This is a genomic window from Candidatus Poribacteria bacterium, assembly GCA_026706025.1.
In the GTDB taxonomy this organism is placed as follows: domain Bacteria; phylum Poribacteria; class WGA-4E; order WGA-4E; family WGA-3G; genus WGA-3G.
The window spans coordinates 57,672-173,014 of record JAPOZO010000056.1 but is presented as its reverse complement, the minus strand read 5'-3'; the positions used below and the strand labels follow the sequence as shown (position 1 = coordinate 173,014).

Below are 115,343 nucleotides of genomic sequence, written 5' to 3'. Positions count from 1 at the left end.
GCCCTGACGTACCAAAAGCTTGGAGACAAAAAACAAGCCGCAGCTGCTATGGCACAGTTTGAACGCTTAAAGACTTATGAGGATCAGATGCATCGGTTCCGAGAAAGCATCTACAAAAATGCGAACCTGCCGGTGCTATACATCAAACTCGGCGAACTCCATGAGGCTTATGACAACTTAACAGAAGCAGCACAGATTTATGAAGCTGCCACACAAGTGCACCCGTCCTACCTGCCAGCGTACCTTCACCTCGGCGAGGTATTTATCGAACAACGCGCCCTTGAAAAGGCGGCCCGGGTGTATGAGCAAGCCGCAGAAATTGCACCGGATAACGCACAAGTCCAGATCAAATTGGGTGTTATCTATATCAATCAACACCAATTTGATCCAGCAATTGCCGCGTTTGAGCGTGCAATTGTTGTCGATAACACAGCTGCAGCGGCACACAACAACCTTGCACGCCTCTATGCGGGACTCGGCAAAGAGATGCAACAAGCGATCGAGTTGGCACAACAGGCAGTCGCTTTGGCACCTACAGCAAAACACTATGACACACTTGCGTACACCTACTACCGTAATGCCCAATACGCCAAGGCTTTGGACGCTATTAATCAAGCCATCTCGTTAGCACCGAATGTGGGTGCATACAGCAAACTACGCGCAAAGATTCAAAAGGAGAAAAAATGAAAAAAGGGATATGTATCGGATCATTACCCGGCGGTTCGACCGAAGCGCGGTTTAAACTTGCGAAAGAAGCGGGGTTTGACGGCGTTGAAATCGGCACTCTTGGAAATGATGACGATCGACACCAGACGCAAGAGATCGCTACACAACATGGGTTAGAAATCTTCAGCGTGATGAATAGCAAACATTGGGCATGTCCACTCTCCGATGCCGATGCCGATGTTCGTGCCGAATCGCGAGCCGGGATGCTTGACTCAATAGCAACCGCGACGGCTGTGGGCGCAGACGCTGTGCTGCTCGTTCCTGCCGTTGTCAACGATCAGACGAGTTATGAGGACGCATATCAACGTTCACAAACGGAGATTCATAAACTGATTCCAGAGGCAAAAGCGAAGGGTATCACAATTGCACTTGAGAACGTTTGGAATAAATTTCTGCTCAGCCCGATAGAATTTTGTCGGTATCTTGACGAGTTTGAAAGTGAAACGGTGACTGCCTATTTCGATGTTGGGAACATCGTGTTGTACGGATACCCACAACACTGGATTCGCTCTCTGGGAAGTCGTATTTCTAAAGTGCATGTCAAAGGGTTCAACGCAACCGAGAGTCGGTTCACCTATCTAATTGAGGATTGCACAATCAATTGGAATGCCGTTATGGAAGCATTTGAAGATATTGGATATGATGACTACATGACAGCGGAATTACCCGTTGATGGAGACAATCCGGAAGGCAGGGTGCATAGCATCAGCGATGATATGCGTCGAATTATCGCTGGAACTGTGTAATATCAGGTTAAATCGAACGAAATATGTAGGGTTGAGGCGGGACCGTTTCACTCCGTATAAACTGCGTTATTACGTTTAGAAAGCGGGATTGAGAAGTACATGGAAGTTATTATTCAACCGACTTACACGCGGCTTGCCGATGTCGCAGCTGAAATCATCCGAGACGCGGTAGAAAAAAAGCCGGACCTCGTTTTGGGACTTGCCACCGGTAGCACGCCGATTGGACTTTACGAAGCCTTAGTCCGGATGCACAAAACAGATGGACTTGATTTCTCAGGCGTGACGACTTTTAACCTTGATGAGTACGTCGGGATTCCGCCCAATCATCCGTATAGCTACCATACCTTTATGGAGACCCATTTTTTTAATGCCGTCAATATCCCCTCAGAGAATTGTCATATCCCACAGAGCACAGTAATCGGACATGAGGAATTTTGTGCAAAGTACGAAGCAGCGATTGTGAATGCTGGCGGCATTGACATCCAAATCCTCGGCATCGGAAAAGATGGACATATCGGTTTCAATGAACCGAGTTCTTCCCTCGGTTCCCGGACTCGTATTAAAACGCTGACGCAGAGCACGCTTGAAGCGAACGCTCCACATTTCGGCGGCACTGTCGATGCTGTCCCGAAGATGGCAATTACAATGGGCGTAGGCACAATCATGGAAGCGAAGCAGTGCCTGCTATTGGCAAATGGCGAATCAAAAGCCGAAGCGATTGCAAACGCCGTGGAGGGCCCCATTACAGCAGAGGTGCCAGCATCGGTGCTACAGATGCATCCACAGACGGTTGTTGTCATTGATGAGGCCGCAGCGTCGCAACTCAAACGCGTAGATTACTACAAACACGTTTACGCGAATAAACAGAAACTGTTGTCTGAGGACTATTGAAGCACAGTATCACGGTTCTTCTTCATCGTTCAAATCGTATTCTTTTGCTTTCCGCTGGATTGTGCGTCGGCTCACTTTGAGTATTTCTGCGGCTTTTGCTTTGTTATTGTTCACAGATTCGAGGGTCGCCCGCAGTGCCTCCCGGCTAATTTCATCAAGGGACATACCGACTTGTACATTTAAACGCTGTTTATCCTCAATTGCGTCAACTGACTGCCAGACATCAGGGACTGAAAGTAGATTTGAAAACGCTGTTCCGGTTGCTTTGAGGATGCGTTCAGGTAAGTCAATTTGCTGGATCGTCGATTGCGTGGACATCACAACAAGCCCTTCAATGCAGTTTTTCAATTCGCGTACGTTCCCTGGCCACTCGTATTTCATCAATGTTCTAATCGCCTCTGGCGCAATAGTCATCAGAGGTTTCGCATTTTGTATGCAAAACTCGCCAAGAAAATCCTTCACGAGCAACGGGACATCTTCAATCCGCTCTTGAAGCGTTGGGAGATGAATAGGCACTACGTTGAGTCGGTCATAGAGATCTGGGAGGAACTCTCGCCTTTGGGATGCGGTTTCCAAATCATGGTTCGTGGCACAAACAACACGAACATCTACCTGAATGGTTTTGTCGCCACCCACCCGTTCAAATTCGCGTTCTTCAAGGACGCGCAAAAGGCGCGCTTGATTAGATAGACTGAGCTGTGAAATTTCGTCAAGAAACAGCGTCCCGCTGTGTGCGAGTTCAAATCTACCTCTCCGTTGGTAATATGCCCCACTAAACGCGCCGCGTTCATGTCCGAAGAGTTCAGATTCTGCGAGGTTCTCGTTTAGGGTCGCACAATTAAAAGCGATGAGAGAACCGCGTCGCAAACTGCGGTGATGAATCGCACGGGCGACCAATTCCTTCCCAGTCCCGCGCGCGCCATAAATCATTACAGTCGCTTTCGTCGGGGCGACCTGCGTTATCATGTCACGAATTTTGATGATTTGCGGTGAATTGCCTGTGAGTCGGCGTAAGCCTTCCTTTTCATCTATTTGTGACTGGAGTTGTCTGTTCTCAAACGCAAGGCGTTGATTTTCGAGCGTTCTCTGCAAAAGTGCCGCCAAATGGACAGGGTTAACCGGTTTCGGCAGGAAATAGGTATCTTTATATGCGAGCATCGCTTTGATACCGATGTCGGTCTCTAAAATGTTCGGTTCTGTAATAAAAACGACACCGACATCTGGATGGTGCTGTACCGCCGCTTCTAAGAGTGCTAACCCATCAATCCGCTCTGCTTTTAATGGCGCGATAAGAATATCTACCTTTAGGTGCTCAATCTGATGAAACGCCTGATACATGTTACCTGTGACAACGAGGCGAAGCCCTTTGCCTGCAAGCGTTTCACAGACAAGTTCACGCTCACCGCGATCGGCATCAACAACCAGTACGGTTTTCTGTGCGTTCATGGTCGGAGCACTTTCTCCTGTTGTATAGTCAGTTTTGGATCCCAAGTTTGCCAAATTATCCGAATCCTCTGATTGAAACTTTTAATCGAAAAAAGTATTGTTTAAAATTAACAATTTAGGTAAACTATAGAATCATAATTTACGATATAGAAATCTTTGTCAGCACTTCTCGGAGGTATGAATGGATAAACAGCTTAGCGCGCTATATAGACTTGGCGGGCTCACGGGTATCTTAAGCGGTTTCCTTATGTTAGCGTCAAGTATTTGGTTTATATTTGGTTTATCATCTGTTGTTTCATTCCCATCGACAGAACAATTTGAAAGAATCGGAATTTTTCATGGAATAGGGGTCGTTACACTTATTTTCCTCGTGCCGACTCTATTAGCGAGTTATGGTTTACTCTCTTCAGAAGCACATACCCGAAGTGCTTTAGGCGCGAGTATCGCTGTCCTATGGCTTATCATAGAATTAATAGCCCACTGTTCACAAACCGCTCCGATAAATGAACTATCGAAATTGGCGGGTGAAACTGCTCCCACTGAGATAGGCGAATCTTTTTACATACTCTGGACAGAATGGGGCGAATCCCTCTTTATGACCGGTGCATTCTTGTGCGCGTTGCTGGCACTCTGTTATGGTTCGGCACTCCATGCGTGGGGAAATTCAGTTGCTGGCTATCTGTTCTTTATCTCGATAATAGCCTTTCCAATAGGTATTTTCCTAAAGTATAAAGGATACCTACACTATGGGATAGAATTGCACGTGCTAATCCGTGGCATAGCGTTTCTGTTCCTTGGCGGTGTGCTTATACAAGCACCATACGACGAAAATATATAACGATAGGCAGTATGTGGAGCATAGACACTTACCCTACTGAATGCGATACGGGTAACTGGTGCCCTATGCCTCGTCTTCATTTAGCAATCTTTCCAGTTCTGCCAAAATATCTTCCTCGTCGCCTTCCGGCTCAGCAGTTTCAGTGTCAAGCGTCTCCAAATCGGACCGAAATTCTATAAGGTTGTTGAGATAGCGTTCCCGCGTTATATTTTCTGCTTCTCCATGTTCCTCACGCAGACATTCACCACAGAACTCTCCAATCTGTTGAATGCCTGCGTCAATATGCCGTAACGCTGCATCGTTATCGTTTTCCTGCAAACTCAGTTCGGCGTTGGCGATGCTGTGCATCATGAGCATATAACCTTTATACTGATAACTCTGCCAAGCAATTTCCGCCGGTGCACATTCGCGTGCCAAATTCGTTACATCAATATTGGTAGCCGTATCACGTTGGACATCTTGCCATCGTTTAATGCCCGCGAATAGAAGGTAGCGGGTATACCGATGGAAAGATTCCTCAAAAAGGATTTCCCATTCGTCTGACTCCAACGTAAACCCCTCCCGCGTTCCGTGTTGTTCTTCATACGTCCGTAATTTTGCGAAAAAATAATCATAATAAGAATCCACACCGTGTGGACGCATACCGTCGGGACGGCCAGTCGCATAGATGCGCGAGATAGTGAAGGCGTTAGGTTGTACAACGACAATCTCCCTACCGTCTTCAATTTGCAGGATGCTCACCGGACGTTCCGCGTCAAGATTTAGCATCTCAAGAATCCGATCGAAGGTCTGAACCCACCGGGTGTTTCTCTGTATAGAATCGTTCGCCATTTTTTTTTCCTTTTTTAATAGTTTTCAGTACGATTTTTTTTTTAAAAATCTTTCAGTTGTCAGTTTGCCTCGCAGTGAGAGTTAAGAGGTGCACTTGATATATAAAGTCTTTTTCTTAACTGACAACCGATAACCGACAACTGGTAACTACTAAAGCATCTGAAAATAATCCTGGAGCGGGGTGACAGTAATATCACCACGCTGTAGCGCATCAATCGCGTTAACGGCTGCGGCTGCGCCGGGTATCGTTGAGAAAATTGGAATATCGTGGGCTATCGCCATTTCACGAATTAAGAGTTCATTGGGGCGATGCAAGTCGCCAGTAGGGGTATTGATAATCAGGTCAACCGCATGATTCTTGATATAATCGTGAATCGTCGGTCTCCCTTTACCGATGCTAAAGACGAGTTCCGACTCCATTCCATTACGGAGCAGCACCTTTGCTGTGCCGTGTGTAGCGATAAGTTCAAAGCCCATATCCGTGAGTTTTTTAGCAATGAAGATGATTGCGCGCTTGTCTTTATTTTTCACACTGATGAAAACCTTGCCACTCAAGGGTAAAGTATAACCGCATGCTTTCTGTGCCTTCGCGAAGGCGCGGGAAACATCCGTATCAATTCCCATTACCTCGCCAGTTGATTTCATTTCGGGACCTAAGCGCGTATTTGAACCCGGGAAGCGGTTGAACGGGAACACCGGTGCCTTGACACTGAAATAGGCGGGTTCTATCTCGCGCGTAAATCCGAGTTCCTCAAGCGTCTTGCCCGCCATCACACGCGCAGCAAGTTTTGCCAACGGCACACCGATCGCTTTACTGACAAAGGGGATGGTCCGGGATGCACGTGGATTCACCTCAAGGACAAAAATCTCATCGTTTTTTATCGCATATTGAACGTTCATCAAGCCGCGGACGCGCAGTGCTTTCGCCAAGTCGTAGGTGAAGGTTTTGAGCTGTTCAATCTGCTCATCTACCAAGGTATAAGGCGGTAACACGCAGTCGCTGTCGCCGGAATGGATACCGGCTTCCTCAATGTGTTCCATAATACCACCGATGACCGTCCGACTTCCATCGGAGATCGCATCAACGTCAACTTCAATGGCTTCTTCAAGATATTTATCAATAAGTACAGGGTGCTCAGGTGAGGCTTCGACAGCGGAGTTCATGTAGTCGTGCAAAAGTTCTTCGTCGTAAACGATCTGCATGGCACGCCCACCCAAAACATACGACGGTCGCACGATAACAGGATAACCGAGTGCGGCAGCAATAGGCGCAGCTTCCTCACTTGATGTTGCGGTACCGTTAGGCGACTGCATTAAGCCGATATCGTCTAAAACTGCTTTAAAGAGTCGGCGATCTTCCGAACGTGCTATATCTTCCGGGCTGGTCCCGATAATCGGCACACCCGCATCTCTGAGTGCAACAGCAAGGTTCAGCGGTGTTTGTCCACCAAACTGAACAATGACTCCGATCGGTTTCTCTTTATGATAGATATTCAGAACATCTTCACGCGTTAACGGTTCAAAATAGAGGCGGTCGGAGGTGTCGTAATCGGTGCTAACGGTTTCAGGGTTGCTGTTCACCATAATGGTTTCATAACCATCATCCTTGAGTGCAAGCGCAGCGTGGACACAACAGTAGTCGAATTCGATGCCTTGCCCGATCCGGTTCGGACCACCGCCGAGGATCATGATTTTCGGTTTATCAGAGGGGCGCACCTCATCTTCGCTTGAACAGGTAGAATAATAGTACGGTGTTTCTGCCTCAAACTCTGCGGCACAAGTATCAACGGTTTTGAAAGTTGCCTCAATCCCAAGTTCCTTTCGACATTCGCGGATAGCCTCTTCGGAGACCTCGTAGATGTCGCCTAACTGGCGGTCAGAAAATCCGTATTGTTTTGCTTTTTTCAAGTTATCAGTTATCAGTTTTCGTAGGGGTTGGGTTGCCCAACCCGTCCCCACCCCTTCGGACGAGGCAACCTCGCCCCTACGGTTACTGGTTACTTCTTTTATCTGTTGGCGGACATCGGGTTCGGACAAAGCATTCTCAAAGTCAACAATCTCCTTCAAATTGTAGAGGAAGAACGGGTCGATGTGTGTGTAGGCATAGATTTCCTCAATGCTCATCCCGCGTGCGAGGGCGGCTTTGATATAAAATATGCGTTTGACATTCGGAATACTCAGTTTGCTCGGAAGTTCAGACAACGGAAGTTCATCAAGTGGGTGATTATCCAATCCAAACCATCCGGTTTCCAGTGATCTCAGCCCTTTCTGTAACGCCTCTTTAAAGGTTCCGCCGATAGCCATAGCCTCGCCGACAGATTTCATCTGCGTTGTGAGTGTTTCATCAGTGCCTTGGAATTTTTCAAACGCCCAGCGTGGGATTTTAACGACGACGTAATCAATTGTCGGTTCAAAGCAGGCAGGGGTCTCAGCGGTAATGTCGTTCGGAATTTCATCTAAATTATAACCGACAGCGAGTTTCGCCGCGATTTTGGCGATCGGAAAACCGGTGGCTTTTGAAGCGAGCGCAGAACTCCGAGAGACACGCGGGTTCATCTCAATGACGACCTGTTTACCTGTTTTCGGATCAACAGCAAATTGGATATTAGAACCGCCTGTGTCAACGCCAATCTCTCGGATAATCTTAATCGCTGAATCCCGCATCGACTGATATTCCTTATCCGTCAATGTTTGGATAGGCGCGACGGTAATGCTATCACCAGTGTGTACGCCCATGGCATCAACATTTTCAATGGAACAGATGATGACGACGTTGTCCGCACCGTCCCGCATTACTTCAAGTTCAAATTCCTTCCATCCGATGACAGATTCTTCGATAAGTAATTCACTGATTGGGCTGAGAGCAAGCCCCATCGTGACCATTTTTTCGTATTCTTCAATGTTGTAAGCGATACCGCCACCAGTGCCGCCGAGCGTAAATGCTGGACGGATAATCGCCGGGAATCCTATATCTTGGACAAACGCGAGTGCCTCCTGCACAGTGTGCGCGATACCACTCTGAGGGACCTCCAAACCGATTTTTGTCATCGCTTCTTTGAAGAGCGCGCGGTCCTCAGCCTTTTGGATGGCAGGCAATTTTGCACCAATCAGCTCAACCCCGTACTTATCTAATACACCGGATTCCGCAAGTTCGACAGACACGTTCAAAGCGGTTTGCCCACCGAGTGTCGGTAGCAACGCATCTGGACGCTCCTTGTCGATGACGAGTTCCACCGTATCCGCTGTGATCGGTTCAATATAGGTCTGATCAGCGAAATCCGGATCGGTCATGATGGTGGCAGGGTTGCTATTGACAAGGGTTATTTCATACCCTTCCTCTTTGAGTGCCTTACACGCCTGCGTTCCTGAGTAATCGAACTCACACGCCTGTCCGATGATAATTGCACCGGACCCTATAATTAAGATTTTTTTTATATCTGTTCGCTTTGGCATTTTTTTTAATAGTTAACAGTTTGCTTCGCAGTGAGAATACGATTTTTTCTGCGAAAAAATCTTTCAGTTATCAGAAGAGAGTTTGGGATTATCAAAAACCTCTTGTAACTGATAACTGTTAACTGTTAACTTCCCTCATCATTTTTGTAAAACGCGAAAAAAGATAACTGGCATCGTGCGGACCGGGGGATGCCTCCGGGTGATACTGGACAGAAAAAATGGGATACTCCCGATGCTGTATCCCTTCAAGTGTGTCATCATTTAGATTGATATGCGTAATGTCAACGCTATTTGGCAGTGAATCAATATCAACACAGAATCCATGATTTTGTGAGGTAATCTCAACCTTGTCGGTTTCAAGATGCTTGACAGGTTGATTTGCCCCTCGATGTCCGAACTTCAGTTTGAACGTCTTTCCACCGAGGGCAAGCCCAAGCAGTTGGTGCCCCAAACAGATCCCGAAAAGCGGTTTTTTGCCCATCAAACCCTGGATCGTTTCGATCGCATAGTCAACTGGCATCGGATCACCCGGACCGTTTGATAGAAAAACGCCATCTGGCTCCGCTGCGAGAATCTCCTCAGCAGATGTTTTCGCTGGTACGACTTGGACCTCGCATCCGTGCTCGGTGAGTTGACGTAAGATATTGTACTTGATACCGAAATCAAGGGCAATAACTTTATAGTTATCCGTTGTCCGTTGTCCGTTATCCGTTAAAGAGGATTCTGATTTAACAGATCCATCTCTTAACTGACCACTGATAACTGATGACTGATAACTATTCCGCCATGCATACGGATTCGGGCATGTCACGCGTTGCACCAAATCCCAACCGATCAAGCCGTGCCACGCTTTGGCTTTCGCAACAAGACTTTCAGGATTCAGATCCTCCGTGGAGAGGCATCCATTCATTACGCCGTGAACTCGGAGGCGGCGAGTGAGTGCGCGGGTATCAATCCCTTGAATGCCGATGATATTATGCTCGGCGAGGTAAGTATCTAAACTCCATTTTGAACGCCAATTGCTATGGTATGCGCTATATTCGCGAACGACAAACCCTTCCACCTGTGGACCGATAGATTCAACGTCTGCTTCGTTGCAGCCGTAATTACCTATCAAGGGGTATGTCATTGTGACGATCTGTCCTTTATAGGAAGGATCGGTCAACACCTCTTGATAGCCTGTCATACTGGTATTGAAGACGACCTCACCAACGGTTTCACCCGTCGCGCCAAACTGCTCGCCCTCAAAAACTGTGCCATCGGCTAATGCCAGAATCGCTTTCATATTTAATAGTTTCCAGTTTCCAGTTTCCAGCGTATGAGTTTCCAGTTTCTGTAGGGGTGTTTTTGCTTGGGTGTTTCTTCAGGTTGCCCAACCCGTGCGGACGAGGTGACCTCGCCCCTACGGTGACTGGTTACTTCTTTACTGGTAACTGTTAACTGTTAACTTCCCTCCCCGAAGTGTAATCATCTGCCAGCCTTTAAGTTCCCAGCCCGTGAAAGGTGTGTTGCGACTTTTTGAACAAGATTTTGTTACGTCAACTGGATGCACCGAGTCAATATCAATGACGGTAACATCCCCAACTGCACCCACAGAAAGGGTCCCCCGGTCAATGCCGAGTATATTCGCCGGAATAACGGTCATCTTTGCAATCACTTCCTCCAATGTGAGGTGTCCCGGTTGCACAAGGTATGTAAACACAAGCGGTAGGCATGTCTCTAAACCGATAATTCCGTTGGGGGCTTCAAGCATGCCTTGTGCCTTTTCGGAAGGTGAGTGCGGTGCATGATCGGTGGCAATTGCGTCGATTGTTCCATCGCACAAACCTTTAATGATCGCATCGATATCGGTCTGTCTGCGGAGCGGCGGATGCATCTTAGCATTCGTCCCCTGTTTTTCTACCTCTGTATCGGTAAGGATCCAGTGGTGTGGACACGCCTCAGCAGTCACATGAACCCCCCGTCTTTTCGCTTGACGTATCAACCTAACGGCACCCGCAGTGCTGACGTGGAGCACATGGAGGTGTCCACCTGTCATCTCCGCTAACATGATGTCGCGCGCGACGATGATGTCTTCTGCAGCGTTCGGGCTACCGATAAGCCCCAGTTTTCGGGATGTCTCCCCCAGATTCATGACAGCACCGGCGTTGAGGTTATGCTCTTCGCAGTGGACCATGATCGGAAAACCGAGTTCTGCGCTCAAGGCGAGTGCGTCGCGCATGAGAGCGGCGTTCATGACAGTAACGCCATCATCGCTGAAACCGACTGCCCCTGCTGAATGCATTCCACGCATATCGGTCAATTCTTCGCCCGCGAGATCCTTGGTAATACTGCCAAACGGGAACACATTTGTCTTCGCCGTTGCTTCGGCGATGTCATAAATCTGCGTAATCTTTTCGGGTGTATCTATCACTGGTGAGGTGTTTGCCATGCAAGCAACAGAGGTGAATCCACCTGCCGCTGCCGCCGCCGTGCCAGTAGCGATCGTCTCTTTATGCTCAAACCCGGGTTCCCGGAGGTGGACATGCATATCGATTAAACCCGGTGCGACAACCTGTCCCATCGCATCGTAAAAGAAGTTTCCAGTTTCCGTAGGGGTGTTTTTGCTGGGGTGTTTCTTCAGGTTGCCCACCCCGTGCGGTGTTTTTGCTGGGGTGTTTCTTCGCGGTGACCTCGCCCCTACAGTGACTGAGGACTGGTGACTGATACTGGTAATCTTGCCATCAGTGATAAACAGATTCCCGACTTCATCAATATTATTCGCTGGATCGATAATACGTCCGTTAATGATACACGCGTCGCTCATTCACCCTCCCTTTCATAAATGATTGCTGCGTCTATGCCAGGCTCTTCCTCGGCAAGCTGCACCCGTACAAACTCTCTGCGTGATGTGGGTACGTTTTTGCCGACGTAATCGGCAGCAATTGGCAGTTCGCGATGACCTCTGTCGATCAGCGTCGCCAATTGGATTGCGGCGGGTCTACCGAAATCCATGAGTGCGTCCATTGCTGCGCGAACGGTGCGGCCTGTATAGAGAACCTCATCTACCAAGATAACCCTTTTGCCAGCAATATCAAAGGGAAGTTCAGTATTACTGACCTGAATCTGTGTCTCATGGAGATTAATATCATCTCGATAGAGCGTAACATCAATAGCACCGACATCGACTTCAATATTTTCGATGCGTTCAAGGTTCTCGGCGATGCGATGGGCGATGAAATCCCCACGGCTTTTAACACCAACAAATACGAGATCTTCAATATGTTTATGGTTCCGCTCTAAAATCTCATGAGCGATCCTGAGTAAGGCGCGGCGAATTTCTTCGGTGTTCATCACTTGTGCTTTTTCACGCATTTCCATTGCTTTTGTCCTATAAGATCTCTTAATAACAAAAAAGCCTCCCCCGTCTGATGTGACGAGAAAGGCGTCATCCAATTAAGTCCGGTGGACAATCTAAATTTTGAGTCCGATTCAACTTGTAATCTGGCATCCTTTTTTCAACCTCTCTGGATTGGATTAAAAAGGGTCTTTGATATGACCATCCTACTGATTATTATATTATACCATAATTTGTGTATTAATTGCAAACTTTTTTATTTTTTTTACACGCTATATCAGGTTTCTGAGATTACAGCCATCCCAGGAGGGCTACACTTTTTGCTCCACCATGCTCGCGAGGATGCCGAGAATTTTGTCACACTCGTGAATAGAGTAGAACTCCGTGTCAATGTACAGCCTTTGCCCTTCCAATTTGAGGAAGAGCCATTCTGTTCCAGAAGTCGTAGCACCATAAACGTTAGGAATATCGTTTCCATTTTCGGCATTAAAGCGTTGTGCGGCGTGCATCTCGGCGACACACTGCCCTAATCCAACCGTCAGATCATCCTTCTTCGCTTCAACAAGGATAATGACAGGTGCCTCTAAAACGAATCGGGCTGGGGACAAACTCACTAAAAAATCACAGACCCCTGTTAATCCCTTTTCAGCATCAACGTTGAAATCAATGCCCGAGAAAACGCTAATACGACGCTCAAATTTCTCGCGGAGTTCAATGAGAACATTGGCAACAATCAATTCCGACTTCGCTTTTTCTGTATTAACAGCAAGGGCTACCGACATGTTTCGTTCCAATACTGCTGTTAGCACCGAACTTGGAACTGCCGGCTCTATCTCCGAAAAAAGATTCTCCACCTCAACCGTTTCTACTATTTGAAATACCTTCTTCACCTCGGCCAAGGTAAAATTGCTATACGCCATTATGACAGTCCCCTATGTATCAAACTTTATTGGTGAATAGGATAAACGACATCAGCGCGAAGGGCTTGTGCCGCAAAACGAAAAGCTGCACGGATACCTTTCTCAGTTAAGCGCGGACTCGAATTAAATTTGCTGGAGATATTCCATGTGCTTTGGCAAGCGTTTCAATAACCTCAAGTTCCCCGGGTTCCAATTGAACAGAAATTAGAGAATCAAAAACGGGTTCATCCACTTCCTCAAGTTCGTCTTCAAAATCCGTTAAGTCGTATGTATCCCAGAAATGCGCGAGTTCTTGAATGGAATCTGTCTTTGGAACATTTTTACGATTCATATCTAATCTCATTTTTGATAAGCATCGATTTTAAAATGCCCACTGATAGTTGCATCAGTACTAAGACGGTTTTGACTGCACAAACAGTTAATTGTCAATTAGCATTATACCGTATCAACATCAAAATTCGCAATAAAGAAGAACAAACCTATCTATTCACCCTGCACAGCACTAATTTCATCTTCCGAAATCTTGTGGACACTTTTCGGGTTAAAGGTCTGCGTTGTGTCTACACGCAAGGCGACCTCAATTCTGCCACCCGTTAGCACGAAGAACTGAATCAGAAAACCGCCACCTTGCATCGACTCAACCTGATATTCTTCTTCGTCAAGGTTACCGAGCCACGTCGGCAGAGATTTCTCAAATTTCGGATGGGCAAGGACGTTCTCCGGTAAAGCAATAATCAAGGTGCCGGGATCATCGCCGATTGCATCACCGATGACGCTCCGCTTCTCTACCATAAACGGCACGATGGAATTGGCGTATTCAAAATCATCGTCACCGGCGCGTTCGGGGGGTACAAGTCCCCATGTCAGGTGATGGATAAACGGATTGCCGTATCCCTGTCCGAGCATGTGTCGCAGTGCGAGTTTGTCAACGGGGTGTACAACAGCGACATAATCAAACCACCCTTCGCTGTGTGCCGGACTCTCTGCGGGCAATTGCGCAGAGACGTTGATATAGTCGCAACCGTCAACAGGCGACGGATAACACCGCGCATCCCACCCGTTGACATAACCGAGCTGTTTCAAACCGTCTGCGACGAGGTGAGGCGGGTCACAGAAGATCGCAGCGTGATCCATGTTCGGATAGATGTCTACACCTGCCCCGATAACGCGTTCTGCTACATCAGTCGCCTCTCTGAAACGGAGATCAGCGTTTTCAATCGTCAAGTAATCATCAAAATTTTTGGGGAGTGTCATTAAGTTTTTCATGAGAAACCTCTATCTGTGTCTTGAAGGAAGGGGGTTTGGATAAATTGATAAATCCGAGTTAGATGTTATAAGTCTAACAGAAATCGGGTCAATAAACAAGCGTTTTTTGATAACCTTTCGCACCAAAAGTTGTTGTAAAAAGTACAGATATTTGGTAAGTTAATAGAGGCTTGAACGCTACGTCCTATACCCAAAAACAGAGGAGCAATTCATGAGGAAAAATACATTTAGAGAACTACTCAACGCTGATAAACCCACCGTCGGCACACATATCCATACCACTTGGCCCTCCATCGTTGAAGCGATTGGGCATACAGGGCTGTATGACTACGTTGAATTCGTTGGGGAATACGGTCCGTTTGATCTGCATGATCTGGATAACCTGTGTCGGGCAGCAGAACTTCATAACATCTCTACGATGATTAAGGTTGACCAAGAACCGCGGGGCTTCATCGCACAGCGTGCAATCGGCTCAGGCTTCCAAAGTGTGCTTTACGCGGATTGTCAGAATGTTGAAGATGTCAAGGAATGCGTTCGTATCACACGCGCAGATACACCCGAAGATGGGGGCAGCTACGGTGTAGCCACCCGCCGATTTTCCTATATGGGTTACGGCGGCGGGCCAGAATACGTCCAAGCACTCCGTGATGTCGTCAACGTCATTATGATTGAGAAAAAAGGGACAGTTGACAACCTTGAAGAGGTGCTGTCTGTTGAAGGCGTTGATATGATTCAGTGGGGCGGTTCGGATTACTCTATGAGTATCGGGATGGTCGGTCAACGCGGTGCCCCTGAAATCCAAGAGGCGCATGACAAGGTGTTTAAGACCGCCATAAAGATGGGAGTCCCGCCGCGCGCCGAAATCGGAAGTGCCGACGACACAAAACGCTATCTGGATATGGGGGTTCGGCATTTCTGTATCGGCACCGATATTTCCATCCTCTACAGTTGGTGGCGTGACCAGGGTGACGGGGTGCGAAAGGCTCTTGACGGACATTAGAGTCGTCATCGGTTATCAGTTTTAATAGTTGTCAGTTATCGGTTGTCAGTTATCGGTTAACAACTTGTGGCTGGAACATTTGCTAACACTGCCACAACCCTCTTTAACTGACAACCGAAAGGTTTTTCAGAGAAAAACCGTACTGACAACCAATAACTATTAAAGCATCCCCTGCATCTTTTCCGCGACCCAGTCCACAGCGACATCAATCATCGCATGCCCTTTGTCGGCTGTAGCGAGTTTTGCTTGATGGTGATATTCGCGATCGGATTTCGCTTGACCTTCATTGGAGATGGTGAGTTTCGCGCTGTCGTAATCCACACCGTTCCAATCAACATTTTCCGCAAAAGCAGCGAGCGCAAACGCCGTCTCAAACTCCGCTGCGTGTCCAGGACAGACGCCTGATTCCATTTGTTCTTGCACTAACTCCGCGGTGTATGCTTCCCAATAGGAATGGAATTCGATGTTAATGCCGAGTTTCTCTCGGTAGCCATCCAACCGTTCATGCACGGGACCCGCGTTGCCCGCATGCCCGTTGACAATTAGGATGTTGTCGATCCCGTGCCGACGCATGCTATCGGCGACATCATAAAGCACCTCGCCGAAGACTTCGGCACGAAGTGTGAGAGTCCCCTTATGATCCATCCAGTGTTCGGATACGCCAATCGCCAGAGGTGTTGTGACGATCACCTGTGGGAACAACTTTTCAGCTGCTAATTTGGAGACATAGACAGCACTTTGCGTATCGTGATACATCGCCAAGTGTTCGTTGTGTTGCTCTGTGCTACCCGTGGGAATAATTGCGCCTTTGAGCGTACCAGCATCAATCGCTTCTCGGACATAACGCCGTTGGTTTTCCCAGAGTAGTACGGATTTGATTTGAGACATCATCTAACCTCCACTGTTTTTCGGTAAGAAACTATACCTACCGAGTGTATTTCGGACAGCCGCAATACCATCTTCCATTGACATCCTATCAGGTGGAAGATAGTCTTGCAAACTCTCCCAATCATACTCGTTCTGCTGCGTGTCACTGTTTTTAAAGAGGATTTTGGTGCCGTAATCTCGGATCTCATTGAGCGTCCATTCGTAGATATAAAACCCGAAAATATCCGCGTATAGGGCAGCACCGTTCCGTCGTTCCGCAAGATAACTTTCTAAAACCACCTCAAACCGTTCGCCTGTGAAAGAGACCAAGTCTTTTTCAGGTGGACCCAAGCAGACACCATCCCAATCAATTATGTGAAGTCGGTTTTCAGCATCTATAATGAGATTGCCGGGTGTCGGATCGCCATGTGTAATGACAAAAGGTGTTTGTAGTGCCGATGCTGAACATCCGAGACCATCATATCTCTCAAGTGTCTGTAAAATCTCTGAACTGTGTTGCGTAATCGCCTCGATTAACTGCTTCTGGTATTGATTCTGAGGCGGTATCTTCCCCGGTGCCTCAAGCACCCTGTGAAGTTCATGCCGTAAAGGCAAGTCATACGTTGCGACTGTCAGGTTATTAGACGCAACTGCATCTGGGCATCCATGGATTGTTGCGAGTAATGCCGCTGTTTGTGAGAGTTCTGCATCCGTGAAATCTTTACCGACCTTCCACAAATCCCAACGGCTTTTGCCCTCAATGAACGGAAACAACGAGACCCTAAAATCTTGCCACGGAACGCTGAGTGTCCCTGCCAGCGTTTCTAAAGGCGCGACAATACCAGATATACTGCACTGATGCCGTAAAAGTGATGCAACCTGTAAGCAACTATTCGGCACAGAAGTTGAAGCTTTTGCAAAAAACTTTTCACCTGTTTCAGACGCGACAACATAACCGTAGCTATCTTCACCTTCTGGAAAAAAGGTTATGGACTTCAAAGGTAAACCGTAGGCAGTGCTGAGGTATTGGAGTAATTCCGTTTTATCAAAGGCATTGTCAACCTTCATATCTGAATTTCTCAAAGTAACTATCAATTTCGGGTCTTAACTCAATACCAGCAAGTTCAAAAGCATCCAACAAATCCGCGTAGGTTCCCTCGCCACCGATAAAATTCCAGAGTTCTTCTGCTATCAAAATATCGTGCTGTAAATCTAACATTCCTTTCAGTGTCCATCGTTCATAACGTTTTGGTTCGTAAGGATTGTAAGGAATGCCAATCATTGTGTTTACAGCTGCCCCTGGATCTCGTGCTAATTCGGCTGCTGTCCATTTTAGGAGGGTTCGTTTGTATCCCTCAATATGATTCCAACTGGGTTTCACAGGTTTCAAATCAATCAAAAATAACGCACCATCATAATTTTCGAGCCAGAGGTCCACCGGGGTCTGTTTCACTTGTTTCAAAGTTCCAGTTTGGCAAACCTGTCTGATCTCTTTCATTTCAATACATTTATTGGGTTTCCTTTCTGCGACCCAGAGTTCATCCATTATGGTCTGAATCTGTTGCTGTGCATCAGTACTAATCCTATTAAAAGGCTTAACTTGGGCTTCTGCAACCTTAAATCTTCCTCTTGCGAGTGCAATTGCTACTGGTTCATAAAACAAGGTGCTAAATTTTGTATTCAAGGAGTGAATGAAAAAAAATAAAGCTATGCTATCTTTACCGAGCAAACGATGATGAAAAGGCATATTCCTCACTTCAGGTTTATAGGACAGCAGCTTAGCACGCATACAACCTTTAATTGTCTCTTTAATCATTGTCTGGCGTTGCGAAGACATCTATCAATTCCTTCTTTTACATGGAATATTGTTTGAGAGTATGCTGATACATAATAGACATTGTTTATCCACCGCGATAGGCTTACTCAATCTGCTGAAAGCGATTCTACTTTCTGAAGCACTACTTTACTCTTGGTCTTCAACTTCAAGGTGTCAGAGATGTTGCCCATGTTAATCGCAAGTTTGAATTGTTTGGTAGATGTCGAAAACCTGCCCAAATAGTCGCCAACAGGTACATCGCCGTAGTTTTCAACGAATTTTATCTGAATTTTCTGTCCAGTCTCAAACGCTGCTTCGAGCGTGTCCCCGAGTTTCCAACCGCGTTTGGTGAATGGGTCAATTTCCAGATCGGTCACAGCATTGCCATGGTCGTCGATTTCAACAATTGTCCCAGTGAGCGATGCCGTTTGAGAAGCCTCCGGTGTCCCTATCTTTTGACTGCACCCAACAAAAAGTAGTGTTGCCACCAAAACAGCTATGAGTGCTGAACTCGAGTCGTACGAACAAAATTGATAGCGGAATTTCACTATGATATATACCTCCATGCGTCTTCTATAAACTGCCTTAAGTATAGTCGGAAAGTAGACAAATGTCAAGCGAAAGCAGTTGAATAATTTCAGTTTGACATGTAGGCGGGTTTATGGTATTCTCTTTTTGGCACAGTTTTTTCACGTGTAATGGAAAATCAATATTGGTTGCGGTTAGAAGATTGCCGCTTAGCAAAGTTGCCTCAATTTAAAAACTGAGACATTGGAGATGAATATGGTAAAAAAACTGAATTTTTATAGCAAGTTTTCAAAATTTGTCAGCTCCATGAAAATTATGGTGCTGTTGTTTGGAATTCTATTGAGCCTTTCGGGTTGCGAAAGAATACCAGCCCCGATGCTACCCGATGACAGTACACTGGAAGCGGAACCACTCACAGTGATGACCTACAACGTTTATGTTGGAGGCAGTCCAGACGGACTTTTAACTGTAGAGAATCTGTTACAGGTGCCCCAGGAAGTCGCTAACATGTATAACGCGGTTATAGCATCAGACTTTCCAAGTCGTGCTGCGGCAATTGCTCAGTCTATAAAAGCCTATCAACCGCATCTTATCGGATTACAAGAGATTTCGTTAATTCGCCGACAAAGCCCAGGCGATCGGATTACCGGTGGACTTGTTGAAGCTGAAGAAGTTGTCCTGGATTTTCTCCAAATTCTGATGGACGCGCTTCAAGCGGAAGGCTTAAGTTATCAAGTCGCTGCCCAAGTTGAAAATCTGGATATTGAGATGCCGATGTTCACCGATACCGGCATTGATGATGTCCGTTTAACCGACTACGATGTGATACTGTCTCGCAGCGATGTCGTGGTATCGCGACCTATGAGTGTTAACTACACAAAGGCACTCACAATTGAAATGCTTGGGCTTGAAGTGCAAAGAGGTTACGTCGCCGTAGATGCTACCGTTTCAGGTGTTACCTACCGCGTTATTAATACACATTTGGAGGCAGAGGAATTAGGACAGGGAAGCCGAGTGGCACAAGCACAAGAACTCGTAAATAACCTTCAAGACGAAACTTTACCAATCATCCTGTTAGGGGATTTTAATACAAGAGCACCAGACGGCACTGCTTATCAAATTTTACTGTCGGCGGGGTATGTTGACGTTTGGCAGATGGACTCCGAAGGCACTGGTAAAACTTGTTGCCAAGACGATGACATCCTCAACGAGGTGAGTGATCTCTCTGTCCGGATTGACCAGATCTTTGTCCGAAACCTGGAACTACCAACTTCTGTCATGACACACACCGTAGGCGATAAACCTTCAAATCGGTTAGCCTCTGGGTTGTGGCCCTCCGACCATGCGGGGGTCGTTGCACATCTCGTATTTGAGTAGTGCAAAATCGTCTGGCACTGAAAAAAAGTAAAGCGCGCTACGACGGGATTTGAAAATCCGCCACAGCGCGCTTTCCATTTAATCAGACACGTCCCTACTCGAAAACCTCAAGTTTGCCATTCTTCACAATCAGAACGACCGGGTCATAGATTGCGTCTCCGTTGGCATCGAAAGAGAACTTACCCAAAATAGTGTCAAAATCTTTAATGTCAGCAAGTGCAGCAGCAATCGCTTTTGAATCCGTTGATTGGGCGTTTGTAATCGCTTCCGCAAGGATATAGACTGCGGCATACGGCTGTGCAGCCCAAACGCTGGGTTCCATACCGTATCTTGCGGTGTAATTCTGAACAAAAGCCTGATTTCCCGGTGTGTCTGCTGTACTGACCCAATCCGTGAAGGTAATCGCTCCCTCAGCCGCAGCCCCAGCACTTCGGATTTCATCCACAGACAAAACGATGCTAATAAACGGAACATCCGCAGAAATTCCAAGTTCACGCCCCTGGGTGAGAATTTTAATAACCTCTATCTGTTGCGCTGAAACAAAAATAGCGTCCGGATTCAATGCGTTTATCCGAGTTAATTGATCGGAAAAATCGGTGTCCCCGGTTTCAAAAGTCTCCGTAGTTACCACCTCAACGCCGCTATCAGCGAGGGCTTTTCTATATCCTTCATCACTCACCCGCGAAGCGAAATCGACCGTATCTGCTATCGTCGCAACTCGCTGGTAACCCAGTTTCTCCTGTGTCACCTTAACACCGCTGGGAATTAATACATCTGTAGAGTGACTCGCTCGGAATATAAATTCACCGATCTCCGCCAAGCCAGCGGCCACGACGACAGGACTAAAAGCCACGACTCCATTTTCCTGTGCAATTGGAAAAACAGATTTTGCAACCTGTGAGGTCCAGACACCCAGAATAACAGACACTTTGTCTTGGTGGATCAGTTTATTGAAAGCCTCAATGGCACCCTCTACAGTACTCATATCGTCCTCAGTAATGAATTTAAGGCTCACATCGCCGAGTAGTTGTGAGGTGTTAATCTCCTCAAGTGCCATATTAAAACTATTTTCCATCACCAAGGCACCTGGCCCGAATTCCCCCGGCCCTAAGTCTCCCGTCTGAGGCAAGACAACACCAATAGGAATTTCCCCACTGAACCCCTCTGGCTGAGTAGCAGGTTCAAAAACTTGCGCCACTCGCTCACAGCCGATCATACCGGCAACCAATCCAGCAATAGCAAAGAAAAATATAAATGTAAAAGTTTTAAACTTCATCTCGGATCTCTCTTCATTAGGGTTAGCAGCGAACGAATTCTCACCGAAATGAGAACTCATCCACTTTTGAAATACAACTGCCTTTGAAACGTTTGTAACTATTCAGTTGCACCATCCTCTGGCGTTGCCTCAATGATGTCAGCCTGCGGCATTCCATTCAGAATTTGTCGTACCCCGACACTTTTAACCGGATTACGGTTCTCATCAAAATGAGAGATAGTCGTCGCGCCTTCGTAATTTGTGATGCCAACGATCGCATCTCGAATCGCACCCGGATCATCGGTTGATCCCACTGTCTCGATTGCTATTTTCAAAATTCTCAGGGCATCATAATCTGCTGCTGCAATGCCGTCAACAGAGCCGTATTTCGCCATATAAGCAGCATTAAAATCTACAGCATCCGGATCTAAGTTGGTACAATAGTAACCGTCAACAGGTTCATTATCCGCCAGAGTCGTAGACATCAGCGGATCGTCCCAACCATCGCTACCGATAAAGGTAGATTCAATTCCCATGTCCCGTGCTTCTTTCATTATATGTGGGTTCGCTGGTGGAAAACTGGCGAGAAGAAGGACATCAGGGGCTGCATCTTTAACTGCAGTCAGTTGTTCAGTAAACATCATCGCCCCACTCTCATAGGTTTGCTCGACAACCACGCTCCCGCCAAGTTTTTCAAAACTTGCCTTAAATGATTGCACAAAACCTTCAGAATACACATCCATGTTTTGCCAAATCATTGCAGCGGTTTTCTTATCAAGCTGATTTACAACGACTTTTGCCAGAAGTTCCGCCTGTAGCACATTGGAACCTGCAATGAGAAACATAAAATCGTTTGGGTCCGTCGCGTCTGCCGTCACCTCTGCCCGTGTTGCGCCGAGGAGTACCGGGATATTGATGACGGGCCCAACTTTCACAGCATGGCTCGAAAACAGGGGACCCAATATCGCAACAACACCTTCCGATTCAGCCAATGCTGCGGCATCCTGAGCGACGGTGGCTGTGACTTCCTCTTTATAGACGAATTCCACCTGCATACCGAGGACACCGCCCGCTGCGTTGATTTCACCGCGAGCAAGTTCAGCCCCTTTGCCAAAACTGGTATAATTGGGTTGTGGGTGAATTAGACCCACTTTAAGTGTGGGCATAGTCGTTTCATCAGACGGAGTGACCATTTCATCAGTCATCCCCATATCGCGTATCCGTTCACACCCAGACAATAACGCAACTGAGAGCGAAAGGAATACGCATAGCATTAACCTAAAAACTTTCGCGTTCATAAAATGCTCCTTTAATGGATTATAGTAACATCGAAAAATAATAAAACACGCTTTGATAAACGGACGAAGGACCTTGACTTTACGTACCGCTTTCTGTTAAAAGGAAAAGGGTTTACTTAATTGTAGAATAGGCTGTTAGCCTGTTCAATCTTCTATTACTGGGAAGCTAATAAACATCAGCATTCCAGCTATCTTATGGTCATTTGATACTATTTTCTTATCAACATCTTCCGTGTTTCCGAAAAGTCCCCTGCCGTCAACGTATAGAAATAAAGACCACTGGCAACCAGTTCATTATGTTCGTTTCTGCCATCCCAATATGCAGCACGACCTTTGCTTTGATACATACCCCCTGGTTGCTGTCCAAGGGCTAAAGTCCGAACAGGTTTACCATCTACCGCATAGATCGTCAAGGTAACGTCTGCAGCATCTGCTAAGTGATACGGTATCCAGGTTTCTGGGTTGAACGGATTGGGATAATTTGCGAGAAGTTGCGTGTTGTCAGGAAGTACGGCAATTACAGGGGCTGCAGCAGCTCCTTCTTCCACTTCAAAGCGCGTGATTTCGGTAAAATCATGGTAAATGTTATTCCTTGCTTTGTCCGTAACCGATATTCCGATAACGCCCCAAACACCGGGAAAACTGCCTTCCGGCAAGTGGATAAAACTCGTATATTTTCGATAAACATTGGGGGCATCTTGAAAATAGATTTCCTTTGTTTGGTTATAACTGTAGGGTCCCTGAAAACCATAACTTCTTTCCCCGCCTAACGGGTCTCTGATAGCGATATGCCCTCCTTCAAACCCACTAATATCGTCTTTGACATAATACGTGACTGTGACGAACGTCTCACCATTCGGATTTGCCGGATTTGCGGGTTCGGCATCCACAGTGATCCTGTTAACATCGAGTGTAGGTGGTGTCATATCCGGGTGCTTCGTTTCTATTGTTACTTTTCGCATCTGATCATCAATATCAGGTAACCAAGCACTCTCACGGTTTATTTCATCCTTAAAGTAGAGGCGTTTTAATTCATACACCCCACCGGGCATATAATGTGGGATGTAAAAAGTTGATTTTAATGTCCAAATATCTCCCTCCCACCTGATTGCACGAGCATCCACCAAACGCCCACCACCCGACCATCTGTTGTATGGTTGTAGGTAATAGTAGACCCCACGTCTAAAGTCCTGTTCTTCTTCTTTTGGTTCTATATAAGTAGACCCGGAGAGTGTCCTATCCTCTTTGACTTGCCAGGTTGCAGTGACAGCGTAGAAATGCTCGTTTCTTTCGGTGTATGCGTCTGATATGGACAACTTTGCGGAATTCGGCACATATTCAGGGGGGGATGAGTCTTGGTCTTCGTCTCTGTTATTGATATAGATTTGCAAGCCGAAGCCACCCGAATTGTATCTTGTGAGCCTATTGACATCGTATGTCGCCACTTGTGTTATTGTGTAATCCCCTTTAGCATAATACGAAGGAACATATTTGTTTCCGCGCAATATATTGCTCTGTTTTGCACCTACAGGGCGTAATCGGACAGCGAAGTAATCGGGACCATTTCGATTTCGATCTCTATCTAACAATTTAAAATACACATATCCACCTGTTGAGTAGTCCAATTCGTTTTCTGTATGGGTTTCTATTTCTACAGTAACTTGTTTAGACCCTTTTCCTTCTGAATCACCTTCCACTGTCACATCAACCCGGACGACTTCTCCGGGGTAGACATAATCGGGATATAAGTTATAGACGACAAAGGTGAGGTCTTCGCGTATCGTAGAAATATAGCGTGTGCCGTGCATAACCCTGTTCTGTATGAATTCATACTTGGCAGGCGATCTGGACCTGAGTTTATCCGGGGTGACGATATAGTAAGCGATGCTTTCTGCCATATCTTCATTTGGATTTTCGCCATGTGCGTAGTCGGAGACAAACTCGGTCTGATTCGTTGTCATCCACCTTTCACCGTCATAAAACCACTCGCCGAGTTTTATCCAGTCTGTTTTGAGTTGCCTGTCAAATAGATAATCCCACAAGAAGTGTGCTTTTTCATGGAGAATGATCCGCTGTGTTTCGTGCGTGATTCCATCTTCAAAAGCTTTTTCGGTAAACTCTATAAAGCCTTTCCCGGTATTTGCGCGTGCGGTGTATTTAACAAAGGGGTCTGGTGCCCGTCTGATAAGATATTTCAATCCTGGCGTTACATGCATGCCGGATGGGTATTCTTCAAACATTATCATGATACCTATGATTTCTTCATAGGTAAATGTGCTAAAGTTATGTGCCGGTTCACCCGTTAAGACTTCGTAGTCGGGGACATGCACCGTAACACCATAGTATCTCTGTAGCATGTTGTCTATCGCACGGTGTTGGATGCCTTCTCCTGGTATGTATGTCGCAAATCTGAGGGCGGCTCGCCAAAGTCGCTTGGAAAAATATCGTCCTTGAATGCCATCTATTTTTGCGACAAACGGATGTGCATGCGTGAACGCCTCTGATGCAATTGTTATCGTCCGAAGACTCCCTTGTGCGACTGCCACATCGGGCCCCAGATCAATGTCTTCTGCCACATGCACATCACTCAATACCCAATAACTCGGGTTCCGTCTCCAAGGGGGAGAATGACTCCCATACCCTTCTGCCATATCTTGTAATGCCTGCAGAAGAAGATAGGTTTTATCCTCATCCCATTCAGGCGACAAATACACTTGGTATCTCCGTGCGAGTGTGTAACTCGCACTGCTTGTTAAGAATGCGTTTATACCTGTATTTTCGATCTCCACCTCTACCGGTTGCGGAACAAAGACAGTTTCTTGTCCTGAAGGTTCTTCACCTATTTCCCAGTGATATGTCGTCGTTTCCCATTCCGCAATCGCCTGCCCTGAAAATAGGCTCATTAAGAAAAGAGCGATCAGATAAAGGACGAACCTTTGCTGTCTTACCAGAGCTTCACACATGGAACTGTTCCTCAGTAATTATCAAGTTGGTTATTATAACCCAAGTTGCTACCAACGGATTTTGGGGTTTTTGCTTGGGTATTTCTGCGTATTGTAACACAGTTTTTCGGACACTTTCTTCACCCCGTAGGGGTAATATGTCTATAGAAAACGATATATGCAAGCGACCGCACCCCGTAGGGGTGCTATGTCTATAAACAACTGGCAACTTGGGTTATTATAAACGATATGGCAATAAACTTACTTGCGTATCAATAGCTTCCGCGTTGCGGTAAACTCGCCTGCGGTGAGCGTATAGAAATACAGACCACTTGCCACAGATTCACCCATCATATTTCTACCATCCCAATACGCCGCACGACTTCGGCTATGATACATACCAATATCTTGATGTCCCAAGTCCAGCAGCCGAACTAACCTACCATCCGCAGCATAAATCCTCAGCGTTACATCTGTGGACTTTGCCAGTTGATAAGGTATCCACGTCTCAGGATTGAACGGGTTTGGATAGTTTGCCAAGAGTGCCGTTGCTTTCGGCACCGTCTCTGTATCTATTAGCGTCGTTAGGAGATTTTGAAGCACAGCAATTCCTTTTTGAAAGCGTGCGTCTGTCGGGTTAAGTTGCTTGGCTCGGTCAATCCATCGTAGGAGGCTTTCGGTTTTGGATACAGCAGCAGGTGCGGCGGCGATAGCGGCCTCAAGTGCGTCTAAAACTGCGTTGATGTCTTCACGGTTCACTTCACCGTCGCCGTTGACATCTCCTGTCAGGGGGGGCTCAACCCTACCAAAGTTCTCAGCGACGATCATCAAATCTAACACATCCACGACACCATCAGCGTTGACATCTGTTGCAGGCATAAACGCCGCGTAAAGCGTATAGTCGCCAGTCTTTTGCGTATCACTTTCGACTTTGATGTAATATGTCCCCGGTTCTACAACCTGTTGTATCCTGAAATTTAAGGTGTCATCCCCGTTTTCATCAGCAGTCGCTGCGAGTGTGGTGCCATCACTATTTTGCAATGTGCCTATCGTCCCAAGGGCACCTGTCGTTGTCATCCAAAGTGTGAGTTGCCCCCGCACCTCTATTGGGACACTGAAGTAATCCACATCATTGCCGGGGTCTATCTTTGCTGTGAGGGATCCACCCAGCAGCAGTGCTGTCGCGTCAACCTGTGTATTGCTATGGTCAGCGGATGTGATGTGCCACAACAACACCGTGCCGTCATCACCGCCACTTGCGACTGTTTTGCCACTCGGAGAAAACGCGACACTATTGACAGCAGTGGTATGTCCCTTAAGTGTGCCCTTTCCTGTCAGCGTCCCAACATCCCATAAACGCACCGTGCCATGCTGATCCCCACTGACGATTGTTTTGCCATCTGGATGGAAGGATACACTATTGACAGCAGCGGTATGCCCCTCAAGCGTGCCTATTTCTGTTCGCGTGGACACATCCCATAAACGCACGGTGCGGTCATGACTCCCACTGACGATTGTTTTGCCGTCCGGGCTGAACGAGACACCCTTGACCCACCCGGCATGTCCTCGAAGTATCGCTATTTCTGTCTGTGTCTCCACATCCCACAAACGCACCGTGGCATCAACACTCCCTGCAGTTGCGAGAATGCGTCCATCCGGACTGAAAGATAAACTTTTGACTCCCCCGATATGTCCTCCCCAAAGTATGCCTATTGCCGTATCCGTATCCACATCCCACAAACGCACAAATGCGCTTCCGTTATAAATAGTTTGTAGAGTTGCGAGCGTGTGTCCATCCGGACTGAAAACAGCAATATTGGCCCAGTGGCCCGGTATCTCAAGTCTGCGTATTTCTGTGTACGTCGCAGCATCCCGCAAACATATCACCGACTGCTCACACCTACTTAAGATTGTTTTGTCATCCGGACTGAACGCGACATTTTTGTTACCAAAACTTCTGCGCCCCAACGATCAAGTATGTCTATTTCCATCAGCATAGCAACATCCCACATACGAATGAAGTAAGACCCCTGATATCTGGAGTGGAGATCACCGACGCTTGCTGCGATTGTTTTGCCATCCGGACTGAACGCGACACTATTGACAGCAGCGGTATGTCCGTTAAGTATGGTGTGTATATTTTTTCCTTGCGCAGCAACAACCCACAAGACTTCCCACATCGTATATTCTAAGACGCGAAGGACAAAGATTTCATCGTTAGAAAATCCCTGTTTTCTTTTCTGCGTATCCACATCCCATAACTCCACGCTGTAGCCCGCCCAACTATACATCCTTGCGATTGTTTTGCCATCCGGACTGAACGATACCCTTGAGAACGATACGGAACTCCCCTCAAGCACGCCTATTTCTGTCTGTGTCTCCACATCCCATATACGCACGGGACTGTCATAACGCACGGTGTTGCCAGCATAACGCACGATGTTGTTAATATTGTTATTACTCCCACTTGCGATTGTTTTGCCATCCGGACTGAAAACAACACTACTGACAGGCCAGATATGCCCTTCAAGGGTTCCTATTTCTGTCTGTGTCTCCATATCCCACAAACGCACCGTGCCATCATGACTCCCACTTACAATTTTTTTGCCATCCGGACTGAAAACAACACTACTAACATATTCGGTATGCCCTTCAAGTCTGCCTATTTCTGTTCGGTTAGACACATCCCATAAACGCACACTGTTGTCCTGACCCCCACTGGCGATCATTTTTCCATCCGGACTAAACGATACACTCTCTACCGTCCCGGTATGTCCTTCAAATGCGTGTACTTGCGTCTGTGTCTCCACATCCCATAAACGCAGGGTTTTATCATCATCCCGACTTGCGAGGCTGCGTCCATCCGGACTGAAAAATAGACTATTTGGTCCCCCGGTATGTCCCTCAAGTGTGCCGATTTCTGTCTGTGTCTCTACACCCCATAGCCGCACGGTATTATCATCACCCCCACTGGCGAGTGTTTTGCCATCCGGACTGAACGCTATACGCTCTACCGACCCGATATGCCCAGTGAGCAGGGCAAGTGCTTCGCGTGTCTGTACATCATAAATCCATATACCGATCTGACTCGCCACAGCAAGCAACGCCCCATCTGGTGAGCACGTTATATCATTTATTCCGCCTTTACCGAGCCGTGCTTTCGCACCTTCAGGGAGATTCCATTGCGTGTAGGGAGCAAATTCAGCAATTGTGTCAGATACATATAGAAACGTTGACAACATTAACAACATCAGACTGAAAAACACTTTGAGTTTCATAACAATAACCTAAGTTGCCACCTTGTAGCATGATGCAGGTCGCATCTGGGCGTGTACGCCGCAAACCTGTTAGGTTGTGCTTCTTCGCACCGAAAATAACACAGGACACTCCGAATTTTTCGCAAAAATGAATGCTGCTTGCTGAAAAACGGTATCCGTGGGGTCTAAAATCATATAGGTAGCAAGTTGGGTGAAAAATACCTTATTAAATTCTTAAACTCTATGTAACCTCGCCTATTGTGCGTACTATATAACCCAAGTTGCCACCTATTTACTTACATAGCACTCCGCTGGAGTGCAAGACGTTGATATACCCTTTTCTATAGACATATCACCCCTCTGGGGTGGGGAAAATGTCTGAAAAACCATGTTGAAACGCTCAAAATCCGTTAGTAGCAACTTGGATTACTATGTAGGAACTCATGAAAAAATGCGTAAGTCCTAACTTAATTCCGCGCTTCAGGTGTAACTGTCAGTTTTACGCGTTTTCCCTCTCGTAGCACAACAACTTCGACAGGTTCACCAATCTTCACGGCATCAAGCGCATAAGTGTAGTCGTAGATATTGGTAATTTTTTGCCCACCAAATTCGACGATAACATCACCGCCCTTTAAACCGGCTTTATCGGCGGGACCTTCCGCACGGACACCGGAAAGTTTGACCCCCGTGCCTTCCGTAGTATAGTCGGGGATCGTCCCAAGATATGCACGGAGCGTATCACGACTCCCTTCCTCTGACTGACTCCGTTCTACTCGGACGTACGCCGGACGTTCATCAGCACTGATTAAGTCTGAAACGATGCCGTGTGCCAAACGCGCGATCCGTTCTATGCCAGTATAGTTGAGCGTCTCTGGGTCGTCCGTAGGGCGATTATAGTCCTCGTGTCCACCCGTGAAAAAACTGAGTACCGGTACCTCTTTCGGATAAAAGGCAGTCACATCCGTTGGCAGATAAGGATCTTCTTGAAGCGTTAGATTAAAACCGATGGGGATGTTCCGCTTTTCAATCAGTTTCGTCCATACAGACGATGAACCCACGCCTTGCAAGATAAGTTTATTTTCACGGAGCCGTCCGACCATATCAAAGTTGATGTATGCCGCCACCTTTTCTAAAGGAACGACAGGATCGTTGACAAAGTGCGTAGAGCCGATAAGCCCAAGTTCCTCACCCGACCAGAGCGTGAAGATGATCCCTCTGCGAATGTTTTCAGGCTGTTTTTGATAAGCTTCGCTGAGGGTTCTTGCCAAGTCTAAGACAACAGCAGTTCCAGAGGCGTTGTCATCCGCACCGTTGTGAATCTGTCCTTCTTCATCCTTCCGGGCGAGCGAACCGATTTCACCATGCCCGATATGGTCGTAGTGTGCACCGACAATAACATACTCAGTGTCGTCTGTTAATTCCGGGGGTGGCAGCAGTGCAACGACATTTTGATCGGTTTTCTTAACTTTCTCAACCGAAACCACGATTTTGACTTTGACACCGGGCAACGGAAATTGTCCGAGAAAGTGCGGATTTTCCGTATCCAGTCCAGATTGAACATCTTTCAGATTTTTACCAGAGGGTGCGAAGAGTGCATTTGCCACAGTATCGCTTATGGATGCGGCGACAATTCCAGAATCGGCGAGGCTGCTATCGAAGTCAAGCGGAATTAACTTGCCTGCATTCGGGGAATTCGGACCGGCAGCAACAAGAAACGCCTTTGCTCCCTGTTCCCGTGCTTGCATCGCTTTGTATCGGAGTCCAGCATACCGATTCAATTGCTGGCGGCGTTCAGGTTCAACGCCTTCAGGCACATAGCGAAGCGCGACAACTATTTTGTCTTTCACGTCCAAACCCGCATAAGCATCATAACCTTCACCTAACTTGCCGGGAACGGTTAAGCCATACCCGACAAAAACCACTTCACCCTCAACGACACCGTTCCGCGAGAAAGAGAGCGGTTGGAAATCGCGTTCCACACTGAATTCCATCACTTGCTCGGAACCGTGCATCTGGCGTGTCATATGAAAGCGGTTCTCCTCGGCTATAATCCGTCTCCCCGCGGTGAATTCAAACGCTTGAAAGTAGGTCGCCTCATCACCGATAGGATTGAGATTGAGGTGTGCGAATTGGGCTGCGATGTGCTTGGCTGCCAATTCTGCACCCTTGGAGCCGGTCATTCTACCTTCCAATTCGTCAGACGCGAGAATTTCTATGTGACGCTGAATGCTAATTCCGGTTTGCCCTGGGTAGATGTAAACCGCTGGGTCGTTCTTGAACTGCAGGATAGAGGTATCAACGCTCGGTGCTGCGAATGCCTCTAATACTGCCTCCAGCGCGGCTTGGTGGTTCCACTCCGCGATATAAAGTTGCGAAACCCCTTGACTGTTTCGATTTGAGGTCCAGCACAAGCGGTTGCCATCCGGAGAAAAGACAGGAAGTCCATCAAAACCATCAGTTGCGGTAACGCGAACCGGTTCATGTCTACCTCTGCCATCAACGAGATATAACTCAAAATTGGAAAATCCGAGTTTGTTGGAAGCGAAAATCACGTAAGCACCACTCGGATGGAAATAGGGTGCCCATGACATACTCTTGAAATCGGTGAGTCGGCGCACATTTGAGCCATCTATCTGCATCGTGTAGATGTCCGCTTGGCTGCCGTCGGGGGTGAAGTGCCGCCAGACGATGTGCCGCCCATCAGGTGTAAAAAAGGGACCACCATCGTATCCCGGTGAATCTGTCAAGCGGGCCTGATCTGACCCATCGGCATTCATGATATAGATTTCACCGAAATAGGCGGGGTCAACTTCAAGTTGCTTCAGATCCTTCGGAGAGAGCTGATCTTTAGGATATGCGTCTCGAAGTGAACAGAAAACAATGCGCTTGCCATCCGGCGAATAGGAGGCTTCAGCGTCGTAACCGGGAGCATCGGTTAATTGTTTCAGGTTGCTACCATCCCGATTCGCCGAGAAAATGTCCATCGCTTCATCGTAATCCCAACTGTAGCGACGCTCTTGCCCAGATGCTCGGAACTGCAATTCTTCTTCCTGTTTTGCTTTCGCGAAAGCGTCGTGGTGTGTTGAGGCATAAAGCACCTCATCGGTCCCCGGTCGGAAGAAGGCACAAGTTGTTTTCCCGATACCGGTTGAGACGCGATGCGTATCACCTGTCAGCAGATTTAGCAGATAAATCTGATAGAACGGATTATCCGGTTCACGTTCACTTTGGAAGATGAGGGCGTTGCCGTCTTCAGAGAAATAGCCTTCCCCAGCGCGCTTCCCGTCATAAGTGAGTTGTCGGATATTGCTAAGAAATCGTGTCTTCTCAACAGGATTATTAGCCTCTGTTTCTTCTGGCGTTGTCCGCTGTGCCACAACATCGTCTGTTACGAGAATAGCAAAGAATATTGTGCAGAACAGCCCAATCAATTTGATGCAACGCATCTCCATCCCTCCTTCTTGAATGGTTTACTGTTTTACAGATGCTGAGCTGCTTTCTGTTTAAGGAAGGCGAGACCGTCTATCGCGAGGCTTTCGGCACTCGGCGCGATGTCGCGCCAGATACACGTCGCAGCGGCGATTTCCTTGACAGCAGGCGTAAACGATTCAATCACGAGCCATCTGTCATAGTTAACCTTTGCCAATGCGCCAAAAACGCCATCCCAATCTACGAGCCCTGTGCCCGGAGTGCCGCGATCATTTTCACAACAGTGCATGTGATGCAAATAATCACCCGTCGCAATAATAGCATCTGCCTGATTCTTTTCTTCAATGTTCATGTGGAACGTGTCCAGATGTACCTTGAAATACGGGCTATCCACCGCTTTACAAAGTTTAACAGCATCTTCGGCGATGTTGACGAAGTAGGTTTCAAACCGATTGAGCGGTTCGCTCGCCAGGGTGACACCGTGCTTTCCGCCGAATTCAGCGACCTCTCGTATACCTTCAACGCACCAGTCCCATTCCTGTTCGTTTCTGGCGCGTCCAACGAGTTTACCCACAGCACTATACATCGGTCCAACGAGCGTATCGGCACCCAATTCAGCAACGATCTCGATTGTGCGTTTAAGATAGGTTTTTGCGTTTTCTCGAATAGTAGGGTCCTCGTCAATCGGATTCCTATCCCCACCCATGATGTTACACCCGATGGTCTCTAAACCGGTATCCTTCAGTAGTGCTTGGGTATAAGGGATGTCCACTGTATCTGGGTCAAAGATAGGGATTTCGACACCATCAAAACCCATTTCAGCAACTTTCGGAATCAGATCTGCAGTTTCTCGATCAAACTTATCTGCCCAGAGTAATAAATTTACACCAAACTTTGGCATTGTGTATTGTTCTCCTTATAGCGTGTAATAATCTTTCAGTTTAGCACGAATTGGAAAGCGTTTTCAAGTTTTTTCGGAGAGTTATCAATCTGATAATAATGCGGAAGATGGGTCCGAAGTGATTTTACGATGGGATTACTTTTTTTTCGAGTCAGACGAAGGCGGCAGCGCATACATACTCCGCCGAACCTTCACGATTTCACCAGAATCTACAAGACGCTTAAGTTCATTTTTGATGGAACCCGGATGTCCGTCAATCGCATCAATGAGTTCTGCTGTTTTTTTCTCACCGCCGGAAAGCAGCGAGAAAATCTGGTCCCGGAACGGGGCACGAAGGCGTTTACCGCCTCTGAGCTTCATCAAAATACGGTTCGCCTGACTGCTGGAGACTCCCATGACCTGTTCCACTTCTTCGCGACCAGATTCCGCAGTGAGGTTGTCGCGTTCTGTTTCAAAGTGCTCGCGTTCGGCTATTACCTCAGGGAGTTTGCCCAGCCCGCCAGCAACCTCAAAGTCCTCCCAGTCAAAAAGGAGGGTTTCGGGTCTATTGGTGATGTCGGGCAATGGCATGCTCGAAAGCAGCACCACCGTCTTGTTCGGTAAACGGTTCAATCCGACTCGACCGACAATCTGTGTAAATAAACCGGCAGCACTCCGTTCATAAACATCTTGGATGCGCTCGTCTTTGTAGTTCCCAAATTCCGCTTCTCCATCATAACAGAGCGGTTTTTCGTCGTTGCCAAACAAAATCTGTGATTGCCGCCAAGTGAGACCTGGTGACCAGAACGGGACCCCAACTATCCAAACCACTTCTGCCGTTTCAAAAGCGGTATCTTCTAATGTCTCTATCTCTTTGAAACCTGTTACAAAACAGACATTTTCCCTTGCTGCGATGTTTTGTAAATGCTGTGTTACTGGTCCGCTGGTGATAATCGCATGCTTAACGCTTGGGTCACTCTCAATTTCTGCTTGGATACCAAGAAAAAAACGCTGTCCGGTCTCAGACATACCCATAACGCTCCAATCGGTATCGTAGTTTAAAATTGTTTGTCGTGGATAGATACCTGTGCGAATCTGAAAAACTCGATTCCCGGCGACCCACGCTGTCGATTTGATGTGGTGGACTTCAATCTCTTCACCCGGAAATGCCCGATAGAGATCCGGCTCGGAGAGCGTTGACGACATGAACAGAAGACGCTTGACCGTCGGAGGCAACACCGGTGGCACCCAGAACCGCATATCTTCGTCAGACCATAACAACGGGGCATCAGCATCCCGTGGATAATGTTCAAAGAAACGCTTCAGTTGATGCCAAAACGTCCAATTTGGATGCCTATAAACTGTCGGAAATGTCTTGATTTTTGTTACGGTTGCTGTGTCCAAAACGCCCAACGCAACGGCTTGTGTCATTGACATCGGTATTTTCATATCCTCGTTCAATGCGAAGGTATCAAGTTCAAAGACAGGCAGCCCTTTTGTCGCAAGTTTATCTGCAGCGTCTGTATCTAAGGGAATGTGAGCAGCAGCTTCGTTTTCAAACACAATGCTAAAACGCGCCAAAGTTTCGCCCGTTTCGTCATCAACAAACTCACGCGGCACCACTTTACCCGTTGCATTGACTTGACACATCTGTTGAATGAGTGTCTCTTTCTGCCCTTCAAATGCCTGTACCACTGCGCGGATCCGACCGACAGCATTACCATCAAATCCACTTTTGACTTCCAATGCGTTTAATAGGGCATTCCCAAAGTTCCCTAAGGCACTTCCTCGCCAGTCTACACGCCACTCTTCCAATGTGTTTTTTAATATACGACAGGAAATAAATAGCCTATCCGTTGACGCTTCATCAATGATACAGAGCCGCTCTGTGTCATCTGTCTTCTCAAGCATTTTTTCCACCGTTTCTGAGTTTTGTGGATCCAAAAACAGTCGCATTGGGTTACATATTTGTGCTTTGGCACGTTGCAGTGTGCCGGGTTGCGACAAATAGCCGCGCTGCTGACACTCTATATAAACTGGACACTGTGGACAAATACTTTCATCTGGATTCCCACCCTTTCTTTCAAACTCGTAACACCGCTCCGGGTCCTCACAGATATTACCGCGTTGAAAAGGGGTCGCCATCCGTTCCTCAACCGGTATCTCTTTCACTTGTTCCCACAAGTATTCGCGTGCTCGCCTGTAGGCAACCGATGGCAAGTCTTGATTTTGAAAGCGGCGTTCTGCTTTTTTTGTTACCACGGACTTTCCGCTGAAACTGATCGCACCGCCGTTGAGGACATAGGATGCCGCGGCGTAGGTTTTCCCTGCCCCTGTCTCGGCAATAAGTCCGAGAATTCGGACCTCCCGATTGAAAACACGCTGTATCTTAGCGGCGTTCTTTTTAAGGGTCCCGTAAACCTTATTTTCACGTCCCTGCTGATGCAGCATAGGATCCGGACGCTTTATCGCCAATGGACTGAGTTTCCCTTCCCGCACGTCACGCACATTATCCGTTACAGGTAGTCCAGCAGCTGGTAGCAATGGCAGAATACCGGTATCGTCCCAGACATCTGTTATATGTGTCGCCTCCATCGGTAGTCCTTCATCAGATGTCGATGCGCGTATCCACACCACCCCGTCTTGTTCCCATAACAAAACGCGTCCATCTTCAACGTCGCTGTCGGGGCGGTTCCAGTAGTGAACGTTATTTTCCTGCTGGACATAAGAAAACTCGCGCTTCAAAAACGCCTCTTTTGCAAGATTAAGGTTGTGCGAACCGAAGTACGTTGGCACAACAGGTACCGATCGGGGACTCAGTGCTAACTCCCCTTCTGTTGGCGGCGCAGATTCGTGAAGCGCAGCGCGAAGGGCGTCAATAGGGGCAAAGAGTACCTCTTTAGTAATGATAGGCGGATCTAATAAATTTCCGAGCAGAATCTCATAGCGCCCATCCCAGAGACTGTATTCCTCATTGCCAAGAATCTCAAGATATACATCGCGATGGTATGGATTTTCTGTCGTCGGTGTGTGTTTATAGATATACTGCTTCGCTTCATCAGTATTTTGATGGAGATAACCCTGTACTCTGAAAGAAAAACGCAGCCCACCAGACTTTGTCAGCGTCAATAGTGGATTCGCAACAGAATTAACGAGTGCCTCAATACAAGCAAGAACAGTATCCGGGGCAGCACAAATCGCGTCATACTTAAAATCAATGTCGTGCCATTGCGCGCCATCGTGCTCTGAAGGCGTACCGGTATAGATTTGAATTCCCCATGATTTGTGCCATACCCAGTTATTCCAATCACTTAAACGTTGTCGGCTCAAGAACCGTTCACCGCCAAAATCCAGCGGACCGTGGTCGTGCTGAGGTGCGCGTCCTATAGGCATGAAAGAGATGTCTGCCTGCTCGAGTTCATAGAGTCTCACAGGGCATCGCCAAGCACAATAGACCGTGAAATGATATGGGAACCCTTTGTACAGCGCAGGTGTCACCTTTGTTTTTCGCTGGCGAAGCGGCTTTTTATGTCGTTGATGACAACGCTGAAGGATATCTTTTAAGGCGTTCATAATTTATTTATAACGCAAGTTCCGCCTCAGTGAAATAACCGGATTAAACTACTAAAATCTTACTAAGGCAATTATATCTTAATTCAATTTATTAAGTCAAGGTGGTTAAAACTTTACAATAAACAAAATCTTGAATACTTCAAAAACCGCTTCAGTCCCGTAGGGGGTTTTTGCTTGGGGTATTGCTTGGGGTATTTGATAGGGGTATTTGATAGGGTGTTTCTGCGGATTTCTGCGGATTTCTTCAGCATTTATAGAGATGTCCTAACGTGAGCTGAATAAAAGAATCTCACACCGTATGCTAAATTTGCGTAAGTCTTGTCTTCATTCAACCCCGCCAGTCGGGCAGAGAAAGGCAAGCGATTTCTGAGGACTGACTACTCAGAATCTGCTGCTTTAAACAGGTATTTCGGTGCCAATACTGTTAGCGACACACCGCGGGCAATCAGAAGCAATGTTAATGCTCCCCACAAGCCGTGGTTCCCAAAAGGCATGAGCAAGTAGACAGCACTTAAAAAAAGGAGTGTTGACACAATTACAGAATTCCGCAGTGCCTTAGAAGCAGTTGCTCCCAGAAAAATACCATCCCAGATATAGGCAGCGACGTTGACGACAGGCGCGACAATTATCCAGATAAGATACGGTTTTGCCTGCTTGATAAGCGGCACCTGATTTGTAAAGAGATGTAGCAGCATCTCTCCAAATAACACGAAAATTAACATAATTACGCCACCGAACAGAAATGACCAGAAGAAGACCTGGCGCGTTGTTCGTTTCAAATTCAGCATATCTTGTGCCCCCTTGTACTTACCGATCAGACTTTCCGCTGCAAAAGCGAGCCCATCAATCGCGTAGGATGAAAGATTGATAAACTGAAGGAGGATTGTGTTGATAGCAAGAAAAGTATCGCTCAAAACGGCGGATTTCGCTGTGAAAACAGCATGGCTAAACACAAGACAACAGGTTCTGATGAAGATGTCACCACTAATGTTAAGGAATCGCTTGAGTCTGGAAAGTGCCAAGACCTCTCGGAAACGCCACGCTCTCAAAAGACCTCGATAGTATCTCGAAAAAAGTAGAACTGCTAAGAACAATCCGACATACTGCGCAATGACAGTCGCCAAAGCAACACCCGCTACCTTCATACCGAACAACCGCACAAACACCAGATTCAGAGCAATATTGACAAGATTCACCACAATCGTCAATAGCATTGGATAACGGGCATTCTGTAACCCCAGAAAGACACCGTGAAACGCATGCAAGCACAACGTCGCAGGGGCAGCATAGATGCGAATATGGAAATAGGTTCGCGCAAGGTGTTCCACTTCTGAACTTGTATCAATGAGCAGGAAACTGACATTCACAAGCTGCCATTGGAAGATAAGAAGCAGTAGACTTGCCGTGATTCCGATGCATATCGCTCTTAGTAGCAAGCACCCACATTCGGGAAGGTCTTTTTCGCCAAAGGCTTGCGCTGTCAATCCTGTCGTCGCCATTCTGAGAAACCCGAACCCCCAATAAATAAAACTGAAGATAATACCACCGATACCAACGGCACCGAGATAGTGTTCGGATTCCAACCGTCCCATCAATGCGGTATCCACCGCACCCAGAAGCGGGATAGAAAAATTGCTGACGATATTCGGAAGCGCGAGGCGATAGATTTCTTTATTGACGTTTTCAGGGGTATCCATAGAGATGTCCGTTCTACTCCTAATCTTAGAGTCTACCGCAAATTATGCTGGAAATCAAGGGATATTCCGCTGCAACGCAAGGTGTACTGCCATCGGAAATTCGGGCCACCCTCTAAACCAAGATTGTGATATAATAACAATCTAAGCGAAAGGAGTATCCGATTATCCTACAAGTGTATAAATAGAAACGTCCTCACTCGGCGTTAGGAAACCATTTGACACCTGTAGAATTTGAGCAAAAAACTTGTCTTAACTTTGCTGATTTTGTGGTCTGAATTACCGTTGGCACTTCATTTTTTTTATGTTGTATTTTTCGCAGTGTTAACACTTAATATATGTTATGTTTTTTGAAAAAACCCAGAAAAATTCGCAGCATTTCGCAGCATCTCGCTATATCGCGTTGATTTTTCGGTATTTCTATGTTATACTTTTCAAGATCCAAAGGAGTATGATGCCGCAACAACCCTCATCTATTGAACGAGGTATAGACCGTGCCGACATATACAGAACAAAGATTTGAAGATCCCATCAAACAACACCTGAATCAGTCGCGCTACCGGTCATTACAACCTTCCCATTATAGTAAGGACATCAAAAAATAAAGGGAATCATCCGCCAATACAACAAAGTAACAAATTCTGCCTATACGTGGTAGGATTTGTGTTGTGGTATATTTTTCTTTGTAATTTTGGAAGAAATTTAGTATACTATTTAACAATGAAAGATTGGTACTATGCGTTTGCCGCCAAATCGCTTGGATTTTGCGTATCTCAGATACCGCGTCCCGTAGCACTCGCTATCGGCGGATGGTTAGGAACGCTTGTATTTTGGATCGCACCGCGATATAGAGAATTAGCGTGCGAACATCTACGGTGTAGTTTGACATTCTCGGATGAATGCTGTGCCAGAACAATCGCTAAACAGTGCTTCCAACATCTCGGCAAGACTGTCGTAGAGTTTATGCGGTTTCCGCGTTTGGGGCGCAAGCAAATCCAGCGATACGTTAGTTTTGAAGGGATCGAACATGTGGAGCAGGCACTCGCAGCAGGAAAAGGCGCGATTATTTTAACAGGGCATTTCGGGAATTGGGAACTTCTCGCCGCCAGTATTTCTGCCACAGTTGCTCCGCTGACTCCGATTGTTCGTGAGTTGCGTTCTCCGCGTTTAAACGCCTTGGTCTCGCATTACCGAGAAAAAGCCGGTTATGCAACTATTGATCGGGATACAGGGATACGTCAAGCACTTCAATGCCTTAGACGCAATGAGTTACTTGGCATCGTCGCCGATGTTGATACGACTGTCAGCGGCGTTTTTGTCGATTTTTTTGGCAGGCGCGCCTACACACCGTATAGTCCGGTTGCTATTGCCCTCAAAACAGGCGCGGCAATACTACCAACGTTCATTGTCCGTCAATCCGATGGTTCGCATCGTGCAATCATTGAACCACCTTTGGCGTTGCAACGGACCTGCACGAAAGAGAAAGATCTTGTTGTCAATACACAGAAATTCACGAAAATTATTGAATCCTATATCAGACAATATCCGGCACAATGGATTTGGATGCATCGACGGTGGAAGACACAGAATTAACTGCATTTTCATAGGTTTTTTTGCATCCCTACTGCTCTTTGTAACGTCCTGTAAAAGCACAGAAACGCCAGTCAGTGCCCCCGATGAATCTGTAGAAGCGGTACCAACGCAGAAACTTGACAGGTTTTCTACGCAACACACCGAGGCAGGTGTCCTCAAATGGACGCTTATCGGGGACGCTTCAACATTCCACGGAAGTTATGTTGAAGTGGAAAATCCGACTGTACAGATTTTTGAAGAGGGTGTTGTTTCTATCACCTTGAATAGCGACAAAGGTAAACAATTTCTCAATGGCACTAAGAAGGACAGTCTGCACCTGACAGGGAATGTCGTAGGGATCAGTAAAGATGGCAAACTGTTTACTGAGGTACTCCATTGGCAGAACCTCGCAGGTAGGTTGTATGCTCCCGATGAAGCCACAGTCGTGCGTGGAGATTCTACCTGGGTCGGAACAGAAATGTTAGCGAATCCGACGCTTGAAACTGTAAAAATGAAAAATAATAGATTCAAACTTTATCCTAAAGATGAGAAAGCACATGAATATCATAAAACCCCGACTGAACCAGAGTAGGCGTGAACGTAGAGCTCAGCTCCGCAAATTTTATAATTTTTGTGGGTACGCCGGTTGCCTAATATTCCTTGTCTGCCTTGCTTCTCTAACGCTTACTGCGGAGGAAACAGAAGCCATTGAGAGCTCGGAAACGCAAACAACAGAGCACACCGGACAAGAGGCTGCACCTGTTGAAAGTACGGGAGCTCTGGTAGAAACGGAGAAAGAAGAAATCACCGGCACCTCAGATAGAATGGAGAGATATGATAAAGACGGTATAACGATCCTTATCGGCAATGCCAAGACGGTCCGGTATAACGCACAAGGTGTTGAAATTGGGTTTCTCAACGCTGATAAAATTACCATGAAAAGTGACCCTGAAACTAACACAACAACAGAAATTATCGCTGAGGGCAATGTAGAAATCCGAGATCAAGATATCTTCGCTACCTGTGACCATGCTATCATGAACAACCTGACGAATATCATTACGCTCAAGGAAAACGTCGTCGTCTTACAAAACAAGGATAGACTGGAAACTAAGCTTTTCACTTTCAATCGGACGACAGGTAAACAGACTGGCGAAGGTGGCGTTAAATTCAAAGTGAGCGTTACACAAGCGGCACCCGTAACCGCAGAAACGGATGAGAATTCCGAAAGCGGTGCGGAGACTGTCGAAGAAGAAACTGCCGTAACTGCTCCTGAGAAAACTGAAGTTAAGGCTGAAGCAGAAAAAAAAGACACCGATGCTGAGACGGATAATGTGGACGCGGAACAGAAATCTGATGCGGATACTGGAAATGCTGAAGATGCGGATCCCGAAGAAGAAACGGATACAGATACTGAAAACCCCGATGACGCAGATGCTGACACTGAAACGGATGCATCCGAAAACGATTAAGCAGCTCAGTTAATCATAAGAGTAGGAACACCATAGTTAGAGATCATGGCAACAGAATTACAAGCACACAGACTCGTAAAACGTTATACAAGGAACGGTCCCATTGTTGTTAATGAGGTGAGTCTATCGGTACAGCAAGGCGAAGTTGTCGGGCTGCTCGGTCCCAACGGTGCTGGCAAATCGACAACGTTCTACATGGTCGTCGGACTGATTCGCCCCAATTCGGGGAGAATCACGTATGCCGAAAAAGACATCACCTTCTATCCGATGTATAAGCGGGCGCGGCTCGGCATCGGTTATCTCGCACAGGAGACATCGATTTTCCGTAAATTGACGGTTCAACAGAACATTGAGGCGATCCTTGAGGCACAAGGGATACCCAAATCCGAACGCGGTTCGCATATCCATGAACTGACAAACGAACTCGGCATCTCGAACCTGTTACCACGCAAGGCATACACACTATCTGGGGGTGAGTGTCGCCGGGCGGAGATAGCACGAGCCCTCGCGGCTCAACCGGATTTTATTCTCCTTGATGAACCGCTTTCTGGAATAGATCCCATTGCTGTCGCAGACATTAAGCAACTCATTTCACATTTGCGCGACCGCAACTTAGGGGTACTCATCACGGACCACAACGCTGCTGAAACGCTTGACATCGTTGACAGGGCATACATCATTGTTGATGGAAAAATTACGCTCGCTGGGACGCCTACAGAACTCGTTAACGACCCAATAGCGAGAGATCTCTATTTTGGACACAATTTCTCCTATCGGGTAGAGTAGCACCGCTGCAGCAACACCGAAAGAGACGCATGAAATGTACAAAGCGCAACTTACCCAGACCCCTCAGCTGACGCAAAAAACGTCTATCACGCCCAGGTTACAGCAAGCACTTAAAGTGCTGAATATGCCGCTGCAAGAACTAACACATTTTATTCGCCAAGAACTTGAGCAGAATCCGTTTCTTGAACTTGAAGACGATGACGAAGTCGTACCTACCCTTGAAGAAGAATTAGACCCAACACCCGAATGGAACGAGCCTGAAGGCAATCTTGATCAGGAAGATACCGCTGTTGATATTGATTGGGAAATGGCTTTTGAGGACCGCATCTCGCTCAGTGACCGAATGAATACTAAACACGCAGACCCTGATGAACCGCCGCCAGATGTCGTATACGAGTGTTCCCTGCACGATCACCTTGCTGAGCAACTTGACCTTGCTTCTGCCGATATCATCAGGACGGAGATGGAACACACTATTGCAGAACACATTCTTGGGAACTTGAACGACGATGGGAAACTGGAACTCAAACTGTTTCAAATTCCCTGCGAGTCCTTAACCACATTGAATGCAGGAGAGATCTCAGCAGAATTACACACTATCATTCAAAAAGGTTTACAAGCCGCAACGGGTAATAATAATATCACATTTTCAAAAACCGCTACAATCGCAAGGAAAAAGACAACGCGCGCGTCCGCCGAAAACGAAGGGGCACCTATAAACTGCACATGGCAAATCAACGATCCAGACAATAACAAGACTTATACCATCATATATGAACATACATTCGGAAATTGCAAACCCACTCTGAATGTCTATCAACTCACGTTGGAAGATATTGCCGAAGCCGTCGGATGTGAAACGACCCTCGTTGAAACTGTGCTTCGCGAGATACAAGACAACTTTGAACCCCTCGGTATCGCACATCGAGATACAAGAGAGGCATTGCTCATTCAGATACGCAATCAGAAGCCAGAAGAGATACGCGCAGTCGCGGAAAACTTGGACGGAGAACTGTGGCAGTGTGAAAGTTTTGGAAATCAAAAGATGTTTGTGCAATCTCTCGCACAAGAGATTATCGAAAACTACTTCGACGCTTTTCTCAATCAGCAATGGCACTGCATCGCAAAGGCATTAAAAATTGACATCGTGGTTATTGATACAGTTGTCAAGTGGATAGGAAGACTGTCGCCTTATCCAGGTCGCTACTTCACCGATCCAATGACGCACTCGCTTAAGAAAAGTTCTCATGCGGACACCATTACGCCAGACGTGGAGATACAGTACCTCAACGGCAAATATCAGGCTATCTCTGTAGACAGCTATATACCCCGCTTACAGATAAATCCTTACTATCTCAATCTGATGCGAAATCGGCAAGATACGCTTGATACTGAGGCAAAGGAATGGATAGAAAAACGCTATCGTGATGCCTCAAATTTGCTCAGCAGCCTTGCCCAGCGCGGTAGCACAATCGCCCGAGTCACCGAGGCAATTTTTGAGGTACAGACAGAATTCCTGACAAAAGGGGTTAAAAGCATCAAACCTTTAACACTCAAAACGATTGCTGACAGAATAGGAGTCCACGAATCAACTGTCAGTCGAGTGACAAGCAATAAATACGTGCAAACGCCACACGGCATGTATCCGCTACGATTTTTCTTTAGTAATGAATTAGCAACAACACAAGGCGAAGCGATCTCTGCCAAACAAGTGAAAAACCTCATTCAAGAGATGGTCGATGCTGAGACACCGAACAAACCGCTGAGTGATCAAGCGATCAGTAATGCCCTAAAAACAAAAGGGATTCTATTAGCGAGGCGGACTGTTCAGAAATATCGGGACGAGTTAGGTATTCCGACATCACGTGAAAGGTCCGCTGTCCACGCAGGGAATCGTACGCATTGATTGAATGTCCGACGAGAGGGGATGCGTTTTCAGGATTATTAATATTAGTTGTCAGTTGTTAGTTAAGAGGTTTTTGATAATTTCAAAGTCTCTTTCTGAAAACTGAAAGGGTTTTCATGCCTCGCAGTGAGAGAAAACCGAACTGAAACCGAAAACTACTTTTTGCCTTGTTCCGTCATCTATAAAAGAAGGGAGAATGAAAATGAAAATAACCTATTCCGGACATAACCTAAAAATTACTGATGATATTCATGCATACATCCTAAAACGTGCCGACAAAATTGAAACCCGTTTCGGAGATATGCAGGAACTGAACGTCGTTCTCAAATCCGAGAAAAATCGATTTGATGCCGAGATGATAGTGACAGCACCACGCGTCTCGTTCTATGCGAAAAGTGAAACGCATGAGATTCTGTCGGCATTAGATACTGTAACAGATAAGATTATCAGTCAGGTCCGTCGCTACAAGGATAGAGTTAAAGACCGACGGCATAATGCACCACATCGCGAAGTGGTCGCCCAGCTCAACCCAGACAGCGTGGAAACCGTAATAGACCCTGATGGGACTGACGCACCTGTCATCGTAGCGACGCAGGAGAAATTTGCAGCGAAACCACTGACGGTCGCGGAAGCCGCAACGGAACTCCAAGCCTCAAATACCGTATTTCTGCTGTTTTTAAACGCGGAAACCCGGCAAGTCAATTTACTTTATGAAATGGAGCAGGGGACATACGGGTGGGTAGAACCCCTCTTTACCTAATGGTTATCGATGATCAGTTACGAGAGGAAACTGTTCTTAAACGAAAATCTCTTAACCGATAACTGACAACTGATAACTGACAACGAAAAAATGACAAATCTCCCAAAAATCTATGCCCCTCAAGAAATTGAGGGGAAATGGTACCAATTTTGGCAAAAAAATGACTACTTCCACGCGGCGGCAACCTCCGAGAAACAGGCTTACGCAATCGTGATTCCGCCGCCGAATATTACAGGTAGTCTCCACATCGGACACGCACTTGATAATACGCTCCAAGATTGCCTCATCCGATGGCGGCGCATGCAAGGGTATAACACGCTCTGGATGCCCGGAACCGACCACGCCGGTATTGTTACTGAACTCATCATGGAACGAAAACTCGCCGAGGAAGGGACAAGTCGAATTGAACTCGGCAGAGAAAAATTCACCGAGCGGATGTGGCAATGGAAAGCCGAATCTGCTGGCTATATCGTCTCACAACTTCAACAACTCGGATGCTCTTGTGACTGGAAACGTGAGCGTTTCACACTTGATGAAGGACTCTCGAAAGCCGTTCGCACCGCGTTTGTCAAACTCTATAATCAGGGACTCATCTATCGCGACACCTACATGGTCAATTGGTGCCCAGAGTGCAACACGGCTATCAGTAACCTTGAAGTGGAACCGATTGAGATAGACGGCAACTTTTACCACATCCGCTATCCTGTGAAAGACAGTGATGTTGTCCTTGAAATCGCCACGACGCGCCCAGAGACTATGTTAGGCGACACGGCTGTCGCTGTGCATCCCGACGATGAGCGGTATCAGCATGTCATTGGAAAGACAGCACACCTACCCCTCTGTGACAGGGAAATTCCGATAATCGCCGATGCTTACGTGGATAGAGAATTTGGGACCGGCGCTTTGAAAGTAACGCCCGCACACGATCCTAATGATTATGAAATCGGATTGCGGCACGAACTCGAACAGCGTACGATCTTCACGCAAGATGGACATATCAGCGAAGCGGCACCCGAAAAATATGTCGGTTTATCCCGATGGGAGTGTCGCAAACGGGTCGTCGAAGATTTGCAGAACTTAGATTACCTCGTCAAAATTGTACCGCATCGGCACGCCGTTGGCCATCACGACCGGTGCGGTACGATTGTCGAACCCGCTATATCATTGCAATGGTTCATGAATGTCCGCCCGCTCGCACAACGCGCCATAGAAGCGACCCAAAAGGGCGAAGTCCGGTTCATTCCAGAACGCGAGACCGATCGCTTCTATCACTGGATGGAGATTATCGAACCTTGGCCGATCTCACGTCAGCGTTGGTGGGGACATCAACTCCCGATATGGTACTGTAACGCATGTGAGGCAGTTACTGTTGCCATGGAAACGCCACAGCAATGCAAGTGTGGTGCCTCTGATTTCCGCCAAGATGAAGATGTTCTTGATACATGGTTCAGCTCCGGGCTGTGGCCCTTCTCCACCATGGGCTGGCCAGAAGAGACGGAAGAATTGAAAACTTTTTATCCGACATCTGTTCTGGTCAGCGGTTGGGACATCCTCTTCTTCTGGGTATCGAGAATGATAATGTTAGGACTCGGATGTATGGACGAGGTACCCTTCCGAACCGTCTATTTGCATGGGCTTGTCGCCGACGAAAAGGGGCAAAAGATGAGCAAATCGAAAGGAAACACCATCGACCCGTTAGAGACAATCGACACTTACGGGACAGACGCATTCCGCTTCGCCCTTGCAAATGTAAGCACACCAATCCCTTATGTCTCGCTCTCAGAATCGCAGATTGAGTCAGGTAGACGCTTCGCCAATAAAATCTGGAACGCTGCCCGGTTCATCCTGATGAATTTAGAAAAACATCCCATTCCCACGGAAGTGGATGCCATAGAGACCGAACAAGAAACGCTCGAAATAACGTGGATACGGAGTCGGCTCAGCCATACTATTAAAACAACAACCGATGCCCTCGAAAACTTCCGTTTCTACGAAGCGACACAAACGCTCTATGCTTTCCTTTGGCACGAATTCTGTGATTGGTATCTCGAATTCACCAAACAGCGAATTGCGCAAGACGAACCAGCGGCACTCTGGGTAGCTGCAGACGTTTTGGAGCAGACAATGCGGCTCCTCCACCCGCTCATGCCCTTCCTAACCGAAGAAATTTGGCAACAACTCCCGCGCAATAGAACGCAGGACGATAAGTCAGTAACTATTGCCCCTTGGCCAGAGCCAACAGGCGAAAATTCAACCGCAGAAACCACTATGGCGACGCTCACGGAAGTCATTGAGAGTATCCGCAGCATCCGAGGTGAGTTGAACGTTCCGATTGGAGCGTCTGTAGAAGTTCATATCCAATCACCAAACAGTGAAGTGCGTGAGCGACTCGAAACATATCTATCACAGTACTTACCGGCTTTCACACGGGTAGCTGACATCACTATCGCTGAATCTCTGCAAAAACCTCCCGCCGCTGCTGAAGCGGTTATCGGAGAACTCGCTATTTATATTCCGCTTGCAGATGTCATAGATCTCGATGCCGAACACGCAAGGCTTAGCAAACGCCATCAACAAGCAACGAAGGACGTTGTGTCGGCACAAAAGACGTTAGATAATCCAAACTTCGTTCAGCGGGCACCGGAAAAAGTCGTTGCACAAAAGAAGGCACAACTTCAACGGTTGTTGACAGAGCAAGACAAATTAGCACGGAGCCTCGCTATGCTTACCGAATCAGGAAGTGAAAATGGCGATTGAAAACAATGACAACTGCTTTGTTTGCGGTATGAAAAACCCATTCGGCTTTCAGGTAAAACCTGAAATTATAGGTGATGGTGCCTCTGTCCGCATTGAATGTACACCCGCTGAACACTTGCAAGGTTGGGCAAACATTCTACACGGAGGTATCCTCAGTACCCTGTTAGATGAAGCGATTACCTACGTCGGAATAGGCACCTTCGATCAGCCCGCAGTAACAGCGCAACTCGAGGTCCGTTTTCGTAATCCAGCACCAACGGGGGTGAAACTCCTTGTCTCTGCCGAGCGTACGAAGGTTTCCAAAAGGTTAGTGGAAGCAAAAGCAGAGGTTACGCTCAGTGATGGCACGCTCATTGCTACTGGCACTGGAAAAGTCGTACCGGTCAGTGAAAGTTTTGCACCAAAAGTACCGGCTCAGTTTTGAATTTTCTGTGCATTCTGATAAACAATCACAAACATAGTCCCGTAATGAAATGGAGGGACGGCATTTGTACACACACTTTAGATACGTCAAAGCCTTTGACCCACCGCAAGGTAATTTAAAAACATGGAAAATCCAACATCTGCGATGAATTCAGAGGGGCTTTTGAGTTGGGACACCGATGTGCTTATCATCGGTAGTGGTGCCGCTGGGTTACGCGCGGCTCTCGCTGCGAGTGAACACGCGAATGTGACGTTAATTACCAAAACGACATTGACAGAGAGTAACACACACTATGCCCAAGGTGGGATCGCTGTTGCTATGAACCTCGATGATACGATCGCCTTGCACATAAAGGATACCTGTGCAGCGGGTGCCGGTCTCTGCAATGTGGAAGCCGTTGAGATGATGGTATCTGAAGGTATTCCACGCGTTGGCGAACTATTAGACTGGGGTGCGAACTTCGATTGGGAAGGAACCCTGCCGCGCTTTACACGAGAAGCCGCTCACAGCCGCCGTCGAATTGTACATAAAGGCGACGCAACAGGTCGTGAAACGACGGATGTCCTTATCCAACGCGTACTAAATACGGAACGCATTCACGTCCTGCAAAATACATTCGCCATTGACTTGCTGACCGACGCGGATGTCAAGTTAGCGAGCGAGGAGACACCTACATGCTATGGTGTTACGGCAATTGTAGAAGAACAGGTCGCCTGTATTCGCGCCAAAGCCACAATTCTCGCGACCGGTGGGCTTGGACGGATTTACCCGTGTACGTCTAACCCAAAAGTAGCGACTGGCGACGGATTCGCTGCAGCATGGCGCGCCGGATGCGAAATGATAGATATGGAATTCGTCCAATTTCATCCAACAACGCTTTTCTTAGACGGGGCACCTAACTTTTTGATCTCAGAAGCGGTTAGAGGGGAAGGTGGCAAACTTCTGAGCATTCGTGGTGAACGCTTTATGGAGAAATATCACGAGAAAGGTGAACTTGCCCCACGGGATGTTGTGAGCCGCGCCATTCAAAGCGAGATGGACTCGACCGGATTCCCGTGCGTTTTCCTTGATATTACCCATGAATCCGAAGATTTTATCCTTGAACGATTTCCGACCATCTCCGATACCACAAAACGCTACGGACTCAATATTAACGTGGACTTAATCCCCGTCCGTCCCGGCGCACACTTTATGATGGGCGGCATCCGCACCAATACAGATACACAAACAAATCTCAAAGGGCTTTATGCTTGTGGAGAAGTAGCATGTACGGGTGTCCACGGTGCGAATCGCTTAGCAAGCAACTCTCTGCTTGAATGCCTCGTCTACGGTGCCCGCGCTGGCACAAACGCTGCAATATTTGCAAATAGTTATCAGGCCCCAGTTATCAGTGGACAGTTACAAGAGGGTTTTGGGGCTACCACAAGAGACGCTTTAACTGATAACCGAAAACTGAAAACCGATAACTATTCTACAGAATCAATCAAAGATGTCATTCGCGAGACGCTCTGGAAGAATGTTAGCATCGAACGAAACGGCGAGGGCTTACAAGAAACCCTCGCCGAATTGCAAGATTTAATGGAAAGTTTAGGGAGTGTGCTAACAAATCCGGAAGTCGCAGACGTAGCGACGGTAGAAACAGTTAATATGCTCAACGTCGCCTTGATGATAACGCAATCTGCACTCGCCCGCACGGAAAGCCGCGGTGCCCATTACCGTGCCGATTTTCCGACACAAAACGATACCGAATGGCAACGGCGTATTCTCATTACACGTGACAACACCACCGAAGCGATTTCCTTGTGATAGTCCGTTAGACTATCGACACTCAAAAGCCTTCTAATCGCTTTTGCCCGATCTCCGTTGCCGAATTCACCGCGGGCGGTTCATCAGTTTTCCGATAAATTTCGACATAATTATCGTAACTGTCAATAACCTTCTTGATATGAAGCCGAGTTTCCCGAATCGTAATTTTCTCAACGAATAGGTCAATATCCTTAATGTTTTTCGTTGATACCCATCGCTCCATCCGCCCGGGTCCACCGTTATACGCCCCTATTACCAGCAGCGAATTGCCATCAAACCATGAGTTGAGTTCGCCAATATACTTCGTCCCCATCCGAATATTAATATCCGGTTGCTTAAGCATTGAAGTACGGAACCGTCGAATCTTAAGTTTCTGGGCGAGTTCTCTCCCAGTAGCAGGCATGATCTGCATAAGTCCAATCGCACCCGCCCAACTCACTGCCTCAGCATTGTACCGACTTTCTTCCAGAATCATTGCCGCAATTAAGAAAGTATCAACGTTATACATCTTGGCATACTTGTCAACAGCGTCGGCATAGTAGCGCGGGTAGAGTTTATGTTGGAGTTTTTCCAAATCCGCGCGTGTCGCATTCGCGAAAGCGGAACTCTCAAGCGATTTTTCAGTTACCTTCCGCGCTTTATCGTACATCGCGAGCCCTTCATAACACGCAATCAAATCATGAAAACATCTCTGTTCCGGGAACGAAGTTGTGTTAATGTGGTGATCCAATTGCGGGATAGCGTCTTCATAAAGTCTCAGTTCCATTAACATTTGCACCTGGGACGGACATGCCTGACGCTCCGGTATATCCGCATCTTGGACGGCTTTCGGTTCCAGTTCGGAGCCACCTACTCCCAAAATCGCTTTTGCCCTTGCGGAGTAGTACCAATATCGCGCCTCTGCTACTTCCTTGTATAGTTTCCGGGCAAACTCGGGTTTGTTTTGACGTTCACGTATCTTTGCCATCCAAAAATGCGCACCCATTGCGTAGCGATTGCCGGGGAAGTGCTCCTTCAAGCCTTTGAAAGCGTTGTAACTTTCTTCATAGCGACGCTCGTCAAAACGCTGCCAACCCGTTCGCCATGCCGCCACGTCCGCGTATGGGCTGTTTGGCGCGACTTTGATTAAACGTGAATACGCATCCAGTGCTAACTCTGATTGATCCCGTTTCTCTCGAATCTGCGCGATATCGTACAACGCATCATCAACTAATTCGTTCTCAGGATAGGTTTTTACAAAGGTCTCAAGTCTACTGACCGCTGTTTTCAGATGCCCCTTCTGCCGATAGCACTGCGCTATCTGATAGGCAGCACGTGGTATGTAACTGTTCTTGCCGCCAAGGGCAATCACGGCGTTAAAGTTCTTAATCGCCGTATTCGGCCACTTTCGGCCTCGGTTACTTCGCCCAGTCAGGTAAAGCGCATGCGCCCGCATCTCCAAACCTGCAGTTTTAGGTATCAGTGCCAATTCACTCACGGCAGACCGCCATTGCCTATTGGAGAAAAACACCATACCACAATTAAGTCGATCTGTTGGCGTAAGTTTTAGCGATTTATGGCTTCTGGCAAGCAGCTTCAACCGACCGAGTGACTCTTCCGCAACGCTATACGACTGCTTTTCTTTAATAAGTTCACGATAAGTATTAAACGCATCAGAAACATTACCCAATCCTTCATCACAGCGCGCGAAAGCAAAAGTCGCCTCTCTCGCATATTGCGGATGTTTAACGAGGTCTACTAAGTACGACTTCGCAGTTTCATATTCTTTCCGCTCAAGGTGTAACTGCCCTAAAGTCCATTTCGCCGCTGCGCCATAAAAACTCGTCGGATAATTCTTGACGAGTTGCGTATACCACTTTATTGCCCGTTCCCCGTTATTCATACTTTCGTAAAGTTGAGCAAGACGGTAGACAGCGCAATCTGCCAATGGATAACTCAGCGAAGCGACCCGCGCATAGTGCCCAACCGCTTTTGGGCGATTCCGAAGCTTCTCATAGTTATAACCGAGCGCATGATGGATTCTAAGCTTATCCGACTCGGGCAGATCCGATTGCAATAAACTTTCGAGTTTTGAAACGGCGCGTCTGCGTTCCCCTTTATCAATGAGCGTAAAGGCTTCGCCCCACGCATCACTACGCGCTTCTTCCGCGGAAGCCAGCGTCGCCCCTGCAAAGCAGCTACAAGCCAGTAGAAGCAAACCCCAAAAAAAATTATGGATTATAGTGGCATCTAATATAATGCCCGGGTTTGTTCTTTCGCTAAACTGCGTTCGGTTTCTGCTAAAGAAATTTATATATTTCATTTCACTCCTTATTTGAATCCTCCTCATATCACTTCAGATAGATTCAATAGACCGATGATGGGTTTTGCCTTTTAACTTTCAATTGTAACGTTTATTATCGGCAAAAAGCAACAAAAAAGTGAACAAGAGTAGACACGTTGATAAATCGTAGAAATCACTTGCCAAATTTTGGGTCGTTATGTTACACTTTAACTTAGACTTAACCGACTGAGGATTTAGATTGAAGCACATCTTGAGCAGTAAGGAGAAATTTAATGGAAATTGTAGCACTGGGGAAAACAGGTTTAAATGTCTCACGGCTTGCTATAGGCACCGGATCGAATGGTTGGAATGGGCGTTCAAACCAGACGGATTTGGGGTTTGAAACCTTTCGAGATCTATTGCTGTTTTCTTATGAAAAAGGTGTAACGTTTTGGGATTCCGCCGACCAATATGGTAGCCATCCACACGTCAAGGCAGCACTTGAAGAGCTGCCGCGAGAAAGTGTCACTATCACCACAAAGACAACATCCCGCACACGGGAGACGGTGGAAGCAGACGTGAAGCGGTTCCTCAAAGAAATTGGTTCCGATTATGTGGATATTGTGCTGCTCCACTGCCTCACACAAGTAGATTGGCCACAACGCTACCCAGAGGCAATGGAAGCACTCGTCCGTTGTAAAGAGCAAGGTTTGATCCGCTCGCACGGTGTCTCTTGTCACGACTATGGCGCATTCCAGACATCCGCGATGATGGAATGGGTTGAGGTTGTTTTGGCGCGAATTAATCACGCCGGTGTTAGCATGGACGCGTCCCCCGCAGATGTCATCCGAACGATGGAACAGATGGCGTTTGCTGGCAAAGGGATTTATGGCATGAAAGTCTTAGGTATGGGGAAATTGGCAAAAGACGCGGAGAGCCAACGCGAAGCAATCGAATTCGTGATGGGACTCCCCTGTGTCCACGCTATGACGATCGGCATGACCTCGGAGAGCGAGGTAGAAGCGAACGTCACCGTTGTCAACGAGTTGTCGGAGAACGGTTTATAGGAGATTCTTATTTTATTCTGGCGCGAGTGTCCCGCTTTGGATATCAGGGGGTGCTCGCGCTGTTTATCATAGCAGGCATCTAAAACGAGAGTAAATCCATGGACAAATATGAAATAGTTATCGGTTTAGAAATTCATGCTGAATTATGCACAGAAAGTAAACTTTTCTGCAACTGCGCTTATACTTTCGGGGCATCAGCGAATGATTGTACATGCCCAATTTGCTTAGGGATGCCCGGAACATTACCGGTCATCAATAGACGTGCCGTTGAGTTCGCAGTTCGATCAGGACTGGCGATGGGCTGCGAAATCACAACCGCCAGTAAATTTGATCGGAAGAACTATTTCTATCCAGACCTGCCGAAGAACTACCAGATCTCGCAATATGACATCCCGTTATGTCAAAATGGGCAGGTAACGTTTGAATTTGATGGCGAACCTCGGACTGTCGCACTCCGTAGAATCCATCTTGAAGAGGACGCAGGAAAATCTATCCACGCCGAAGTTACAGGCGATCCGACCCGTAGTTTCATGGACTTCAATCGCGCCGGTGTACCGCTCCTTGAAATCGTAAGCGAACCTGAACTGCACTCCCCCGAAGAGGCAATCGCCTATTGCCGAGCCGTTAAAGAGATCTTAGAATATATTGAAGTCAGCGATTGCAACATGGAAGAAGGGAGCCTGCGATGCGAACCGAACCTCTCCCTACGACCCAAGGGCAGTAAAGAGTTAGGCACGCGTACAGAGATTAAAAACAAAAACTCGTTCCAAGAACTGATTGATGCGATGGAGTATGAGGTAAAACGGCAGGCACGGATTTTAGATGCCGGTGAAGAGGTCGTTCAAGAAACACTCCTATTTGATCCAAGCACGGGTAAAACGGTGGCGATGCGTGGCAAGGAGGAAGCAGACGACTATCGCTATTTCCCCGAACCCGATCTCGTTCATGTCCAGATAAGTGATGAATGGATTCAGGAAGTCCAACCGACGCTCCCCGAACTCCCCGCCGCACGGCGCAAACGTTTTATTGCGGATTACGGCATCTCCGCCGAAAACGCCGAGCTCCTGACGACCACCCGAACCCTCGCCGAATTCTTTGACAAAGCCGCACAACTCAGCGATGAACCGACGACCTGTGCGAACTGGATCATGGGCGACCTAACCCGGCTCCTCAATACCGCAGAAATTGAGATTCAAGATTCTAAAGTCACGCCAGCACACCTCAGTGAACTCATCCAATTGATTGATAACGCGACCATCAGCGGCAAAATCGCCAAATCTGTGCTTGACGATGCCTTTGAGACGGGCAAAATGCCGAAAGAGATTGTCGCGGAAAAGGGATTAGCGCAGATTACGGATACCTCAGAGATAGAAGCCATTGTGCTACAGGTTGTAGAAGAAAATCCCGGTCCCGCCCAAGATTACCGTGACGGCACGAAGAAAGCGATCGGATTCCTCGTCGGGCAAGTCATGCGCGCCACCCGCGGAAAAGCAAATCCGCAACTGGTGAACCAAATTTTAACGCGGGTTTTATCCACTGATTAGAAACCTTCGAAAATGCAAAGAGGAAATCTGAAATACAGAGACGAAACTTGGGATCTTCAGAATGCTGATACCAAAGAGTACACCCACTGCTTCCACACCTACCCGGCAATGATGATTCCGCAAATAGCCCGGAAACTTCTGAAAACCTACGGCGTAGAACGCGGATGGCTGCTTGACCCCTATTGTGGCACCGGTACCTCTCTGGTTGAAGCGTCCCTATTCGGTATGCACAGCGTCGGATGCGATATTAATCCCCTCGTACGCCTGATAGCAACCGCCAAGTCAACACAAACTTGTCTGTCGACTTTAGACGAAACACTAAATACGCTGAACGATCATCTCTTTCAGATTGAATTCCAGGAAGGCAATATCCCTGACGCTCCGATTCCTAATATCTTCAACCTGGCGTATTGGTTCTCCGAAGAGTCCATCAGATGTCTCGCTTACCTACGTGATTGGATTAACAAAGTAGAAGATGAAACCGTCCGAAACTTTATACTGGTCGCTTTTTCGGAAACGGTTCGAGAGGTATCGTATACGCGGAACGGAGAGTTTAAATTATACCGCATGCCTGCCGAAAAAATTGACGGATTCAAACCTGACGTGTTTGGCATCTTTAGCAAGAAACTCAGCAGAAACCGGCACGGCTTAGCAGCGTTTCTCGAAAAACGGAAAAACGTTGAGGTATCGGTATCTGATGCAAACACTGTTCAAGGTGAACACCCAATGCCCCGACCTCTCGGAGGCTATGATGTCGTGATTACATCTCCGCCGTATGGAGATTCACAGACCACAGTGGCGTATGGACAATATTCGCGGCTTGCAGCGGAATGGATAGGTTTGCCGAATGCCCGCAAAATTGACAAACTCGCCATGGGCGGACAACATTGAAAAGAAATATTGAAAGATTCTCCAATATCACCTGCTATTGACAAAATCCGTTTCGTCGATGAAAAGCGAGCGCGAGAGGTGTCAGCATTTTACATTGACCTGAGGTGTAGCATCAATTCAATAGTTCAAGTACTTTCACGGTGTGCTACAATCTGCTATGTCGTAGGCAATCGCCGAGTTAAAGAGGTTACGCTGCCGACTGATGCATTTATTGTTGATGCCTTTTCTCAGCACGGTTTTACGCATAAGGCGACCATCGTCAGAAACATACCAAACAAGCGGATGCCGAAGAGGAACAGCCCTTCCAACGTTGCAGGTGAAACCTCCACAACGATGCACGAAGAAAACATCGTCGTATGCCAGAGAATGACACAACAGTAACTCTTAAAATGCTAACCAACCGGAACCCTATCTATAGTGATATGAAAAAATAATAGGACACGCTTTGAAAGACGGACAAGGAAACCTTGCCCCTACGAACTGCCTTTTGTTAAAGGAAAAGTGTCTATTTAATTGTAGGTTTTACTATAAATCCAACGGAAACCCGATTTTGACAACGGGAAAATCGGAGCGAGAACCCAATAGGTAAAAAAATGTCAATAGGACAGATTACCCTCACATCCGTCACAAAGCAGTTCGGCGATACCATCGCGGTTAACAATGTATCACTCCAAATAGAGGGCGGCGAATTTTTCTCGCTACTCGGACCGAGCGGATGCGGAAAAACGACAACACTGCGCATCATCGGCGGGTTTGAGTATCCTACCGCTGGCGAAATCTACATCAACGACGAATTGATGGGAGAAATACCCGCGTATCACCGTCCCGTCAACACCGTTTTCCAAAATTACGCCTTATTCCCACATAAAACAGTCGCCCAGAATATAGCTTTCGGACTACAGATGAAAAAGGCATCTAAAGCAGAGACTTCAGATGCCGTTGAACGTTCCTTAGATTTGATTCAGTTGCCCGGATACGGGGACCGGAGACCGAGTGAACTTTCTGGCGGTGAGAGACAACGTGTAGCACTGGCGCGTGCTTTAATCAACGAACCGACTATCTTGTTATTAGATGAACCGCTCTCCGCGCTTGACCTGAAACTCCGAAAACAGATGCAAGTCGAACTCAAGGCATTGCAACGCAAAGTCGGCATCACGTTTGTCTACGTTACGCATGATCAAGGTGAGGCGTTGGCATTGTCGGATCGGATGGCAGTAATGAACGACGGGAAAATCCTTCAGGTAGGAACACCCGCCGAAATCTACGATTCACCACAGAGTCGTTTCGTCGCAGACTTTATCGGCACCTCTAACTTCCTTGAAGGAACACGCATCAGCGAGAATGAAATTATGCTGACAACAGAACCACCGCTTAAGGTTGTCTGCATGCCGAATCGTGACGTGCCATTGAACACACCTGTTACTATAGCGATCCGTCCAGAACGTTTTGACTTGCGGACAACCCTTAACCCTAATGCCCCTAATTTCTTACGCGGCGTGATCGAAGATGAAAGTTACCTCGGCACGACGCTGCAATACACCGTGCAGACAGGCTACCCGACCCCACTCATTGCACACCAACAGAACATCGGCATGAAAGATACACACCGCTTCCAACGCGGCGATCCCGTCTATCTACAATGGACTCCTGAGAACGCTATTGCCTTAAAAGCCGACGAAGACTAACCATCAGACAACGGTAGTCTAACTTTCCCATTATCACGCTGCTGCGAAGTTAAGAAGCCGATGATAATTTGGACGACTTTGTAACCCTCACTCCCAGGCGAAACGGGTTGTCCACCCTCTGCAACAAGACCTACCAACTCTCGAACACCCGCGGGGATACCTGTCATATCCCATGACGGTGCCTCAATCGTCTCAACAGCATCGTCTTGGTGGAGTGTCGCCCCTCGGTCGCTGATGAGAATATAGCCGTTGGTGCCAACGATCTCTACACGGAACCCGGAGAGTGTTGTCTTTGGACCACCAGCGTAGTAGCCGCGCACACCGTTCGCAAAGTGGATATACCCGTGCGCCGACGGCTCCGTTGCTGGCACATGTCCACCATCCCCTTTATACTCGTTATAATCCGCATAGCCGTCCTCTAATTCGGCGGTAACCCATTCCGGCTCTGAGTCAGCGAAGTAGCAGATCGCATCGACGAGGTGTGTCCCGTTACGGAAAAGCATTGCGCGACCACCGCTCAACGTGCCGATAACATATTGGACATCTCCAATACGTCCACCACCGACAATTACATCATGCGTATGCCGCCATAGCGGTTGCCACCGACGGGTGTGGTCAATCGACAGAATCGTACCGTTTCGCTCGGTCGCCTCCATCATCCTGTCCGCATCTTCAACGCTCGTCGCCATCGGCTTTTCACAAAAGATACCCTTTACGCCAGCGTTTGCAGCGTCAACAACGAGGTCAGCATGTCGGTGATCAGACGTTGCCACCGTCACGACATCCAAATTCTCAGCGGCGAGCATCTCCTGATGGTTCGTATACAACGTAATGTTGTCCCAATTGTCCTGATATTTCTCTTTGAAAGCATCTAACGTACTCTGAACAAAATCGCAGCCAGCGGCTAATTCAACATTCGGCAGACCGATTATCCCCGATGCATGTGTCGTACCGATACCGCTACAACCAATAACCCCAACGCGTAAATTTGCCATGTCCATATCCTCCACTATCCTGCAGTTTAAAACTACCGAAAACCGAAAACGAAATGGCTATGAGATTCACCGTTTTGCCACAGAAACGATTATATACCGTGCCAGATTAGAAGTCAAACTTTTTGTGGCGGATCAAAAGGTAAGTCAGCCAGAGCTATTTAGTTTTCCATTTTTTAGGTGAACTTTGAGGCTCCAGGCCCGGTAGGTGCGGTTTCCTAACCGCACCGGATCCGTAAAAAAAGACGTGAAACCTGATAATTTTTTAAAACTAAGTGACCTATAATTCAGCAAAACGATTTGATACAAACCACAAATTTTGGTAAACTATATAGGGTTAACGATTTTTCAATAGGAGGGAAAAATTATGGCAAGAATAGTCGCTAATCCGGGAATCCTTGGTGGAAAACCGATTGTTGAAGGCACGCGCCTTAGCGTTGAACATATATTGGGGTTATTAGCAAGTGGTATGTCAAATCAGGACATTGGCGCAGACTACCCAGATTTGACTGAAGAAAGTATTCATGCTGTCCTTACCTACGCTGCGCGTGTGCTTCAGAACGAAATTATTGTTGATGTTCCTTAAATCAAAATTTAGTCGCGAAGATGTACCGATCCGTTTAGAGAAGTGTTTGAAGGTTAATTCATTCCAATAGGGCATAACTATCCGAATATTCTATTCAAAAACTTCACCAAAGGATCCCACTCAAGAAGAAGAAAGACTAGAGAAATTATCGAAGCTAATGCGCCAAAAAAGGCAATTAAACCTATAACTTTGCCAGACCATGAATGATCTTTGATTTTTTTCTCAATGTTAATATTTATTAATCCAACTGAACGGAGCATCCAAAAAGGTATATCAAGCAGGATTAAACGTACAGTTCGTGTAAACCATGCAAAGGGGTTAATTAGTTCACACAATTTTTTTAAAATCAAATCGTCAAGCTCCCCAATATGACGATTTAAAATTGCCTGATTTTCAGAAGATGACCTGTAAAAATCAATACGTCTAGTGCCTCCCATTTCGTTGTCTATCTTAGTTGAATTACGTTGCAGCCAACGAAGCAAAGTTTCATGAGATTCTTCATTAGAAAAGCGACTGTGTAGGATCCATTGTTCATACCTTAAGAGATATTTCTCGCCAAAAGTCTTTCGTTTTATAAGCAAATAAAGGTCATAAATCAATCCAATGATACCAATAGCAGCAAAAGTACAAAATGTTGTTAAAATATCTCGTTCGACTAACTTCCCCAAGAACTGCTTTATCACTGTTTATTCTACCATCTTCTTAGTTATAGCATTTTGTATAGCCACTGCAAGTAGTTATTAGATTACATCACTCAATTATCTCAAAGTCAAGAATCCTAAATTCCACCTTCGTGTACGGAGTCTTTGAATTTCCGCGTGTTGTCATAAGTTGGACACTTTTACCAACTTCACTTGTTACCCGTTTTGCCAAACCCGCTGGTATTAGGTTCCGTAAAAGTACGACATCAACTTCAATCGGATCCTCTTGCTTGTCGTAAAATATTACGAAACAATAGACATTTCCCACGTTTTTTCGTAATTGGTTCCGTAAAGAAAAAGTGTACTCGCCGCTATAAGATGTTCCCCACGTACTCGGTGCCTCTGCCCAGAGAAATTTTCCACCACTTACGCCTTCATCGCTGTTACCTCCGAGGTCATCCAAGAGAGATCGCTTTGATTCAGCAGATTTTTCTTGTGAAAGAGGTTTTACCGGCCCTATCTGTTCCATCAATTTCTTTAGATAGTTTGAAGGGATCGCAAAGTTGAGATTTTGTCCACCGCGGAAAGTTGCTACAGAAACCCCGATGACTTGTCCGTTGTTGTTTAGCACTGGTCCACCACTACTGCCTGGAGAAATAGGAGCAGTAAGTTGGAGAATTTTGTCTGTTCCGACCTTTCGGATGCTACTAATAATACCCTGTGAGAACGTACCCTCCAATCCTCGCGGGTTACCTACGGCGTAAATAAGGGTGCCAATTTGAACGGTATCACTATCGCCAAACGAAATTACCTGTGCTCCGGGAACTGAAATTTTCAGGATAACCAGATCGCGTTCCGCATCAACTGCTGTGATGCCTTCAATGTCATACTTTGTTTTTTGACCCACCAATTTCGCGTACCCTCGCGAGGTGCCTTTAAGAACATGAAGGTTCGTTGCAACCTGACCATTGCGGACGAAGAATCCACTGCCAAGTGAAAGAGGTTGTCCATTAGCGTCCTCCATGACCAAAAGCACCGTAGAAGCTAACGCTTTTTTGGCAATTTGCTGAGGTCTTTGGGCATTTGCCGCATCTATCCCACAAAAAAGGAGAAGTATCAAACCTATAAAAGACAAGAACGGCTTTTTGTTATATTCCATTATGTAGGCTTTCCTGTGTTAAGTTTCACGCCCATAATTTCGTAGTCCAAATTAATTTTACCGCAAAGTTTGTGTCGTTTGGCTGAACCACTGAAGAAATTTCTGAATCCGACCAGGGCGAGAGACCCGAATTTCGGAAATGTCGGGCAGAACTATTGTTATGGATTTCCACACCCCATCAGCATAGTCTGGATTATCTTGATGGAATGCAATCTCTTTCGCTTCAGGAACGGATTCACCATCAAGCAGCATGCCTTCAATGTGGCATTGGATAGCTTCGACCGCTTGATCTTGTGCATCTTCAAGTGTATCCCCAGCCGTTATGCAACCGGGTAGATCTGGAACGGTTACACAGTAGTCACTATCTGAGTCTTTGTGAATCACAATAGCGTAATGCCTATACATAGCACACCTCGTGTGTTTTGCTTCTTTTGTTTTTTCCAATCTGGATCCCAACCATTCCATCCTGCTTGTCTACAAATACTTAGCAAAGTCTGTCTCCGTAGGTCTTTCTTGGGGTGAGGAACAGTTACTCTACCAGGCTTGTTAGGGTGTTTGTAGTGGTGATGACTCCCAACAACATGAACCAACATCCATTTTTCTTTCCTTAATCTTTTGATTACCTCGCGACTTGAGATTGCCATATTCCAAATTAACTGATCGAAAAATGTCAGAAAATACCTTAATATCCATCAGTATACCAAAAGACGTGATGCGACTTGATACCTTGTGCCAAAGACTGGGGTTGATTGTGTAACAGATTCGGGATTGAATCATAAGAACTCGAAAGCGCATCGGGTTGATTGATACGATACATCGCACTGCCGTGCTCCTCGATCATTGGCGCGTTGAAACCGTCTGCAATCGGAGCAGGATAGATAACTTCAAGCGACTCGGCATCTATTTGCGCTATCACATTAGAGAGCAGATCTCCAAAAAGCCGCTGACCGCGATCCTCAGCAAAAACGGGGTCTGAAACGAAGAATTCCTCAACGTTTAATCGCGCCTCGCGACGGACGACAGAAACATAACCTCCAATATCCCCATCACGTTCAGCGATCCAAGCGTTTGGAGACTCTGTCCGCACCCATTTTGTCCAGTAAGCCATATCATCCCTGACAAAAGTGCCGTTGAATTTGCGGGCGTAGGCATCATAAAGCGCAGCGATCCTTGCAACTTCGGCGTGATTATCGAAATTTACCGGACGCACATCCCACGCCACCTGCTTTTTCGCAGCGATGGGTTGTTTCGCATAGTAGCGCGGCACCTTCTCCCACCCTTCAGCCGAATAGATACGTTGGCCGCCGTGCAGCGAAGACATAACTATATCGCCGGACTCCATGAACCGAATTGAATCCTTGAGCAGCTGCGTCGCAAGTCCACGCCGCTGGTATTCCGGGCGCGTGCTGACTTCGCCGATACCACCGACACTGACCGGTTCACCGTGCAAAAACATCTTACGGATAAAAACGCGAACTGTGCTGACAATCGTACCATTATCAACCGCAATTCGGATACCTGCTGGGTCCCGCCACGGATCGTTATGCCAATGGTTAGAAAAATATTGGCGACCCCCTGAAAAAACATGCGTGACATGGTCCAGCCATGCTTCTAATTCATCAGGATAAAGTGCGCGAAACTCCATATTTACGTGCCCTTTAAAATTTTATAGTCAACTCGCCAAGAAACTGGCGCGCCTCATTGCGGCTCCCAAACACTTCATAAAGATCACCAGAGACATCGTAAAACCGCCGGATAAAATTTCGGCTCGTTTCTGCCGGATTCAGGTCTGCGTAACGGAGCCATAGGTTCGTCCGGGACCAGATATCCCAATTGAGTTCAATAACCGTAGAACTTGCATCGCCGGTATCAATTCGACGCTGTTTATTCAGATCGGCGTAGAGGGCATTCTGCGTCAAATCAGACGTACCATCTACACGTCCGACAGAGAGATTCAACTCCTTATACCGATACGGGTTCGGGTTGGTGATAAATTTCAGATTCGCGGCGAAGGCGTTCTCTAATGCTTGTGTCCCAAAATCATAACTGTCTTCCACCTTCGCAGGCGTGATATACCGTTCATCTTGCTCCGCGTATGTCAACTCGTCAAGGAACGTCAAGTGCCACCGTTCAGAGAGGCTATACGTCCATCCAAATAGATTTTTAAATTCCAATTGGTTGAGTTTATCTTCAACATCTGTTGAAAAATCGATGTCTTCATAATCTTCCAAGTAGTTATTATGGAGATTCGCAGCGCGCAGACTATAAAATCCGTTCATGTGGGAAGGCTTCACAGTAAACCCTGTAACAGAATACTGAGCGATCGTAAAATCACTATCATCCCGTAGATAGAGATACCCCGCGGCATCAAGGTCCAAGAAAGTCTGATCGTGCTTTTCCTCGCTAAGCTGATCCGTTTCATAAACAATCCGTCCGATATACCGTCCGTTACCATCAAACTTTTGGATACGTGAAATGACGTTATGAAAGAGTGTCAGCCGGATGTCTTTGCGTTTCAATTCTTCAGCAAGTTCTGCTTTGTCTTCCGCATCGTCGGTTTCATCGGCGTAGTAGCGGCTGTATTCTGCCTCTTCCAACAAGCGGACGCGTCTATTCAGGGCTGCAGTATCAGCAGCGACTGCAGAACTCTGGGCAAACGGACCATATTCTGACCGCGTCGCACCCGAAATCGTATCGGCAAGTTCAGCTTGACCGGGTGTACCCTCCGTCAACTGCGTCAAAGTCGGTGAAAGGACAACAACCTCCGGCAGCCCGCCGACTTTTCTCCGAAATTGGCTGGCATCTTTAACGAGAATTTCGCCAGTCGGCAGTGCAACAAGCGCCATCGGCTTCATGAATTCGCCGTTGCCGCGCCCTTTCCTCCCGAAGCTGCCGAGCCATTCCCCTGCCGCATCAAATCTCACAACCCGGTGATTACCGGTATCCGCGATTAGAATATTTCCTCGCGCATCAATAGCAATGTCGGCAGCATCGGTATCAAATTCGCCATCGCCTGCGCCGTATCTACCGAAAGCACTCAACTTTTCGCCGTTGGCACTAAATTTATGGACGCGGCCCCGCTCAGCGTCTAAAATGTAGAGTTCATTTTCGGCATTGAGCGCAACGCGGAGTGCTCTATCATAGCCTTTCGGTTGAATGGCGAAAGCACTTTTCCCCGCTTCGTCAATGATGAGGTTCGCGGGCAACACAACTTTCGGATAAACATCCATTGTGTCAACAAAGTAAGTATCTAACAATTCACCTAACGCACTAAATTTATGGACGCACGGCGCGAACATATAAACTTTTGGGTCAGCGGTTTCAGCAATGTGATGCACAGTCACATCAGCAACGTAGATGTTCCCGGTGCTATCCACAGCGAGATGCCCAGGTTTCCGTAGGATATTATCTGGAGATTCGGGGACTTCTGGAAATTGAAACAGAAATTCTCCGGTCGCCGACAACTTCTGAATCAGTCGGTTTTCTGTATCACTGACATAGATGTGTTGGTTATCAAAGGCGAGGTGTATATCTTTGCTAAACCGACCTTGGGTTGAACCTTTGCCAGCAAATTCTTGCACTAATTGGAGAAAATCCACCGAAAAAGCGGCAGGTAACCCGACGCATAGCAAGCAGAAGACGGATAGAAAGAGTAAGACAACAGTGTATTTTTTCATGGTTTCCTATAGAGTTTTAACTTTAATCTTTTAAGCGTGGGATTCTTTTTTAATGATACGCGGTATTCATCCGAATGTCAAGGCAAAACTCCCCAGGCGAATGCCTAATCCGGCAGAATCCGATATCCCGTGCTAATCCCAGTAATCATGCCAATAATTGCCCAGAGTCCAGCACACGTCATCTCCCCGAGAACCAACCCGAGGAATATAGGTCGCGCCGTCCGATACGCCTTCAATCCGCCATATTTCACAATGCTAAACTTCAATCCCCACCCCAAGAATATAGAGAACCAGAGCTTAAACGTCGCCCAGGAACTCAGCATCGTATAACCGAGCGGATGCAGGGGCCACCACACAAAGGTTTGACGCATCCACATTAAAAAGATCGTAAAACCGCTGCCGAATACCATAAACCCGGTATTCGTCCAATTTGTGCTTGTCTTCGGGCTTGTCAGAAGTCCTTCAAGTTGCCGCATAAACCAACTGCCACCCGTATAAGGCGCGCCGTGCGCGTAACTAATCTTAATCGCGGAGTAATAGGAAACGGCAAGCCCGATAACCATCGCAACCGCCATCGCGATGAGAAGTTGCCGCCGTTTGACGCGGACCTCGTCTGCTGCCTTCAACCCGTTCATAATATTCGGCATCATAAATTCGCGGAGGTCTAATGTAAGGCACACGGGATGCATCATTATCGAAGTCAACGTAGAAGGGTGGATTTTTGAGGTGCCGAGCGTTGTCAAATAGAAACTCTGCGGTGAAAACGACGGATTGATAAACGGGATCCCGCCGTTGATCACCTGCCACGTCAGCACGATATACATTGCCAGCAGAAATAGCACGAAACCGAACGCAAATAAAAGGGACATCCCCATCAGATGGTTGAAAAATACAAGCACACAGATGCCACCAAGAAGACCAAAGATTGTCACACTGTGAGGAAGTGCCTCATCGGAAGGACGAAACTGGAGCATGTTCTTAATGTGATGCCGCGTCTTCCAGAGCGCGATCGCAACAAACGCCAGACACGCCCCCGCCTCTTGTGCCGCACTAAATGATTTACCCGTCCATTGCACACCCGGGCCCGAAGTGAGTTGAAAACCGAACATTACGCCCAAGAGGCATTGCAATTTGTAAAAGACAAAGAAAAACCAGATACTAAACGATACCTCCAAAGTGAGCAGATAACTAAATCCGACCATCGACCAGAAGATAACAATCTGAAATGGACGGAGGGCACTCCAAGGGCGTTCAACGAGGTATTGGTTGAGCCAAAAATCACGGGGGATGTGCGGTGTGTTAGGAAAAAACGTATGCAAACCGTTCATCGTATGCAGGAACACGGGGAAGGCGAACCCGAACCACAGCGCACTGTTTTTAAAAAGCGGACCGAGGCTACCGCTACCTTGCCCTGCCATTTCCGCTGGCAATTTAACGAGCGGGAAGGCACAACGCTCATGCTCCACCCACTGCTTGCGGAGTAGTACAGAGAGACAGATCATCACGAAATAGACGACCACTACGTAGGCACTCCACGTCAAGATAGGCACGATCCATGCACCCCACGGCACCGATTCGCCTGCGAACAGCCCTTCAAAGAATGACTGGGCAGCGGTGTGATCTTGTACCACACGCCAGTGCGGGATATAGTGGTGAAATAGCGATTCCCAGTCGTTTTCCGGGGTAGCGAGATACTTATAAGCCACCATCGGGCTGAGCGCGTAGCGCATCATCCCTGAAGACGGGATACCTGCCGGGGCAAGCATGATACACCAAATCGTGACAAGCTCTCCGGGGGAGAAAGCCGAACCGGGATAAAATCGTTTCAAGAGGACGTTGATGCCCAACACAAAAATCGTCAGGACAAAGAACGGCGCAACCGGGAAGTGTCCACCTGCGAGGAAGATATTACGGATAACGTAATCGTTATAAGGCGCGAGAAGACATTCAGTAGTGGCACACGCCAAACCAATCAACACCGCACGCCATGTAAGGCTATCTCTGACTTGTTGTTGAATCAAGTAATTGCCTTTCAAAGTAGAGTTACGTAAATTCTCCTAACCTTGCCGCATACTATATCACAATCATCTTTTTTTGGATAGAAGATTTTCCGTTTTCGACTTGACTAAAAAACGAAGGTTTTGGTAAACTGCATCAAGAGGAAAGAATATGAGACATCTTCACTATTCCTATAACACGCTCCACATCGCGCTTGTCCTACTAATGCTTGCTGCTACCCCAATATGCAGCGAGGCAGAGGTCTATCCGTATCCTTACGGCAAAGGCAACGAAATCGTCACCCTCAAAGGGCTCCCACTTGATCTAACACGGTTTGATCCGATTGCCAACGGATACATTCCACACAAAGGTGGAAGCGATTTCATCATAATGGAGCAGTTCGATAAAAACTGCGGTCCCAACAGCGTTCAGATGCTACTCTACTACCACAGAAAACACAGGCGACTCAAGGATATCTGGAAGGCAGGAGGCATCAATACCGTTGCATTCGGGACAGTGCCGAGCGAGCTCCGACAGGCACTCAACGCATCAGATGTCCCCGCACATTGGTACAGCAGAAGAACGCTTGACGACTTGCGACGCTACATCGATGAAAATCGCCCGCCTATTCTGCTCCTGCGGCTCTCAAATAGAGGGTATCACTGGGTGGTCGCTGTAGGCTATGATACCCGGTGGGATGAATTCCTCATCGCTGACCCGAACGGACATTTCAAATGGTGGACCGCAGAGCAGCTTGACGCTCAGTGGTCGCTGGCGTGGCAGCCAGAATTTGAGACAGTAGGCGAGGAATGGTACGAATTCCAGATTGACGTAGGTTTGCTCCAAAATATCCATCTCAACCCGAATACGGTCATTGTTCCGTCACAAGCCCCTTCCTTTGAAACAAATTACCTTGATTACTGGTCGGATATGCAGGCAATTGAAGTTTACGGGGAAACAAGGTTTCGGGGTGGCACACGCGCCTGGGAAAAGACGCTCACATTTCAAAATCCATTTAGTATTGTACAGGTTTCTGACATTGAACTGCTGACTTCCACAGGGACAGCGAGCGTAAGCGGATGGGAGCGAACCAGTGACCGTTCAATTAGACTCTGGGGGGAGATCGAAGATGGGTGGTTTTTGCGTGGCAGAATGTGGATCATCGTTAGGACTTTCTACTTCAACGATGTTGACACCACGCCAGACATAAACGTTGCCAAGGCCCCCGCTGTACGACCTGCAGAAACATCGCTCTTGCCCAACTACCCGAACCCATTTAACCCAGAGACGTGGATACCGTATCAGTTGGCAACACCTGCAGATGTCAGCGTATCCATCTATGCCGCGGATGGGAAATTGGTTAAAACACTTGCATTAGGACATAAACAGGCAGGCATCTACCACGACAAATCCAGTGCTGCCTATTGGGACGGTAAGAACGGTCAGGGCGAACCTGTCGCGAGCGGTATCTATTTCTATAACCTCAAAGCAGATGATTTTACTGCCATCCAAAAAATGCTAATCCAAAAATAAAACGAGTCCGCAGTTATCAGTTCTCTGTGATTACATCTCTTATCATAGGAATCGCAGAAATCAGAGAAATCAAAGTTCAGCATTCAACAACCCGGACGGAGCGGGAATGGATACCGAGTACTAACAACTAACAACCGACAACGGCAGCCACAACGACACTTCAGTCCCTTCACCGAGCGTGCTTTCAATTTCGACGCTACCGCCATGTTCCTCAAGAATCCGTTTCACATTTGCCAAACCAAGACCTGTGCCTCTCGTTTTCTTCGTAAAGAACGGTTCAAACAGATGTGCTAAATCTTCCGCTGGTATCCCGACACCGTTATCAACAACTTTGATGCCGACCGTGTCTTCATTCACCATTGTAGAGACTTTCAACACACCGCCTTGCGGCATCGCCTCCATCGCGTTTAGAATGACATTCATAAACGCCTGCTTCAATTTATCTGAATCAAATTGAATTTCTGGGGTTTCAGGTAACAAATCTAACACTAACTGAATTTTGTGGTGTGCCAAGTTGGCTTCCATCAATGCCAAGACGGCTTGCAGGACAGGCGCGAGTGGCTGTGGGGCGAGGTTAAGTGCTGTCGGACGCGCGAAGTCCATCAGTCCCTTAACAATCGTATCAATTTGTTCAATCTCTTCAAGAATATAACGCAGCGATTGCTGATGTTTCTCGACTGCCATCTCTGGTTTCTGCATCAACATCTGTGCCAACATCCGCATAGATGATAACGGATTCCGTATCTCGTGCGCGAACGAAGCAGACATTTTTCCCGCTGTCGCCAAGCGTTCTGCTTGAATCAATTGATCTCTTGACTGTTTTAGATCTCTGGTCATCTGGTTAAACGCAGCGGCGAGATCACCGATCTCATCATGTGTTTTTATGTCACACTGCTCATCAAGTTCCCCCGTCGCGACGCGCGCCGTAGAGTCAACCAAAACTTTGATTGGGTTCGTTAAGTTCCTCCCAATGAGGTGGCTGATAAGGGCGACCAGTCCTATAACAAGCACAGCAATGCTGAGCATGTACCACGTAAGCGTCCGTTTCGCCTCGGCGATCGCTTCCATCGGACGCAGCAAGCAGTAATATCGTCCAAGGCTCAGCGGGAGATAAAAAACTTTATACGGCTTTCCGTTAAGCGTAATGTCTTGGATAACAGATTTTCCATCTGGATTCTCAAGACGTGGCTTGACCTCACGGAGCCGCATTTTGTCTGCTAAATTCGTCCAATCTCCTTCTACATCTGAGAGTTTATCCAGCGTGGTACCATTAAGCGTGTAATCAGAGCCAAAAATCATAATCTCAACGCTATAAGCACTTTTGATTTTTTCTGGATCCTCCCCAAAGTATCCCGTTTTGGTGATGGTATCCAGCCAGCCTTCCGTTTCACGCGTAAACTGTTCGTCGTATTTCCACGCGAAGATTTCAACGGCAACTAACGGGAGCACAATAGCAACCAGAGCGAAGAGAAGCATGAACGGAAGAACAATTTTGGTTTGAATGCCATACCGACGCATCGGAACCCTCTTTTCTTTGATTGCCACGATAAACAAGTTGTAGAGGTCTTTTGCATGTCGTTTGCTACCGAAACCTGATACGCATGTGATAGATTTCATTTTGGATAACACAAAATCTCAATTTTCTTAAATTATGCACCCTTTTCACCTACAAATCGCGTCACTAACAATTGAAACCTATTTTCATTTCAAGAAGAAATGTGCTGGAGCAAACCTTATGCGGTGATTCATCAACATATATGCAATAACTTCACTGAGGCTGCTGTTAGTATAATCCAACGCGGTTGGCATGTCAACCATGATTGTTCCTTCAGCGAATAAAAACAAATTTGCATCCCTAAGCCAAATATATTATCATATATAATGTAAACTAAAATTAGGAATATAGTAAAATCTTGATTCCGACAATTAGCAAAATGTTACACTTTCCGTGGTATCTTTTTTTCTGCAACGGAAAACCAGAGAAAAACGTTCCTAAACCCTTACTGTGACTGGTTTTAAACGCAGGTGTAAAAAATTATCAAAAAAATAAAAAAGATACCATTTGGTATCTTTTTCACACGGTTGGTAACTTTTTTGGAAGCCATAGTTGGTCTATTAAGTCCTCTAATAAGGGGATTTAGGGGGTTAAAAATCAAAATCTCGTGATGCGTCCATCCTACACTGAAAACAATTGAAGCAGCGCATCCTTGCGAGTGATATTTTAACCGAACAAAATCCGATCAAACACGTCTAATATATGGGAAATTATGGGAAATTATGGGAAATTAGGAACTTTCTGGCACACACGGTGTGTACTTATTAAATTAAATGATTCTACAATGGTGACCAATAAACTGAGGTACTTTAAAGTTAACTTTGCGCCCTATGGAGAAAATAGACATGACATTTACCCAAAAAAGCATCACTTCTTACACGGACACCGAACTTGAACAGATTGATGAGGATTCACTTGTCAATCAGTTCCAGAGCGGCGACACAGAGGCTTTTAATCCTCTCATGCTTAAATATCAAAAGAAAATTTACAACCTCATGTACCAACGGGTGCGCGATCAGGAAACAGCAAAAGACCTCTGCCAAGAGGTTTTTCTGAAAGCGTTCAATGCCCTACCCAACTTCAAAGGCGGTTCAGCGTTTTATAGTTGGATCTACCGGATTGCGATCAATTGCAGTATCGACTTTCAGCGCAAACGGAACCGCGATAAGGTGCTTACGTTTGAAGAATTACCGCCTGAAGCAGACGAGGTGCTAAGAATGACCGATGACCATCCGTCTCCTGAGCAACTTCTTGATGAGAAGGAACTTGGGCTTATCATCAGAAAGGCGGTGAAGAAACTCCCACCCGGTCAGCGTCGGGTCTTTAATCTGCGGCATCGACGCGAACTCGCGATCAAAGAGATCGCAGCACTGCTAAACAGGTCGGAAGGCACGGTTAAAGCGCACTTGCACCATGCACACCGGCAGCTTCAAGGTATGCTGCTCCCCTACTTGCGAAATGAACCGCTCGAATGGAACGGAGAAATTCAGTAGAACTGAAATAGATCACAGACGCTTCCCTATAGGAGCGACCTCTGGCTTCTGAACTGTGATTTCTCTGATGGCTATGATTCCCATGATAAGAGCACCCATCACAAGAAACTGAATACTGAAAACCCGGTCCTAACAACTCAGCTGTTCACCGAGAACGCCATCTTTGTCGAAACTTCAACACCACAATCAGAACCTTATTTTTCACCAGAGATCTTATCACAAAAATCAGAAAAATCACAGAGATCACAGTTCAGACTTAATAGGGCGAAAATGGCATGAAAACCAAACATCTCTGACATTAATATTGATATGTAACTTGACAAAACGCCCCAGATATTGTATAATATATACGGTAGACAATACGAAGAATGAACCATAGGTGGGATGGCTGAGTGGACGAAAGCGGCGGTCTTGAAAACCGTTATGGCGCAAGCCATCGTGGGTTCGAATCCTACTCCCACCGCCATTATGGAGAGGTGCAGGAGTGGTTGAACTGGACTGCCTGCTAAGCAGTTATGGCGTAAGCCATCGTGGGTTCGAATCCCACCCTCTCCGTCTTTAAAGCAACAAATCAGACATGAAGGATAGGCAAAGCATAGATGCCTAACACTTCAATAAAGTACGATGCGCGCCTGTAGCTCAGTGGATTAGAGCATCTGACTACGGATCAGAAGGCCAGGGGTTCGAATCCTCTCAGGCGCTTCATAAGTTATTTGTTGGATAAAATTTGGATAGCGATCTTTTCTGGATGGGACAAGCACTTGAGTTAGCAGAAAAAGCCGCCGAGAAGGGCGAAGTACCAGTCGGTGCGATACTCGTTAGCAACGATGTCCGTATCGCTGAAGCGTCCAATCTGCGTGAACAATCTGGTAGTCCTATCGCTCATGCGGAAATGCTTGTCATACAAGCGGCATCCGAACAAATCGGGAACTGGCGATTTGTTGACACAACGCTTTATGTGACGTTAGAGCCGTGCCCAATGTGTGCGGGTGCTATTGTTTTAGCGCGCATTCCAAAAGTAGTTTACGGCACGGCAGACCCGAAATCTGGAGCAGCTGGCACACTCTACAATATTCTCCAAGATGAACGGCTAAATCATCGGGTTGAATTGGTAAGTGGCGTGTTAGCAGATGAGAGCAGCGCGCTGCTAAAGTCTTTTTTCCAAGAACGCCGCCATAAACAGTAAAAGATGAATCCAGCGTTGAAGGTCCGCTACGCTATCGTTATCATGCACCATAAGGAGAGATGCAGGAGTGGTTGAACTGGACAGTCTCGAAAACTGTTGTGGCGCAAGCCACCGTGGGTTCGAATCCCACTCTCTCCGTTTTTCGATATTTTCGTGGTGAACGATAACATCAAAAAAGTTTACAGCCTATCTCATAAATCGTAGGAGGGGTTTGTAACCCCGACCCGCCACTGAGGTGAATTTGGACAGATCGTATTTATGAGACACACTCTGATTATTGCAAGACGCTTAAGTTTTGCAGCACGTGGGGCAGTAGCTCAGTTGGGAGAGTGCATCCCTCGCACGGATGAGGTCACGGGTTCAAATCCCGTCTGCTCCATACATGATAGTTAACAGTTAACAGTTGTCAGTTACAAGAGGTTTTCGATAGTTTCAAAGTCTCTTAACTGAGAACTGAAAGATTTTTTCATGCCTCGCAGTGAGAGAAAAATCGTACTGACAACTATAAAACGGAGAGATGCAGGAGTTGGTTGAACTGGCATGACTGGAAATCATGTGTGCTGTTTTGCAGTACCGTGGGTTCGAATCCCACTCTCTCCGCCAGTTTTTTGTGTTTAATATCTTGGCTATGCTAAGTGGGGAGGTAGCGGTGCCCTGTATCTGCAATCCGCTATAGCAGGACTGAATCCCCAGTATGCGGCCTGTTTCTGTGGGGTCTGTCCCACGTACGTAGTGTTGAGGGTTGGGTCTTGAGCAACGAGTGCTTGTTGAACCCCGTCAGGTCCGGAAGGAAGCAGCGGTAGATGAGTTGTTCGTGTGACGCAAGGGTGCCTGACCTGAGCTAACGGCGCGGGCAACGCCTGGAGAAGCATGTCAACTCTGGGTGCATAGCCATTTTTTTTGCACATAGTATCTGGACAGACCATATCTCATTCCCAAACCGTACAGGAAAGGATTGCGCAATGTCTTACGAGGTTCTCGCCCAAAGATGGCGTCCGCAAAACTTCAGTGACGTTGTCGGACAGGAACACGTTACCACAACGTTGAAAAATCAGATTCTGTCTGAACGCGTCGGGCATGCCTATCTCTTTTGGGGACCTCGCGGTACCGGTAAAACCACCGTCGCACGTATCTTTGCCAAAGCCGTTAACTGCCCTAACCGTGTTCGAGAAACCGAATTTGACACTATCCAAACCGCAGAACCTTGCAATCAATGCGTCTTCTGTAACGACATCTCACAGGACCGGTCGCTTGATGTATTTGAGATGGATGCCGCCTCCAATCGCGGTATTGATACAATTCGAGACCTTCGGGAAAACGTTAAACTCTCTCCTGCTACCTGCACCTACAAAATCTATATCATAGATGAAGCGCACATGCTCTCAACAGAGGCGTTCAACGCGCTGCTTAAAACGCTTGAAGAACCACCGCCACACGTCATATTCATCATGGCAACGACCGAGCATGCTAAAATACCGAAGACAATTAGCTCCCGTTGTCAAGATTTCGATTTCCGACATCTCGAAGATGAAAAGATAATTGCACGCTTACAGTTAATTGCCAAAGAAGAAGAAATTTCAGCGGACCTGGATGTACTCACGCTCATCACCCGTCAATCTGAAGGCTGTTTAAGGGATGCCGAAAATCTGTTGGAACGTCTCGTTTCATCCGCTGGCAAGGATTTGACAACGGATGCCGTTGAACAAATCATCGGACTCGGTTCGAGTGCCCTGCTCCGAAAACTTACAACGGCAATTACGGAAAGAGATATTTCAAAGAGCCTAAAAACGCTAAACGACTTAACAAAACAAGGGACAGACCTGTCGCAATGCTTGGATCAACTCATCGGCTATTTTCGAGACCTACGTCTTTTAGCAATTGACGACAACTTAAGTGATCTAATTCAAAGTCCTCAATCAGATTTGTCGGAACTCAAGCAGAAGGCGGAGCAGATGTCGGTCAGCCGACTCTCGCGGATCATTAAGATATTGATGCATACCGACCGCGATATTAAACAGTATGGTTACCCACAACTCCAATTAGAGGCTGCGTTCATTCAACTTAACTCACTTGAAGAGGGCCTCCCGCTTCAAGAAATTGTTGATAAATTGTCCGCCTTAGAACAGAAATTTGATGCCGCGGGGATTTCCGAACCGCCGCAACAACAATTTCCGTCTTCAGAAGTAGATCCGTCGGATAGAGAAACCGCAGCATCACAGCCGCTTTTCCAAACGAGTCGAAAACCTGCCGGTTCATCCGCTTCCGATTTCGGAAAGGATAAGGTGAACACACAATCTAAAGAGCAATCCGTAACTTCCGCTTCATCAGGTCTGAATGTCCCAAACCCTTCGTCAACGCCACAAGGATCCCGGGACCTTGCAGACCTGCCACTGTTTTGGGAAGGATTAAAACCAAAATTGCCTATGAAACTCAGGTACGGTTTGTTAGAAGGCTCTGTTCCGGCTGTGAACGGCACAAATGCGGTTAAAATCGCTTGTTCACCCACACATCTCTCAATGGTTACGGAAGAAGACAAGACAATCATAACTAACATTCTAACGCAGGAAATCGGCATGTCCGTGACGATTGAGCTGGTTGCGTTGGATACTGTCCCAGAATCAGCTTCTGCTCAAGATGCGACTGAGAAAGTAGAACGAAAGACACCACTCATGCGAAGAGTTGAGGCGCAAGACGATCCGCAGCTCAAAACAGCACTTGAACTTTTTGATGCTACAGTTTTGGAAACCCAATAATCGCCGTTTCCCAAATTGGGAAAGCGTATCTTATAAGTAAGGAAACTTTTATGACACCAAGCATTTTGTAACAAACGGGAACGAAACACGGATGTACACGAGATCCAAAGCTGCTTGGTGATAGGACAAAAACTATGAAGATGAACGACCTGATGAAACAGGCACAACAAATGCAAAAACGGATGCTTGAAATCCGAGAAGAACTCGCAAACCGAACTGTCGAAGCAACTGTCGGAGGTGGAATGGTAACCGCTGTCGTCAATGGACAACAGGAAGTCATCTCACTCCGGATTACACCGGAAGTTGTTGACCCGGAAGATACCGAAATGCTTGAGGACCTCGTTGTCGCAGCTGTCAATGAGGCACTGCAACAATCGCAAGAATTGATGTCCGCGGAAATGAGTAAATTGACTGGCGGTCTTAAAATTCCCGGACTCCCATAAGAATGGCTATCGGCTGTCAGCCGTCGGAGACCGTCAGCAAAGAGGTTTTCGCGTAACCAAATACCTCTTTTACTGATGGCTGACGGCTTTGCCGCACAAAGAATCCATGCAAGAATACCCGAAACCGCTGGCGAAACTTATCACTGAACTCCAAAAGTTACCGACGATTGGTCAGAAGACAGCGCAACGTTTAGCGTTTTTTATGCTAAAGTTACCTGACACTGAAACCGCCCAAATCGCAGAAGCCATCGCACAGGTAAAACAACAACTCTGCTACTGCGATGTCTGTGGCACGATTACCGATACAAATCCGTGTTATATTTGTACAAGCCCACGCCGCGACACCCGGATGATTTGTGTTGTTGAAGAGTCGGATGATCTCTGGGCTATTGAAAGAACTAACGGTTATAAAGGTTTATATCATGTACTTGGGGGCGTACTCTCACCGTTAGACGGGACCGGACCGGACGAACTCGGAATTAACACGCTCTTTCAAAGAATCAAGGAATCCTCTGCAAACAGTGAACCGGTGCAAGAGGTAATTCTTGCCACGAATTGGACAACAGAAGGACAGGCAACTGCCCTTTATCTTACACAACATCTCGAAAGGTTTGAAGTCACTGTTACTCGTATTGCTTACGGTATTCCTGTAGGTGGAGATTTGGAGTACATTGACGAGGTAACCCTTGCGAAAGCACTCGAAGGCAGGCGAAAGGCTTAGATGAGAACACAGTGTTTCCTACTACTTTTAATCTATCTGTATTGTGGTGTGCTTAGTATCGCGTGCGCGGAACCGGATTCAAATAGCGAAAAAATAGAATTAAAAGACACCACCGATTTCAGGGCAAGCACGGCTCGCCAAGCGAATGCAACCTTTGATGCCCAGCGCGCGTTTGCAGCATTGGAAAAACAGTGTGAATTCGGCCCGCGACCACCAGGCTCAGTGGCGCATCGCGAAACACAGGATTATCTCTTTGTTGAACTTCAGAAATATGCGAACAGTGTAGCACTTCAACCGCACACGTACAAGGCAAAAACTGAGACGCTGCAGCTGAATAATATCTTGGCAGAGTTCGGACCTTCCACGGGTGAAACGCTGCTACTCGCAGCACATTGGGATACGCGACCCTTCGCCGATCACGATCCAAAACCGGAAAATCGGGATATACCGATTCTCGGTGCCAATGATGGCGCCTCAGGCGTCGCGATCCTCCTTGAAATTGCCAGAGTCTTGAAAACGCATCCGCCACCGCGACGGGTTGTTATTGTGCTTTTCGATGGTGAGGATTACGGTAGGTCTACCGACGATATGTTTATCGGCTCCCGGTTTTTTGCCAAAAACCTCGGAAAATGGAAGCCAGATTACGGGATTTTGTTAGATATGGTGGGTGACAAAGATTTGACACTCCCAATAGAACGCTACTCTTGGACTGCAAATCGCGAGTTCACTGAGGCTATATGGAATCGAGCATCAACCCTCGGTTTGGGACCTTTTCAACAACGCTTAGGCCGTGCGATTATGGATGATCACGTTCCCTTAATCGAAGTCGGTATCCCGATGGTTGACATCATCGACTTCGATTACCCTTATTGGCATACAATTGAAGATACAGTTGATAAATGTAGCCCTAAAAGTTTAGAAGTCGTCGCGACACTCGTTATTAGCATTATTTATGACGGACTGTAGAAGAATTATCAGTCGTCAGTAGGTATCAGTTATCGGTTATCAGTCGTCGGTTAATATCGTCTGGCGGTTACAAAGTGTGTTACTGCTACAGCGCATCTCTTTAACTGAAAATTGAAAACTGAAAACTGACAAGTAAAAAAATGAATACCTATCACAAACATTATGACGTTATCGTTGTTGGTGCGGGACACGCGGGTTGCGAAGCCGCACTCGCTGCCGCGCGCATGGGCTGTGAAACGCTTATCGTCACAATCAATCTGGATACGATTGCTAAGATGTCTTGCAACCCCGCTATCGGTGGTCTCGCCAAGGGACATCTCGTTAAAGAGATAGACGCGCTCGGCGGTGAGATGGCAAAGAACATCGACAAGACAGGGATTCAATTTCGACGTTTGAATACCAAAAAGGGACCCGCGGTTCGCTCAAGTCGCGCACAAGCCGATAAAAAGGCGTATCAAGATGAAATGAAACGCGTCTTGGAAGCGCAACAAAGGCTTGACATCAAACAGGTATTGGTTGAAGAACTCCTCGTGGAAAATGGACGGTGCATCGGGATTCTGAGTCAGACACAAACCGCTTACTTCGGAGATACTGTAATTCTGACGACAGGTACTTTCCTAAAAGGCATCATTCATATCGGTGATGTTTCATATAGCGCAGGCAGGGCAGGCGAATCTTCAGCAGAAAAACTCTCAGAAAGTTTTTTAAACCTCGGCTTTGAAATTGGGCGGCTCAAAACAGGCACACCGCCGCGCGTCAATGCCCAGACGGTTGACTTCAGCGTGATGGAGATCCAACCCGGGGACGAAAACCCTCTTCCCTTCTCATTCTCAACCGAACGGATCACGCAGTCACAACTCCCATGTTACCTCACTTATACAAATGAAACAACACACGATGTCATTCGCGAGAATCTGCACCGTTCTGCAATGTACAGTGGGCGTATTGTAGGGATTGGTCCCCGCTATTGTCCATCAATTGAAGATAAGGTTGTCCGCTTTTCTGAAAAAACCGAGCATCAAGTCTTCGTAGAACCGGAGGGACGGGATACGGATGAAATTTACCTCAACGGTATTTCCGCGAGCCTCCCCGAAGATGTACAGGTAGAGATGGTGCATAGCATCAAAGGATTAGAGAACGCTGAGGTCATGCGCTTCGGATACGCCGTGGAATACGATTTCGCCCCAGCGACACAACTACAACCGACACTTGAGACTAAGAAGGTGCAAGGACTCTACTTCGCTGGACAACTCAATGGCACCACGGGGTACGAGGAAGCCGCCGCACAAGGACTTATGGCTGGTATCAATGCTGCGCTAAAGGTCAAAGGCGAAAAACCGCTTGTGCTGGATAGGGCACAGGCGTATATAGCCGTGCTTATTGACGATCTGGTTACGCTCGACATCCGCGAGCCTTACCGTATGTTCACTTCGCGCGCTGAATATAGATTGGCGTTGCGAGAAGACAACGCTGACTTACGGCTTACCGAAATCGGCAGGCAAATCGGGCTGGTTGATGACAACACATTCCACCTATTCCAAAACAAAGCAGCGGACATACAAGCAGAATTGAAACGGTTACAGGAGACGCTTCTTAAGCCAACCACAGCGACTCTGAAGAATTTAAAAAATATTCTCCAGACGGGCGAACTAAAGCAACCGACCTCATTGGCTGACCTCTTGAAACGGCCAGAACTTCGTTATGAACATATAACCCAAATCGCACCGCCCAGTGAGACATTGCCATCTGCCGTGCAGGAACAGGTAGAAATTCAGATTAAATACGATGGGTACATCCAACGGCAACAGCGACAGATTCACCAATTCAAGAGATTGGAGAATTTCCGAATCCCGGATACATTCGACTATGCGAACGTTCAGGGGCTAAAGACGGAAGCACGAGAAAAACTTACAAAGATTCGTCCCGCCTCTATTGGGCAAGCGTCGCGACTGCCCGGCGTTTCACCAGCCGACATTTCAATCTTGACGGTTATCCTTCATCAAAAGAGAGCATGAAAGTAGATCACGATTTGAAACTCGCTCCTACAAGTTGGTCAAGTTACACGTAATATAACAATATCCGTTTGTTCTCGTCTAAAACCCGTTTTGGACAGGGTCCCCACCCGTTACTGGGAAGGGGGACAAAACGGAGCAAAACCCAATATTTAAAAAATTTTGGCACAGGACAAGCACGTTTTATTACAAGAAACTTTCAATCGGCACGGGTTTCCGTTAACCATGCATCAGGCAACACAGTTTGACAAGTATCGTGCCGAACTGCTTCGGTGGAATGCGCGTATAAATCTGACCGCAATCACAGATGAGAATGAGATTGTTCATAAGCATTTTCTTGATTCCTTAAGTGTTTTGGAGCATATAGCAGTAAAAAAAGGGGACGCTGTGATTGACATCGGGACAGGTGCTGGATTTCCAGGAATCGTCCTGAAAATTTACGTGCCAGACATCCGATTAACGCTTGTTGAAGCATCAGAAAAGAAAGGGAGTTTCCTAAAATTTCTAATCTCGCAATTAAACCTTTATCAAGAGGTAAACGCTCATCAAAAGGTAAACGTTGAGGTATTGACTGAACGGGCGGAAGTTTGTGCACGAGATCCGGATCGTGTTGGTGCCTACGATTGGGTTTTCACCCGTTACGTCGCAACGCTTCGGGATTCTGCTGTGTACTGTCTGCCGTTCTTGAAACCGACAGGAAAGTGGGTGGCTTACAAACTTGGGCAGGAAAGAATAGATACTGAAATTGATGACAGCACGACGCACATGAGCGCGCTTGGTGGAAACATTGAAACCGTTTTCACAAACCCAAAATTCAATCGAAGTTACGTTGTGGTGCGCCGCAGTAACACATGAGCACGGGGAAGATACTGTTTCGTCCGCTTAGAGCCTATCTCATAAATACGACCCTGCACACGATACGATCGGTTTAGAACCATACTGGACCTTACTTAAAGTGGTGGCGTTTTCTCTTTCATAAAGGCATTTATGCGAGGCGAGGTCTCTGCTTCGTCTCTATGCTATTTATGAGTTGCGGTTGAACTACAACACATGGCGACAAAGAGCGAAAAAACACGACATCCTAAAGAGGGATAGTAAGGACGAGTGCTATGAATTTTGATACAACAATCGGAAAGGAAAACATTTCCACCCTTCATATAGAAGGCAAGATTCTTGGGAATGCCACAGATACGTTTCGCAAGGAAATGGAGATGCAGCTTCAAACGGGGCATGATAAATTAGTCGTTGACTTGACGAACGTCCCGTTAATTGACAGCAGCGCGTTGGGGGCAATAGTGACGACCTTGAAGTCCTGTCAGGAATTGGGCGGAAAACTGGTGCTACTCAACCCTCAGAAGGCTGTTCAAGAAGTTTTGGAGGTGACGCACCTCTCAACCGTTATTGAGATCTATGATACGGAGGAGTCCGCGCGCAACGCTTTCATGTAACAGGAAAAATGGGACATATCGAGGACATGCATTGCAGAACCTGGCTCAACAGAAAGCGCGTTGTCCGGCACTATTCTTGGAAACATGGAAAACAAAAATCCTACGAAGCGTTTTCGGTTTAAGGTCGGGTTACGCGGTCAACAGGTCGTACTTTTTCTGTTAGTAGCACTTATGCCGTTGTTCGCTATTTCATTAGCGATCAAGGTGTTAGGTGAAAATGCATTAAAAGGTACCGTCGGTGAAAACCATGTGCTGCTCGCACAAGAGAAACTCGCCCGTGCCGATAATGCCATCTCCGAGAAAATCGCAAAGGTCGAAGCTGAACTCTCAAACATCCGAGCGGCTGTTGTGCGATCTAACACCGCTGATGGCGCAGAGGGTGTATTTTTTGACGTTTGGACGCAACTCGTTGATAGTATCCGCTTGCTTGAAACTTATGCCGGTGATAAAACAGAGGTAACCATTACAAATGCATCCGGACATGTCCTCCGATCAAACAATTTGAGCCTGGAGTACTTTACACGAAGAGGCATGCCCCATCGCGTGAACAACACAACCTGGTGGCAAAGAGCATATAACAACGGTGTAGGCTACCTATTCGCCGAAGACATCCACTATGACGCATTACGGAAAGTGCATCTACTTCCAATCGCACTTCCAATACGGACGGTTTCTAAAGCCGTCGCTGCATCAGAGGAAAATAAAACAGTCGGTGTGCTGAGAATTGTTCTGGTACTCCCCGAACTTCAAGACATAGTCGAATCCAGTTCGGAACTTGAAGGAACGCACACTATTTTAACAAACGAATCGGGGAAAATCATTGCCGCCTCATCTGAAAGCGGGTACCCTGTAGATACCTACATAGAGATGAACAACGCAGCAGAAGAGGCGATTATTGAGGCGAAAAAAGGCGAACAAGGAAAATACTACGATTATGAAGCCGACGGTGAAACAGATAGTTTCAATGAACCGCGGGTCTATGGTTGGGCGCGAACCCAACCTTCACCTATAGAACGGTGGAAGGAGCGACAAAACTTCAGCAACTGGATAGTTTTTATTTCACGGCCGACTTTCTCCGCTTATGCAGGTGTCGTAGAATTAAACAAATATATTTTTTATGTTACCATTGTGTCAAGTTGTATCGTTGTATTTATTGCATGGTGGGCAGCGCAACGGATAGCAACACCTATATTAAAAGTCGCACAAGGGGCACGTAGCATTGGGCAGGGCGAATTCGACAGCGAAATCGTCGTTGACAGTGATGATGAAGTCGGCGTTCTCGCTGAAGAATTCAATGAAATGCGGCGGAATTTGAAGACCGCAGTTGACAAACTGACGCAAGAGGAGAGAAAACTTACTGCCATCGTTGATAACCTCGGTGAAGGACTGATTGTTGTTGAACCTTCGGGACGTGTGCTCTACGTCAATCCTGTAGCTGAACGGCTCCTTAATCTCGGGGAAACCGGTGACTATGACAATTTTATTTCGCTCGATACTGAAGGCGGGACAATCCGCTGGACAAAGGTATTAGCACCAAACGAGGAAACCCAAACTCCAGACACGAGAACCGTCGGTATGAAAATTCTGTCTTCTTCGCAACGTGAGATGACACAGCATCAAACATTTATTGCGGAAGTGGATGTCAATGGACACCAGCAAAACACTGACGATGCTCGGATACTTCGCATTATCGCAAGCCATTTTCCTGATGAGAGCAACAACATCGCTGGCACGGTCTACGTCTTTGATGACATCACGAATGAACACGAAATAGAGCAGATGAAATCGGAGTTCGTCTCTCTCGTCTCGCATGAATTGCGGACACCACTGACATCCATCATCGGTTTCATTTCGCTCATACTCGATGGAAAGACTGGCGAAATTAATCAGAAACAATATGAAAGTTTGAGCCGCGCACACCGCCAATCAAAACGACTTGCTGCGCTCATCAATGATCTGCTTGACATCTCCCGGATTGAAGCCGGACGTATTGAGATGAAGCAGGAGCAGGTACAGATAGACTGGATAGCAAAACGGAGAATCGAAGAACTCCGTCCACAAGCAGATGAAAAAACTATATCTCTCCTCTTGGAGACACCGGTGAATCTACCCGTGATGATTGGCGATGCTGACCGGATTGGACAAATTTTTATTAACCTCATCGGAAACGCCATTAAATTTACACCTGATAACGGAAAGGTGACGGTCAGAATATCAAAATCTTCTGCTGAAGTGCCCCATCCCGATGATCGGGATCGGGCGGCTTCAGAGCAGAACGGGGACGAAAGCAACGGTTTCCACGTTGAAGTTATCGACACAGGACCGGGTATCCCCGCTGACGAAAGAGAAAAAGTCTTTGATAAATTTAGACAACTCGGAAGTGTACAGACGCGGCAACAGGGCGGCACCGGCTTAGGGCTTTCAATCGCATCTGGAATTGTTGAAGCACACGGTGGAAAATTATGGGTGGATACCGGGGATAACGGACACGGATGCAACTTCCAGTTTTTCATTCCGTTGGAAAAGGGCAAAAATGGCTGAAACGATTTTAGTGGTTGACGACGATCTTGATATACTCGAACTCTTAAAGATGAACTTAGAGCCGGAAGGGTACAATGTGCGCACTGCAAGTGATGGCGAGAGCGCAGTGCAAAGCGCACGCACAGATCCACCCGATCTTATCCTTCTCGATGTAATGATGCCCCATAAAGACGGTTTCCAAGTCATTGAAGAACTCAAAGACATAGAGGAAACAAAAAATGTCCCTGTCATTTTAGTTACAGCGCGCGGACAGACAGAGGATAAAGTCCGCGGTTTGGATACAGGTGCTGACGATTACATCACCAAACCCTTTGACTTACGCGAGGTAACCGCACGCGTTGAAGCTGTCCTCGGTAGAACTCGACCCATTAAATATATCAATCCACTTATGCGCGCAATGGGCGAAGGGTTTAGTGAGGAAGGATTGGAACAACTCGCAGGGCATCTACAAGCCGCCGCTGCAATTCAGAAAAAATTGTTACCCGAAAAAGCACCGAATCTCGACGGCTTTGACATCGCAACATTACTGCAAAGTTCTACATCTGTCTCCGGCGATTTCTACGACTTCATCCCACTCAGCGAAACACAGATTGGGATTGTTCTCGGAGATGTAAAAGGGAGTGGCATCCCGGCAGCACTGTTGATGGTAATGATTCGGACAGCACTCCGCTTACTCTGTCATGAGGAAGACACACCTGCTGCAATCCTCAAACGGATTAATGACTTAGTGGCGCGTGATACTGAGGCAGATCTGTTCGCAACGATGATCTACGGCATATTAGACACCGCAACCGCAACCTTTACATACGCAAATGGCGGACACTGCTATCCACTTCACTGGAACAATGCTCGGAGTATAGATGTTTTAAAAACAGGAAGTATGTTGATAGGCGCATTTGAGGAAGCAACCTTCACGACCAGCACCTGTCTTCTCGCACCTAACGATGTTCTTGTGTTCTATACGGATGGTATCACTGAAACGGCGGCGGGTGACGCGCCGGTTTCCGATGGAAATCACAGCGGGCCCGCAAATTCAGAACAGGATGACATGTGCCAAGATGCAATACTGACCGATACGTTCTATGGCGGTGATAGGCTTGCTGCCTGTCTCTCCAAAAACGCGGCACTGTCAGCATCGGCGTTATGCGAAGCGATTGTTAACGATTTAGCACACTTCAGTGGAAGCACACAAACCCATGACGATAGGGCTTTAATTGTTATAAAACGCGACGTTTAAATCAGAACGGGCATGCAATGTGGTATTGCCCGCAGAACAAACAATGAGAGATGGGACAATTCTTAATCCTGTCTTGTAGGCACCCTTGGAAACCGTCCAAGGGTATAGAGAAGGAGCTTCAAACGTGGGCGAGAGAACTGAACAGGTTATTACGCTTTCTCTCCCAAGCTCAATGCGACATGTTTATCTCCTCAAGGCTGTTGTCACTGAAATCTTGAAAGAGACGGATTTTGATGAAGACACCCAAGAGCGGATTAACCTTGCTGCCATTGAAGCGGGTACAAACGCGATCGAAGAACTCAGCGATAGAGAGGATCCAGGCAAACCAATAATGTTTCGGCTAACTCTTACTGGAGGTGAACTCACCATTTCCACTGTTGACGAGAGTGAGGAATCCATGCACAAAGCGTCCGAAACTGAACAGGTTATTACGCTTTCTCTCCCAAGCTCAATGCGACATGTTTACCTACTTGATGTCGTCGTTACTGAGATTTTGAAAGATTCGGATTTCGCTGAGGAGATCCAAGAGCAGATTAACCTTGCTGCCATTGAGGCGGGCACAAACGCGATCAAACACGGAAATAAAGAGGACCCAAGCAAAAAGGCGATTATGCAGTTCCTTCTCGATGAAGATAAATTCACAATTATCATCGAGGATGAAGGCGAGGGATTCACACGCAAAGAAGTTGCTGATCCACTTGACCCAGAGAATTTGCTCAAAAGCAGCGGCAGAGGCTTATTCTTGATGGAAGCCTGTATGGACGCTGTTACTTACGAAGCCGACGGCACCATTATCAAAATGGTTAAATATAAGGAAGCAGCGGAGGCAGAGTGATATTCGTTCCCCGATTTTCGTGGATTGAGTGACACTAAGCGCACCAGGAAATGTCTTAAGACCTATTTTATCTAATACATCCAAATCTTTTCCTCATATTGGATTCAAAATGTAAGGTATTGAATCCCTTTAAAGTGGATAAGCATGGAATCACATCTTATAATTGCGCCTTCAGGTTTGGGGTATCCCATATTTTTGAGGAATTATCATGCAAGTCAATGTTCGAAACAAAGGCAGTATTACAATTTTAGATATTGAGGGAAAAATTATTGGACCAGATGCTTTAGCTCTTAAATCCATTATTGATCAACAGATTCAGACACTGAGTAGCGAAGCAGAACATGGCGAAAATCTTAATTTAATTTTAAATATGGAGCGTGTCCAGATGATGGATAGCACCGGCTTAGGGATACTCGTCACTGCTTATACCACTATCCGCCGGAATGAGGGACGCGTGGTGCTGCTAAATCTTGGCGGCAACATCAGAAGTCTTATTGTTATGGCTAAACTGATGACCATTTTTGACTGCTATAATACAGAAGCAGAAGCCATCGGTCATTTCCTATAGGTTTAATAGTTATCAGTTTTCAGTACGATTTTTTCTACGAAAAAATCTTTCAGTTGTCAGAAAGAATAGCAGTCAGCAATCAGCAATAGGCAGTCAGTTTTAAGAGTTATCAGTCTGCCTCACAGTGAGCGTTAAAGAGGTTTGCTGTTGCTTGAACACTAACCTCAACGGTCCTCCACAAAAACCGTCTTAACTGACAACTGACAACTGATAACTGATAACTATTTCCCCTGACAACTGACAACTGATAACCCGTACGCTGAAAACTACCAAAAAATATGGAAACAAGCATCTCTACTGACGCAGGACAGAGCATCAATTTATGGCATAAATGCACAGTGTGCAAGGAAGTTGTTTTCAGAGGCGAACTCGAACGGAACCTCTATATCTGCCCACACTGCGGCGCGCTGTTCCCTCTACTCGCCGAGAAACGTCTCGAATACCTGTTGGATGATCTGTCAGTCGCAAAAATCAGTTCAACCAACGCTGCTGGCCTTACCGCCGAAGGGACGATTTCAGAATATCCGGCGTGTCTCTTCATCGCTGATATAGATGTGATTCCCGCAGAGATTGATGTGTCCCTGCTGCTGGCGGCCATTGAAAACGCCTTACACAAACGAATGCCACTGATCACGATCGTCGCCTGCCAACCGGAGGGATATGAAGATACATTGAAAGAAACCCCCTACTTAACAATGCAAATGGAACAACTCGCGGAGGCTTCGCTACCGCATATCACAGTTATGACTGAAACCGAGGTGCACCCACTCGCGACGCATCTCCCTATTGGCGAATTGGTTATCGCGGAAGGGACAGCGACCATCAAAAAACCGGCACCGCCGAACCTACAACCCGCACCACATGCTCCAGAAGAACAACTCATCATGCAGGCACCCACATTAAAAACAGGCATAGCACCTGATATAAGCGTTGATTGCTATGTCCCGCGCGAGGAACTCCCAAACGTATTAGGGCTATTTCTAAAATTTTTCTCGCCATAGTTGATTGACACCACACCACCTACAATTTACGGGTAAAAATGGAACAAAACGTTTCGAGCGACGTTATGAGGACGTTCAGCACTCTCGAGAAAAAATCCAATCGAACCGCTTTCATCACACAGAAGTTTGAAGAGATCTTCAGGGGTCCTCCTACGTTCATCGCATCCGCCCCCGGCAGAGTAAACCTTATCGGTGAGCATACTGATTACAATGACGGTTATGTGTTTCCTGTCGCGATTAATAAATATCTTAACATCGCTGCGCGTAAACGATCTGATCGGCGTGTCAGGCTATACGCGCTGGATGTAGACGACTCTTGGGAATTTTGCCTTGACACGGTGAGCACCATACCGCCACAGGCACCCGCTTGGAGTCACTATCTCATCGGTGTTGCATCTCTCCTTCTTCGGAAGTCACGCGATCATGATCATCGTGATGGCGTGCTTCCGACAACATCACGGAGAGAAATCGCTGGGATAGATGCACTCATCACAGGGGATGTGCCAATTGGCGCAGGGTTAAGTTCTTCAGCCGCGCTTTCAGTCGCTGCAGCACTTGCTTTTTTAACTGCAGGTTCTGAACTTGAAACAGTAGCATTGGAGGATAACAAGAAAGACCTCGCAGCGTTGTGCCAACGCGTAGAACATGAATTTGCTGGCGTTAAGTGTGGTATCATGGATCAGACGATTTCGCTGTTAGGACAAGAAAACCACGCACTGTTCCTTGATTGTCGTTCGCTTGAATATGAGCATATTCCGCTCAATTTGGCAGCGCACGCTATCGTGATTTGCAATACGAAAATAAAACGCGAACTCGCTGCCTCTGAATACAACAAACGGCGCGCGGAATGCGAAAGAGGTGTGGATATTCTGAGTCGGTGGATACCCGGTATCTCTTCACTACGTGATATCGCGCTAACGGATTTCAAAAAATATGAAGAAGAATTACCAGCATTAACACAAAAAAGATGCAGGTATGTAATTGAGGAAAATGCACGCGTATTAGATGCGGTTTCCGTTCTTAAGGGACATAGCCAAAGCACATCGGATAAAACAGATGAATCGCTTCGACAATTTGGGAGTCTAATGAACGCCTCACATAACGGGCTGCGGGATGATTACCAAGTCAGCTGCAAGGAGTTAGATCTACTCACGGACATCGCACGTAGCATCACTGGCGTAATTGGGAGTCGTATGACGGGCGCAGGGTTTGGTGGATGCACAGTCAGTATTGTGCATCAAGACGCTTTGGAGACATTCCAGACCCGTGTAACAACGGAATACCACAAACAGACCGGCATTGAACCTGAAATTTATCTCTGTAATGTCAGTGACGGCGCACAAGTTTTTCGGCTTTTTTAAGTATTAGGTTTCTGCTCCGATTTGTCCTGCTTCGCAGTGAGAACCAAATCGGGTTTCTGATGAAAAAACCAAAAACGTAAGCCGTAATGTAATAGAGTTCTCGCTGCGAAGCACCTACGGAATGAGACTTCAAGTGTCAAACCCACCTAACCGAACCACAAGGAACGTTAAAAATATCGAAAAAACGGAACATAGTATCGGCGTTGACCTTGGCGGAACAGATATCAAGGCTGGATTGGTTTCATCGGTAGGAGATATCTCTTGCCGCGTGGTAGTCCCGACAGACGTAGAGACAGGCGGTCCCAAGATAGTTGCATCGCGGATTGCTGAAGCGGTTCGCCAAGTGCTTGTGAAAGCAGAAACGCATGGTATCCACGGCATATCAAAGTCCGACTCGGCACAGGAACCTACGTTAAGCAGCACCAGAGAATTTGAAACAGACGACGTATACGAAATTGGCGTTGGACTCGGTTCACCGGGACTTATCATCGCTGAAACAGGGGTCGTCCACTTTTCGCCGAACTTTCCGGGGTGGAGCGATATCCCCCTTGTTACTTATGTAAACGCAGAACTGGCGAAACTACAGTCCTCACATACCGATAAAAAGTACAAGCCGATACTGCGCGGCATGGACAACGATGTGAATGCAATGACTTTAGGTGAACTTCATCACGGGGCAGGTGTCGGCTATAAGAACCTTGTCGCGTTGACGCTCGGCACAGGCGTTGGTGGCGGTGTGGTAATTGATGGTGAGGTCTATCACGGAAGCCAAAATACGGCTGGCGAATTGGGGCATACTGTCGTTCAACCCGATGGACGTTATTGTGGGTGCGGTAATCAAGGGTGTCTTGAGGCTTATGCCGGTGCGAAAAATATCGTGGAACGCGTCCAAGAGAAAATAGCAACTGGACGCAGCACCACTTTAACCACCGCAACAAATGCCGGAACGACATTAACGCCGCGGATGATAGCGGAAGCCGCACAAGCAGGGGACGAACTCGCAATTGAGATTTTTGCTGAAACAGGGCGATATATAGGCATTGCCCTCACCTCAATAGCACATATTCTCAATCCTGAAATCGCGATCATTGGCGGTGGCATCGCAGAAGCTGGTGAGAAACTGCTCTTTGAACCCATCCGTGCTGAACTCTCTAAACGGGCGATGGATATACCGGGGCAAATGAAAATTGTAAAGGCACACCTCGGAAATGATGCTGGCATTGTGGGGGCTGCGATGCTTGCCTTTGAGGGTGAGAAGCCAGCGTTTTAAGACGTAACCTGCAGGTTTCCTGTCCTGAGATGCGCGCGTTGCCGGGACCTGCTGCAGAAAACTTGTAGGCGCGCCGTGGAGAATATCAATGAAAAATAAGACAAATTGGCTGAAAACTTTAGACACCGGGCAAAACTGCCATCCCGACGAAGACCCGGTTGATCGGAAAATTGCCGAGCTGCCTCGCGTGTCTGTCTTACAAATTTTAGCGGTACTCTGTTTAGCATCAATTCCGTTAAGCTGTGCCAAGGTGCCAGATTTCATAAAAGATACCTTCCAACCAGAGATGATTGTCCCTGTCTTTGATCCAGATGCTCACATTATGCCCCAGACAGGCACCGTCGGTTATCTCAGAAACGGCATCAAGGTAATGGTGGTCCCGCTCAATGATGTGAAGGCAGTTGATGCGTTCGGTGTCTTTATCTATAACGGGACCAACCATTGGGTCTCTTTCAAAAAGAAGGATTGCCAGATGCTTGATGGCACCGGGAACGTTACAAAACCCATTGACAAATCGCAGCAATCCTTTTATCTGAAGAAGAATTTTAGACCGAATCTGCCACCTGAATTTGCGGCAGAAGTCTTCCGATGGGACAAGTCCATCAGAATACAAGGTGCCCCAGCAGTCCTGCCTCGAGCAGACATTGAAAGAACAACAGTGATGCCGAAGCAATACGCGAGATTTTTCCTCTACTTCCGCAAACGAAGTATTAAGTATAGCAGCCTACGGATCATTGTGCCGAGAGTCACAAGTGATTTCAATAACCAACAAACGACATTCGTTTTCAAATTTAGGGTACAACGCGGCTAATCTGAGTACTCCGCTTACCAGTTACCAGTTACCAGTTACCAGTTACCAGAAGGGAAGCTTCTTTACTGGTTACTGGCTACTGGCTACTGTTAACTACTCCTTCTGTTTGCTGCTCATCGTCCTTTGTTTCGGTTGTGCGCTACCTGAAAGTGAAATCGCGCAGCCGGGGTCCCCACCTGTTACTGGGAAGGGGCAGATTGAAATTCTCCCATCGAACCGTGAACGCACACCGCTTCCTATCGTCGGTATTCGCTACGTTAAAACCCTTGGCACCCCTGGACAAGGCGCGGGTGAATTTCAGATGCCCTTGGGACTCGCAATAGATGAATCGGATAGGCTCTACATCGCCGATGCCGGGAACAACCGAGTACAAGTTATTGATGCCACTGGAAATTACATCACGGAATTCGGAGGACGCGGGTGGCAGACAGGTGAGTTTGATCATCCATCAGACATAGCCTTGAGTTTCCAGCGGAGTTACCGACACCTCTATGTCGCAGACACACGGAACAATCGGGTACAATACTGCAATTTCATTGATCAAATTTTTTATCCGCTCAGTCAGAGTATTGAAGGCACCCTGTTAGACCAACCCGAAGGCATCGGTATTGGACGCAATGGCGAGGTGTATGTTGTGGATACCGGTAATCATCGCTGGATTGAATTTAACGTTGCGGGGGTTCCAGTTGTCGCACGCGGCAGCTTCGGGGGTGGTACGGAACAATTCTGGAATCCTACAGACCTCGGTGTTGATACCCAGGGGAATGTTTACGTTGTTGATACAGGTAACCATCTCATCAAAAAATACGACTTCAGCGGCAATCCTATCAGTGCTTGGGGTGGTGAAGGAGACAGGCTCGGGCAGCTGCGGGAACCGAAGTGCATTGTCTTAGACGATTGGAATTATCTTTACATAACGGACAGCGGTAATCGGCGTATCCAAGTCTTCGCACCTGATGGTAAGAGCATCACAGAATTTAGCACCCCTACGCTCCTTGAACCGATAGGCATCGCAGTCTCAAAAAGTGGACGCGTCTTCGTGAGCGATGCGGAAGCGAATAATATAAAAGTATTCCAAGTCTTCCGTAAAAAATAGCCATCGGCTCTCGGGGCGGTTTTTCTGCGAAAAACCTTTCGGCTGCCGGTAAAGAAAAAAGGCGTTCTGTAACGCTTGCGTCTTTGCTGACTGCCGATAGCCGATAGCCATTTCCCCCGACAGTCAATATGCCTATCCGACTCTTTTTCCTCGTTCCACTCTGTTTGTGCCTGCTACCGTGTCCCCGAAGTACGGCACAAGAATCCGCTGATGACCAAACGAAAGCCCTCGAACTTCCCACCTTTTCCGTTCTCCAGAAAACGGAGTCCTTTGAACTGAAAACCGATGCCCAGGAATTTACGGTGAAGTACCCACCGATTCTCCCAAACAGTGAACAGTTAGTCGCAGCGAACGGAAAAATCCTTGTCCGAAATGTAGACTATCAAATTGATTTCTATCCCGGAAAGATCACTATAGTAAAGCGGGATGCTATTACCGACCCCTATAGATTAAAGATAACCTATCGCACACTGCCTTTCGCAATAAAAGAGGTCTATAAACGCGACCTTTACGGTGAGCAAAACCCGGATAGCCTTCGGTTTCCATCAGCGGAGGCGTCATCAGAGAAAGAGAAGTCTGATGAGACAAACCGCTTTTTAACTGACAACCGACAACTGACATCTCCCGATAGCCAAACATCACAATTAGAAGTTTCCGGTAGCCAGACATTCGGTATCTCGGTTGGGAGTGGACGTGACGTGACACCGAATCAGGAATTGCGTGTTAATGTGGAGGGCAATGTTTCAGAGAACATCAGTATCCTCGCGCTATTATCCGACCAAGATTTACCAATTCAACCCGAAGGTACAACCGAGAGTATCCAAGACATCGATCAGAAGTTGGTGCGTATCACGCATCCGAATATGAGCGGCACATTAGGCGATTTTGAGGGATCACTCGGTGCCTCGGAGTTTATCTTCTTCCCACGGGCACTTGAAGGTGTACAAGTCGAAGGCGATTTCAAATGGGGGAAATTTCATCTCATTCCGAGTGCTATCCCGAAAGGACAGTCTACGAGTTTAGTCCTGCGCGGAGAGGAAGGACGGAGCGAATATCGACTCACAGTCGATGGACAATACGTCATTGTGAAAGCAGGCAGTGAAATCGTCTGGTTGAATGGCGAGCGGATGCGGCGCGGTGAAAACAACGATTACGTTATTCGAGAATATGGGGATCCGATCATCGAATTCAACAGCAAACACCTGATAACAAGCAACGACACGATTCGGATTGACTTTGAATATATCCCTGAAGAGCGGGCATATCAACAGAATCTGTACGGACTCAGCAGTGTCTTCACACTGCCCGGCGAACGGATAACCCTCGGTGCCTCCTATGCCGTTGAGGCGGACCTAAACCAACCCGAACAGGCTTTAATCCAAATCACGGACGCGGATCTGGAGGCACTGCGCCAAAATACCCTTGATCCAGAGGAAAACGGATCGCTGCTCACGGCACCGCAGAAACATACGGTATGGGGTGTTGAAAGTCGTGTGAATATCACCGAAAAAGCGTGGGTCGAAGGTGAACTCGCCTACAGCAATCTTGATAAAAACACCTATTCCACCGTAGACCGTAAAGAGGTGAGTCAGGCGTGGAAACTGATAGGCTATGCAGACTGGGATTTCGCTACATGGACGGAGAAGTTCCAACCTAAACTGAACACAAATCTTGACATACGGGCAATGGATGCCGATTTTGTGCCTGTCGGTGCCTCAAGTAGTAACCGTTCCCGTTCCCGTTATGAAACGCAATACGCTAAAGAGGGTTTTGATGATGCGTTTCTTTTTGATAGTGCTGGACGCTCACAAATTTCCCGAGATGAGAGAGCCGCGAACTTTGACATCCGACTGATACCGACAGATTGGTTAGCCGTTGATGCCGGAGTCGGTCGGACCGAGGAAAATAGCAGTCAGCAGTCAGCAATCAGCAGTCAGTCAGAGGGATCTGATTCACCAGGTGGCTTCCAGCAATTTGAAAAAACCATTCCTACCAACGCAACTATCCGTGATAATTTCAATTGGGGCGTAAACTTCAATCAACGTTCGGGCAGTGGGAGTATCCTGCCTACCCGCAGTCGTAGGGGCGAGGTAACCTCGCCCGTACCAAGCAGGCAAGCGAGAATGTCACCGGAAACACGCCATAGCGTGACTTCTGAAGAGGTGTCAGAAAAAGCACCGTCTAAGGGCGCGCAGTTGCTGAGGAAATTACCGAATTTCCGTTGGGATGATTATCGGAGCAGTTCGCATGTGGAGAGTGAAGATTCAACACGGACGCAGTCACAACGAAAGTCGCGACAGGAAGGTAACCTCTCCTATCCGCTCGGTCCCTTCAGAATTATTGGGACCTTGGGTAGGTTGGAATCGAACGAGGCACGCAATGCTACACTCAACCGAAAACGGAACCGCGCGATCGGACGCGTCAATCTCGTTGAATTCAGCTGGGTGTCCGTCAACACCAGTTACGAACTTGAGGAGGCTTATGCAAAAGAGCCGTTGCTCACTGTGGACGACACACCGATCGGTCTCTCCGATTGGCAGCGGAGCACTACGGCACGAACGTGGAAAGTCGGTCTCTTTTCACAACAGAAATCTTTTCTCAGCGGTGGCGTGAATCTGACAGCCAACTTGGCGCGTCGGATGCTGAAGGCACATACGGATATCGGTGCGAACACAACAACGCAACTTGCCGATATCAACCTTCAGTTGACACCATTCAGTCGCGCAATTGACATAGAACTCACCTACGAATTAGATAAAAAATTGACGAGCCAACGGCATGAAGTCTATACCAACATTCATCCACACACGGGTATTTTACTTCAACCCGGCGAAGGCTATTACGTGAAGCTGGACGATCTGCACTATGTAGAGGATCCCGAGGAAGGCACTTACATCAAAATCTATCAAAATGTTGGTGATAAACCGACAACGGCGGTGGATGCCGAATTCCGTATCCGTTTTCAACCACGTCAGTATTTTGCCCGGCGTGCCAGAGCGCGCCAACAGCAGCAACGTGAATCAATGTTGAAACGTGATAGTTTGCGTCCAACACCAAATGGTCGTCAGTCATCAGTTACCAATGATCGTAGGGGCGAGGTCCCCTCGTCCGCACGGGTTGGGAAACCTGAAGAAACACCCAAGCAAAAACACCCCTACGATAACCGAAAACTGATAACTGTTAACTATTTAGAATGGTTTCTCAGCGCGCTCAGAGGTCAAGTGCGGTTGTGGCTAACCGAGGAACAGGAGGTAGAAGATGCGGTATCTCTGTACCTGCTCCAAAGTTTACAAGGCGCGGATACGCTTTTCGGGCGGTTGAACCAGCACCACCGACTTGAGTTTTCACCCTCACCGGCGTTCAGCCTTGAGTTCAACCTCCGCACTGGTGAAACACTTAACAAGCGGATCAATAACCAAGAACGTCACAGACAACATAACACATGGGATGTCGGTTTCTCCGTGAATCCTACGAAACGCCTGTCTGTCGGCGCAAATTGGGAACAACGTCGGGAAAACGAAAAATATAGCCAATTCGATTTTTCGGAAGCACGCCATCGCGTGCCTTCCGAAGAGGACCTCACGCAGGAAACCGATCCTACCGATGCGATAGAAGATCCTCCGCCTACACCTATATCAGATCTCCGTCAACTTGAGCAGATAACTGAACTGAACCTCCGATACGAGTTGAGTAATACGCTACGATGGAGCGGGATCGGTGGCTATAAACAGACAACCGACGAGGAGCAGCTTGACGAAGAACCTGAAGCTAAGACACGCACCTTTTCTTATGAAAACCGTATCACGTATAGTCTCATCGGTAAGGGACGCGTTGATTTCAACTACAAACTCGGCTACGGTAAAAGCAGCGGCAGTATCCCGTTCGCGCAATATACTTTCTACGAAGGCATCAGCCACGAAGTTCGCACAACGGCGGATTACAGATTACGAAAATTCACCGATCTGTTGTTTCGACTTAATTATCGTTTACTCTCCACAAAGCAGCGCAAACCTGAACACCGCTTAGAGATGACAATCAGCGCAGAACTTTAACGTAATACTGGTACGCTCGTTTCCGATAACGATACTTGTTCCTAATTGGGCTGTTCGTCGGTGTTAGCCGAACCGGTGATAGCTTCATCCCAATCCCAAAAAAAGATTGTGCCGTCTTGTGCCGTGCTAACCAGTGTTTCCGCGTCAGGCGAAAATTTCAACGTCTCCACTTCCTGCGTATGCCCATCAAGTGCAGCGATTCTGTCTCCAGTCTTGACATCCCATAATTGGATTGTCCCGCTGCCATGCCCATTGATGAGAATTGCGCCATCCGGTGAAAACACCAACGGTTTTGGATAATCATGGTATGTCCGCCAACCTCGTTTATGCACAGTGCTAACCGAAAAAATTTTATGACCGGTACGCACGTCCCATAAATGAAGTTGACTCGGTGTACCCGCAGAGAGCAAGGCGCGGTCTGGTGAAAACGCCACTGCCGAAATATGCCCCAGATTCTCTTGTTCCGTCGGTTCTGCAAAGACAGCCAACGGTTCACCAGTCGCAACATCCCACATTCGGATTTCCCCTTCTGTAGTCCCACTCACAAGCCATCTACCATCTGGCGAAAACGCCACTGCTAAAACCGTTGGCATATTGTGGTGAAAACCGAGGGGTAGGTCATCATGAATCGGAATGACCAATTCATCGCCTGTTTCCGTATTCCATAAGCGAATGGCACCACTCGAAGTAATCGCCACCGTTTTAGTTCTATCGTCAGGAGAAAAGGTAAGTTCTCTGGCATGTTTCTGCCAGGTTGCGAGTTCGTCTCCTGTCGATACATCCGTCAACCGAGTTAGATTATCTGGATTCGTAAAAGAAGGGAACCCACCGAAACCTATCGTACCGTCTGCTGCTGCACTGACGAGTTTCGTGCCGTCCGGCGAAAACGCCACGGCTGAGTACCAATCCCGATGTCCTCTATTTTGGCGTAGGGACGAGGTTACCTCGCCCCTACGCTGCGCTGTTTCCACATCCCAAAAGGTGATCTCACCGTTAAACGCCGCGCTGACAAGTAGGGGGTTTTTGCTTGGGTGTTTCTTGGAGGTCGCCCCGTCCCTACTATTCTGAAAGAAGGTCGCCGCTCTTATGGATTGCGTGTGTCCAGTGATAAGGGTATCTGCTGGAGCCCCAGTCGTTGTCCGCCAGAATCGGATTGTGCCATCCGTACTCCCGCTTACGAGTGTACGACCATCGGGTGAAAATGCTAATGCCGTAATGCCGCTGATATGACCGGTGAGCGTCGCGAGGGGTTCTCCGGTAGTGGTATCCCACAATTGCACGGTTTTGTCAGTGCTGCCGCTGGCAAGCATTTTCCCATCGGGTGAAAACGCCAGCACATTTGTTGGTCCAGTATGTTTCTGCAGCGTCATCGAATCCCTGTCACCAGTAGTATCCGACAATCGGACTGTCATATCTGTGCTGCCACTGGCGAGACGGGTACCATCCGGCGAAAACGCCACTGCTAAGACCCAATTGTTTTTAAACATGCGATGCACAGGTTTATTCAACGGCTGAAGCGGCAAATCTACGTGTCCTTTGAGCGTCGATAACTTTTTACGGGTTGCTGCGTCCCATAACTGGATCATCCCGTTCCTTTTTCCAATCGCGATTTTATCGCTCGTCATCGCGTAAACACCGGTAAAATCCTCAGAACCAAAGAGACCGATGCCGAATAGCCCAGTTTTAAGGTGTTTTGTTTTCCCTTTCCCGTTCTCAATATTCAATCGCGTAATTGCAGCATGCCCAGAACTACTCAAACCGATCAGCGTTTTTCCATCTGAAGAGAATCGCAATACGGAAGCCTCCCCGTACAAGTCAATAAGCGGCACTTCGCGCTCGGTAGCGACCTCCCACAATTGGATGAGCGTCTCCTCAGAAGAAGCGGCAAGGAAACGACCATCCGGTGAAAATCTGAGGGCTTCACACATTCCGATACCAAGCAAAGATTTCTCCTCACCTGTTGCCACATCATACAGCCATACCCCGATATTACTACCCACCGCGAGTAGGGCTCCATCCGGTGAAAACTGGATTATGGTAATCCCACCTTTTCCGAAACGCGCTTTTGCCGCTTTGGGCAGCTGCCAATGTGCGTGGTTTTTAATTTTCTCGTTTGATTCTACTTCTGCAACCGATGCTGAAACGTCGTTAGGCTGCCGACTGATAGTATCCGCCTCACTCGGTGCATTGGCGTTTCCAAGTTGCGTCCGAACGTCCGGTTTGGCTTCGAGGTTCAGCACAACCGGTGCTTCAATGAGTTCAACTGTCATCTCTGATGCGGCATCAAAACTGTAAGGTTTCTGGAAACGGGATAAGTATTGCGTCCCGACACCCAACATCAAAAATACGACGACTAACGCTGAAACACCGATTGCCCATGGCACTAACGGTTTACTGCCGGACGGAGTAACGGGTTTCAGACGCGAGATTTCTTGCATGATATTCTCAGTAAGATTTGGCGTAATTTGGAAATTGCCTAAAGCTTCTCGAATCATCGGTTCCTCCTTCTTCAGACGTTGCCGAGCACGGTAAACGCGAGTTTTAATCGTCCCTACTGATACGCCTAAAAACTCGCTTATCTCCTTATACGTCATTCCCCCGAGGTAATGCAGCGTGATGACGGTGCGTTCACTCTCCTGAAGTTTCGCAAGCAACTTCTTGACGACTTCGCGCTGTGCTTCCGCCGTTTCCTGCTCGTTTTCCGCAATAACATATCCAGAATACGTCGCACTTTCTAACGTCGTGCTATTTATATCCTCCAACGACTGCGTTGATAAACGTTTCTTACGGATCCGCATTTTGCAGTAGTTTGTCGCTATCACATAGAGCCAACTCGCGAACCGCTGCGGTTTCTTCAGAGTAGAGAGTCTCTGATACGCCTTCAGGAATGTATCCTGTGTGATGTCTTCGGCGATATGGAAATCTCCGATCTTCCGCCACACCAGCGCGTGCACCGGCTTTTGGTATTTTTTCACAAGCACAGAGAACGCCGTATCATCGCCTTCGAGGACGCGTTGGATGAGTTCAGCATCGTTATTTTTCATCGGATACCTCTAAAAAGGGAATGTCCATCATTTCATATCAACATTTAATGATGCGAGTTGAGATGAAAAGGTCACACAATTCTGCAAATTTTTATTTCTCAAACGCCATAGGAAGATATAGGTTCCTGACAAGAGGCCTGAGATTCTATTCTGATAATAATGAGAGGTAAGGGAATCTGTGGTTGTTTGATTCGCTTCTGTTTCTATCTATTAGTAGAATTATAGCATAAATCCGGCTAAAAGTGTGTAGTCCTGTAGGTTGGGTTGAACGGATACTCCAAAACGCTGAAAAGTAATACAAGACTCAGCCTTCCATAGATGGCACGTCAAACAGAAAATCGAGAGAAACCCAACACTTTACGGTTTCCCTGCACCTGAGGTCTCAAGTTGGGTTTCTCTGCGTTTAGCGATTAGCGTATGGGGCCTACGGTACTAAATTGACACCTATGGTGCGGTTTTGCGGTGTACTCACCCCGGGGAATGCCCATAAGGCATTCATACCGTTGATTCATGCGATCTGCATTCCTAACCAAACCGGAATACCGTCTGGAGATGACGGTCAGTGCGGAGTTTTAATGCAAGTTGGGTGTGTTTAGATATCTTCTGTAGAATAGGCTGTTAGCCTGTTCACTCTTCCGTTTTAATGCAAGGGGTGTGTTTTTAGATAGATTAGATAGAAGTGAAATGGGCGGCGTTGTAGCACCGCCCACGCAAGATATACGCGTCTCAATTATTCGTCAAGATTGAAATGCAGCACCCCGCTGCCCCGCGTGCCGACATACAATACGTTCCCATCAACAGCAAGCGAGGACACCCTTTCTGGCACCTCTGATGCGATCTGTTTCCACGTGTCGTTTTTATTTTTCAACCGATAGACACCCGCCTTGGAAATACCATAAACCTTTGTACCATCAACAGCCAAGTGCTCCATAATGAGATTGTTTCCTTCTGCATCAGTGACGATATGCCAATGTCTTCCACCGTCTGATGTAATGATACCTGTGTCTGTTGCTACATAGACCGTGGAACCCGCAGACACCATATCATTGAAGGCTTTAACGGGAAACGGCAGCGCTGGCGTGAGATCAAGCCAATTATTTCCCTTATCAAACGAGACGACGAGGTGTCCGTCCCGTTTGCCGACGTAGACGGTGTTCCCTGAAGCCGCAAGTTTCAGTTCTCTGAATGCCAATTTCGGAGACAGTTCAACGGTTTCTTCCTGTTCGGTGTCGTACCATTCAGTGTCACCCGGTTCCCATCGGAAAAGTTTATAGTTGTATTCCATATAAAACGTATCACCGCTAACAGCAAACGCCCCCTTACGGAACCCTAATTGCGTATATATATCCGGCTGTCGAGGATCCCATCCTACCAACTGCTTGAAGAACTCGGTCGCGCCAGGAGCCTTTTCTCGCAACTGCTCAATGACCGATGCGTCTGATAGATTGGACCGGTTCCTTCTCATTTGACCCAACTCGAACGTTAATTCCAGTGCGTCAAAGATTGGCAAACCTTGTATCGGTATAAGCGAATTGCTATCTGTAGATACGCGATATAGGTGTGTTTTCCCTCTGCCAAGCGAATCCCCACCTTTTGCATAGATTTTACCATCAGCTTTGACAATATGGGTAATACTTGGTATACTTTCTCTGCGAGATGCTGTCATCGGCATTTCTATTTGAACGGTCTTCCAAGACTTACCATTATCGACAGTTTTTACAACCTTTTCTTCTTCATATCTCGCGTAAAGCGTCAGGGGCATGTTATCCCGTTTACTGTTTTCTCTATGCGCGATGAGATTACCGATTTGACCTGTATCCGGGGTGATGTTTACCATGTCCCATGATTTGCCAGCATCGGTGGAACGATGGAGTCCACTACGCCAACTCCCAACATAAAGAACGCTCTCGTTTACTGCTATCGCAACGTCTCCATCAGCATTCATTGGAGGGGACGTACCTGGTAATTGTGGTGGCAGCCACGTGTTTCCACCATCAGTAGAGCGCACCATTCCTTGTTCCATCGCCAAAAGTGTGTCACCTGCAGCAATAAGTTTAACAAAAGGGGGCCATCCTTTTACTGCCCACGCGTTTGTTGGCGTAATATCGTCCCACGAATTCCCTAAATCAGTTGAGCGGAATATCCACCAAGCCTGCTGCTGTCCCCTGGAAACTGCACGAGGATCCGCATCACTCATCTCCGCAGCAACGTAAAGTTTATTTTTTGTTGCGGCAAGTGAACGGATCCGTCCGACGGATACTGAAAACGCCACACGTTGCCAACTGTCAGCATTGAGGCGGTAGAGTCCATTGCTGGTTCCAGCAAACAAGGTGTCTTGCATATTGACTATAGAACGGATATACCCCATATCCCCCATCATTAACCCATCGTTTATTGCCTGCCACGTTTTACCGTTATCTTCAGAACGGAAAATTCCGTTTTCAAAAGCGGCATAAAACGCCCGCTCTGTTAGTATCAAGCCAATAGCATCATAATGTCTGTCTGGCAAAGCGTGTACCAAATCCCAGGTCTGACCATCGTCCTTTGAAGCAAGAAGTTCGTTTGCCAATATAATGTAAAGGGTATCTTTCCACTTTGCGAGGGGTGCAGTTGGAGGGCGAGAATTTAACAGTGATCTAAAATCAAAGATGTGTCGCCCCTCTTTTCCATCGGCTTCCAATTTGTAAACTTGCATATCAGCAAAAGTGTAAAGCTCACCCTCAGATGTCGCAAGTAAACCTTCTGCTTTACTTCCTTTGATCGGTCCTGCCTGAATCCACTGCTGTTTTGGTACAGAAACATCCTCTCCTTCTATTTCTGCGGCAGCAAACAAGACCTCATCAGGCTGCTGACCGACACCATCATTTTTACTGGACGCGACAGTGCTCCCGAGATGCGTTCGGACATCAGGTTTCGATTCAATATCTAATACGACTGGCGTTTCAATAATATCAACCGTCATTTCTGAGGTCGCATCAAAACTGTACGGTTTTTGAAAACGCGATAAGTACGCCGTGCCGACACCTAACATCAAAAAGACGACTGCTATTGTAGAAACACCGATTGCCCACGGCACTAACGGCTTGCTGCCTGATGGTGTAATCGGTTTCAGGCGCGAAATCTCATGCATAATGTTCTCTGTAAGGTTTGGAGCAATTTGGAAGTTTTCTAAAGTCTCTCTTATCATGGGTTCCTCCTTCTTCAGACGTTCTTGCGCACGGTAAACGCGATTTTTAATCGCACCGACCGATACACCCAAAAACTTACTGATCTCTGCATAAGTCATGCCCCCGAAGTAATAAAGTGTGATGACGGTCCGATCGCTTTCCTTTAATTTCGAGAGTAGTTTCTTGACAACTTCGCGTTGCGTTTCTATCGTCATTCGTTCATTTTCTTCAATGACATATCCAGAATACGTTGTTTTTTCCAACTGCGTGCTGCTGGTGTCTTCCAACGACTGCGTCCGTAAACGTTTCTTACGGAGCCACGTGTTGCAATGATTCGCTGTTATCACATAGAGCCAACTTGCAAAGGATTGTGGTTCCTTCAGCGTAGAGAGGCCCTGATACGCTTTTAGGAACGTCTCTTGTGTGATATCCTCGGCGATGTGGAAATCCCCAATCTTCCGCCACGCCAGCGCATGTACCGACTTTTGGTATTTTCTGACAAGCACGGAAAAGGCGGTATCATCGCCATCAAGGACGCGTTGGATGAGTTGAACATCATCGTTTTTCATCGACTACCTCTGGAATAAGAAATGTTCAGCATTTCATATCAACACATAGTGACGCCATTTGAGGTGAAAAAGTCACAGAATTCTGGAAAAAACTGGAGTGGGTTCATGATAAGAGGGTTAAAATTCCATTTTTTGGCAACGAGAGGTGAGGAGGATTTTCGGTTTCCAGAACACTGATGTAGACATCCCTATTTTCTCACAAATTCCGGTGACAGTCAATTTTTTATCTTTTTAAATTATGTGGTTTTAGTTTGTTTAGGTTGTTTCTACAGAGGACATACCTCAATCCAAAAATGAAGGCGAGGCACAGGGACCTCGCCAAACAAATCATCACGCTTTTCAAATTCAGTTACACCTAAAAACTTGCTGATCTCTTCATACGTCATTCCCCCGAGGTAGTAGAGCGTGATGACGGTGCGTTCACTCTCCTGAAGTGCTGTTAGCAACATTATAGCATAAATCTGACTAAAAGGATATAGATTCGGAAAAGTAGATTTTCAGGAGAGATTGCTTTTGAGGTAGGTTCAGTACCGCATCCACTGCCATAATTGCCCAAAAGTAGGACGTTTACCGTACATCAGAATCCCAACCCGATAGATTTTCCCGCTGATAAGCATGACCAGCAGAACAGTCGCGCACATCAACAAGATATTCAGTAGAATCTCCCATAAAGGCGGCATTAGCACGTTGATACGCATGAACATAAGTATCGGCGAGAAAAATGGGATGTGGGAGAGCAACACACTGAGTGTCGAATCGGGGATCCTAAATAACTGGAACATCAGTATGAACGGGATAATGATGAGCATCGTGAGGGGGCCTCCTGTCTGCTGCGCCTCCTCTTCACTGCTGCAAATCGCACCGACAACAGCATAAAGCGTCGAATACATAAAGAAACCGATAATGAAATAGACAAAGAAATATGTAAGTATCTCGGTACCACTCGCTTTGATAGTCCCAATTACTTGGATAAACTGTATAGGCAGACTATCAATGCCAAAGATGCCGAGTAGCGGCTTTATGTTCATAACCAATAACACACCAAATATCACCCAGATAGCAAACATTGTTAAACAGACAGAGCAAACCCCAATGAGTTTTCCGAGTAAGAGCTGATGCGGTTTTATTGAAGAAATAATCACCTCAACAATCCGAGTTGTTTTTTCTTCCAGCACACTCCGCATGATGGAGTTGGCGTAGATGATAACAAACAGGTAAAGCACAAAAACAAGAAGGTAGCCGAGTCCGAGCCGCGCTCCCGTCTCTAAAGCACTTTCAACTTTAGCACCACCGTCTTTCCCCTTGCCACTTTTGACAGCATAAGCGTTGAAGCCAACGGAGCGCATGAGTTGACGGACTTCACGCTGAGAATAACCGCTCTCAGCAAACCGTTTGTCCCGGACGATGTCTGAAATGATACGGCGGAACGCGTTTTGTATATTAGAATTTGTCACTGTTCTGGCGTAGAAACGGACCCCCCCACTTGCAAAAACATCCTTCGGGATTTCAAGATAGGCGTAGAGTTCTTTTGTCCTGACGCGTTCCTGGAGGGCAGTTTTTTCGGCTTCTGTGGTAGTGGTCTCCTCATGCAGCTGATAGACAAGTTCACCCTTATGCTGAAAAGTCGGATGCTTGGCAACAGCCGCTTGCATCTGCTCAAAGATTTCACCCGTCTCATCAATGACCGCAAGTTTTCTCATCTCTTCGGTTTTGTCCTCCATAATTGCGAGAAAACTGGACAATAATACCAACCCACACATCAAAACCGGCATGAGAAACAAGGAAGCAATAAATCCTTTAGATTTAACGCGCGTCATATATTCACGTTTGATGACGGCAACAATTTTATTCGGCATTTTGCACGACCCCTCCGTGTGCTTCAACGCTCTGGACGAAAATTTCGTGCAACGTTGGCTCCATCAATTCAAACCGTGTGACATCAACACCCTTTTCAACCAATTCTTGGAGAAATGGACGATAGTCTTCCGGTGTCTTCAACTTGATCTCAGCGTACTGTCCGAAATCGTTGACCCCTTGAATGCAAGCGGAATTGCGAATTGGTTCCAGACTACCGATGTATTCAATCTCAACAGAATTTTTACCGAAGGCACGCTTCACGGCGCGGAGTTCGCCTTCAAGTAACACCTCACCTTGATGAATGAGACAGATGCGATCACAGAGTTTCTCCACCTGCTCCATCACATGCGTTGAGAAGATGATCGTACTACCGTTCTCACGCAACTCAAGCATCAAATCTTTGAGGAGTGTCATGTTAATCGGGTCCAGCCCGGAAAAAGGTTCATCAAGAATAATCAACTCCGGTTTGTGGATGACCGTCGTAATGAACTGAATTTTCTGTGCCATTCCCTTAGAAAGTTCATCAATCCGTTTGTTTTCCCATTCCGATAGCTGCATCTTCTCCAGCCACTGCTCAATTTCGCTGAGTGCCTGCTGTTTGTATAAACCTTTTAACTCGGCGATAAAGAGGATAACATCGCGCACCTTCATTTTCCGGTACAAGCCGCGTTCCTCCGGCAGATACCCAATCTGATCCAAAAAATCTTGGACCTGCCGATTGCCACTGAACGTAATGTTGCCTGCATCTGGTGCAATAATGTCCATTATCATGCGGAGTGTCGTTGTTTTTCCGGCACCGTTGGGCCCCAAAAGTCCGTATATGCTCCCTGTTTCAATACTAAAGGAGATATCCGATACCGCTGTAAAGTCACCAAACCGTTTATGAACATGTTCAAGTTGAAGGAGGTTCATCTTTTTCTCCCAAAATTTCGTAAAAATGTACCAACACGTGCGGTATTTTCCATATTTTTAAGAAACACCCCAGCAAAAACACCCCTAAACCCCCAACCCCTTATCAGGCGGTTGGGACTTTAAGAAACCGTGTGTAAGTCCTAAGAGCGTTTGTAAACCCAAACCTCTTCTGACAGCGCGTACCTATAAAATCCTTATTCAACGATGGCAATTTCAAGTTGATTAAGCGTTCGAAGAACGTCTTCAGCGAATTCCAACAGCGTATCTGATTCCAAGGTACTTCCGTCGAGTTGAATATGATTCGCATCGGCGATGGTCTGTCCCCATGTTGGATCCATCTGTACCCACCTGCCGACGTAGACTTCAGCCCAGAAGTGGTAGTAAAAGGCATCCTGCTGTGCAAATGCGATACCGGAGCAGATGCGTGCCGGAATTCCAGCAGCCCGGGCTAAAGCAATAAAAAGCACAGTGTGTTCCGTACAATCCCCGGAGAGCGATTCCAGGGCAGTTAATGATGAACCGAAACCGCCACTCATTTTTTTATCCGTAATGGCTGTATGAACCCATTGGCATAATTTTTCTGCCGCACGCCACGAATTAATTTCCCCATCTAATATTTCCTCGGTTTTCGCACGAATCGCTGGTGCGTCGGCTTGAATGTAAGCACTCGCGCCAAGGTATTTACCTTCAGCATCCTGGATCGGTAAATCGGGGCAATCCTCTGATGCGACTGTTGGCACCTGAACCGAAAGTCTACCTGATTGCTCACTGTTTGCTTCCAGTTTTTGACGGGAATTAGACATGATGGTATCAGCGATACTTCCTGATGTCAATTTTACGTCGGCTTCAAAGTTTCTGGCGTTTCGCGCAGGGGGTTTGCCGGAGGGAAGAATACGCGTTTTTAAAACGATATCAACCTCTTCCGTATCGCCAAGGGCGGCCTCCTTATCGGTTTTTGTTGTTACCATAGAGACACCCATCATCGGTGTCTGGGTTCGGTAACTTACGCCATCAGCATCAAGCCAGACCTTCGTGGTAAGCCTATTCATCATGTCCATCGTTTGACGTAAGACATAGACCTGTTTTTCCTCTGACTGATAGGTTAAGGTGTCTTGCGCTTCAACCTCAATCTCTGTTTTTACCGGTCTTAAGAGGTCGAGGCTGAAAATGTGGAAGTTCCGCTTGTCGCCTATTTTAAGACCCTGTTGAAAAAGCGATTCCACACTTGTATATTCAGAAATTGTATCCGGTGGCACTGGCACTTCTGATTCAGTCGTCTCACCGTTGAGCGTTGTTTTAATGTGTGCCACACCCTCTATGATGCGTCCCTCTACCTGTTTTAAGCCGGATTCATTGGAGGAGAAAAGAAAGTGGCGCGGTATTAAATCGGTCCCTATATACTCAACGTGGGCCCTTTCAATTGTTACATCGCTCCCGAGTCCCTTAAGATTTATAACCGTATTAATTTTATTCCGATCCACCTCTTCCCCTTCGTACTCGGTTTTTTCACTGGATATGTACATGTAACCGATCTTAGTATTCATCAAGGTGAGGTTGTACCAGTGTTCTTGCGGATTTTGTGGCATGTTTTCAGGAATATCTTCTCTGTCTACCTGCGCCGCAGCAAATAAGACAGCATCAAGTTGCTGACCGGCACCATCATTTTTATTTTCTGCGGCAGTGCTACCGAGCTGCGTTCGGACATCCGGTTTCGATTTAATATCTAACACGACTGGCGTTTCAATAATATCAACCGTCATTTCTGATGTCGCGTCAAAACTGTAAGGTTTTTGGAATCGCGACAGGTATTGACTGCCGACACTTAACATCAAAAACACGACTAACGCTGAAACACCTATTGCCCACGGCACCAATGGTTTGCTACCAGACGGTGCAACCGGTTTTAGACGCGAAATCTCGTGCATGATATTCTCAGTAAGATTCGGCGTAATTTGGAAGTTGCCTAAAGCCTCTCGAATCATCGGTTCCTCCTTTTTTAAGCGGCGACGTGCACGGTAGAGACGATTTCGAATCGCCGCCTCCGATACACCCAGAAACTTGCTTATCTCTTCGTACGTCATTCCCCCAAGGTAATAGAGCGTGATGACAGTCCGGTCACTCTCTTGTAACTTCGCAAGCAACTTCTTAACGACTTCGTGTTGTGTTTCAATCGACATCCGCTCGTTCTCCTCAATGACATAGCCAGAATACGTCGCTTCTTCTAACTGTAGGTTGCTCGTGTCTTCCAACGTCTGCGTCCACGCCCGATTTTTACGGAGCCATGCCTTACACTGATTCGCGGTTATAACATAAAGCCAACTCCCAAAACGCTGCGGTTTCTTTAATGTTGAGAGTCTCTGATACGCTTTCAAGAACGTATCCTGTGTAATATCCTCGGCGATATGGAAATCTCCGATCTTCCGCCATGCCAGTGCATGGACGGATCTCTGATATTTTTTCACGAGCACGGAGAACGCAGTATCATCGCCACCAAGGACGCGTTGGATGAGTGCAGCATCGTTGTTTTTCATCGGACACCTCTGCAAAGGGAATGTTCATCATTTCACATCAATATATAGTGACGCGACGAGCGGAAAAATAATCTCACAATTCTGAAAAAGGTAGGACCAATGCATATAAATCGGGTTGAGGTTCTATTTTACTGATAATGATAGGACTTGCGCACTTTCCTCAATTATTATACCATAAATCTCACTAAACTTCAGACGGGTGTGTAAAGTTTTCGTAGGACGGATTTTCAATCCCAGCTCTGAAATTCTTCCGTGTAGGAGCAATCTCTTGGTCGCGATGCTTCCTCTAAAATTGACAAAAATCGTAAACTGAATGGCTCCACGTGCAAAATCAAAAAATTGACACAGATGAGAATGTATGGTATAAGAGATAAAACGCTGCTTGTGTGCTTCGTGGAAAGCGAGTCTTTGTTGGAAACCCACGCCTTCACGCGTGGGGAATGCATCATAATAAAAAGGTATTCAAATGACGTATCAACCACTTGCTGAGGTCCGAAAAACGCTCCGTGTAAAATGGTACCGGAGCAAAGTAGACCACACAACCTTACGGAATCTATCAAAACGAAGCGACTTGCAAGGCTGGTTTCAAGCTGGCGGACATCTTGCGCTCTGGCTATTGACGGGTAGCGCGGTCTATTTCTTTTGGGCGCAAGCGATCTGGCTTGGATTTTTCATTGCCTTATTTGTGCATGGCACGGTCGCCAGTTTTTTCAAAGGGACAGCGAATCACGAATTAGGACACGGCACCGTATTTCGGACCAAGTGGCTGAACAAATTTTTTCTCTACCTATTTAGCCTCATAAGTTGGTGGGACCATTTTGACTACGCCAGTAGCCATACCTATCATCATCGCTATACCTTATATCCTGAAGGGGATCGCGAAAATCTTCTTCCGCTTGAACCCAAACTCGCCTCCCCGTTTGTTCTTCAACTGTTCACCATAAACTTACTCACGCAACCCGGTCGCACCTTTAGCAAAGGCGGGTTTATTGCTGCAGTTATCTGCACCGTCCGTAGTGCCTTTGGCAAAGAAGGTTCACCAGACATTCCGAGTCAAGAGTGGTTGGCATCATTACATGCCGACCAACCTGAAGAGCATAAAAATTCGATGTGGTGGTCTCGGATGCTACTCCTTTTTCACGGCACCCTACTTGTCGTTTCACTCGCCACGGGTTATTGGGTTTTTCCGATCATTATCACTGCCAGTGCATTTATTGCAAACTGGGGATCCTACGCTGTTTCTATGCCCCAACATTGTGGGTTAAAGGAAAACGACCCTGACTTCCGTAAATGTGCACGGTCAATCAAGCTCAATCCGTTAGCAGAGTTTCTGTATTGGCGTATGAATTGGCATATTGAGCACCACATGTTTGCAGGCGTACCCTGCTACAATTTGAAAAAATTGCATCGCCTAATTGCCGAAGACATGCCCGAACCGCGCACGCTTTTAGGGGCTTGGCAAGAAATGCGCGAAACTTGGCAACGACAGAAAACCGATCCTGACTACTTTTTTGATACACCGCTCCCGCCAACCGCTAAGCATATACCCGCCGAAGCATCTGATATTCTGGAAAGTTCCATTGGAGAATTGGCACCTAAAGGATTGAAGATCCACTCATCCTAAAACTTTCCAGCAATCTTTTATAGTAAATCCCATAATTATTTGCACACACGGTAACTCGTAGGGGAAACCGGGTAACCTCGAAGAAACACCGTTTTTGCTTGGGTGTTTCTTCTAAGCAAAAACACCCCTACGAACGGGAAAAGTGTAAACATATTTTCCGATTTTACTATAAAACCACAGCAACGTTTTCTTGTAGGAGTGATCCGTGCTCGCGACACCTACGCGTGTGAAGAAATATGGAATTATTATAAGACGGAACAGAATAGATTTGGAAAGAGCCGAGAATGTGAGGTTGATAGATTGGTTGCGGAATTTAGATACCGAGAGAAAGGGCGGCATTGTAGCACCGCCCAGACAACAAAAATCACTTTACACTTAGTGAGTAACTTTCCTTTGCTTAATATCGCCCCAAGTGGTGGCAGTCTTATCTTTGGGTGAAACCTCGAAGATATCCTGCATTGCCGTCTTGATTTCATCCTGGCTCAGAGCGCGTCGCCATAAAGCCACTTCGTCAATAGAACCGTTCCTGAAGGTATATCGCGGATGTCCTACCGCGCATCCAATGCGTAACTCTGAGTCATTAGTACCCATGAATCCAAATCCAAAGACATTCTCACTCTCAGAAAGGATTATACCATCCAGATAGATTCTCAGGCTACTACCATCGTAAGTTCCGGCGATGTGATGCCAGTTTTTATTTTTCATGGGACCCGTGGTGATGGATTTCCAACTCCCCTGAACGGTCCCCAAGATCATGCCGATTTTTGGCCCCCTGAATGGAATATGAGCTTCAAAGAACCCCATGCTGTAGGACAGTTTCCGATCAATCCGGTCCTGACTGCCTTTATCAAGCCACGATCCCCAAGCGATTTCCCAATCCTCATGATACACCCAAGCCGTCATCGTTATCTCGCCTTCGATTTTTAGCAGATCATCAGCAGGAACATGGATGCAATCATCGCCTTCCGGCTCAGCAGCAATATGAATTCCATTTCCATATCGACCTTTGACGAAATTAGTATTTGCGATGACATCGGCATCGAGGCGGTTACCAGAAGCATCAAGAATTTTCTTGCCTTTTACCTGGTCAAAGGTGAAATAGAAAACAAGACCTTCATCCAGTCCGGCGATGGCATGAGTGGTTACCAATAATAGAGCAGTGGGAATAAACAGTATTCGTATCATTGTTATTTCTTCCTTTGGCGTTCAGATAGGTTTATTCTAACTCCTGTTATGCCTTGAAAATGCAAAATTTTCAAGGCGCAACAGGAGTAGAGGAAAATCAACGACTGTAGCCCAAGATGGCTGCTAAGATAGCGCGTTGTGCGTTAGTGCTATTTTCTTTTTTAGTGATGATCACATTGACACCAGAAAATACCATTGGCGGTTTATCTGAAGTGCTACCTAATTTGATAGGCAAAGTAATTTTTTCGCCCTTTCGTTCAAGTGTTAACTTGATTCTGTCGTCAATATTCCAATCTTTAGCGACTTTTGTTATATCCTTAAAGGTCTTCACCGGTATACCATTAATGCCAATCAGATTATCTTCATCTTGATAACCTCCGCTTTGAGACCGATGGATTATCAAGCCTCCACCTGTTTGCGTTAGCGAGTTAATATGAAGCATCTGTTGACGGACATAATTGAGATCCGGTAGTACTTCATCAAATTCTATCTGAGCATCTATACCCGCATCACTGAGATATTCGGCGAGCGGCAACCTATTCGTTCCAGAGACATAGTTGTGGAAGAACGGTTTAAAATCTTCGCCTGTAATCTGGCTAACAATTCTGATAATATCGTCCATAGTGCAAGGGGTGTCAGTGAGACCAAACTCCCGGTACACCTGTTTCATTACATCGTCAAGGCTCTTCTGATTTTGCGTAAGTTTGCGGATTTGCACATCCAATGTGGCGGCAACCAGACTGCCCCCTTGGTAGACTAAATCGCTGTTGGCGGATTTGTTTTTACCCGCATCACGCATAGAGAGTGCTCCCTGCTTAGGCAGATACAATTCGCATGCGCGTTCAAGGTTTTCAAGAAAACTATCTTCAGAAGTAAATCCGAGGCGTGTAGAAATGACTCGTGAATAGTACTCGGTAAACCCTTCGCTGAACCAATATTCCTGTCCACGAAAATTGATAGCTTGTCCGTTCCAGATATGGAAAATTTCATGTCCGACAAAAGGCATCCAAAAATGTCTGTTGTTTTCATTCGGGGTGCCACCCATCAGAACACTGATACTGCGCCCAAAAACACCACCATCCATGCTTCCTTTTCTATCATAAGGATTCGCAACAAACAGCATGCGACCGTTTGGAGTACCAGCAAATACTGTTGTGTACGCTTTCAGGAAAGCCTCGATTGTCCCTTGTATTTCATCAGCAGCAGCTTTAAAGCGTTCACCGATTGCCAAGACAACTTCTACCTCATCAGATTTTGCTATCCTCTCAGCATGTGTACCAATCAAGAGGAAAGATTCTATCAAATCATTTTGGTCTGTGACAGCAAATTGGTGTCTTTTGTTTCCGATGCGATTCCAAGGCGTTGACACATGCCAGTTCTCAGGAACATCAAACTGTACTTTGATATTATCCATTTCAGTAATAATGAACAAGGCACGACCCGTCCAGAACACACAATCTTCTTTAGCATAAGGTGCTTCGTCCGGCCCAGGGGGCCATTCCCTTTCATCGTGCTTGAGTAATACCCTATAACTAAGCGTTATAGGAGATGTATCTTTAAATTCAATCGACCAGCGAACACGATCAAGTTCTTCTATGGGCAAGGTTTCGCCTGTCGCGTCGCGAACAGTTAACCCACGTACGTAAGCAGCATAACCAAAGGGCAGTCCCTCAGTACCAAAATTGTCCATGCTTAACTGTATTGTTTCTCCACTCCCCACTTTAGGAGTTAGAACACAATTGACATGCGCCACGCGTTTATTATCGGCATTTATTTTAACTTCATACTTCGCGGCTTTGAATCCCATCGGTTTACCTAAGTTCTCGGTAATATGAAACCGCTCAATCACTGCTTCTTCGCGATAATCGTTTTGCCATTTGTATGTCCATGTATTGCCGATCTGCACGGGGAGGTATTCTATAGTGTTGGCCGGGGCATTGTATTCCAGCAATTCTGCTTCCGTTGTGGCACCGTTAGAATGTTCATAACGCATTTTGACGAGTCCAACGCCCTTAGCAAACCACAAATAGCGTGTTCCATTCACAAATGCACTTTGAAGATCGGAATCCGCTTCAGCGTCTGTGAAAACAGTTTTGTGTTTGAGACATTCGGGGAAAGTTCCTGCGGAAACTTCTATCTGCTCATAGCCCTCCAAGGTTATCTCAGCCTGTGAATCCCAGCCCGCCTTCTGTGTCCAGCTATCTCCTACAACCAAAGGAAATCTGAAAAGGTTAATATTATGGTGGAGAATATAACTTGACAGCATGTACATCGGCGATGGATCAGTTGGAGAAATTATGCCTCTAGTACTAGCACTTGTAGATGTAAAAATTGTATTGGTTTTGCTGAAAATGAAAGTTCCTTGCGCCAAGCTTTCTCCACTCTCTGTAGTAGCGTCGGTACTCAGTGTGATGTGGCGCTCGGCTTCATCAGCAATAGTTATTTCCTCTGCTTCATCTACTGGTGCAGCGGTAACCTTAGCCATATCTTCTGGCGGATCAGGTTGCTGATTTAATCCATCGTTACTCTTCAGTGCATTGGCGTTTCCAAGTTGCGTCCGAATATCTGGTTTGGATTCGAGATTTAGCATAACAGGCGCCTCAATCAATTCCACTGTCATCTCCGATGCAGCATCGAAACTATACGGCTTTTGGAAACGCGACAAGTATCGGTTGCCTACACCCAACATCAAAAATACGACCGCTAACGTAGAAACACCTATTGCCCACGGCACCAACGGTTTACCACCAGACGGCGCAATCGGTTCCATACGTGAAACCTCGCGCATGATATTCTCTGTTAGATTTGGTGTGATCTGGTAATTGCCTAAAGCCTTTCTAATCATGGGTTCCTCCTTTTTTAAGCGGTTCCGCGCTCGGTATAGGCGATTCTTAATCGCAGCTACCGATACACCTAAAAACTCGCTGATCTCCTCATAATTCATTCCCCCGAGGTAATGAAGCGTAATGACTGTTCGCTCGCTCTCTTGTAACTTCGCAAGCAACTTTTTGACGATCTCGCGTTGTGTTTCCTCTGTCATACGCTCGTTCTCCGCAATGACATATCCAGAATACGTCGCTTTTTCTAACTGCGCGCTGTTTGTCTCTTCCAACGATTGTGTCCACAGACGTTTTTTACGAAGCCATGTACTACAATGGTTCGCTGCTATTACATACAGCCAACTCGCGAAACGCTGCGGTTTTTTTAGTGTTGAGAGCCTCTGATACGCCTTTAGGAACGTATCCTGCGTGATATCCTCGGCGATATGGAAATCCCCGATCTTCCGCCACGCAAGCGCGTGAACGGATCTCTGATATTTTCTTACAAGCACAGAGAACGCAGTATCATCGCCTTCAAGCACGCGTTGGATGAGTTGCATATCATCATTTTTCATCGGACACCTCTGCAAAAGGAATGTTCATCATTTCACATCAACATTTAGTGACGCTACATGAGAAAAAAAAGTCTCATAATTCTCAAAAAAATTAGAAGCGAGTTCGCCTAAAGAAGGTTAAGATTTTATTTCCGTGATAACGGGGGGCAAGGAACGGTTGTGGTTACCAGACTGGGTTTTGCTTTTTCGCGTTAGCAGAATTATAACACAAATCTGTTTACAAGTGTGTATGATCTGGAAAGAAGGGGAGCTTGATAAGAAATTGGAGGGTTGAATAGATGAGGATAGGGAGGCAAGCACTTGCGATCCGCTATAGATGAGGATAGGGAGGCAAGCACTTGCGATCCGCTTAATTTTTCGGCAGAGTCGCCAAAGCTGTCTCAATTTTTTCGATCGCTTTTTTCTCTGCAGCGAGAGCAGCGTTGACAGCCTCTACCGCTTCTTGCCTCTTGGATGTCGTGAAAGTTTCGTGTTTTCTTTCGTGCCCTTTGCAGATGTTTACCAGCTTCACGACGGCTCTGATTTCTTCGTCATAAAAGGCTGCAGCATCGGACAAGGCACGGCTCGATACTTCTGGAAAGTGATTGGTGATTTCTCTGAGATACGCCGCAGCGTGCTCTCGCATCTCCCACAAGATCCAAGCCGAATGCTCCGTAAACCCGACATCCACATCGTCACGTTCCAATGCCCGCTTCCAAAGTTCATAAGCAGTGAACCCGATGGCATCAACAGCGTAAGGCGCGTCTTTCAAATCAAACCGTGTCCCGTGTGCAAAAGCGACAGCGTGTTCAAGGGATTTCACTGCCAACACCATCCGATCCAACGGTTTCTTTTCGGCAAGCACCATAACACAATACCAACCGACTGGGTCTGTGGATCCGAATTTATCATAAGGAACGGTATACTCGGTCGTATAATGCTGATGCCGAACGGTGTATGTTTTCTCGGTTTCATCGTAGCCGACGAGCGATGCCCATCCGTAGGCACTCACGCCGCAATCACGCTGCTCAACTGTCATCGGTTGCCACGCAATCGCAGGAATGCCTCGGTCAATACTCGCCTTGACCTTTTCCCACGTCTGATCTTTAATACTCTGAAGTTCTTTCGGAGTTGGTGCGGGCTGCTCTCCGTTGCGTACGAATTGAAACTCCTGAAATTCATAACCGATGTGAGCAATCATATCCCACAGGAGCCACCAATCGATGTTGGCTTGTTGCCAGACCGCGCCGTCCCCTATTTTCATACTGAAACTGAAGGCGTTTCCGAATGTGCCGGTGAGACGTGGGATTGACCAATCCCCACCAGCGGCTTTGAGTGCTGGATGTAATGTCCCAATAAAAGTGCTATCCCCTTTCACCGGCTTAACACCCTCAAGAACCTTTTTTCCGACCATTGTGTCTGCTTTTGCAACCGATGCTGAGACCTCGTCAGGCTGCTGATTAGAAACATTGCCCTTGCCCAGTCCGTTGGCATTTCCGAGTTGCGTCCGAATATCGGGTTTGGATTCAAGATTCAGCACAACGGGTGCCTCAATAAGTTCCACTATCATCTCAGATGCAGCATCGAAACTATACGGTTTCTGGAAACGCGATAAGTATTGACTACTAACACCCAACATCAACAACACAACTGCTAACGTAGAAACACCGACTGCCCACGGAATTAATGGTTTGCTACCAGACGGCGCAACCGGTTTCAGACGCGAGACCTCGCGCATGATGTTCTCCGTGAGATTCGGTGTGATTTGGAAGTTGCCTAAAACCTCTCTTATCATGGGTTCCTCCTTCTTCAGACGTTCTTGCGCACGATAAACGCGATTTTT

Annotated in this window: 81 protein-coding genes, 6 tRNA genes, 1 other RNA gene and 1 pseudogene (2 of these 89 cut by a window edge); 49 read left to right on the top strand and 40 right to left on the bottom strand. The window is 47.0% G+C overall.

Annotated elements, in window-relative coordinates:
* The 3 genes from OXH00_13350 to nagB form a co-directional block, all read left to right on the top strand.
* Positions 1–687, top strand: the 3' portion of a protein-coding gene (locus tag OXH00_13350) for a tetratricopeptide repeat protein (GenBank protein ID MCY3741995.1). 627 nt of this gene lie to the left of the window's left edge; 687 of the gene's 1,314 nt are visible here — the last part of the coding sequence; its start codon lies beyond the left edge, outside the window; the stop codon is at positions 685–687.
* The gene (locus OXH00_13345) at positions 684–1,472 is read left to right on the top strand and encodes a sugar phosphate isomerase/epimerase (protein MCY3741994.1); all 789 of its coding nucleotides are present in this window, start codon (positions 684–686) and stop codon (positions 1,470–1,472) included. The genes OXH00_13350 and OXH00_13345 overlap by 4 nt, the downstream gene beginning before the upstream one ends.
* 99 nt (positions 1,473–1,571) lie before the next feature.
* Positions 1,572–2,363, top strand: a complete 792-nt coding sequence (nagB, locus tag OXH00_13340; GenBank protein ID MCY3741993.1) for a glucosamine-6-phosphate deaminase — start codon at positions 1,572–1,574, stop codon at positions 2,361–2,363.
* A gap of 9 nt (positions 2,364–2,372) precedes the next feature.
* On the opposite strand, the gene OXH00_13335 is transcribed toward nagB, so the two are convergent.
* Positions 2,373–3,809, bottom strand: a complete 1,437-nt coding sequence (locus OXH00_13335; protein ID MCY3741992.1) for a sigma-54 dependent transcriptional regulator — start codon at positions 3,807–3,809, stop codon at positions 2,373–2,375.
* A 181-nt stretch (positions 3,810–3,990) separates the two neighbouring features.
* Between OXH00_13335 and OXH00_13330 the strand changes: the two genes are divergently transcribed.
* A complete protein-coding gene (locus OXH00_13330) occupies positions 3,991–4,647 on the top strand; it encodes a hypothetical protein (GenBank protein ID MCY3741991.1) in 657 nt (218 codons plus the stop codon).
* Between the two features lie 63 nt (positions 4,648–4,710).
* Here the strand turns inward: OXH00_13330 and OXH00_13325 are convergent, their stop codons facing one another.
* The 8 genes from OXH00_13325 to OXH00_13290 form a co-directional block, all read right to left on the bottom strand.
* A complete protein-coding gene (locus OXH00_13325; GenBank protein ID MCY3741990.1) occupies positions 4,711–5,478 on the bottom strand; it encodes a DNA helicase UvrBC in 768 nt (255 codons plus the stop codon).
* Positions 5,479–5,628: 150 nt separating this feature from the next.
* A complete protein-coding gene (gene carB / locus OXH00_13320) occupies positions 5,629–8,931 on the bottom strand; it encodes a carbamoyl-phosphate synthase large subunit (protein ID MCY3741989.1) in 3,303 nt (1,100 codons plus the stop codon).
* Positions 8,932–9,049: 118 nt separating this feature from the next.
* Positions 9,050–10,216, bottom strand: a complete 1,167-nt coding sequence (carA, locus tag OXH00_13315; GenBank protein ID MCY3741988.1) for a glutamine-hydrolyzing carbamoyl-phosphate synthase small subunit — start codon at positions 10,214–10,216, stop codon at positions 9,050–9,052.
* A 138-nt stretch (positions 10,217–10,354) separates the two neighbouring features.
* On the bottom strand, positions 10,355–11,737 hold the full coding sequence (locus tag OXH00_13310; protein MCY3741987.1) for a dihydroorotase: 1,383 nt from the start codon (positions 11,735–11,737) through the stop codon (positions 10,355–10,357).
* Positions 11,734–12,285, bottom strand: a complete 552-nt coding sequence (gene pyrR / locus OXH00_13305) for a bifunctional pyr operon transcriptional regulator/uracil phosphoribosyltransferase PyrR (GenBank protein MCY3741986.1) — start codon at positions 12,283–12,285, stop codon at positions 11,734–11,736. The genes OXH00_13310 and pyrR overlap by 4 nt, the downstream gene beginning before the upstream one ends.
* A gap of 294 nt (positions 12,286–12,579) precedes the next feature.
* Entirely contained in the window at positions 12,580–13,188 is a 609-nt protein-coding gene (locus OXH00_13300) for a hypothetical protein (protein MCY3741985.1), read from the bottom strand.
* Between the two features lie 106 nt (positions 13,189–13,294).
* Entirely contained in the window at positions 13,295–13,519 is a 225-nt protein-coding gene (locus OXH00_13295) for a CopG family antitoxin (protein MCY3741984.1), read from the bottom strand.
* 152 nt (positions 13,520–13,671) lie between these two features.
* Positions 13,672–14,454 carry a hypothetical protein gene (locus OXH00_13290; protein ID MCY3741983.1) on the bottom strand — a complete coding sequence of 261 codons (783 nt, stop codon included), beginning with the start codon at positions 14,452–14,454 and terminating at the stop codon, positions 13,672–13,674.
* A gap of 211 nt (positions 14,455–14,665) precedes the next feature.
* Here OXH00_13290 and OXH00_13285 point away from each other — a divergent pair, with 211 nt between their 5' ends.
* Positions 14,666–15,454: an aldolase/citrate lyase family protein gene (locus tag OXH00_13285; protein ID MCY3741982.1), complete on the top strand. Its 789-nt coding sequence runs from the start codon at positions 14,666–14,668 to the stop codon at positions 15,452–15,454.
* A 159-nt stretch (positions 15,455–15,613) separates the two neighbouring features.
* On the opposite strand, the gene OXH00_13280 is transcribed toward OXH00_13285, so the two are convergent.
* The 4 genes from OXH00_13280 to OXH00_13265 form a co-directional block, all read right to left on the bottom strand.
* Positions 15,614–16,345 carry a creatininase family protein gene (locus tag OXH00_13280; GenBank protein ID MCY3741981.1) on the bottom strand — a complete coding sequence of 244 codons (732 nt, stop codon included), beginning with the start codon at positions 16,343–16,345 and terminating at the stop codon, positions 15,614–15,616.
* Complete coding sequence (locus OXH00_13275) at positions 16,346–17,389, bottom strand: aminoglycoside phosphotransferase family protein (protein ID MCY3741980.1); 1,044 nt, start codon at positions 17,387–17,389, stop codon at positions 16,346–16,348.
* Positions 17,379–18,158 carry a TdeIII family type II restriction endonuclease gene (locus tag OXH00_13270; GenBank protein MCY3741979.1) on the bottom strand — a complete coding sequence of 260 codons (780 nt, stop codon included), beginning with the start codon at positions 18,156–18,158 and terminating at the stop codon, positions 17,379–17,381. Before OXH00_13270 ends, OXH00_13275 begins: the two co-directional genes overlap by 11 nt.
* A gap of 86 nt (positions 18,159–18,244) precedes the next feature.
* The gene (locus OXH00_13265) at positions 18,245–18,625 is read right to left on the bottom strand and encodes an SAM-dependent chlorinase/fluorinase (GenBank protein ID MCY3741978.1); all 381 of its coding nucleotides are present in this window, start codon (positions 18,623–18,625) and stop codon (positions 18,245–18,247) included.
* 295 nt (positions 18,626–18,920) lie between these two features.
* On the opposite strand from OXH00_13265, the gene OXH00_13260 reads away from it, so the two are divergent.
* Positions 18,921–20,042, top strand: a complete 1,122-nt coding sequence (locus OXH00_13260) for an endonuclease/exonuclease/phosphatase family protein (protein MCY3741977.1) — start codon at positions 18,921–18,923, stop codon at positions 20,040–20,042.
* 94 nt (positions 20,043–20,136) lie between these two features.
* Here the strand turns inward: OXH00_13260 and OXH00_13255 are convergent, their stop codons facing one another.
* From OXH00_13255 to OXH00_13215, 9 genes are all read right to left on the bottom strand, one after another.
* Positions 20,137–21,318, bottom strand: a complete 1,182-nt coding sequence (locus OXH00_13255) for an ABC transporter substrate-binding protein (GenBank protein ID MCY3741976.1) — start codon at positions 21,316–21,318, stop codon at positions 20,137–20,139.
* A gap of 98 nt (positions 21,319–21,416) precedes the next feature.
* A complete protein-coding gene (locus OXH00_13250) occupies positions 21,417–22,595 on the bottom strand; it encodes an ABC transporter substrate-binding protein (protein MCY3741975.1) in 1,179 nt (392 codons plus the stop codon).
* Between the two features lie 209 nt (positions 22,596–22,804).
* Positions 22,805–25,558: a T9SS type A sorting domain-containing protein gene (locus OXH00_13245; protein MCY3741974.1), complete on the bottom strand. Its 2,754-nt coding sequence runs from the start codon at positions 25,556–25,558 to the stop codon at positions 22,805–22,807.
* 240 nt (positions 25,559–25,798) lie between these two features.
* Positions 25,799–27,424, bottom strand: a complete 1,626-nt coding sequence (locus OXH00_13240) for a T9SS type A sorting domain-containing protein (GenBank protein ID MCY3741973.1) — start codon at positions 27,422–27,424, stop codon at positions 25,799–25,801.
* A gap of 17 nt (positions 27,425–27,441) precedes the next feature.
* Positions 27,442–28,815 (bottom strand): WD40 repeat domain-containing protein, encoded by a 1,374-nt coding sequence (locus OXH00_13235; protein MCY3741972.1) that lies wholly within the window; start codon positions 28,813–28,815, stop codon positions 27,442–27,444.
* A gap of 446 nt (positions 28,816–29,261) precedes the next feature.
* The gene (locus tag OXH00_13230) at positions 29,262–32,240 is read right to left on the bottom strand and encodes a M28 family peptidase (protein MCY3741971.1); all 2,979 of its coding nucleotides are present in this window, start codon (positions 32,238–32,240) and stop codon (positions 29,262–29,264) included.
* A 32-nt stretch (positions 32,241–32,272) separates the two neighbouring features.
* Positions 32,273–33,124 (bottom strand): sugar phosphate isomerase/epimerase, encoded by an 852-nt coding sequence (locus tag OXH00_13225; protein MCY3741970.1) that lies wholly within the window; start codon positions 33,122–33,124, stop codon positions 32,273–32,275.
* A gap of 135 nt (positions 33,125–33,259) precedes the next feature.
* Positions 33,260–36,676, bottom strand: a complete 3,417-nt coding sequence (locus OXH00_13220; protein MCY3741969.1) for a hypothetical protein — start codon at positions 36,674–36,676, stop codon at positions 33,260–33,262.
* 377 nt (positions 36,677–37,053) lie between these two features.
* Positions 37,054–38,373 carry an MATE family efflux transporter gene (locus OXH00_13215; protein MCY3741968.1) on the bottom strand — a complete coding sequence of 440 codons (1,320 nt, stop codon included), beginning with the start codon at positions 38,371–38,373 and terminating at the stop codon, positions 37,054–37,056.
* 717 nt (positions 38,374–39,090) lie between these two features.
* On the opposite strand from OXH00_13215, the gene OXH00_13210 reads away from it, so the two are divergent.
* The 9 genes from OXH00_13210 (at position 39,091) to nadB (ending at position 49,853) form a co-directional block, all read left to right on the top strand.
* The gene (locus tag OXH00_13210) at positions 39,091–39,963 is read left to right on the top strand and encodes a lysophospholipid acyltransferase family protein (GenBank protein MCY3741967.1); all 873 of its coding nucleotides are present in this window, start codon (positions 39,091–39,093) and stop codon (positions 39,961–39,963) included.
* On the top strand, positions 39,893–40,534 hold the full coding sequence (gene lptC, locus OXH00_13205) for an LPS export ABC transporter periplasmic protein LptC (GenBank protein ID MCY3741966.1): 642 nt from the start codon (positions 39,893–39,895) through the stop codon (positions 40,532–40,534). Before OXH00_13210 ends, lptC (OXH00_13205) begins: the two co-directional genes overlap by 71 nt.
* Positions 40,500–41,414 (top strand): LPS export ABC transporter periplasmic protein LptC, encoded by a 915-nt coding sequence (lptC, locus tag OXH00_13200; protein ID MCY3741965.1) that lies wholly within the window; start codon positions 40,500–40,502, stop codon positions 41,412–41,414. The genes lptC (OXH00_13205) and lptC (OXH00_13200) overlap by 35 nt, the downstream gene beginning before the upstream one ends.
* A 45-nt stretch (positions 41,415–41,459) precedes the next feature.
* Positions 41,460–42,200, top strand: coding sequence for an LPS export ABC transporter ATP-binding protein (gene lptB, locus OXH00_13195; protein ID MCY3741964.1), 741 nt, complete (start codon positions 41,460–41,462; stop codon positions 42,198–42,200).
* A gap of 34 nt (positions 42,201–42,234) precedes the next feature.
* A complete protein-coding gene (rpoN, locus tag OXH00_13190; protein MCY3741963.1) occupies positions 42,235–44,106 on the top strand; it encodes an RNA polymerase factor sigma-54 in 1,872 nt (623 codons plus the stop codon).
* A gap of 202 nt (positions 44,107–44,308) precedes the next feature.
* The gene (gene raiA / locus OXH00_13185) at positions 44,309–44,866 is read left to right on the top strand and encodes a ribosome-associated translation inhibitor RaiA (GenBank protein ID MCY3741962.1); all 558 of its coding nucleotides are present in this window, start codon (positions 44,309–44,311) and stop codon (positions 44,864–44,866) included.
* 90 nt (positions 44,867–44,956) lie between these two features.
* Complete coding sequence (locus OXH00_13180) at positions 44,957–47,623, top strand: valine--tRNA ligase (protein MCY3741961.1); 2,667 nt, start codon at positions 44,957–44,959, stop codon at positions 47,621–47,623.
* Entirely contained in the window at positions 47,613–48,047 is a 435-nt protein-coding gene (locus OXH00_13175) for a PaaI family thioesterase (GenBank protein MCY3741960.1), read from the top strand. Before OXH00_13180 ends, OXH00_13175 begins: the two co-directional genes overlap by 11 nt.
* Before the next feature lie 123 nt (positions 48,048–48,170).
* A complete protein-coding gene (gene nadB / locus OXH00_13170; GenBank protein ID MCY3741959.1) occupies positions 48,171–49,853 on the top strand; it encodes an L-aspartate oxidase in 1,683 nt (560 codons plus the stop codon).
* Between the two features lie 22 nt (positions 49,854–49,875).
* On the opposite strand, the gene OXH00_13165 is transcribed toward nadB, so the two are convergent.
* Positions 49,876–52,155 carry a transglycosylase SLT domain-containing protein gene (locus OXH00_13165; protein ID MCY3741958.1) on the bottom strand — a complete coding sequence of 760 codons (2,280 nt, stop codon included), beginning with the start codon at positions 52,153–52,155 and terminating at the stop codon, positions 49,876–49,878.
* A gap of 254 nt (positions 52,156–52,409) precedes the next feature.
* Here OXH00_13165 and OXH00_13160 point away from each other — a divergent pair, with 254 nt between their 5' ends.
* From OXH00_13160 to OXH00_13140, 5 genes are all read left to right on the top strand, one after another.
* The gene (locus tag OXH00_13160; protein MCY3741957.1) at positions 52,410–53,183 is read left to right on the top strand and encodes an aldo/keto reductase; all 774 of its coding nucleotides are present in this window, start codon (positions 52,410–52,412) and stop codon (positions 53,181–53,183) included.
* 98 nt (positions 53,184–53,281) lie between these two features.
* Complete coding sequence (gene gatB, locus OXH00_13155; GenBank protein ID MCY3741956.1) at positions 53,282–54,727, top strand: Asp-tRNA(Asn)/Glu-tRNA(Gln) amidotransferase subunit GatB; 1,446 nt, start codon at positions 53,282–53,284, stop codon at positions 54,725–54,727.
* Between the two features lie 12 nt (positions 54,728–54,739).
* Positions 54,740–55,618, top strand: coding sequence for a DNA methyltransferase (locus OXH00_13150; protein ID MCY3741955.1), 879 nt, complete (start codon positions 54,740–54,742; stop codon positions 55,616–55,618).
* Positions 55,619–55,627: 9 nt separating this feature from the next.
* On the top strand, positions 55,628–55,999 hold the full coding sequence (locus OXH00_13145; GenBank protein MCY3741954.1) for a hypothetical protein: 372 nt from the start codon (positions 55,628–55,630) through the stop codon (positions 55,997–55,999).
* A 212-nt stretch (positions 56,000–56,211) separates the two neighbouring features.
* On the top strand, positions 56,212–57,303 hold the full coding sequence (locus OXH00_13140) for an ABC transporter ATP-binding protein (GenBank protein MCY3741953.1): 1,092 nt from the start codon (positions 56,212–56,214) through the stop codon (positions 57,301–57,303).
* Here the strand turns inward: OXH00_13140 and OXH00_13135 are convergent.
* Positions 57,300–58,298: a Gfo/Idh/MocA family oxidoreductase gene (locus OXH00_13135; protein ID MCY3741952.1), complete on the bottom strand. Its 999-nt coding sequence runs from the start codon at positions 58,296–58,298 to the stop codon at positions 57,300–57,302. The genes OXH00_13140 and OXH00_13135 overlap by 4 nt on opposite strands.
* 364 nt (positions 58,299–58,662) lie before the next feature.
* On the opposite strand from OXH00_13135, the gene OXH00_13130 reads away from it, so the two are divergent.
* Entirely contained in the window at positions 58,663–58,881 is a 219-nt protein-coding gene (locus tag OXH00_13130) for a DUF433 domain-containing protein (GenBank protein MCY3741951.1), read from the top strand.
* A 77-nt stretch (positions 58,882–58,958) separates the two neighbouring features.
* Here OXH00_13130 and OXH00_13125 read toward each other — a convergent pair whose 3' ends face one another.
* The 7 genes and pseudogenes from OXH00_13125 to OXH00_13095 form a co-directional block, all read right to left on the bottom strand.
* Complete coding sequence (locus OXH00_13125; GenBank protein MCY3741950.1) at positions 58,959–59,564, bottom strand: hypothetical protein; 606 nt, start codon at positions 59,562–59,564, stop codon at positions 58,959–58,961.
* A gap of 67 nt (positions 59,565–59,631) precedes the next feature.
* Positions 59,632–60,681: a S1C family serine protease gene (locus OXH00_13120; protein ID MCY3741949.1), complete on the bottom strand. Its 1,050-nt coding sequence runs from the start codon at positions 60,679–60,681 to the stop codon at positions 59,632–59,634.
* Between the two features lie 57 nt (positions 60,682–60,738).
* Positions 60,739–61,086 (bottom strand): type II toxin-antitoxin system HicB family antitoxin, encoded by a 348-nt coding sequence (locus OXH00_13115; protein ID MCY3741948.1) that lies wholly within the window; start codon positions 61,084–61,086, stop codon positions 60,739–60,741.
* A gap of 59 nt (positions 61,087–61,145) precedes the next feature.
* Positions 61,146–61,319: pseudogene (locus OXH00_13110) on the bottom strand (type II toxin-antitoxin system HicA family toxin).
* Between the two features lie 44 nt (positions 61,320–61,363).
* The gene (locus OXH00_13105; GenBank protein ID MCY3741947.1) at positions 61,364–62,326 is read right to left on the bottom strand and encodes a GNAT family N-acetyltransferase; all 963 of its coding nucleotides are present in this window, start codon (positions 62,324–62,326) and stop codon (positions 61,364–61,366) included.
* 13 nt (positions 62,327–62,339) lie between these two features.
* Positions 62,340–64,358, bottom strand: a complete 2,019-nt coding sequence (locus OXH00_13100) for an NHL repeat-containing protein (GenBank protein ID MCY3741946.1) — start codon at positions 64,356–64,358, stop codon at positions 62,340–62,342.
* Between the two features lie 104 nt (positions 64,359–64,462).
* Positions 64,463–66,379: a hypothetical protein gene (locus OXH00_13095; protein ID MCY3741945.1), complete on the bottom strand. Its 1,917-nt coding sequence runs from the start codon at positions 66,377–66,379 to the stop codon at positions 64,463–64,465.
* A 148-nt stretch (positions 66,380–66,527) separates the two neighbouring features.
* Between OXH00_13095 and OXH00_13090 the strand changes: the two genes are divergently transcribed.
* Positions 66,528–67,889 (top strand): T9SS type A sorting domain-containing protein, encoded by a 1,362-nt coding sequence (locus tag OXH00_13090; protein MCY3741944.1) that lies wholly within the window; start codon positions 66,528–66,530, stop codon positions 67,887–67,889.
* Positions 67,890–68,009: 120 nt separating this feature from the next.
* On the opposite strand, the gene OXH00_13085 is transcribed toward OXH00_13090, so the two are convergent.
* Positions 68,010–69,506 carry an ATP-binding protein gene (locus tag OXH00_13085; GenBank protein ID MCY3741943.1) on the bottom strand — a complete coding sequence of 499 codons (1,497 nt, stop codon included), beginning with the start codon at positions 69,504–69,506 and terminating at the stop codon, positions 68,010–68,012.
* 783 nt (positions 69,507–70,289) lie between these two features.
* On the opposite strand from OXH00_13085, the gene OXH00_13080 reads away from it, so the two are divergent.
* The 26 genes from OXH00_13080 to OXH00_12955 all read left to right on the top strand — a co-directional run bounded on the left by OXH00_13080 (position 70,290) and on the right by OXH00_12955 (position 95,238).
* Positions 70,290–70,937: a sigma-70 family RNA polymerase sigma factor gene (locus OXH00_13080; protein MCY3741942.1), complete on the top strand. Its 648-nt coding sequence runs from the start codon at positions 70,290–70,292 to the stop codon at positions 70,935–70,937.
* 378 nt (positions 70,938–71,315) lie between these two features.
* Positions 71,316–71,403 (top strand) — tRNA-Ser (locus OXH00_13075).
* 4 nt (positions 71,404–71,407) lie between these two features.
* Positions 71,408–71,492: transfer RNA gene (locus tag OXH00_13070), tRNA-Ser, on the top strand.
* 73 nt (positions 71,493–71,565) lie between these two features.
* Positions 71,566–71,639 (top strand) — tRNA-Arg (locus OXH00_13065).
* Between the two features lie 25 nt (positions 71,640–71,664).
* Positions 71,665–72,123: a tRNA adenosine(34) deaminase TadA gene (tadA, locus tag OXH00_13060; protein ID MCY3741941.1), complete on the top strand. Its 459-nt coding sequence runs from the start codon at positions 71,665–71,667 to the stop codon at positions 72,121–72,123.
* 53 nt (positions 72,124–72,176) lie between these two features.
* Positions 72,177–72,261: transfer RNA gene (locus tag OXH00_13055), tRNA-Ser, on the top strand.
* A gap of 168 nt (positions 72,262–72,429) precedes the next feature.
* A tRNA-Ala gene (locus OXH00_13050) sits at positions 72,430–72,502 on the top strand.
* Between the two features lie 132 nt (positions 72,503–72,634).
* A tRNA-Ser gene (locus OXH00_13045) sits at positions 72,635–72,726 on the top strand.
* A gap of 23 nt (positions 72,727–72,749) precedes the next feature.
* Positions 72,750–73,014, top strand: an RNA gene (ffs, locus tag OXH00_13040) — signal recognition particle sRNA large type.
* Positions 73,015–73,085: 71 nt separating this feature from the next.
* Positions 73,086–74,876 carry a DNA polymerase III subunit gamma/tau gene (dnaX, locus tag OXH00_13035; protein ID MCY3741940.1) on the top strand — a complete coding sequence of 597 codons (1,791 nt, stop codon included), beginning with the start codon at positions 73,086–73,088 and terminating at the stop codon, positions 74,874–74,876.
* A gap of 134 nt (positions 74,877–75,010) precedes the next feature.
* Positions 75,011–75,319 carry a YbaB/EbfC family nucleoid-associated protein gene (locus OXH00_13030; protein MCY3741939.1) on the top strand — a complete coding sequence of 103 codons (309 nt, stop codon included), beginning with the start codon at positions 75,011–75,013 and terminating at the stop codon, positions 75,317–75,319.
* A 106-nt stretch (positions 75,320–75,425) separates the two neighbouring features.
* Positions 75,426–76,040 (top strand): recombination mediator RecR, encoded by a 615-nt coding sequence (gene recR / locus OXH00_13025; protein ID MCY3741938.1) that lies wholly within the window; start codon positions 75,426–75,428, stop codon positions 76,038–76,040.
* Complete coding sequence (locus OXH00_13020) at positions 76,041–77,006, top strand: M28 family peptidase (GenBank protein MCY3741937.1); 966 nt, start codon at positions 76,041–76,043, stop codon at positions 77,004–77,006.
* Positions 77,007–77,146: 140 nt separating this feature from the next.
* Entirely contained in the window at positions 77,147–79,021 is a 1,875-nt protein-coding gene (gene mnmG / locus OXH00_13015; GenBank protein MCY3741936.1) for a tRNA uridine-5-carboxymethylaminomethyl(34) synthesis enzyme MnmG, read from the top strand.
* A gap of 222 nt (positions 79,022–79,243) precedes the next feature.
* Positions 79,244–79,873 carry a 16S rRNA (guanine(527)-N(7))-methyltransferase RsmG gene (gene rsmG, locus OXH00_13010; protein ID MCY3741935.1) on the top strand — a complete coding sequence of 210 codons (630 nt, stop codon included), beginning with the start codon at positions 79,244–79,246 and terminating at the stop codon, positions 79,871–79,873.
* Between the two features lie 254 nt (positions 79,874–80,127).
* Positions 80,128–80,466: an STAS domain-containing protein gene (locus OXH00_13005; GenBank protein ID MCY3741934.1), complete on the top strand. Its 339-nt coding sequence runs from the start codon at positions 80,128–80,130 to the stop codon at positions 80,464–80,466.
* Positions 80,467–80,550: 84 nt separating this feature from the next.
* Entirely contained in the window at positions 80,551–83,007 is a 2,457-nt protein-coding gene (locus OXH00_13000; GenBank protein ID MCY3741933.1) for an ATP-binding protein, read from the top strand.
* Positions 83,000–84,244, top strand: coding sequence for a SpoIIE family protein phosphatase (locus tag OXH00_12995; protein ID MCY3741932.1), 1,245 nt, complete (start codon positions 83,000–83,002; stop codon positions 84,242–84,244). The genes OXH00_13000 and OXH00_12995 overlap by 8 nt, the downstream gene beginning before the upstream one ends.
* Before the next feature lie 124 nt (positions 84,245–84,368).
* The gene (locus tag OXH00_12990) at positions 84,369–85,079 is read left to right on the top strand and encodes an ATP-binding protein (GenBank protein ID MCY3741931.1); all 711 of its coding nucleotides are present in this window, start codon (positions 84,369–84,371) and stop codon (positions 85,077–85,079) included.
* A 208-nt stretch (positions 85,080–85,287) separates the two neighbouring features.
* Complete coding sequence (locus tag OXH00_12985; protein MCY3741930.1) at positions 85,288–85,647, top strand: STAS domain-containing protein; 360 nt, start codon at positions 85,288–85,290, stop codon at positions 85,645–85,647.
* A 278-nt stretch (positions 85,648–85,925) separates the two neighbouring features.
* A complete protein-coding gene (locus tag OXH00_12980) occupies positions 85,926–86,648 on the top strand; it encodes a hypothetical protein (protein MCY3741929.1) in 723 nt (240 codons plus the stop codon).
* A gap of 38 nt (positions 86,649–86,686) precedes the next feature.
* Positions 86,687–88,009, top strand: coding sequence for a galactokinase (gene galK, locus OXH00_12975; protein MCY3741928.1), 1,323 nt, complete (start codon positions 86,687–86,689; stop codon positions 88,007–88,009).
* A 133-nt stretch (positions 88,010–88,142) separates the two neighbouring features.
* Positions 88,143–89,279 carry an ROK family protein gene (locus OXH00_12970; GenBank protein ID MCY3741927.1) on the top strand — a complete coding sequence of 379 codons (1,137 nt, stop codon included), beginning with the start codon at positions 88,143–88,145 and terminating at the stop codon, positions 89,277–89,279.
* 88 nt (positions 89,280–89,367) lie between these two features.
* Positions 89,368–90,090 (top strand): hypothetical protein, encoded by a 723-nt coding sequence (locus OXH00_12965; GenBank protein MCY3741926.1) that lies wholly within the window; start codon positions 89,368–89,370, stop codon positions 90,088–90,090.
* Positions 90,032–91,186: an NHL repeat-containing protein gene (locus OXH00_12960; protein MCY3741925.1), complete on the top strand. Its 1,155-nt coding sequence runs from the start codon at positions 90,032–90,034 to the stop codon at positions 91,184–91,186. Before OXH00_12965 ends, OXH00_12960 begins: the two co-directional genes overlap by 59 nt.
* A 128-nt stretch (positions 91,187–91,314) precedes the next feature.
* Positions 91,315–95,238 carry a hypothetical protein gene (locus OXH00_12955; GenBank protein MCY3741924.1) on the top strand — a complete coding sequence of 1,308 codons (3,924 nt, stop codon included), beginning with the start codon at positions 91,315–91,317 and terminating at the stop codon, positions 95,236–95,238.
* 41 nt (positions 95,239–95,279) lie between these two features.
* On the opposite strand, the gene OXH00_12950 is transcribed toward OXH00_12955, so the two are convergent.
* The 5 genes from OXH00_12950 to OXH00_12930 all read right to left on the bottom strand — a co-directional run bounded on the left by OXH00_12950 (position 95,280) and on the right by OXH00_12930 (position 107,318).
* Entirely contained in the window at positions 95,280–98,282 is a 3,003-nt protein-coding gene (locus OXH00_12950; protein ID MCY3741923.1) for a sigma-70 family RNA polymerase sigma factor, read from the bottom strand.
* Positions 98,283–99,012: 730 nt separating this feature from the next.
* A complete protein-coding gene (locus tag OXH00_12945; protein ID MCY3741922.1) occupies positions 99,013–102,018 on the bottom strand; it encodes a sigma-70 family RNA polymerase sigma factor in 3,006 nt (1,001 codons plus the stop codon).
* A 524-nt stretch (positions 102,019–102,542) separates the two neighbouring features.
* Positions 102,543–103,874, bottom strand: a complete 1,332-nt coding sequence (locus OXH00_12940; protein ID MCY3741921.1) for an ABC transporter permease — start codon at positions 103,872–103,874, stop codon at positions 102,543–102,545.
* Positions 103,864–104,787: an ATP-binding cassette domain-containing protein gene (locus OXH00_12935; GenBank protein ID MCY3741920.1), complete on the bottom strand. Its 924-nt coding sequence runs from the start codon at positions 104,785–104,787 to the stop codon at positions 103,864–103,866. The genes OXH00_12940 and OXH00_12935 overlap by 11 nt, the downstream gene beginning before the upstream one ends.
* 194 nt (positions 104,788–104,981) lie before the next feature.
* On the bottom strand, positions 104,982–107,318 hold the full coding sequence (locus OXH00_12930; protein ID MCY3741919.1) for a sigma-70 family RNA polymerase sigma factor: 2,337 nt from the start codon (positions 107,316–107,318) through the stop codon (positions 104,982–104,984).
* A gap of 466 nt (positions 107,319–107,784) precedes the next feature.
* Here OXH00_12930 and OXH00_12925 point away from each other — a divergent pair, with 466 nt between their 5' ends.
* Positions 107,785–108,942: a fatty acid desaturase gene (locus OXH00_12925; protein ID MCY3741918.1), complete on the top strand. Its 1,158-nt coding sequence runs from the start codon at positions 107,785–107,787 to the stop codon at positions 108,940–108,942.
* Between the two features lie 375 nt (positions 108,943–109,317).
* Here the strand turns inward: OXH00_12925 and OXH00_12920 are convergent, their stop codons facing one another.
* The 3 genes from OXH00_12920 to OXH00_12910 all read right to left on the bottom strand — a co-directional run.
* Positions 109,318–110,127, bottom strand: a complete 810-nt coding sequence (locus tag OXH00_12920) for a LamG domain-containing protein (GenBank protein MCY3741917.1) — start codon at positions 110,125–110,127, stop codon at positions 109,318–109,320.
* A gap of 97 nt (positions 110,128–110,224) precedes the next feature.
* On the bottom strand, positions 110,225–113,521 hold the full coding sequence (locus OXH00_12915) for a sigma-70 family RNA polymerase sigma factor (protein ID MCY3741916.1): 3,297 nt from the start codon (positions 113,519–113,521) through the stop codon (positions 110,225–110,227).
* Positions 113,522–113,870: 349 nt separating this feature from the next.
* Positions 113,871–115,343 carry the 3' portion of a sigma-70 family RNA polymerase sigma factor gene (locus OXH00_12910; GenBank protein MCY3741915.1) on the bottom strand. It continues 501 nt past the right edge of the window, so 1,473 of the gene's 1,974 nt are visible here — the last part of the coding sequence; the start codon falls outside the window, past its right edge; it ends in the stop codon at positions 113,871–113,873.

Excerpts from the sequence above, each read along its gene's own strand:
- OXH00_13345 (MCY3741994.1), top strand. The coding sequence starts at position 684 with ATGAAAAAAGGGATATGTATCGGATCATTACCCGGCGGTTCGACCGAA.
- nagB (MCY3741993.1), top strand. The coding sequence starts at position 1,572 with ATGGAAGTTATTATTCAACCGACTTACACGCGGCTTGCCGATGTCGCA.
- OXH00_13335 (MCY3741992.1), bottom strand. The coding sequence starts at position 3,809 with ATGAACGCACAGAAAACCGTACTGGTTGTTGATGCCGATCGCGGTGAG.
- OXH00_13330 (MCY3741991.1), top strand. The coding sequence starts at position 3,991 with ATGGATAAACAGCTTAGCGCGCTATATAGACTTGGCGGGCTCACGGGT.
- OXH00_13325 (MCY3741990.1), bottom strand. The coding sequence starts at position 5,478 with ATGGCGAACGATTCTATACAGAGAAACACCCGGTGGGTTCAGACCTTC.
- carB (MCY3741989.1), bottom strand. The coding sequence starts at position 8,931 with ATGCCAAAGCGAACAGATATAAAAAAAATCTTAATTATAGGGTCCGGT.
- carA (MCY3741988.1), bottom strand. The coding sequence starts at position 10,216 with ATGAAAGCGATTCTGGCATTAGCCGATGGCACAGTTTTTGAGGGCGAG.
- OXH00_13310 (MCY3741987.1), bottom strand. The coding sequence starts at position 11,737 with ATGAGCGACGCGTGTATCATTAACGGACGTATTATCGATCCAGCGAAT.
- pyrR (MCY3741986.1), bottom strand. The coding sequence starts at position 12,285 with ATGCGTGAAAAAGCACAAGTGATGAACACCGAAGAAATTCGCCGCGCC.
- OXH00_13300 (MCY3741985.1), bottom strand. The coding sequence starts at position 13,188 with ATGGCGTATAGCAATTTTACCTTGGCCGAGGTGAAGAAGGTATTTCAA.
- OXH00_13295 (MCY3741984.1), bottom strand. The coding sequence starts at position 13,519 with ATGAATCGTAAAAATGTTCCAAAGACAGATTCCATTCAAGAACTCGCG.
- OXH00_13290 (MCY3741983.1), bottom strand. The coding sequence starts at position 14,454 with ATGAAAAACTTAATGACACTCCCCAAAAATTTTGATGATTACTTGACG.
- OXH00_13285 (MCY3741982.1), top strand. The coding sequence starts at position 14,666 with ATGAGGAAAAATACATTTAGAGAACTACTCAACGCTGATAAACCCACC.
- OXH00_13280 (MCY3741981.1), bottom strand. The coding sequence starts at position 16,345 with ATGATGTCTCAAATCAAATCCGTACTACTCTGGGAAAACCAACGGCGT.
- OXH00_13275 (MCY3741980.1), bottom strand. The coding sequence starts at position 17,389 with ATGAAGGTTGACAATGCCTTTGATAAAACGGAATTACTCCAATACCTC.
- OXH00_13270 (MCY3741979.1), bottom strand. The coding sequence starts at position 18,158 with ATGTCTTCGCAACGCCAGACAATGATTAAAGAGACAATTAAAGGTTGT.
- OXH00_13260 (MCY3741977.1), top strand. The coding sequence starts at position 18,921 with ATGGTAAAAAAACTGAATTTTTATAGCAAGTTTTCAAAATTTGTCAGC.
- OXH00_13255 (MCY3741976.1), bottom strand. The coding sequence starts at position 21,318 with ATGAAGTTTAAAACTTTTACATTTATATTTTTCTTTGCTATTGCTGGA.
- OXH00_13250 (MCY3741975.1), bottom strand. The coding sequence starts at position 22,595 with ATGAACGCGAAAGTTTTTAGGTTAATGCTATGCGTATTCCTTTCGCTC.
- OXH00_13245 (MCY3741974.1), bottom strand. The coding sequence starts at position 25,558 with ATGTGTGAAGCTCTGGTAAGACAGCAAAGGTTCGTCCTTTATCTGATC.
- OXH00_13235 (MCY3741972.1), bottom strand. The coding sequence starts at position 28,815 with ATGAAACTCAAAGTGTTTTTCAGTCTGATGTTGTTAATGTTGTCAACG.
- OXH00_13230 (MCY3741971.1), bottom strand. The coding sequence starts at position 32,240 with ATGCGTTGCATCAAATTGATTGGGCTGTTCTGCACAATATTCTTTGCT.
- OXH00_13225 (MCY3741970.1), bottom strand. The coding sequence starts at position 33,124 with ATGCCAAAGTTTGGTGTAAATTTATTACTCTGGGCAGATAAGTTTGAT.
- OXH00_13220 (MCY3741969.1), bottom strand. The coding sequence starts at position 36,676 with ATGAACGCCTTAAAAGATATCCTTCAGCGTTGTCATCAACGACATAAA.
- OXH00_13215 (MCY3741968.1), bottom strand. The coding sequence starts at position 38,373 with ATGGATACCCCTGAAAACGTCAATAAAGAAATCTATCGCCTCGCGCTT.
- OXH00_13210 (MCY3741967.1), top strand. The coding sequence starts at position 39,091 with ATGAAAGATTGGTACTATGCGTTTGCCGCCAAATCGCTTGGATTTTGC.
- lptC (MCY3741965.1), top strand. The coding sequence starts at position 40,500 with ATGAATATCATAAAACCCCGACTGAACCAGAGTAGGCGTGAACGTAGA.
- lptB (MCY3741964.1), top strand. The coding sequence starts at position 41,460 with ATGGCAACAGAATTACAAGCACACAGACTCGTAAAACGTTATACAAGG.
- rpoN (MCY3741963.1), top strand. The coding sequence starts at position 42,235 with ATGTACAAAGCGCAACTTACCCAGACCCCTCAGCTGACGCAAAAAACG.
- raiA (MCY3741962.1), top strand. The coding sequence starts at position 44,309 with ATGAAAATAACCTATTCCGGACATAACCTAAAAATTACTGATGATATT.
- OXH00_13180 (MCY3741961.1), top strand. The coding sequence starts at position 44,957 with ATGACAAATCTCCCAAAAATCTATGCCCCTCAAGAAATTGAGGGGAAA.
- OXH00_13175 (MCY3741960.1), top strand. The coding sequence starts at position 47,613 with ATGGCGATTGAAAACAATGACAACTGCTTTGTTTGCGGTATGAAAAAC.
- nadB (MCY3741959.1), top strand. The coding sequence starts at position 48,171 with ATGGAAAATCCAACATCTGCGATGAATTCAGAGGGGCTTTTGAGTTGG.
- OXH00_13165 (MCY3741958.1), bottom strand. The coding sequence starts at position 52,155 with ATGAAATATATAAATTTCTTTAGCAGAAACCGAACGCAGTTTAGCGAA.
- OXH00_13160 (MCY3741957.1), top strand. The coding sequence starts at position 52,410 with ATGGAAATTGTAGCACTGGGGAAAACAGGTTTAAATGTCTCACGGCTT.
- gatB (MCY3741956.1), top strand. The coding sequence starts at position 53,282 with ATGGACAAATATGAAATAGTTATCGGTTTAGAAATTCATGCTGAATTA.
- OXH00_13150 (MCY3741955.1), top strand. The coding sequence starts at position 54,740 with ATGCAAAGAGGAAATCTGAAATACAGAGACGAAACTTGGGATCTTCAG.
- OXH00_13140 (MCY3741953.1), top strand. The coding sequence starts at position 56,212 with ATGTCAATAGGACAGATTACCCTCACATCCGTCACAAAGCAGTTCGGC.
- OXH00_13135 (MCY3741952.1), bottom strand. The coding sequence starts at position 58,298 with ATGGCAAATTTACGCGTTGGGGTTATTGGTTGTAGCGGTATCGGTACG.
- OXH00_13130 (MCY3741951.1), top strand. The coding sequence starts at position 58,663 with ATGGCAAGAATAGTCGCTAATCCGGGAATCCTTGGTGGAAAACCGATT.
- OXH00_13120 (MCY3741949.1), bottom strand. The coding sequence starts at position 60,681 with ATGGAATATAACAAAAAGCCGTTCTTGTCTTTTATAGGTTTGATACTT.
- OXH00_13115 (MCY3741948.1), bottom strand. The coding sequence starts at position 61,086 with ATGTATAGGCATTACGCTATTGTGATTCACAAAGACTCAGATAGTGAC.
- OXH00_13105 (MCY3741947.1), bottom strand. The coding sequence starts at position 62,326 with ATGGAGTTTCGCGCACTTTATCCTGATGAATTAGAAGCATGGCTGGAC.
- OXH00_13100 (MCY3741946.1), bottom strand. The coding sequence starts at position 64,358 with ATGAAAAAATACACTGTTGTCTTACTCTTTCTATCCGTCTTCTGCTTG.
- OXH00_13090 (MCY3741944.1), top strand. The coding sequence starts at position 66,528 with ATGAGACATCTTCACTATTCCTATAACACGCTCCACATCGCGCTTGTC.
- OXH00_13085 (MCY3741943.1), bottom strand. The coding sequence starts at position 69,506 with ATGAAATCTATCACATGCGTATCAGGTTTCGGTAGCAAACGACATGCA.
- OXH00_13080 (MCY3741942.1), top strand. The coding sequence starts at position 70,290 with ATGACATTTACCCAAAAAAGCATCACTTCTTACACGGACACCGAACTT.
- dnaX (MCY3741940.1), top strand. The coding sequence starts at position 73,086 with ATGTCTTACGAGGTTCTCGCCCAAAGATGGCGTCCGCAAAACTTCAGT.
- OXH00_13030 (MCY3741939.1), top strand. The coding sequence starts at position 75,011 with ATGAAGATGAACGACCTGATGAAACAGGCACAACAAATGCAAAAACGG.
- recR (MCY3741938.1), top strand. The coding sequence starts at position 75,426 with ATGCAAGAATACCCGAAACCGCTGGCGAAACTTATCACTGAACTCCAA.
- OXH00_13020 (MCY3741937.1), top strand. The coding sequence starts at position 76,041 with ATGAGAACACAGTGTTTCCTACTACTTTTAATCTATCTGTATTGTGGT.
- mnmG (MCY3741936.1), top strand. The coding sequence starts at position 77,147 with ATGAATACCTATCACAAACATTATGACGTTATCGTTGTTGGTGCGGGA.
- rsmG (MCY3741935.1), top strand. The coding sequence starts at position 79,244 with ATGCATCAGGCAACACAGTTTGACAAGTATCGTGCCGAACTGCTTCGG.
- OXH00_13005 (MCY3741934.1), top strand. The coding sequence starts at position 80,128 with ATGAATTTTGATACAACAATCGGAAAGGAAAACATTTCCACCCTTCAT.
- OXH00_13000 (MCY3741933.1), top strand. The coding sequence starts at position 80,551 with ATGGAAAACAAAAATCCTACGAAGCGTTTTCGGTTTAAGGTCGGGTTA.
- OXH00_12995 (MCY3741932.1), top strand. The coding sequence starts at position 83,000 with ATGGCTGAAACGATTTTAGTGGTTGACGACGATCTTGATATACTCGAA.
- OXH00_12985 (MCY3741930.1), top strand. The coding sequence starts at position 85,288 with ATGCAAGTCAATGTTCGAAACAAAGGCAGTATTACAATTTTAGATATT.
- OXH00_12980 (MCY3741929.1), top strand. The coding sequence starts at position 85,926 with ATGGAAACAAGCATCTCTACTGACGCAGGACAGAGCATCAATTTATGG.
- galK (MCY3741928.1), top strand. The coding sequence starts at position 86,687 with ATGGAACAAAACGTTTCGAGCGACGTTATGAGGACGTTCAGCACTCTC.
- OXH00_12965 (MCY3741926.1), top strand. The coding sequence starts at position 89,368 with ATGAAAAATAAGACAAATTGGCTGAAAACTTTAGACACCGGGCAAAAC.
- OXH00_12955 (MCY3741924.1), top strand. The coding sequence starts at position 91,315 with ATGCCTATCCGACTCTTTTTCCTCGTTCCACTCTGTTTGTGCCTGCTA.
- OXH00_12950 (MCY3741923.1), bottom strand. The coding sequence starts at position 98,282 with ATGAAAAATAACGATGCTGAACTCATCCAACGCGTCCTCGAAGGCGAT.
- OXH00_12945 (MCY3741922.1), bottom strand. The coding sequence starts at position 102,018 with ATGAAAAACGATGATGTTCAACTCATCCAACGCGTCCTTGATGGCGAT.
- OXH00_12940 (MCY3741921.1), bottom strand. The coding sequence starts at position 103,874 with ATGCCGAATAAAATTGTTGCCGTCATCAAACGTGAATATATGACGCGC.
- OXH00_12935 (MCY3741920.1), bottom strand. The coding sequence starts at position 104,787 with ATGAACCTCCTTCAACTTGAACATGTTCATAAACGGTTTGGTGACTTT.
- OXH00_12930 (MCY3741919.1), bottom strand. The coding sequence starts at position 107,318 with ATGAAAAACAACGATGCTGCACTCATCCAACGCGTCCTTGGTGGCGAT.
- OXH00_12925 (MCY3741918.1), top strand. The coding sequence starts at position 107,785 with ATGACGTATCAACCACTTGCTGAGGTCCGAAAAACGCTCCGTGTAAAA.
- OXH00_12920 (MCY3741917.1), bottom strand. The coding sequence starts at position 110,127 with ATGATACGAATACTGTTTATTCCCACTGCTCTATTATTGGTAACCACT.
- OXH00_12915 (MCY3741916.1), bottom strand. The coding sequence starts at position 113,521 with ATGAAAAATGATGATATGCAACTCATCCAACGCGTGCTTGAAGGCGAT.